105 protein-coding genes (1 of these 105 running past the window's edge) are annotated in these 115,343 nt (G+C 37.0%); 61 read left to right on the top strand and 44 right to left on the bottom strand.

The genetic code is table 11. The features are described 5' to 3' along the window. Nucleotides 1-65 precede the first annotated feature (65 nt). Nucleotides 66-866, top strand: coding sequence for a DUF4197 domain-containing protein (locus BLT30_RS06385; RefSeq protein ID WP_089872460.1), 801 nt, complete (start codon nt 66-68; stop codon nt 864-866). Between the two features lie 10 nt (nt 867-876). Next, nucleotides 877-1,401 carry a hypothetical protein gene (locus BLT30_RS06380; RefSeq protein ID WP_089872457.1) on the top strand — a complete coding sequence of 175 codons (525 nt, stop codon included), beginning with the start codon at nt 877-879 and terminating at the stop codon, nt 1,399-1,401. Nucleotides 1,402-1,416: 15 nt separating this feature from the next. Here BLT30_RS06380 and BLT30_RS06375 read toward each other — a convergent pair whose 3' ends face one another. After that, entirely contained in the window at nt 1,417-2,070 is a 654-nt protein-coding gene (locus tag BLT30_RS06375; RefSeq protein ID WP_089872455.1) for a CoA transferase subunit B, read from the bottom strand. A gap of 117 nt (nt 2,071-2,187) precedes the next feature. Here BLT30_RS06375 and BLT30_RS06370 point away from each other — a divergent pair, with 117 nt between their 5' ends. Both BLT30_RS06370 and BLT30_RS06365 read left to right on the top strand, forming a co-directional pair. Further along, nucleotides 2,188-3,975: an ABC transporter ATP-binding protein gene (locus BLT30_RS06370; RefSeq protein ID WP_089872453.1), complete on the top strand. Its 1,788-nt coding sequence runs from the start codon at nt 2,188-2,190 to the stop codon at nt 3,973-3,975. Between the two features lie 63 nt (nt 3,976-4,038). Beyond that, the gene (locus BLT30_RS06365; RefSeq protein WP_089872451.1) at nt 4,039-4,563 is read left to right on the top strand and encodes a hypothetical protein; all 525 of its coding nucleotides are present in this window, start codon (nt 4,039-4,041) and stop codon (nt 4,561-4,563) included. Between the two features lie 29 nt (nt 4,564-4,592). Here the strand turns inward: BLT30_RS06365 and BLT30_RS06360 are convergent, their stop codons facing one another. The 3 genes from BLT30_RS06360 to BLT30_RS18275 all read right to left on the bottom strand — a co-directional run bounded on the left by BLT30_RS06360 (nt 4,593) and on the right by BLT30_RS18275 (nt 6,367). After that, entirely contained in the window at nt 4,593-5,294 is a 702-nt protein-coding gene (locus tag BLT30_RS06360; protein WP_089872449.1) for a CoA transferase subunit A, read from the bottom strand. Nucleotides 5,295-5,626: 332 nt separating this feature from the next. Further along, entirely contained in the window at nt 5,627-6,022 is a 396-nt protein-coding gene (locus tag BLT30_RS06355; RefSeq protein WP_245707124.1) for a hypothetical protein, read from the bottom strand. 153 nt (nt 6,023-6,175) lie between these two features. Next, a complete protein-coding gene (locus tag BLT30_RS18275; RefSeq protein WP_089872447.1) occupies nt 6,176-6,367 on the bottom strand; it encodes a hypothetical protein in 192 nt (63 codons plus the stop codon). Nucleotides 6,368-6,484: 117 nt separating this feature from the next. Here BLT30_RS18275 and map point away from each other — a divergent pair, with 117 nt between their 5' ends. Then, nucleotides 6,485-7,249, top strand: a complete 765-nt coding sequence (map, locus tag BLT30_RS06345) for a type I methionyl aminopeptidase (RefSeq protein ID WP_089872445.1) — start codon at nt 6,485-6,487, stop codon at nt 7,247-7,249. 71 nt (nt 7,250-7,320) lie between these two features. Here the strand turns inward: map and uvrA are convergent, their stop codons facing one another. Continuing rightward, entirely contained in the window at nt 7,321-10,149 is a 2,829-nt protein-coding gene (uvrA, locus tag BLT30_RS06340; RefSeq protein WP_089872443.1) for an excinuclease ABC subunit UvrA, read from the bottom strand. Nucleotides 10,150-10,301: 152 nt separating this feature from the next. Here uvrA and BLT30_RS06335 point away from each other — a divergent pair, with 152 nt between their 5' ends. Next, entirely contained in the window at nt 10,302-11,096 is a 795-nt protein-coding gene (locus BLT30_RS06335) for a S1/P1 nuclease (RefSeq protein ID WP_089872441.1), read from the top strand. A gap of 2 nt (nt 11,097-11,098) precedes the next feature. On the opposite strand, the gene BLT30_RS06330 is transcribed toward BLT30_RS06335, so the two are convergent. The 11 genes from BLT30_RS06330 to BLT30_RS06280 form a co-directional block, all read right to left on the bottom strand. Beyond that, a complete protein-coding gene (locus BLT30_RS06330) occupies nt 11,099-11,587 on the bottom strand; it encodes a GNAT family N-acetyltransferase (RefSeq protein ID WP_089872439.1) in 489 nt (162 codons plus the stop codon). Between the two features lie 13 nt (nt 11,588-11,600). Next, nucleotides 11,601-12,524, bottom strand: a complete 924-nt coding sequence (locus BLT30_RS06325; RefSeq protein WP_089872437.1) for a UbiA family prenyltransferase — start codon at nt 12,522-12,524, stop codon at nt 11,601-11,603. Nucleotides 12,525-12,592: 68 nt separating this feature from the next. After that, nucleotides 12,593-13,519 (bottom strand): mevalonate kinase family protein, encoded by a 927-nt coding sequence (locus BLT30_RS06320; protein ID WP_089872435.1) that lies wholly within the window; start codon nt 13,517-13,519, stop codon nt 12,593-12,595. Nucleotides 13,520-13,614: 95 nt separating this feature from the next. Beyond that, nucleotides 13,615-14,427, bottom strand: coding sequence for an alpha/beta hydrolase (locus tag BLT30_RS06315; RefSeq protein WP_245707123.1), 813 nt, complete (start codon nt 14,425-14,427; stop codon nt 13,615-13,617). 8 nt (nt 14,428-14,435) lie between these two features. Beyond that, the gene (locus tag BLT30_RS06310) at nt 14,436-15,917 is read right to left on the bottom strand and encodes an MFS transporter (RefSeq protein WP_089872431.1); all 1,482 of its coding nucleotides are present in this window, start codon (nt 15,915-15,917) and stop codon (nt 14,436-14,438) included. Between the two features lie 139 nt (nt 15,918-16,056). Then, nucleotides 16,057-17,238: a thiolase family protein gene (locus BLT30_RS06305; RefSeq protein WP_089872939.1), complete on the bottom strand. Its 1,182-nt coding sequence runs from the start codon at nt 17,236-17,238 to the stop codon at nt 16,057-16,059. Between the two features lie 115 nt (nt 17,239-17,353). After that, the gene (locus BLT30_RS06300) at nt 17,354-17,776 is read right to left on the bottom strand and encodes a hypothetical protein (RefSeq protein WP_089872429.1); all 423 of its coding nucleotides are present in this window, start codon (nt 17,774-17,776) and stop codon (nt 17,354-17,356) included. A gap of 223 nt (nt 17,777-17,999) precedes the next feature. After that, on the bottom strand, nt 18,000-19,082 hold the full coding sequence (locus BLT30_RS06295; RefSeq protein ID WP_089872427.1) for a porin family protein: 1,083 nt from the start codon (nt 19,080-19,082) through the stop codon (nt 18,000-18,002). A 7-nt stretch (nt 19,083-19,089) separates the two neighbouring features. After that, entirely contained in the window at nt 19,090-19,791 is a 702-nt protein-coding gene (locus BLT30_RS06290) for a hypothetical protein (protein ID WP_089872425.1), read from the bottom strand. After that, complete coding sequence (locus BLT30_RS06285) at nt 19,772-20,329, bottom strand: RNA polymerase sigma factor (RefSeq protein WP_089872423.1); 558 nt, start codon at nt 20,327-20,329, stop codon at nt 19,772-19,774. Before BLT30_RS06285 ends, BLT30_RS06290 begins: the two co-directional genes overlap by 20 nt. A 103-nt stretch (nt 20,330-20,432) precedes the next feature. Then, entirely contained in the window at nt 20,433-21,413 is a 981-nt protein-coding gene (locus tag BLT30_RS06280; RefSeq protein WP_089872421.1) for a hypothetical protein, read from the bottom strand. Nucleotides 21,414-21,542: 129 nt separating this feature from the next. Between BLT30_RS06280 and prfB the strand changes: the two genes are divergently transcribed. Then, nucleotides 21,543-22,655: a peptide chain release factor 2 gene (prfB, locus tag BLT30_RS06275; protein WP_089872419.1), complete on the top strand. Its 1,113-nt coding sequence runs from the start codon at nt 21,543-21,545 to the stop codon at nt 22,653-22,655. A 106-nt stretch (nt 22,656-22,761) separates the two neighbouring features. On the opposite strand, the gene BLT30_RS06270 is transcribed toward prfB, so the two are convergent. Next, nucleotides 22,762-24,093 carry a dihydrolipoamide acetyltransferase family protein gene (locus BLT30_RS06270; RefSeq protein WP_089872416.1) on the bottom strand — a complete coding sequence of 444 codons (1,332 nt, stop codon included), beginning with the start codon at nt 24,091-24,093 and terminating at the stop codon, nt 22,762-22,764. A gap of 124 nt (nt 24,094-24,217) precedes the next feature. Between BLT30_RS06270 and BLT30_RS06265 the strand changes: the two genes are divergently transcribed. The 3 genes from BLT30_RS06265 (at nt 24,218) to BLT30_RS06255 (ending at nt 28,029) form a co-directional block, all read left to right on the top strand. Continuing rightward, the gene (locus BLT30_RS06265; protein WP_089872414.1) at nt 24,218-24,508 is read left to right on the top strand and encodes a putative quinol monooxygenase; all 291 of its coding nucleotides are present in this window, start codon (nt 24,218-24,220) and stop codon (nt 24,506-24,508) included. Between the two features lie 139 nt (nt 24,509-24,647). After that, nucleotides 24,648-27,236: a T9SS-dependent M36 family metallopeptidase gene (locus BLT30_RS06260; protein ID WP_089872411.1), complete on the top strand. Its 2,589-nt coding sequence runs from the start codon at nt 24,648-24,650 to the stop codon at nt 27,234-27,236. Nucleotides 27,237-27,384: 148 nt separating this feature from the next. Further along, complete coding sequence (locus BLT30_RS06255; RefSeq protein WP_089872409.1) at nt 27,385-28,029, top strand: outer membrane lipoprotein periplasmic chaperone LolA1; 645 nt, start codon at nt 27,385-27,387, stop codon at nt 28,027-28,029. A 44-nt stretch (nt 28,030-28,073) separates the two neighbouring features. Here BLT30_RS06255 and BLT30_RS06250 read toward each other — a convergent pair whose 3' ends face one another. Beyond that, nucleotides 28,074-28,778, bottom strand: a complete 705-nt coding sequence (locus BLT30_RS06250) for a DUF4294 domain-containing protein (protein WP_089872938.1) — start codon at nt 28,776-28,778, stop codon at nt 28,074-28,076. 58 nt (nt 28,779-28,836) lie between these two features. Here BLT30_RS06250 and chrP point away from each other — a divergent pair, with 58 nt between their 5' ends. From chrP to BLT30_RS06235, 3 genes are all read left to right on the top strand, one after another. After that, a complete protein-coding gene (chrP, locus tag BLT30_RS06245) occupies nt 28,837-29,913 on the top strand; it encodes a chryseobasin maturation metalloprotease ChrP (RefSeq protein ID WP_089872407.1) in 1,077 nt (358 codons plus the stop codon). A 23-nt stretch (nt 29,914-29,936) separates the two neighbouring features. Continuing rightward, complete coding sequence (gene rpe / locus BLT30_RS06240; protein ID WP_089872405.1) at nt 29,937-30,587, top strand: ribulose-phosphate 3-epimerase; 651 nt, start codon at nt 29,937-29,939, stop codon at nt 30,585-30,587. Nucleotides 30,588-30,708: 121 nt separating this feature from the next. Then, nucleotides 30,709-31,344 (top strand): class I SAM-dependent methyltransferase, encoded by a 636-nt coding sequence (locus BLT30_RS06235; protein WP_089872403.1) that lies wholly within the window; start codon nt 30,709-30,711, stop codon nt 31,342-31,344. A gap of 105 nt (nt 31,345-31,449) precedes the next feature. Here the strand turns inward: BLT30_RS06235 and BLT30_RS06230 are convergent, their stop codons facing one another. From BLT30_RS06230 to BLT30_RS06210, 5 genes are all read right to left on the bottom strand, one after another. After that, on the bottom strand, nt 31,450-31,869 hold the full coding sequence (locus BLT30_RS06230) for a nucleoside-diphosphate kinase (protein ID WP_027382598.1): 420 nt from the start codon (nt 31,867-31,869) through the stop codon (nt 31,450-31,452). 399 nt (nt 31,870-32,268) lie between these two features. After that, the gene (gene purF, locus BLT30_RS06225) at nt 32,269-33,792 is read right to left on the bottom strand and encodes an amidophosphoribosyltransferase (RefSeq protein WP_089872401.1); all 1,524 of its coding nucleotides are present in this window, start codon (nt 33,790-33,792) and stop codon (nt 32,269-32,271) included. A gap of 18 nt (nt 33,793-33,810) precedes the next feature. Further along, a complete protein-coding gene (purC, locus tag BLT30_RS06220) occupies nt 33,811-34,533 on the bottom strand; it encodes a phosphoribosylaminoimidazolesuccinocarboxamide synthase (RefSeq protein ID WP_089872399.1) in 723 nt (240 codons plus the stop codon). A 287-nt stretch (nt 34,534-34,820) separates the two neighbouring features. Beyond that, the gene (locus tag BLT30_RS06215) at nt 34,821-36,680 is read right to left on the bottom strand and encodes an endonuclease (RefSeq protein WP_089872397.1); all 1,860 of its coding nucleotides are present in this window, start codon (nt 36,678-36,680) and stop codon (nt 34,821-34,823) included. Nucleotides 36,681-36,836: 156 nt separating this feature from the next. After that, nucleotides 36,837-38,711: a DUF349 domain-containing protein gene (locus BLT30_RS06210; protein ID WP_089872395.1), complete on the bottom strand. Its 1,875-nt coding sequence runs from the start codon at nt 38,709-38,711 to the stop codon at nt 36,837-36,839. 243 nt (nt 38,712-38,954) lie between these two features. On the opposite strand from BLT30_RS06210, the gene queA reads away from it, so the two are divergent. Both queA and BLT30_RS06200 read left to right on the top strand, forming a co-directional pair. Next, nucleotides 38,955-40,004 (top strand): tRNA preQ1(34) S-adenosylmethionine ribosyltransferase-isomerase QueA, encoded by a 1,050-nt coding sequence (gene queA / locus BLT30_RS06205; protein ID WP_089872393.1) that lies wholly within the window; start codon nt 38,955-38,957, stop codon nt 40,002-40,004. Nucleotides 40,005-40,087: 83 nt separating this feature from the next. Then, nucleotides 40,088-40,948 (top strand): hypothetical protein, encoded by an 861-nt coding sequence (locus tag BLT30_RS06200; RefSeq protein WP_089872391.1) that lies wholly within the window; start codon nt 40,088-40,090, stop codon nt 40,946-40,948. Here the strand turns inward: BLT30_RS06200 and BLT30_RS06195 are convergent, their stop codons facing one another. Both BLT30_RS06195 and BLT30_RS06190 read right to left on the bottom strand, forming a co-directional pair. Beyond that, a complete protein-coding gene (locus tag BLT30_RS06195) occupies nt 40,949-41,479 on the bottom strand; it encodes a GNAT family N-acetyltransferase (protein ID WP_089872390.1) in 531 nt (176 codons plus the stop codon). A 9-nt stretch (nt 41,480-41,488) separates the two neighbouring features. Next, nucleotides 41,489-45,157 (bottom strand): metallophosphoesterase, encoded by a 3,669-nt coding sequence (locus tag BLT30_RS06190; protein ID WP_089872388.1) that lies wholly within the window; start codon nt 45,155-45,157, stop codon nt 41,489-41,491. Between the two features lie 227 nt (nt 45,158-45,384). Between BLT30_RS06190 and BLT30_RS06185 the strand changes: the two genes are divergently transcribed. Further along, on the top strand, nt 45,385-46,587 hold the full coding sequence (locus BLT30_RS06185) for a Pycsar system effector family protein (protein ID WP_089872386.1): 1,203 nt from the start codon (nt 45,385-45,387) through the stop codon (nt 46,585-46,587). Nucleotides 46,588-46,589: 2 nt separating this feature from the next. Here the strand turns inward: BLT30_RS06185 and BLT30_RS06180 are convergent, their stop codons facing one another. Together BLT30_RS06180 and BLT30_RS06175 are read right to left on the bottom strand one after the other, a co-directional pair. Then, nucleotides 46,590-47,261: a response regulator gene (locus tag BLT30_RS06180; RefSeq protein ID WP_089872384.1), complete on the bottom strand. Its 672-nt coding sequence runs from the start codon at nt 47,259-47,261 to the stop codon at nt 46,590-46,592. Nucleotides 47,262-47,266: 5 nt separating this feature from the next. After that, nucleotides 47,267-49,216, bottom strand: coding sequence for a tetratricopeptide repeat protein (locus BLT30_RS06175; RefSeq protein WP_175487134.1), 1,950 nt, complete (start codon nt 49,214-49,216; stop codon nt 47,267-47,269). Between the two features lie 191 nt (nt 49,217-49,407). Here BLT30_RS06175 and BLT30_RS06170 point away from each other — a divergent pair, with 191 nt between their 5' ends. After that, complete coding sequence (locus BLT30_RS06170) at nt 49,408-51,090, top strand: T9SS type A sorting domain-containing protein (RefSeq protein WP_089872380.1); 1,683 nt, start codon at nt 49,408-49,410, stop codon at nt 51,088-51,090. Nucleotides 51,091-51,251: 161 nt separating this feature from the next. On the opposite strand, the gene BLT30_RS06165 is transcribed toward BLT30_RS06170, so the two are convergent. Continuing rightward, the gene (locus BLT30_RS06165; RefSeq protein WP_175487133.1) at nt 51,252-53,510 is read right to left on the bottom strand and encodes a GAF domain-containing protein; all 2,259 of its coding nucleotides are present in this window, start codon (nt 53,508-53,510) and stop codon (nt 51,252-51,254) included. Between the two features lie 318 nt (nt 53,511-53,828). On the opposite strand from BLT30_RS06165, the gene rlmN reads away from it, so the two are divergent. The 9 genes from rlmN (at nt 53,829) to BLT30_RS06120 (ending at nt 61,811) form a co-directional block, all read left to right on the top strand. Beyond that, the gene (gene rlmN / locus BLT30_RS06160; protein WP_089872376.1) at nt 53,829-54,869 is read left to right on the top strand and encodes a dual-specificity RNA methyltransferase RlmN; all 1,041 of its coding nucleotides are present in this window, start codon (nt 53,829-53,831) and stop codon (nt 54,867-54,869) included. 1 nt (nt 54,870) lies between these two features. After that, the gene (locus BLT30_RS06155) at nt 54,871-55,590 is read left to right on the top strand and encodes a YoaK family protein (protein ID WP_089872374.1); all 720 of its coding nucleotides are present in this window, start codon (nt 54,871-54,873) and stop codon (nt 55,588-55,590) included. A gap of 104 nt (nt 55,591-55,694) precedes the next feature. Beyond that, nucleotides 55,695-56,207, top strand: a complete 513-nt coding sequence (locus BLT30_RS06150; protein WP_089872372.1) for a 5' nucleotidase, NT5C type — start codon at nt 55,695-55,697, stop codon at nt 56,205-56,207. Between the two features lie 9 nt (nt 56,208-56,216). Next, entirely contained in the window at nt 56,217-57,098 is an 882-nt protein-coding gene (locus BLT30_RS06145; RefSeq protein ID WP_089872370.1) for a hypothetical protein, read from the top strand. A 226-nt stretch (nt 57,099-57,324) separates the two neighbouring features. Then, a complete protein-coding gene (locus tag BLT30_RS06140; protein ID WP_089872368.1) occupies nt 57,325-58,302 on the top strand; it encodes a polyprenyl synthetase family protein in 978 nt (325 codons plus the stop codon). A 58-nt stretch (nt 58,303-58,360) separates the two neighbouring features. After that, nucleotides 58,361-59,641 carry a replication-associated recombination protein A gene (locus tag BLT30_RS06135; protein ID WP_089872367.1) on the top strand — a complete coding sequence of 427 codons (1,281 nt, stop codon included), beginning with the start codon at nt 58,361-58,363 and terminating at the stop codon, nt 59,639-59,641. A gap of 85 nt (nt 59,642-59,726) precedes the next feature. After that, nucleotides 59,727-60,407, top strand: coding sequence for a DedA family protein (locus BLT30_RS06130; protein ID WP_027382625.1), 681 nt, complete (start codon nt 59,727-59,729; stop codon nt 60,405-60,407). Nucleotides 60,408-60,486: 79 nt separating this feature from the next. Beyond that, on the top strand, nt 60,487-61,458 hold the full coding sequence (locus BLT30_RS06125) for a 2-hydroxyacid dehydrogenase (protein WP_089872364.1): 972 nt from the start codon (nt 60,487-60,489) through the stop codon (nt 61,456-61,458). A gap of 59 nt (nt 61,459-61,517) precedes the next feature. Beyond that, a complete protein-coding gene (locus BLT30_RS06120; protein ID WP_089872362.1) occupies nt 61,518-61,811 on the top strand; it encodes a hypothetical protein in 294 nt (97 codons plus the stop codon). Between the two features lie 39 nt (nt 61,812-61,850). On the opposite strand, the gene BLT30_RS06115 is transcribed toward BLT30_RS06120, so the two are convergent. Then, a complete protein-coding gene (locus BLT30_RS06115) occupies nt 61,851-62,240 on the bottom strand; it encodes an acyl-CoA thioesterase (protein ID WP_089872360.1) in 390 nt (129 codons plus the stop codon). A 269-nt stretch (nt 62,241-62,509) separates the two neighbouring features. Continuing rightward, nucleotides 62,510-64,078, bottom strand: coding sequence for an AraC family transcriptional regulator (locus BLT30_RS06110; protein ID WP_175487132.1), 1,569 nt, complete (start codon nt 64,076-64,078; stop codon nt 62,510-62,512). A 350-nt stretch (nt 64,079-64,428) separates the two neighbouring features. Between BLT30_RS06110 and BLT30_RS06105 the strand changes: the two genes are divergently transcribed. From BLT30_RS06105 to BLT30_RS06065, 11 genes are all read left to right on the top strand, one after another. Then, nucleotides 64,429-64,923: a hypothetical protein gene (locus tag BLT30_RS06105; RefSeq protein ID WP_089872355.1), complete on the top strand. Its 495-nt coding sequence runs from the start codon at nt 64,429-64,431 to the stop codon at nt 64,921-64,923. Nucleotides 64,924-65,493: 570 nt separating this feature from the next. Next, nucleotides 65,494-65,745: a hypothetical protein gene (locus tag BLT30_RS18075; protein ID WP_139166585.1), complete on the top strand. Its 252-nt coding sequence runs from the start codon at nt 65,494-65,496 to the stop codon at nt 65,743-65,745. A 286-nt stretch (nt 65,746-66,031) separates the two neighbouring features. Next, nucleotides 66,032-69,187 (top strand): beta strand repeat-containing protein, encoded by a 3,156-nt coding sequence (locus BLT30_RS06100; RefSeq protein ID WP_089872353.1) that lies wholly within the window; start codon nt 66,032-66,034, stop codon nt 69,185-69,187. 1,132 nt (nt 69,188-70,319) lie between these two features. After that, nucleotides 70,320-71,168, top strand: a complete 849-nt coding sequence (locus BLT30_RS18070) for a hypothetical protein (RefSeq protein WP_139166582.1) — start codon at nt 70,320-70,322, stop codon at nt 71,166-71,168. 157 nt (nt 71,169-71,325) lie between these two features. Then, complete coding sequence (locus BLT30_RS06090; protein ID WP_245707122.1) at nt 71,326-71,808, top strand: hypothetical protein; 483 nt, start codon at nt 71,326-71,328, stop codon at nt 71,806-71,808. Nucleotides 71,809-71,952: 144 nt separating this feature from the next. Continuing rightward, nucleotides 71,953-72,405, top strand: a complete 453-nt coding sequence (locus BLT30_RS06085; RefSeq protein ID WP_089872348.1) for a transposase — start codon at nt 71,953-71,955, stop codon at nt 72,403-72,405. Next, nucleotides 72,363-72,521 (top strand): hypothetical protein, encoded by a 159-nt coding sequence (locus tag BLT30_RS18165; RefSeq protein WP_175487131.1) that lies wholly within the window; start codon nt 72,363-72,365, stop codon nt 72,519-72,521. The genes BLT30_RS06085 and BLT30_RS18165 overlap by 43 nt, the downstream gene beginning before the upstream one ends. A gap of 95 nt (nt 72,522-72,616) precedes the next feature. Next, nucleotides 72,617-73,066 carry a hypothetical protein gene (locus BLT30_RS06080; protein WP_089872346.1) on the top strand — a complete coding sequence of 150 codons (450 nt, stop codon included), beginning with the start codon at nt 72,617-72,619 and terminating at the stop codon, nt 73,064-73,066. A gap of 27 nt (nt 73,067-73,093) precedes the next feature. Beyond that, nucleotides 73,094-73,438: a transposase gene (locus tag BLT30_RS06075; protein WP_089872344.1), complete on the top strand. Its 345-nt coding sequence runs from the start codon at nt 73,094-73,096 to the stop codon at nt 73,436-73,438. A gap of 434 nt (nt 73,439-73,872) precedes the next feature. Beyond that, nucleotides 73,873-75,858, top strand: a complete 1,986-nt coding sequence (locus BLT30_RS06070) for a urocanate hydratase (protein WP_089872342.1) — start codon at nt 73,873-73,875, stop codon at nt 75,856-75,858. 15 nt (nt 75,859-75,873) lie between these two features. After that, on the top strand, nt 75,874-76,323 hold the full coding sequence (locus BLT30_RS06065) for a hypothetical protein (RefSeq protein WP_089872341.1): 450 nt from the start codon (nt 75,874-75,876) through the stop codon (nt 76,321-76,323). A 218-nt stretch (nt 76,324-76,541) separates the two neighbouring features. On the opposite strand, the gene BLT30_RS06060 is transcribed toward BLT30_RS06065, so the two are convergent. Continuing rightward, on the bottom strand, nt 76,542-76,961 hold the full coding sequence (locus BLT30_RS06060; protein WP_089872339.1) for an endonuclease domain-containing protein: 420 nt from the start codon (nt 76,959-76,961) through the stop codon (nt 76,542-76,544). Nucleotides 76,962-77,357: 396 nt separating this feature from the next. On the opposite strand from BLT30_RS06060, the gene BLT30_RS06055 reads away from it, so the two are divergent. From BLT30_RS06055 to BLT30_RS06030, 6 genes are all read left to right on the top strand, one after another. Beyond that, on the top strand, nt 77,358-78,116 hold the full coding sequence (locus BLT30_RS06055; protein WP_089872337.1) for a Rossmann-fold NAD(P)-binding domain-containing protein: 759 nt from the start codon (nt 77,358-77,360) through the stop codon (nt 78,114-78,116). A gap of 45 nt (nt 78,117-78,161) precedes the next feature. Beyond that, on the top strand, nt 78,162-78,551 hold the full coding sequence (locus BLT30_RS06050; RefSeq protein ID WP_089872335.1) for a DoxX family protein: 390 nt from the start codon (nt 78,162-78,164) through the stop codon (nt 78,549-78,551). A gap of 185 nt (nt 78,552-78,736) precedes the next feature. Next, on the top strand, nt 78,737-80,356 hold the full coding sequence (locus BLT30_RS06045; protein WP_089872332.1) for an NADP-dependent glyceraldehyde-3-phosphate dehydrogenase: 1,620 nt from the start codon (nt 78,737-78,739) through the stop codon (nt 80,354-80,356). Nucleotides 80,357-80,528: 172 nt separating this feature from the next. Next, on the top strand, nt 80,529-81,980 hold the full coding sequence (locus BLT30_RS06040; protein ID WP_089872330.1) for an LptF/LptG family permease: 1,452 nt from the start codon (nt 80,529-80,531) through the stop codon (nt 81,978-81,980). A 212-nt stretch (nt 81,981-82,192) separates the two neighbouring features. Continuing rightward, complete coding sequence (locus BLT30_RS06035; protein WP_089872328.1) at nt 82,193-82,684, top strand: hypothetical protein; 492 nt, start codon at nt 82,193-82,195, stop codon at nt 82,682-82,684. 48 nt (nt 82,685-82,732) lie between these two features. Beyond that, a complete protein-coding gene (locus BLT30_RS06030) occupies nt 82,733-83,587 on the top strand; it encodes a YoaK family protein (protein ID WP_089872326.1) in 855 nt (284 codons plus the stop codon). Nucleotides 83,588-83,704: 117 nt separating this feature from the next. Here the strand turns inward: BLT30_RS06030 and trxB are convergent, their stop codons facing one another. Further along, a complete protein-coding gene (gene trxB / locus BLT30_RS06025; RefSeq protein ID WP_089872937.1) occupies nt 83,705-84,673 on the bottom strand; it encodes a thioredoxin-disulfide reductase in 969 nt (322 codons plus the stop codon). 258 nt (nt 84,674-84,931) lie between these two features. Continuing rightward, complete coding sequence (holA, locus tag BLT30_RS06020) at nt 84,932-85,969, bottom strand: DNA polymerase III subunit delta (protein WP_089872324.1); 1,038 nt, start codon at nt 85,967-85,969, stop codon at nt 84,932-84,934. A gap of 8 nt (nt 85,970-85,977) precedes the next feature. Between holA and BLT30_RS06015 the strand changes: the two genes are divergently transcribed. Then, a complete protein-coding gene (locus tag BLT30_RS06015) occupies nt 85,978-86,412 on the top strand; it encodes a type I restriction enzyme HsdR N-terminal domain-containing protein (RefSeq protein ID WP_089872322.1) in 435 nt (144 codons plus the stop codon). 262 nt (nt 86,413-86,674) lie between these two features. Here BLT30_RS06015 and BLT30_RS06010 read toward each other — a convergent pair whose 3' ends face one another. The 5 genes from BLT30_RS06010 to BLT30_RS05990 all read right to left on the bottom strand — a co-directional run bounded on the left by BLT30_RS06010 (nt 86,675) and on the right by BLT30_RS05990 (nt 91,690). Then, entirely contained in the window at nt 86,675-87,682 is a 1,008-nt protein-coding gene (locus BLT30_RS06010; RefSeq protein WP_089872319.1) for a VWA domain-containing protein, read from the bottom strand. A 4-nt stretch (nt 87,683-87,686) separates the two neighbouring features. Continuing rightward, the gene (locus BLT30_RS06005) at nt 87,687-88,631 is read right to left on the bottom strand and encodes a VWA domain-containing protein (RefSeq protein ID WP_245707121.1); all 945 of its coding nucleotides are present in this window, start codon (nt 88,629-88,631) and stop codon (nt 87,687-87,689) included. A 78-nt stretch (nt 88,632-88,709) separates the two neighbouring features. Continuing rightward, entirely contained in the window at nt 88,710-89,666 is a 957-nt protein-coding gene (locus BLT30_RS06000; RefSeq protein ID WP_089872315.1) for a BatD family protein, read from the bottom strand. A gap of 58 nt (nt 89,667-89,724) precedes the next feature. Next, a complete protein-coding gene (locus BLT30_RS05995; RefSeq protein WP_089872313.1) occupies nt 89,725-90,585 on the bottom strand; it encodes a DUF58 domain-containing protein in 861 nt (286 codons plus the stop codon). A gap of 100 nt (nt 90,586-90,685) precedes the next feature. Next, nucleotides 90,686-91,690, bottom strand: a complete 1,005-nt coding sequence (locus BLT30_RS05990) for an AAA family ATPase (protein WP_089872311.1) — start codon at nt 91,688-91,690, stop codon at nt 90,686-90,688. A gap of 221 nt (nt 91,691-91,911) precedes the next feature. On the opposite strand from BLT30_RS05990, the gene BLT30_RS05985 reads away from it, so the two are divergent. The 9 genes from BLT30_RS05985 (at nt 91,912) to nrdG (ending at nt 101,017) form a co-directional block, all read left to right on the top strand. After that, the gene (locus tag BLT30_RS05985; RefSeq protein WP_027382647.1) at nt 91,912-92,391 is read left to right on the top strand and encodes a DinB family protein; all 480 of its coding nucleotides are present in this window, start codon (nt 91,912-91,914) and stop codon (nt 92,389-92,391) included. A gap of 44 nt (nt 92,392-92,435) precedes the next feature. After that, the gene (locus BLT30_RS05980) at nt 92,436-92,828 is read left to right on the top strand and encodes a hypothetical protein (RefSeq protein WP_089872309.1); all 393 of its coding nucleotides are present in this window, start codon (nt 92,436-92,438) and stop codon (nt 92,826-92,828) included. 249 nt (nt 92,829-93,077) lie between these two features. Beyond that, complete coding sequence (rlmB, locus tag BLT30_RS05975) at nt 93,078-93,830, top strand: 23S rRNA (guanosine(2251)-2'-O)-methyltransferase RlmB (RefSeq protein WP_089872307.1); 753 nt, start codon at nt 93,078-93,080, stop codon at nt 93,828-93,830. A gap of 56 nt (nt 93,831-93,886) precedes the next feature. Continuing rightward, nucleotides 93,887-94,930, top strand: a complete 1,044-nt coding sequence (locus BLT30_RS05970) for a DUF6263 family protein (RefSeq protein ID WP_089872305.1) — start codon at nt 93,887-93,889, stop codon at nt 94,928-94,930. 12 nt (nt 94,931-94,942) lie between these two features. Next, nucleotides 94,943-95,170, top strand: a complete 228-nt coding sequence (locus BLT30_RS05965; protein WP_089872303.1) for a hypothetical protein — start codon at nt 94,943-94,945, stop codon at nt 95,168-95,170. A 101-nt stretch (nt 95,171-95,271) separates the two neighbouring features. Beyond that, nucleotides 95,272-97,809 (top strand): YfhO family protein, encoded by a 2,538-nt coding sequence (locus BLT30_RS05960; protein WP_089872301.1) that lies wholly within the window; start codon nt 95,272-95,274, stop codon nt 97,807-97,809. A gap of 128 nt (nt 97,810-97,937) precedes the next feature. After that, nucleotides 97,938-98,228 carry a hypothetical protein gene (locus tag BLT30_RS05955; protein ID WP_089872299.1) on the top strand — a complete coding sequence of 97 codons (291 nt, stop codon included), beginning with the start codon at nt 97,938-97,940 and terminating at the stop codon, nt 98,226-98,228. A 250-nt stretch (nt 98,229-98,478) separates the two neighbouring features. After that, entirely contained in the window at nt 98,479-100,563 is a 2,085-nt protein-coding gene (gene nrdD / locus BLT30_RS05950; RefSeq protein WP_089872297.1) for an anaerobic ribonucleoside-triphosphate reductase, read from the top strand. Then, nucleotides 100,547-101,017 carry an anaerobic ribonucleoside-triphosphate reductase activating protein gene (nrdG, locus tag BLT30_RS05945; protein ID WP_089872295.1) on the top strand — a complete coding sequence of 157 codons (471 nt, stop codon included), beginning with the start codon at nt 100,547-100,549 and terminating at the stop codon, nt 101,015-101,017. The genes nrdD and nrdG overlap by 17 nt, the downstream gene beginning before the upstream one ends. 58 nt (nt 101,018-101,075) lie before the next feature. Here nrdG and rpsO read toward each other — a convergent pair whose 3' ends face one another. From rpsO to thrA, 4 genes are all read right to left on the bottom strand, one after another. Continuing rightward, entirely contained in the window at nt 101,076-101,345 is a 270-nt protein-coding gene (rpsO, locus tag BLT30_RS05940) for a 30S ribosomal protein S15 (RefSeq protein ID WP_027382657.1), read from the bottom strand. Nucleotides 101,346-101,583: 238 nt separating this feature from the next. After that, nucleotides 101,584-102,882: a threonine synthase gene (thrC, locus tag BLT30_RS05935; RefSeq protein WP_089872293.1), complete on the bottom strand. Its 1,299-nt coding sequence runs from the start codon at nt 102,880-102,882 to the stop codon at nt 101,584-101,586. A 359-nt stretch (nt 102,883-103,241) separates the two neighbouring features. Beyond that, nucleotides 103,242-104,171, bottom strand: coding sequence for a homoserine kinase (locus BLT30_RS05930; protein ID WP_089872936.1), 930 nt, complete (start codon nt 104,169-104,171; stop codon nt 103,242-103,244). A gap of 82 nt (nt 104,172-104,253) precedes the next feature. After that, the gene (gene thrA, locus BLT30_RS05925; protein ID WP_089872291.1) at nt 104,254-106,698 is read right to left on the bottom strand and encodes a bifunctional aspartate kinase/homoserine dehydrogenase I; all 2,445 of its coding nucleotides are present in this window, start codon (nt 106,696-106,698) and stop codon (nt 104,254-104,256) included. A gap of 60 nt (nt 106,699-106,758) precedes the next feature. Between thrA and BLT30_RS18160 the strand changes: the two genes are divergently transcribed. Continuing rightward, nucleotides 106,759-106,920, top strand: coding sequence for a hypothetical protein (locus tag BLT30_RS18160; RefSeq protein ID WP_175487130.1), 162 nt, complete (start codon nt 106,759-106,761; stop codon nt 106,918-106,920). Between the two features lie 220 nt (nt 106,921-107,140). Here the strand turns inward: BLT30_RS18160 and BLT30_RS05920 are convergent, their stop codons facing one another. Both BLT30_RS05920 and BLT30_RS05915 read right to left on the bottom strand, forming a co-directional pair. Further along, nucleotides 107,141-107,950 carry a helix-turn-helix domain-containing protein gene (locus BLT30_RS05920; protein WP_089872289.1) on the bottom strand — a complete coding sequence of 270 codons (810 nt, stop codon included), beginning with the start codon at nt 107,948-107,950 and terminating at the stop codon, nt 107,141-107,143. A 26-nt stretch (nt 107,951-107,976) separates the two neighbouring features. Beyond that, nucleotides 107,977-108,966 carry an SDR family NAD(P)-dependent oxidoreductase gene (locus tag BLT30_RS05915; protein WP_089872287.1) on the bottom strand — a complete coding sequence of 330 codons (990 nt, stop codon included), beginning with the start codon at nt 108,964-108,966 and terminating at the stop codon, nt 107,977-107,979. A 312-nt stretch (nt 108,967-109,278) separates the two neighbouring features. On the opposite strand from BLT30_RS05915, the gene BLT30_RS05910 reads away from it, so the two are divergent. The 7 genes from BLT30_RS05910 to BLT30_RS05880 form a co-directional block, all read left to right on the top strand. Beyond that, nucleotides 109,279-109,620: a PadR family transcriptional regulator gene (locus tag BLT30_RS05910; RefSeq protein WP_027382663.1), complete on the top strand. Its 342-nt coding sequence runs from the start codon at nt 109,279-109,281 to the stop codon at nt 109,618-109,620. Nucleotides 109,621-109,624: 4 nt separating this feature from the next. Then, nucleotides 109,625-111,343 carry a PspC domain-containing protein gene (locus BLT30_RS05905; RefSeq protein WP_089872284.1) on the top strand — a complete coding sequence of 573 codons (1,719 nt, stop codon included), beginning with the start codon at nt 109,625-109,627 and terminating at the stop codon, nt 111,341-111,343. 92 nt (nt 111,344-111,435) lie between these two features. Continuing rightward, nucleotides 111,436-112,353 carry an alpha/beta hydrolase gene (locus tag BLT30_RS05900; RefSeq protein ID WP_089872282.1) on the top strand — a complete coding sequence of 306 codons (918 nt, stop codon included), beginning with the start codon at nt 111,436-111,438 and terminating at the stop codon, nt 112,351-112,353. Then, on the top strand, nt 112,343-113,200 hold the full coding sequence (locus tag BLT30_RS05895; protein WP_245707120.1) for a GLPGLI family protein: 858 nt from the start codon (nt 112,343-112,345) through the stop codon (nt 113,198-113,200). The genes BLT30_RS05900 and BLT30_RS05895 overlap by 11 nt, the downstream gene beginning before the upstream one ends. Nucleotides 113,201-113,445: 245 nt before the next feature. Beyond that, the gene (locus BLT30_RS05890; RefSeq protein ID WP_089872280.1) at nt 113,446-114,018 is read left to right on the top strand and encodes a 1-acyl-sn-glycerol-3-phosphate acyltransferase; all 573 of its coding nucleotides are present in this window, start codon (nt 113,446-113,448) and stop codon (nt 114,016-114,018) included. A gap of 64 nt (nt 114,019-114,082) precedes the next feature. Next, the gene (locus tag BLT30_RS05885; protein ID WP_027382667.1) at nt 114,083-114,514 is read left to right on the top strand and encodes a PaaI family thioesterase; all 432 of its coding nucleotides are present in this window, start codon (nt 114,083-114,085) and stop codon (nt 114,512-114,514) included. An 11-nt stretch (nt 114,515-114,525) separates the two neighbouring features. Continuing rightward, nucleotides 114,526-115,343, top strand: the 5' portion of a protein-coding gene (locus tag BLT30_RS05880; RefSeq protein WP_089872278.1) for a chorismate-binding protein. 160 nt of this gene lie beyond the right edge of the window; 818 of the gene's 978 nt are visible here — the first part of the coding sequence; the start codon lies at nt 114,526-114,528; its stop codon lies beyond the right edge, outside the window.

Raw genomic sequence — 115,343 nt, 5'->3', positions numbered from 1 at the left:
TTTATTTGTGAAGCTATTTAACATCATTCAGATTTAATCATCTAATTTTGTAAAAAATATATTTAATGAAAAAAAATTATTTAATTGTTGTCGGATTATTATTTTCAATTTCCACTCAAGCACAAATTTTCGATGTATTAAAATCTGTTGTTAAAGACAAAACAGGCGTTGACCTTAATCAGAACAAAACAACCAATTCAACCAATACAGGCACAACTGCAACTTCTACAACCAATTCCAACATCGATCTTGGAAGCTTAACTTCCTCTCAGATCTCATCAGGATTGAAAGAAGCTCTTAATCTCGGAGTAAAAGAGGGCGTACAAAAACTTGGAGTAAAAGATGGTTTCTTAAAAAATGAAGCTGTGAAAATCCTGATGCCTGAAAAATTGAGGAAAATTGAAACAACTCTTCGAGGTTTAGGAATGGGAAGTTTGGCTGACCAAGGTGTAAAATTACTGAACAGAGCTGCTGAAGATGCCGTAACAGAAGCTACTCCTATTTTTGCCAATGCCATTACATCCATGACAATTACGGATGCTAAAAATATTCTATTGGGAAATAACACCGCTGCAACCAATTATTTACAAACCAAGACTCAGAGTCAGCTTTTCACGGCCTTTCAGCCAAAAGTTCAGGCTTCTCTCGGTAAAGTTGGTGCTGATACGGTTTGGAAAAACATCATTTCAAAATACAATACTTTTACAGGACAGGCTGTAACCACAGATTTGAATGAATATGTAACCACGGAAACCATCAACGGTGTTTTCAAAATGGTGGCGGAAAAAGAAACGGGAATCAGAAATAATTCTGCGCTTAGGACCACTTCGCTTTTGGAGAAAGTTTTTGGAGCGGTGAAGAAGTAATTCTAATCGTATGAAAAAGTTATTTTTAGTTTTAAGTGTTTCCGCTTCAGGTCTTCTGTCATCGCAAGAACCTTATTGTTCACATTCCTTGACTTTCAGCGATGTTGCCAGTAATCGATATGAATATAAAATATTATTTATTAGTGAATTTACTTTAGAAAAAAAAGCTATAGAGCAATTAACTAAAATTTTACAGCAAAATTGGAATAAAAAAAGTGTGCAACAGTATAATTTTGCAATTACAACAATTCAAAAATCCAACAATGGAAATGAAGTTTTATTAGCAAAAAATGGAAGCATTTGCTGGCCTCACAGTGATGAGAAAATAGAATTACTAATTGCCCGGAAATCTAAAGAGAATTCTGGAATTGAAATAATGTCTTTAATTTTTCCACAGAGAGTTGGAATTACAAATATTTTCTCTCAAAACTTTAAACCCGGAAATCAAGAAACCGAGATATTTTATCAGCAAGATTTGCCCGAAAAAGATGATTGGAAATTAGAAGGTCATCATACCACTGTTTTAGTGAAATAGGTATGATATATTTTTTTAGAATTTCATCTCCGGAATCTCACCTTCAATAATCAATTCAGCTTCTGTTGCTTTCACAATATCTTCTACAGAGATTCCTGGCGCTCTTTCCAGAAGTTTGAAACCATTATCCGTAATTTCCATAACCGCTAATTCAGTGACTACTTTTTTAACACAATTTACACCTGTTAAAGGCAACGTACATTGTTTTAGAATTTTGGATTCGCCAGCTTTGTTGACATGCATCATAGCGACGATTATATTTTCAGCCGATGCCACCAAATCCATTGCGCCGCCCATTCCTTTCACCATTTTCCCCGGAATTTTCCAATTGGCAATATCGCCGTTCTCAGAAACTTCCATTGCTCCCAAAATTGTCAAATCCACTTTTTGACTTCTAATCATCCCAAAACTGAAAGCCGAGTCAAAAAAAGAACCGCCGGGAAGAATCGTTATGGTTTGCTTTCCTGCGTTGATAAGGTCTGCATCTTCTTCACCTTCGAAAGGAAAAGGCCCCATTCCCAAAACGCCGTTTTCACTCTGGAATTCCACCGAAATATCCTCTGGAACATAATTGGCAACCAAAGTCGGAATCCCAATCCCAAGGTTGACATACATCCCGTCTTTCACTTCTTTTGATATGCGTTGTGCGATTTGTTCTTTTGTCAGCATAGTAAAAACTTATACCGCAATATATCAATATTTCACGTTATAGAAAAATGCTTTTTTCGTTACAGTAAATATTAATAAAACAATCAGATTTATATCAGTAAATTTGCGATTCTAATTATGAAGACATTATTACATTACCTCAAACCACATAAATGGCTGCTTATCACATCATTGGTTTTAGCGGCTATCAATCAGGTTTTTTCTTTGTTTGCACCTGCAATTACAGGAAATATCCTGGACCAATTGGTAACACACCCCCACTTTTTCGATAAAGAAAAATCTATCCCCAGAAACCTGAATCAATTCCTTTACGGAACCGATATCTATCACGGTGCATTTTATTTTTTAGGCTTGCTGATTGGAACCGCGATGGTCAGCAGAATTGCAAAAGCGTTCCAAGATTACGCTGTGAATGTCATTACTCAAAAATTCGGAGCTAACATTTTTACTGATGGTTTACAGCATTCTATGGCATTGCCTTATCAGGAATTCGAAGACCAGAGAAGTGGCGAAACGTTGTCGATTTTGACCAAAGTAAGAGAAGATTCGGTAAAATTCATTACGAATTTCATCAATGTCTTTTTCGGAATTTTAGTGAGCATTATTTTCGTTTCAGTTTATGCGATCAGACTGCATTGGTCGATAATGCCGGTTTATATCGTCGGGATTTTTCTGATAGCATTTGTGACGAATCTTTTAAGTAAAAGAATCAAAAATATTCAGAAAACAATTGTTGTAGAAACTACAAGTTTGGCTGGAAGTACAACCGAAAGTTTAAGAAATATCGAAATTGTAAAAAGTCTAGGTTTGACCAAACAGGAAATCAAACGACTGAACAACAACACTTACAAAATTCTCGGACTGGAACTGAAGAAGGTAAAAAGTATCCGTTCATTAAGTTTTATTCAGGGAACAATGGTCAATTTTCTTCAACAATTGATTACCTTGACGCTTTTATATTTGATTTTCAAAGATGTTGTAACGCCGGGACAATATCTGTCATTGATGTTTTACGGATTCTTCATTTTCGGTCCAATGCAGGAAATCGGGAATATTATTATTTCTTACCGTGAGGCCGAAGCTTCATTAAGAAACTTCGATAATCTGATGAAAAAGCCTGTGGAAGAAAAACCACACACACCAAAACAAATCGGTTCAATCAATGAGCTGGAGTTCAAGCACGTTTCTTTCAAGCATCAGTCTGCTCAATACAAAGCTTTGAATAATATTTCCTTTGATGTTAAAAATGGAGAAACTATAGCATTTGTGGGCCCGAGTGGTTCCGGAAAAAGTACATTGGTAAAATTACTTGTTGGATTGTATCGACCTCAGGAAGGGAATATTTTCTACAATCAAATCAATGGAAAAGAATTTGACTTTGATGAATTACGAAATCAAATTGGCTTTGTGACTCAGGATACACAGCTTTTTGCAGGAACTATCAGAGAAAACCTTCTTTTCGTGAATCCAAACGCCAGCGAAGAAGACATCGAACTTGCATTGAAAAAATCCAGCACTAAAACTTTACTTGAACGCGCAGAAAAAGGAATTGAAACCGTAATCGGTGAAGGTGGATTGAAGTTAAGCGGTGGCGAGAAGCAAAGAATCGCCATTGCAAGGGCTCTACTCAGAAAACCAAACTTGTTAATTTTTGATGAAGCAACTTCTGCTTTGGACAGTATCACGGAAGAAGAAATCACATCCACCATCAAAGATATTTCTGAACAAAAAGAACAAATTACCGTTCTCATCGCCCACAGATTAAGCACTATTATGCACGCCGACAGAATTTACGTTTTGGAACGCGGACAAGTTATAGAAACCGGCTCCCACGAAAACCTGATTGCAGAAAAAGGTTTGTATTATGCAATGTGGAGACAGCAGATTGGGGAGAGGAAGGTTTAAAGTCTATCAATATTCTAATTATAAAGTATATATATTTGATATTATCCTAAATAAATTTTTAAAATGATTGAATGGAATAATTTTTTTGGCGCAATCTTGATTGATAGAGATTATGAAAATTCAAAAAAATATATAGAGGAAGAGCTTATTATGCACAATTTTTATTATTTCCATCCAGCAATATTTTCAACTGGAGTTAAAGAAATTCCTTTCTATTATGATTATATGCTATTTACATTTGGAAGAACAGCTAAATATTTCGCTTGCGACAATAGAGAGCTTAATAATTTCATTGTAGAATTTGAAGAAATTTTAAATAATTTAGACTTTCTTAATGCTCAAGTAAGAATAGATACTGATTATGCCAATTATGATTTATTTTGGGTAAATAAAAACAAATTAAATGCTACTGAAAAGACTGAAATCATTAATCAATTCGAAGAGTATAAAGTAAAATATTTTGAGAGTGAAAATTTTTATTTTGGTATAGGCGAAATTGACCTCCATACGAGTTGGGTTGAAACATATAATGAGGAAAAAATACAGGAATTTGAAAGTTGGTATCCTAATTTCAAATATCCTTTTTAAAAATCTTTACCGCTAGGTAGAATATAAAATTAGTTCTTCTTCCTCACAGTCCTCTGCTCTATCCTCTTCTCATAATTCTCTCCTTGGAAAATCCTTTGAACCATAATTCCAGGAATATGGATTTCGTTCGGGTCCAATTGTCCAGGCTCTACCAATTCTTCCACTTCTGCAATTGTAATTTTTCCTGCTCCAGCCATTGGAAAATTAAAATTCCGAGCCGAACCTTTGAAAATCAAGTTTCCTGCGTGGTCGCCTTTCCAGGCTTTTACGATTGAGAATTCGGCGTTGTAAGCGTGTTCTAAAATGTGGGGTTTTCCGTTGAAATCTTTAACTTCTTTGCCTTCCGCAACTTCGGTTCCGAATCCTGCTGGTGTATAAAATGCAGGAATCCCAGCTTGTGCTGCTCTGCATTTTTCTGCCAATGTTCCTTGTGGCGTCAATTCCACTTCCAATTCTCCGGATAACATCTGACGTTCGAATTCTGCGTTTTCTCCAACGTAGGACGAAATCATTTTCTTGATTTGCTTTTTCTGTAACAATAGTCCCAAACCGAAATCATCAACGCCGGCGTTGTTGGAAATGCAGGTCAGGTTGTTTACATTTTTCTTCACCAATTCCGAAATACAATTCTCAGGAATCCCGCAAAGGCCAAATCCGCCAAGCATTATCGTCATTCCGTTTTCTATATCTTTTACCGCTTCTTCTGCGTTTTTAACTCGTTTATCAATCATAAAATTGAGTTTTTCTTTTATTCAATTTGTTGGTTTATAAATATAGAAAAATCCCTTTATTAGACGAAAGAAAATAGAGAAAAGATGAAAGACTTTTAATTCTCAGATTTTGCAACCACAAAAGTATCAAAAGAAATAGTTCGATAACAGTATATATCATTTGATTAAAAAAAATTTCAACTCCGCTCAGCCTGACAATTTTAAAAGCCTTCGAGAATCTTATGTACTAGATTAGAATGTCACACTGAGCGGAGTCGAAGTGTTTTGAGATAAAAAAAGCCGTACACCAAAGATGTACGACTTTTTCCTAACAATTTTAAACTTTTAAGCTTTTATCGGTTATCAATTGTAACGCTAACTGGCATTACATAAGATGATGCTACCATTTTTTGGCTCAGTTTGTCCATATCTACTTTGTAAAGCAGATGTGACAAAACATTTTCGATTTCTTTGCTCACGTTTTTGCAGTCTCCGATGGCGCGAACATTGGTGATTTTCCCATCCTGAGAAAGACTGAATCTAACATTGGAATTTACAATTCCTTCCTTGTAATCCTGATTGGTAAAATCAAAATTATCCTTCAACAATTTTCTCAGTTCCCCGAAACCATCGCCGGAATTAAGGAAAACTTCCTGTATATTATTGTCTGTCGATTGAGCTTTTACTAAGTTTAGCGTTCCTAAAAATCCAAATAAAAATATTGATAACGCTAGCATTTTCTTGTTCATAATCAATTGATTTTAAGTTATTACTTATCTAATGTTACGACAAAGTTACGTAATATTTATATTTGGTTAATATTAAATTAACATTGATAGTGAAAATTTAACATTGGAAAAAGAAAAAGGATTTTGAAATTTCAAAAATCCTTAATATATGTTTTATTTGTTTTGTCCAGGAGCAAAAGGCTTGGCAGATTTGGTTCCATAGATTTTTTTGGCTTGCCCGGGTGGCATTGGTTTAGCAGCATGTCTCGGAGGTTTTGGTGGTTTTGGTGGTCTTGGCGGAGCAGCACAAGCTACAAAACTTAACGAGAAAACAATTGTTACCAAATAAATTTTAAGTGATTTCATAACTTTTTTATTGATGAATCACAAATCTGATACCAATTACAAAAATAATATCTCCTTTGTTGTCTGATAAGTTCTTAATTGATAAATTTGAATATAAATGAGATTAAATTACAAATTATGTCCATTACCAACGAGTCAGAATTAGCTGGAATGAAAAAAATAAGCGAAGCTGTTGCTTACGCTTTGAAGGAAATGAAAAACTTTGCCAAAGCTGGGATTTCCACCAAGGAACTAGATGATTTCGGTGGAAAGATCCTTGAAAATATGGGTGCGAGATCTGCTCCGTTTTTAACTTACGGATTTCCGGGTTATACTTGCATCAGTGTGAATAATGAGTTCTGTCATGGCATTCCTTCTGAGAAAACGATTCTGAAAGAAGGAGACCTTATCAATATTGATGTTTCTGCAGAACTGGATGGGTTTTGGTCAGATAATGGTGCTTCTTTTGTGATTGGAGAAGATATCAATCAACATCAAAAACTGATTGAAGCTTCCAAAGGAATCTTAAAAAAGGCAATTTCTAATATCAAAGGTGGCGTCAGGATTTCGGACATCGGACATCTGATGGAAATCGAAGCCAAGAAAAAAGGCTATAAAGTCATCAAAAACCTGACTGGTCATGGCGTTGGAAGAAGCCTGCATGAGGAACCTCACGAGATCGCGAATTATAGAGACCGTTTCAATATGCAAAGATTCAAGAAGAATTCCGTGGTTGCGATTGAGACTTTTATTTCCACGACCTCGACCATTGCTGAGACTCTTGAAGATGGCTGGACAATGGTCGGAAACAAAGGTGGTTTTATGGCGCAACACGAGCATACGATCGTTGTAACTGATGGGAAACCAATTATATTGACAGAGATGAACGAGATTTGGAATTAAACATATCAAATAAAAATTGCCACTCTTTAAGATGGCAATTTTTATTTTTAATTATAAAGGATCTGACCTGCTTACATTTCTTTTTTCAAAAACTTCGCTGTCAAACTTTTCTTAGATTTGATAATCTCCTCCGGTGTTCCTTCTGCAATGATCTGTCCGCCGTGTTTTCCGCCTTCCGGACCAACATCAATAATATGGTCTGCGAGTTTGATAACATCCATATTATGTTCGATGATGATAAAAGAATTTCCTAATTCTACCAATTGTTCGATAGCTTCCATCAGGATTTTCACATCTTCGAAATGAAGTCCCGTAGTCGGCTCATCCAGAATATAAAGTGTATTTCCGGTTTGTTTTTTGGAAAGTTCGGTCGCCAGTTTTACACGTTGTGCTTCTCCTCCACTCAAGGTCGTGGATTGCTGTCCAATTGTGATATAACCCAGACCAACATCTTTTAAAGTTTTTACTTTGTTAAAGATTTTCGGAATAGGCTGGAAAAATTCTACCGCTTCATTGATCGTCATATCCAGAACATCGGAAATCGATTTCCCTTTGTAACGGACTTCCAGAGTTTCACGGTTGAAACGTTTTCCGTGGCAGGTTTCGCAATGAACATAAACATCCGGCAGGAAATTCATTTCAATGACTTTCAAACCGCCTCCTTGACAGGTTTCGCATCTTCCGCCTTTCACATTAAAAGAAAAACGTCCGGCTTTGTAACCCCGGATTTTACTTTCCGGCAATTCAGCGAAAAGATTTCGGATATCTGTGAACATTCCCGTGTAAGTCGCAGGATTTGAGCGTGGTGTTCTACCAATTGGACTTTGGTCAACATCTACAATTTTGTCAATATTGTCGATGCCTTCGATACTTTTGTATGGTAAAGGTTCCTGGATTGCCCTGTAAAAATGGCGATTCAGAATCGGGTACAAAGTTCCGTTAATCAAAGACGATTTTCCACTTCCGGAAATCCCTGAAACAACAACTAATTTTCCAAGCGGAATTTCGAGCGTTACATTTTTAAGGTTATTTCCGGTCGCTCCTTTCAGAACAATCGATTTTCCATTTCCTTTTCTTCGTTCGGCAGGAATTTCGATTTTTCGTTTTCCGGTGATATAATCAGCTGTGATTGTATTGGCTTTGGTAATATCTTTCGGATGACCTTGCCAAAGAATTTCTCCACCGAATTTCCCGGCTTTCGGACCAATATCCAAAACGTGGTCAGCTTCCAGAATCATATCCTTGTCGTGCTCCACCACCAAAACCGAATTCCCGATATCACGAAGATGTTTCAAAGAATTAATCAATCTTTCGTTGTCTCGTTGGTGAAGACCAATAGAAGGTTCATCCAGAATATAAAGAACGTTGACCAATTGAGAACCAATTTGAGTCGCCAGACGAATCCTCTGAGATTCTCCTCCAGAAAGCGTTTTCGAACTTCTGCTCAAACTCAGATAATCCAAACCGACATCCAAAAGGAATTGTAATCTGGTTTCAATTTCTTTTAAAATCTCGTGAGCGATAATTTTATTTTTATCACTGAATTTATCCTTCACATCCGCCAACCAATCTTTGAAATCGAGCAGAGACAATCCATTAACTTCAGCAATATTTTTTCCATCGATTTTGAAACTCAGACTTTCCTGACGAAGACGCGCACCTTTACAAGTCGGGCAAACTTCTTCTGTTGTGAAATTTCGTTCCACCAAAACCGCATCGTAGTTTTCTCTTTCTTCAACAATCTCTTCGAGGATTTTTACCAAACCTTCGAAATTGATTTTGATTTTTTTGGAAATCCCGGCGTGTTTCAGTTCTTTGGTAATGTCGCTGCTGTAACCATAATAGATGTAATCCAAAGCTTCTTTTGGAATATCTTTGAATGGGGTTGTCAAACTTAGATCAAAAATTTCAAGAATTGATTTGATTTGAGACAGAATCCATTTGTTGGATTTCAGCTGTTCCAAAGGCAACAATGCACCTTGGTTGATTGACAATTTATCATTTTCGACAAAATAGTCGGTGTTCACTTTTTTGATGGTTCCAAGACCTTTGCACGTTTCGCAACTTCCTTTCGGTGAGTTAAATGAGAACGTATTCGGTTCCGGCAATGCCATCGAATCTCCCGTAGAATCATCCATCAGATTCTTACTAAAAAAATGAATCTCGTCCTGTCCCATTTCCTGAATCGCAATCAATCCTTCGCCCATATCAGAAGCAGTTTTCAGAGATTTTTGCATTCTTAGTTCAGTAGCATTTTCTCCGATAATCCAACGGTCAATCACCACTTCGATATCGTGGGTTTTATATCTATCCAGTTTCAAATCATACTCGATGTCTTGTAAAACACCATCGATTCTGGCCTGAGAATAACCTTTTTTGGAAAGATGAATGAACAATTCGTGGTAATGTCCTTTTCTGGAACGTACGACCGGCGCGAGTAAATAAACTTTTTTCCCTTTGAAATTATCTTTGATGGTTTCCAGAATCTGGTCTTCTGTGTAACTAACCAATCTTTTTCCAGAACTCATAGAATAAGCATCTGAAACTCTGGCAAACAGAAGTCTCAGAAAATCATACAACTCCGTAATCGTTCCAACAGTTGAACGTGGATTTTTGTTGGTTGTTTTCTGCTCGATGGCAATTACCGGCGATAATCCTTCGATTTTATCAACATCCGGACGTTCCAATCCGCCCAAAAACTGTCTTGCGTAAGCGGAAAACGTTTCGATGTAACGACGTTGGCCTTCGGCAAAAATCGTATCAAAAGCCAAAGAGGATTTTCCACTTCCGGAAAGTCCTGTGATAACAACCAATTCGTTCCTTGGGATTTTTACAGATATATTCTTGAGATTGTGTTCTCTAGCGCCGTAAATTTCGATAAATTCTTGATTATTCTTCATTGAAAAGTCTCATTCTGGGAAAACGCAAAAATACGGAAATTAATCGACGATTGCACTTTAGCTTAACTTAAGTTTAATAATATTTAACAATGATTTTGTGAGAATAAAACTATGGGTAAAACTATCTTTGCAACTTGAAATAAATCAAAAAAATGAAACGTATTTTATCAAGATTCACATTGGCAATTTGTATTCTATCATCACTCTACTCCTTTGCGTGGGGATTGACAGGACACAGAATTGTGGCAGAAATCGCACAACATCACTTGAGTTCCAAAGCTCAAAGAAATATCAAAAAATTGTTTGGAGAACAGAAAATGGCTTACTATGCCAACTGGCCGGATTTCATCAAGTCTGATACTACAGGCGTTTGGAAAGAAACTTCGTCTTGGCATTATGTCAACATCAATCCACAAAAGAATTTTCAGCAGTTCAAAGATTCTTTATCCGTTCAGAGATCGCCGAATCTTTACACTCAAATCAGAATTCTTTCTGACAAAATCAAAGACAAAAATGTTTCTGAAAAAGATAAAAAAGAAGCTTTGATTTTCTTGATTCACTTAGTTGGTGACCTTCATCAGCCTTTGCATGTTGGAAGAGCTGAAGATTTGGGAGGAAATAAAATCAATGTAACTTACTTTGGACAAAACACCAATTTGCATTCGCTTTGGGATTCCAAATTGGTTGATAACCAAAAATATACTTATACAGAATTTGCGAATCTTTTGGACGTAAAATCTAAAGATGAAGTGAAACAGATCCAAAACGGAACTCTAGAAGAATGGTTGTTTGACAGCCATAAAATCGCTAATTCAATTTATTATCAAACGCCAAAAGATTCCAAATTAAGTTATGATTACAATTACCGTTTTGAATCCACGCTTGAAAGACAATTGCTTTACGGTGGATTGCGATTAGCGAAAGTTTTAAATGATATTTTTGGGTAGAATCAGTCCAGTTCTTTGATCATCCAAAGATTACAGCCAGAATGTCCGGAATTTCCCAAAGCTTTTTCCAAATACTGAAATCCTTGCTTTTCATAAATGGAAACGGCTTTGCTGAATTCTGGTAAACTTTCCAAATAAACTTTTTGATAGCCTAATTCTTTTGCTTTTTCAAAACAATTTTCCATCAACAATTTTCCGATCCCTTTTCCTCTCGCTTTTTTTGTAAGGTAAAACTTCACCAATTCTGTTGTATTTTCGGGAAGATTTTCTGTTGGAAATATACCACAACAACCTAGAATTAAACCATCTTCTTCTGCAATAAACAAAGCTGATTTTTCTGCTTTGAATAACGAATACAAATCATCCGTAGTTGGGTCGGAATAGACCGTTCCGCAAGTACATTCTACTTTGAAATCGTGAAAACAACTTCTGATGATCTTTGCAAGTATTTCGTTATCTTCTAATTTATTTTTTCTAATTATTATTGACATTCAGATATTTATTTTAAATCAGCCAAGGATATTTGTGATAGATCCCATCGAAAAGCATTGCTAAAATTCCAAAGAAGATCCACAGCCTAAGAAGATTCAGAGATTTAAATTTGTCATTTTTCTGATTTCGGAAAAGCATAAAAACAGTTCCAATAATAACAATCGTTGTCGCTAAAAAATACCAGGCCATAATATTTTTGAAGCCAATCCCAATACTTAGGACCATAGAAGTCGCTAAAGTAATTATTAACAAAATTAATAAAACCGATCTCGTATTTTGAAACCCCAATCTATTAGCAATTGTATCATAACCGAACATTTTATCGGCATTTCTTGTCAATGTATCTTTTGTAATATCGATGATAAATAACATCAGGAAAAGAAAAATTGCAAGGAACAAAATCTTGAGCGAAAATGTCTGATAATAAATCAACATTCCGAAGAACGGATACAGCGTCAATGAAACAAAAGTGAAATTGTTAAGGACAATAATTTTGCTGAGTTTGTGACTGTAAAACCACATCAGAAACTGATAAATCAGAAAGAAAACGAAAACTCTGTGTGAAACAAAAATCGCTAATCCTAACGACAATGCATTGAGAACGACATAAGCTATGAGAAAGTATTTTTCTTTGAGGAAACTTTGCAATCTTGAACGAAAAGGCTGTGTCAGCTGGTCTTTTTCCTTGTCATAAAACCGATTGATGATTCCGCCTGCCAAAATGCTAAGAACGGAGCAAATGATGATACAATGAACCTTATAATCAAAGACAAAATTCCTAAAACTTTCTTCTCTATTAAACAGGAAAAATGTAGAAACGTAAAGCGCAAAAGTCAGGAGAACCGCAACAAAAAAACGAGCACCCAAAAGAAAACCCATCAACTGAGAAATACGGTAAAGGGCATTTCGGGAAGTTGGTTTTGCTTCGTCGTTCATTTTTAATTATTATAAAAAACCTTTCAAAGATAGACGATGAAAGGCTTATATTACTTTAAATATTAATTTTAAAATCTGTAAATCACTTCTTTTTGGAAGCCATCTAACATTTTCTCGGCTTTTTCATAATCTTTTGTAAAACCAAGAATATAACCTCCACCACCACTTCCGCAAAGCTTCAGATAATAAGCGTTGGAATCCAAACCTTTTTTCCAAGCATTGAAAATATTTTCCGGAATCATCGGACGGAAATGTTCGTAAGCCCAAACCGACAATTTTTTCATATTGCGGAAAAACGGATTCATATCCTTTTTCAGAAAAGCCTCGATGCAGGCATTGTTGTAACGGATAAACTCCTCTTTCAAAGTCTTACGGAAACCTTCATTTTTCAACTTTTCAAAGAAGATCTGAATCATTGGTCCGGTTTCGCCAGTTATTCCGGAATCAATCAAGAATATGGCACCTTTTCCAACTTCTTCTTTTGGAAGTGAAACTTTGCCAACATTCTCTTTGTTCTCGATAAGAATCGGAAGATTCATATAGCAAATCAAAGGGTCCATTCCAGAACTTGTTCCGTGGAAATAGCTTTCCAACTGACCGAAAACTTTCTTCAAGTCTTTCAGTTCGTCTTTAGAAATGGTTTCCGGGTCTCTTTTTGTGAAAGAATATTTTTCGAAAATCGCCGCAACCAATGCGCCAGAACTTCCAACACCATATCCTTGCGGAATATTGGAATCGAAAAACAAACCTTTTTTGATATCATTTTTGAAAGAATCTACATTCAGTTTAAAATCTGAAGGCAATTCTAACTCAGCTAAATAATTGGAATATTTTTCTAAAGATTGGTTGGATTTTTTCTCAAAATCGTTGTCCAAATCAGAAAACTTAAGCGTTCCTTTATAAAAACTATACGGCACAACCAACCCTTGCGAGTTCTCTATCATTCCGTATTCTCCGAACAAAATTATTTTTGCGTAAAATAAAGGGTTATTCATATTGCGTTTTGATATTGCAAATTTACAAAAAATAAACTATTCCATTAATATCAAATAATAAACCGAAAATTTAAATTTTCATTAATTATCCAAAATTATTCTTTGTAAGGAAATAATTTCATAAAACCTTCGTAAACACTTTTGTGCAAAATAGTCGCGTGATTATCCTCGGTCATTAGTTTATATTCTAATTTCAATTTCTTTTTTCCAGAATTTTTAAGGATTTGATATAATCCGTCCGCTTCTTTCACCATCATTTTATGTTCATTTTTTCCAACAGAAATATAAACAAATCTTTCTTCATCTTTTTGTTGAGAAATCAGTTTTGAAGCCTCATTATAAAGACTTTCGTTGTCCCACCAAAGACTTGGACTGATGATAAAATAGTGTGTGAAAAGTTCTGGTTTCTTTAATAAGATCTCAGTTGCCAAAAGTCCGCCTAGCGATTGACCAATCAAATATCTGGTGCTTTCTGTTTTATAATTTTGATTGATGAAAGGCTGTAATTCTTTTTCAACAAACTCAATAAACTTATCCGAATGCCCTGTCGTAGGATAATCTTTCTGCAAATCTTTCAAATCTGTATGGAACGTGAAATCCCTTTTTCTATCAACGTTTGCAATGCCAACAATGATGAAATCCGGCATTTTGAACTGCATATTGAAAAACTGTTGAAGTCCAACCAAATGGAGGAAATCCTCATTCATACTTCCGTCCAGAATATAAATGACAGGATAACTTTTGGTTTTGTCAAAAGTCTGTGGAAGGTAGATATTTAGTGTTCTTTTTTCATTAAGAATCTTAGAATTCAGAGTTACTTTCTCTCCGATTTTTAAATCTTCAATAACCGGATTTTGAGAACTTAAAATCGAAAATATGAATAAAAATGCGAAACTTAATACTTTCAAAACAGCAATTATTTGGTATTATTTTTCACTTTTAAAAAACGGATGAATATCAATCCCAAAGCAAAGAAAATTGTCATCGATAAAGCAGCATAGCGCATATTGTTATAATGCTCAATCAATGTTGCAAAGATGAAAGTTCCTAAAATAATTGCTAATTTCTCCAACACATCGTAAAAACTGAAATAAGTTGTATTATCCATAGAATCTGTCGGAAGCAATTTGGAATAAGTTGACCTGGACATCGCCTGTAAACCGCCCATTACCAGACCGATAACGCCAGCAATTCCATAGAATTGATATTCTACATTCGGGTTTTCTTTATTAAGATAATATGCTGCGAGACAAGCGCCAATCCACATTGCAACTGTAATACTAATGACATTTTTATTTCCGATTTTTCTTGATAACCAAGAAAAAAACAACGCACCTATAATTGCCTCGATTTGGATTAAAAGCAATGTCATTATCAGTTTGTCCTGAGCCATATTGATTTCACTCTTTCCGAATAAAGTTGCCATTAGGAAAATGGTCTGCATCCCAACACTGTAAAAGAAAAAACTGGTGAGGAAATATTTTAGATTTCTATCTCCAAAAAGATGATTTCCAACCTTGAATAATTCTTTGAAACTTTGTTTTACAATATCAATATAGAAACTGATGTTGTCTTTGAAAACCTCAATAAAACCGCCTTGTTCAGCGTGACTTTTGAAGATATTTTTATAATTAAGCAAAACCAAATCCTTTGGCAATTGTTCTTTGACCTGACCAAACTGTGGCAAATGCTTGAATGTATATTGTGAAAACCCAAACCACCAAGCGCCTGTCAACAAGAAACTTACTCTTGTATAAATCGCTGCTTGCTTAGGAGTTTCCGCACAAACCTGAATCAAAACAAGACAAATCACAACCAAAATCACAGAACCGATGTAACCATAAACATAACCTTTTGCAGAAAGTGAATCCTGCTTATCAGGCGTTGCAATATCCGGCAAAAAGGAGTTATAGAAAACCAAACTTCCCCAGAAGCCGACACTCGCTGTCACACTGAATAATAATCCCAGCCAAACACTTCCCATTCCTGTAAACATCGCCAATCCCATACAAGAAGTCGCTCCCAAATAACAGAAAAACTGAAGAAAAGATTTCTTGTTTCCAATCGTATCCGCCAATGATGACAAAATTGGAGATAACAAAACCACAATCAAAAATGAAAGTGTGAGAGAATAACCATAAACTGCATCCGGTTGGTATTCTTTTCCGAAGATTTTAATCAGATTTCTTACAGGAACTTTTATCCATTGTCCCGTTTCCTTCACGTACTCATCTTTTTCGTAAGCCGTTGTAAGAATCGAGTAATATATAGGAAAAATCGTGGAAGTAATAACGAGTGAATAAACCGAGTTTGCCCAATCATACAATGCCCAGGCGCGCATTATTTTCGGATTATTCTTGATAGAGTTTTCGGGAATTGTTTTTTCTATTTCAGACATTGGAAATAATTATTTAGACAAAAGTAAAAAAAGGAATTACAAGTTGACAAAAAAATGCGTTTGTATCAAAAATTTAATAACAAAAACCCTTTCGAGACTTTGAAATCTGAAAGGGTTTTGAAATTTATTTAATTAAATGTTATTGCAAATTTTCAATCACAATAGCCGTTGCACCGCCACCGCCGTTACAAATTGCAGCAGCGCCGAGTTTTGCATTATTCTGTTTCAGAACATTGATCAAGGTTACGATAATTCTGGAACCGGAACTTCCCAGCGGATGACCGATAGAAACTGCGCCTCCATTTACGTTTACTTTCGCAGAATCTAATCCGAGAATTTTGTTATTCGCTAAACCGACAACAGAAAACGCCTCATTAAATTCAAAGAAATCGATATCATCCTTTGTAAGCCCGGCTTTCTTGAGAGCAATAGGTAAAGCCTTTGAAGGTGAAGTTGTGAATCTTTCCGGTTCTACAGCCGCATCAGCATAAGAAATGATTTTTGCTAAAGGTTTTAATCCTAACTCCTCAACCTTTTCTTTTGACATCAGAATCAAAGCAGAAGCACCGTCATTAAGAGTCGAAGCGTTTGCAGCCGTTACCGTTCCGTTTTCTTTTTGGAAAACTGTTGGTAAAGTTGGAATTTTATCAAACTTCACAGCTTTATATTCTTCGTCTTCCGAGAAAACAATTGGGTCACCTTTTCTTTGAGGAATCGAAACTGGAACAACTTCTTCTGAGAATTTCCCGGCTTCCCAAGCCGCTGCAGACCTTTGATAAGATTGGATTGCAAAAGCATCCTGTTCTTCTCTCGTGATATTATTTTCTTTGGCACACAATTCTGCACAAACGCCCATATGAACTTTGTTGTAAACATCGGTAAGACCATCTTTCAAAAGTCCGTCCTGCATTTTGATGTCGCCCAATTTCACACCATTTCTTCCATCCAGATAATGAGGAACCATCGACATATTTTCCATTCCGCCAGCTATGATAATATCTACGTCACCAGCTTTTATCGCTTGAGTTGCCATTGTCACAGCTTTCATTCCGGAAGCACAAACTTTATTTATGGTTGTAGAAGGCGTATGATTGGACAAACCTGCACCCAAAGCCACTTGTCTCGCCGGAGCCTGACCTTCACCCGCCTGCAAAACATTTCCCATATAGATTTCCTCAACCAAAGTCGGATCCAGGTTGATTTTGTCTAAAGCTCCTTTTACCGCAGTGACGCCCAATTGTGTAGCAGGAACAGTCGAAAGACTTCCCATAAAACTCCCCATTGGTGTTCTAACTGCTGATACAATGAATACTTCTTTCATAATATTTTTAATTTTGATTGTATTGATATTTATTTTTGAACACAAAGCGCACTAAGTTTTTTTTCACTAAATGTTACAAGTTTCACAAAGGCGTTTCACTCAGAAAAGCCCACAATTATTTATTACTTTTAATAACGAAATTAGCTTTTTCTTTATTGATATTTTTTCTTGATGCGATTAAAATCAGGACTGCTCCCAGAAATTCGATAAACCATCCCCAGGATAATTTTACGATTCCGGCGAATGTGGATTGCCAGGATTTAAAAGGTAAAAAACTGAAATAATCTAAAGATTTTAACTTAATAGCAACAATTGTGAAAACAAAAAGCAATATGATTAAAAATGCCATTATTCTAACCAATTTAGTTTTGCCAATCAGCATGAAAACAAGCGTTAATAGAGAAAATCCCCAAAGTATGATAGCGAGTGTATTATCCACTTTCCAATAGTTCCAGTTTCCAACAATTGGAATATGAACCAAAGGCAGAAAACTCCCTGCTACAACCAAAAACAATCCGATTAACTGTAAATTTTTCATTCTTAAATCCTGTTTGCCAATGTAAATAAAAAATTTTGAGTTGCAAAAATGAATTAAGAAGATTTTTCAAATGTGATTTTGACCTTCAGAAGGGATATAGACTGTTGAGATTCCTTCGGTATTACAAAACAAAGGATTTTAAAACAAAAACTCACATCCCTTTCGAGATATGAGCTCTAATAAGAAAATAGTGTATAAGAATGTTCTATGAAAAATGTATAAATTAAAAATCAATATTGGCAATCTCGATTCCGATTTGGATTCCGTTTTTGTTTGGTAAAATGGTTTTGTCATTGAAAATTGGTGTGAAATCTTTCTTGATGAACAAAGTAACGCCACCATAACCCAGACTGAATTTCCCTCCGAATAAGAAAGCATTCACGCCGTCATCTAAAGTGTAATCGTACTTTTTGAAGTTGTCATTTTCATTATAATATTTCACTTTTACAATACTTCTCGTGTTGACTCCTGCATAAGCCCCTACTCCAATTTTCCACATTTTTTTCCTTACATCCAGATATTGTTTGCCGTCATATTCTGTATATTTTGGATTCAGATAAAGTTGAAATTCAATTGGCAAAGTCAAATAGACATTTCTCAATTTTGAACGTTTCAATCTGCCTTCTTCAAAATTTTCAAGGAACAATTGCGAATTTTCCTGAACAAAAACCTGCGGACGCTTCGGCATATAAGTGTCGGTTCTGTAAGCCAAACCGTACCTCAAAACCCACGGACTTTTGAAACTTCCTAATTGTTTATCTTTTCTAAACTGAACTTCAATGCTGTGCGAGTTTCCGATTCTCATTTCGGAATCATTTTCAAAAGGATTTAAACTGCCTTTGTCTTTGGTCAAATTTGCGAAAGCATAACCAACACTTAAAGAACTTGAATTAATATATTCTTTCGGTGATTTATCATTTTTTTTGATATTGATTGACAATCCGGAAGTTCCAAAAACCATAACACTTTTATTTTTCAAAGTGTCTGATTTTGAATTGTAAACTGAATTTGTAACTGCTGTTTTCGTAATATTTTCCAATTGTTCGCGCTCGTTTTCAATTTTATCATTGATGAGCGTTTCGTATTTTTTGGAAACTGCTTCTTTCTGAGAAATCTGCTCTGATTTTGTGATTTTTCCGGAAGAGAAAGCTTCATCGATTTTGTCAGTTTCGGCTTTCATATTCGCTTTCTCTGTCGATACGATGGAATTGACTTTCTCGGTGTAAGATTTCATCTGATTATCGAGCGTAGTTTGGGCTGTAGCAAGGCTTGAAAGCATTGCCAAAAGTAAAATTTCGAACTTCATAGTCTAATTATTTAGTAGTTATAGAATCTTTGTCGTAAAGGGTAATCCCGAAGAGTTTGATGCGTTTTGGATTAGGAAAATCCGAGTCATTTTTTGGTTTCAAAGTATTGATTCCCATCGCCGATTTTGGCGTTTCGGATTTCGCTTTGTCAATTTCCACTCCGAAAAGTAAGTCCGATGAAGACACATATTTTACTCTAGGTTTTTGTATTTCGTTTTGAGCTAGTTTTTCTTCAGGTTGTGGAGTGATTTGTGGCTCTTCTTTTTTTATAATGTTTTCTTTTTCAAGAATTAGATTATTCGTTTGATTTTCTTTTTTAATTGATTCAGTCCTTCCGAATGGAGTCGAAGAATTTTCTAAATTTTCAACCACTAATCTTTGATTATCAGTTTCTGAATTATTTTTTGTTGGAACTAATTTCTCAACTTCATTATTTTCAGATTGCTTAATTGTTGTCGGAACTGTATTTTGATTGTTGGTATGATTTGCAAATTCCAGATTTTCATTAATATTAGATTTATTATTAATCATCAGAAAACTTCCGACTAAGCCAAACACTAACAAAATCACAGCTACATATCGTAACCAAATCATTTTGGGTTTTTGTCCTTTCGCAGGAGTCTGGTCGAGTTTTTCTTCCAATCTGTCCCAAAGACCGTCGGAAACTTTCATTTCCTTTTGTTCGTATTTAGATTTCAGATTCTGCATTTTGTTTGATATTTTGTTGATTAAAATAATCTGTAAGCCATTTTTTCGCTTTGCTTAGCTGACTTTTGCTGGTTCCTTCCGTGATGTTCAGGATTTCCGCAATCTCCTGATGTTTCTTTTCTTCAAAAACAGTGAGGTTAAAAACCAGTTTGTAACCAATCGGCATCTCTTTGAAAATCACTTCCAAATCGATGTCCTGATAAATCTCATCAACATCTTCCGTCTGTTCTGCAATCGCATCTGTAAATTCAGTTTCCGCATACAGAATATGTTTGTTTTTTCTAATGAAACTAATGGCGTCATTCACTACAATTTTTCTCAGCCAGAAAGGAAATGATTCATAATTCTTACAATCTTCAATTTTCATAAACGCTTTATAAAAAGCATTCATCAAAACATCTTCTGCATCATCCCGATTATTGATGTAAGAATTGGCAACCGACAACATTTTTCCTGAAAACATCTCGAACAAACTCTTCTGAGCCAGTCGGTCATTTTTCTTTGCTTTGGAAAAGATATGTTGTAAATCTCGTTTCATTTTCTCTTTCTGACTATAAGACGGCAAACTGTTGAAATGGTTGCCTGATTTTTTTAAATTAATCCAACAAAATATATAACTAATTGAAAATCAACAATAAAATTTAATTAATTTTTATTTTATCAATAGAAAGTTTCGAAATCATGAGACAACTCAGGAAAATAGGAATATATAATCTTATCTCATACAAAGCTCCTGTATAAAAACACATAATAATGTACGGTAGCGAAAAAAGGTGAAAAATCAATATATTCCTGGTTGTCTGCCTATTATTGGACACCAACAAACTAAATACAAAAAATACTATCCAAAATAAAATCCCAAATAAACTTCTTGTTTGCGTGACATTTCCAACAAAAAAATTTTCATTTCTAATCTCAAAACTATCAACAGCTAATCTTACCCCAATATAGGTCGCCAAAAAACCAATTACTAAATATACCATTGGCAACCAACTTTTTTTATTTAAACCATATTTATTATATAAAAAAACCGCTGCAAAAGATAATGACAAGGCAGAAGATTCTCTGTTAAGCGTAGAAATCATTAAAATAGAAATCAAAACAAGAAGCAGGATCAATCTTTTATTTTTCAGATATTTCAAAAATATTAAGGCAAAAACAAACAAAAAGAAATAACTGCTACAGTCATAAGGAACCAACACAAACTGAGAAAGTCCGATGGACAATGTAGAAAGTGTAATGACAAATATTTTCTCTGATTGGTTTGCAACGAAATATTTGGTTTCAGTTATCAGTAATAGAACGATATTCGCTGATATCAAAAAAAATGTATTGAGAAATGCGTAAGCGAAAAACATATTTGGCTGCGCATTTTTATCCCAAAAATCCATTTTAAGCCTAATCCTAAATGGAAGACTTTCCAGAAAATTATAAATATAAATTAAAAGAGAAGTACTTAGCCAACGGTACTGATAAACACCACTTTCGTACTGTTCTTTGAAAGAATCTATATTAAGCAAAGGTGCTGAATAAACACTTCCAAAAGCAAAATAAATAAAGATATTGACCACAATTGCAAACAATGTTACAAATATGATTTTAAAGAATAGATTCACTTTCATAGGTTCGATAGTTTTTCAAATAGGTCGTAAATATCGTGAATTTTGAAATTCTATAAATTCTTGTATAACATAAAAGCAGACAAATCAGTATAAAAACCGTAAATTTGCTATCCGAAAATCAATACAAACGTGGTAAACACAGACCAAATAAAAGATATCCAATCCAGAATAGAAGACCTGCACAAGTTTCTCCAGATCGAAAAGAAAAAAATCGAGATTTCCAACGACGACGAGAAAACCGCAGCTCCGGAATTTTGGGAAAAGCCAAAAGAAGCCGAAGTTTTCCTGAAACAACTCCGTTCCAAGAAAAAATGGGTGGAAAGCTATGAAGAAATCAAGACGCAATTCGAAGATATACAAGTTCTTTTGGAATTTGCAAGAGAAGACTCCGAATCTGAAAAAGAATTGGACGAAGCTTTCCCTCAATTAGTCGAAAAAGTAGAAAATCTGGAATTCAAAAATATGCTTTCCAACGAAGGCGATGAGTTGTCAGCAGTACTTCAAATCACAGCCGGAGCAGGTGGAACGGAATCTTGCGACTGGGCAAGTATGCTGATGCGGATGTACACAATGTGGGCGGACAAGCAAGGTTACAAACTCCGTGAACTTAATTTTCAGGAGGGCGATGTTGCCGGAATCAAGACCGTGACCTTGGAAATTGAAGGAGAGTTTGCTTTCGGATATTTGAAAGGCGAAAATGGCGTTCACAGATTGGTGAGGATTTCGCCGTTTGATAGCAATGCGAAACGTCATACGAGTTTCGTTTCCGTTTATGTTTATCCTTTGGTGGATGATACAATTGAAATTAATATAAACCCAGCCGACATCAGTTTCGAAACAATGAGAAGTTCCGGTGCTGGTGGACAAAACGTAAATAAGGTTGAAACCGCGGTTCGTCTTCGTCACGCACCAACAGGAATTATCATTGAAAACTCAGAATCGCGTTCTCAGCTTCAAAATAAGGAAAAGGCTATGCAACTCCTGAAATCCCGACTTTACGAAATGGAACTGGAAGAACGCCTGAAAGCCAGAAACGAAATCGAAGCCGGAAAAATGAAGATCGAATGGGGTTCTCAAATCCGAAATTATGTAATGCATCCTTACAAACTGGTAAAAGATGTCCGCTCGGGACACGAAACGTCTGATGTGGATGGCGTAATGAATGGTAATCTGACACCTTTCCTGAAAGCTTATCTGATGAATGAAGGGCAAGCTGGAAGTGGGGAGATGGATGAGTTGTAGAAAAATATCTTTCTCACAGACTCAGCAATCTTGCCGATTTTTTGACAGATTTATTAGCAATAAATTTAGTAATAAAAAAGCCTCAGAAAATTCTGAGGCTTTGATTTTATATTTCGGTGTTGAGATCCCAATTTTCCAAATAGTCGTTGACGTGTTTCAGGAACATTCCGCCTAAACTGCCATCCACTACTCTATGGTCATAAGAATGCGACATAAACATCTTTTGACGAATGGCAATCACATCTCCAAACTCAGTTTCGATAACCGCAGGTTTCTTCACAATAGCTCCAACAGCTAAAATCGCAACCTGAGGTTGTGGAATAATAGGTGTTCCCATCAGGTTTCCAAAAGTTCCAACGTTGGAAATGGTATAAGTTGCACCTTGTGTATCTGCTGGCATTAGCTTTTTATTTCGTGCTCTGTAAGCTAAATCGTTGATTGCTTTTGCCAAGCCTGACAAACTTAATTGGTCTGCATTTTTGATTACAGGAACAATTAGGTTTCCGTCTGGAAGAGCTGTCGCCATTCCGATATTAATGTTCTTTTTCTTAATGATCTTATCACCATCCACAGAAACGTTGATCATCGGAAAATCCTGGATGGCTTTCACAACCGCCCGGATGAAAATCGGCATAAAGGTTAGTTTTTCGCCTTCTCTTTTCTGGTAAGAATTTTTGTTATTATTTCTCCAAGTTACAACATTAGTGACATCAGTCTCTATAAACGAAGTTACGTGCGGCGAAGTATGCTTACTATTAACCATCGCATCTGCAATGATCTTGCGGACACGATCCATCTGGATGATCTCGTCACCATCATTTACAATGATTGGCTGGGCAGGAGCTGGTTGAAGTTTAACTTCAGAAACTTGTTGGGCAACTGATTGTTGGGCAGGAGCAGACTGAATCACGCCTCTATTTTTCACAAATCCCAGAATGTCTTCTTTTGTAATTCTACCTTCCAGCCCGCTTCCTTTTATTGATTTCAATTCTGTCTCAGAGATATTTTCTTGCTGAACAATTGATTTTACCAAAGGCGAAAGATATAGATCTGAACTCTGATTACTGAATGAGTTATCAGAATGATTAGACAAAGGCTGTTCCAGAGTTTTTACAACTTCCGGCTCTGGCTGGACGATTTGATCTTTTACTTCTTCGTAAGATCTTGGTTCAGGCGTTTCAGAATTTGAAGAACCACCTTCTGTTTCCAAAATCGCAATGGCTTCACCTATTTTAGCAACTTCATCTTTCTGTTTAAGGATTTTGACAATTTTTCCCGAAACTGGTGTCGGAACATCAGAATCTACCTTATCTGTTGCAATTTCTACAATAGAATCATCTTCTTTTATAACATCGCCTTCATTAAACAACCAAGTGATAATTGTTGCTTCCATAACTCCTTCGCCCATACTCGGGAGCAATAGTTTATATTCTGCCATTTTTTGGTTTTTTGAATTTTCCCAAAAGTACACTTTTTTTTATTAAATATATAATTCTGATATTTAAAATTGATAAGGCATATTTTTTTATAAATTTGATAATCAAAATTTTTAGAATTATACAATGAACATCTACCTAAGTGCAATCATCCATATCAAAGAAAACTCAATAATGGATGCTATTGAATTATTAAAAAAACTAGTCATAGAAACTCGCAAGGAAAAAGGCTGTATACAGTACGACCTCTTCGAGGATAACAGAAATAAAGGTGTATTCTTCATCCATGAAAACTGGGAAACCAGTGAAGATCTCCACAACCATCAAGTTTCAGACCATATAATGAAGTTCCGTGAGAATATTACATCACTATTGGAAAACCCAAATATTGTTTACGTTGGGAACAAGCTTTTTTAAATTTAAAATAACTAATATTTAAGTTAAATTTTTATCAATAACGCAATAAATGTAAATTTAATTGTATTTATTACATAAAAAAAGATTTTTTTCAATATTTTTGCTAATCTCAATTTTAAATCTAATTATAAATTTTAATATGAAAATAAATCAACTCACTAAATGTGCCGGCATAGGCGTTTTCTTTTTATTCGCAAATGTGAATGCACAATCCAGCAAACAACTGATCAGTAACTTCATTAGAGAAGATGTCAGTTTCCGTAATGCTGTGACACCAGAGTTCAAAATTCTAAATGAGGATAATTCTGCCAGTTTAAGATCCAACATTGTAAATGTTCAGCAATATCATGGAAATACGCCTATTTATCAATCTTTGGCAAAAGCAGTAATAAAAGATAATAAAGTTATTTCTTTCAATAACAATTTTCAAAAAGCGAATCTTACCGTTGTTGCTGACAAGATAGATAAGTCAGAAGCTCTTTCTACTGCACTTAGAGCTTTGGACATCAAAGAAGGAAATTTTGAGCTTGTAGATGAATCAAAGGGTGAAATGGTCAATTTGGCTGATGATAAAGTGGCAAGTATCCGTTTCTTTTTTACTAAGAATAACAGTTTAATTCCAGCTCAGTTATTTTTTATCAACAATACAAAAGAGAACAAGCATTTTTCTGTTCTGGTAAGCTTGGTAAATGGAGAAATTCTTGAGAAAAACAACATGGTTATCGAATGTAATTTCGGTGATGCAGACCGTTTTAGTGAATCAGAGGATAATTCTTCTCATTTGCTGAGCCATTTAAACAACAATCTCAATTCAAAACCAAACCACTCCAAGGCAGTAACCGATGCCAGCTATAATGTATTTGCTTTTCCTGTAGAAGCTCCTACTTTCGGATCCAGATCTATTGTAACAAATCCTTGGGACCCAACTGCATCACCTGAAGGCTGGCATTCTAATGTAACTTTAAATTATACCAACACTTATGGTAATAATGTTTTAGCTTATGTTGATAATAGTGGAACTAATACAGCAGGATTTTCTCCTACAAGTACTACAACAGGAAGCCTTACCTTCGATTTTCCTTTTGCAGAATCCCCTACATTAAGTCAATATGAAAACAGAGCCTCAACTGTAACCAATCTTTTCTATGCAAATAACATGGTTCATGATATCATGTATAAATTTGGATTTACAGAAGCTACAAGAAACTTCCAATCTAACAATTTTGGCAAAGGAGGTGCTGGAAATGATGCTGTGAGAGCAGAAGCACTTGATGGAAGTGGTTATAACAATGCTAACTTTGCTTCTGGTTATGAAATATTGAATAGTAACGGATCCTACAGTACCCAAGCCCCAAGAATGCAAATGTATCTATGGAACTATTACGTTCCATTAAAACAAAGATTATTCTATACAGACCCTGTACTCGCAACCAGACCAGCTGTCAATACAGGTTCCGCCAACTTTGGAAGACAACTGATGGAAACCGGGATCACAGCAGATGTTGTAATACCTTCTGTAGCAACAGGGTGTACAGCTCTTACCGCAGGCAGCCTTACCGGTAAAATAGCCATGGTAAACACTACCAGCTGTGGCTATAATGTGAAAGCAAAGACTGTCCAAGATGCCGGAGCCATCGGAATGATCGTCCATAGAACGGCTTCTAATACGGTTACAGATATTAACGTTGCAAACGTTACAAATGTATCTATCCCTTCTATCATGATTCCTAAAGATGAAGGTGATTTTATAACCTCAGAACTTAATGCCGGCAGAACAGTGAATGTTAATTTAAAAGACTTAGCTGTCGGTTATAAAAACTCTAGTTTTGACAACGGAGTGATCATACACGAATATGGACATGGAATTTCCAACAGATTAACAGCACAAGGATATAGCTGTTTAACAAACTTGGAACAAATGGGAGAAGGATGGTCAGATTTCTTCGCCTTAATGTTGACCAATACTCCTAATTATACTCCTACTACCGGAAGAGGAATTGCTACATATTCTGCCAATAGCGCTCCTACTGCTTTGGGAATCAGAAGTTACCGATACACTACCGACATGAATGCCAATCCATTCACTTATGCCTATACAAATAGTACAGGTGGACAACCGCATGCAGTAGGACAGATCTGGGCAACTATACTTTGGGACCTTCATTGGAAAATGGCTGAAAAATATGGGTACAATTATGATGTAACTGCAGATCCTAATTCTGGAAGCGCAAGAACGTTACAACTTGTAATGGATGGGTTGAAACTACAACCTTGTAATCCTGACTTTGTTTCTGGAAGAAATGCAATTCTTCAAGCAGCCGATTTAGCTGGTGGCGCAGATACCTGCCTTATATGGGAAGTATTCGCAAGAAGGGGCTTAGGTGTTAATGCATCCGCAGGAACTGCTACAAGTATTACCGACCAAGTGGAAAACTTTGCTGTCCCTGGCAACTGCATACTTGCTACGGAGGATATAGCAAAAAATAAAAGTTTCGGAATCTATCCTAATCCTTCAAAAGGAGAATTCTTTATCAAAGCAGCTCCAACAGTTGGGAACGAGACAATCAAAGTTGAAATTCTTGATATGAACGGAAAACTGGTAAAATCTCTTGAAAGAAAGAAAAACAGCTCTGATTCCATCTCCACAAAAGGACTTATCAAAGGTACCTATCTTGTAGTGATAACAGAGAACGGAAAATCTAACGCAGAGAAACTTATTGTAGAATAATTCGAAGATATATTTCTAAACAAAAAAACCTTTTCAGACAAAAGCTGAAAAGGTTTTTTTATGATTTCCCTTAACAAAATTTATCATTTGAAAAGTTTGGTATCAATATTGAAAACTTAACTTTGTATCAATAAATCTTAAATAATAAATGAAAAACAATATTGTAAGATCTTTTTCAATCATTACATTTTTAGGTATCAATCTAATGGCTTCCGGTCAAACAATCGATAATAGGTCTAAGACTATTTTAGATGACATAACCAAAAGCTACAAGAGCAAAAAAAATTCTTACTTCAAATTTTCATATTCGACGGGGAATTCTAAAACAAGTCAAAATCAGACGGGTATTTTTTATTCTGACAATACAAGGTATAAGTTGAAAATAATGGGAACTGAACAGATATTCGACGGAAACAAACTTTACAATATCAATGATGACGACAAAGAAGTTACCATTTCAAAAGCTAATGATGATCAAGTTCATTTTTCTCCATTAAGTTATTTGGACTCCTATAAGAAAGAATATAACGTAAGTTATTCCGGTAAAAAAACAATTAGTGGCATCCCTGTGGACATTGTCAAAATGACCCCGGTAAAAGCTAACGGATTGAAAAGTGTGACCTTATATATCAATTCTCCTCAGAAAAAACTGATCAAGCTTGAACAGCTTTCTACGAATGATGAAATTGCAACCATAACAATAAGCAATTACAAAGAAAATCAAACACTATCTCCTTCATTATTTAGTTTCGACAAAAATAAATACCAAAATTACCTGATAACAGAGTTATAAATATATTTATTCAATAAAAAAAGCATTACAGAAGTAATGCTTTTTTATTTTTTCATTTTATATTCACTTGCACCGGGATATGGCTGAAGGTAACCTAAATTCCAATTGGACTGTAGCAAAGATTCTATAAAAAGATCATCTCTATATTTATGAGGGTCATAAGGTGTTTTCAAACTCACATCAGCAATATTTCCTTTTACATTCCACCAAAAAGCACTCCAGCCGCCTCTCAATTCCTTGATGATCTCATAAACTGTTTTTCCTGTTGCACGGTTCATCAATTTAGCAAAAACCTGACCTTCAGAAGTTGTCAACCCTCTCAACTGTTTCTCATAACTTGCCGCCAATTCGGCTTGTCTTTTTTTCATGTACCGACTTCTGTCAGAACCTTTCAAATTAGCACTTTCTTTCTGAATATCGCGATATTGTTCCAAAGCATCTAGAAATAAAGGATAAACACGATTCAGTTTTTTATTAAGGAAAAAATAGAAATTTCTATCCAATTGATTATTGAAGTGTGGGTTCGCCCTCAACGTCAACTCATCCATTACAATCACCTGTTCTCCATTTATCTTATAGATTTTAGCTTTTTGAGCCTCATCATAATAATATTCATTTCCATATTCATCTTTTTTCAATTTGCTTTTTGGAATATCGTCAAACGATTTGATCTTCAAAGTATCTTGTTGTGAAAAACAAAATACGCCAACAAACATAAAAAGAATTGGAATCAATTTATCAAAATTCATTACTTTTACCTTCATAAAAATTAACAAATCTTAACAACAAAAATCATTCCCTTTACATATGAAATTCGAAAAGAAATCAATTAAATTCTTAGAAGAATACTTAAATACTGCTTCACCAACAGGTTACGAACACAAAGGACAAAAAATATGGATGGATTACATCGAACCTTTTGTTGATAAAATCGAAGTTGATAATTATGGTACCGCTTACGGAATTATCAATCCAAAAGCCGATTTCAAAGTTGTAATAGAAGCCCATGCGGACGAGATCAGCTGGTACGTGAATTACATTACGGATGATGGACTGATCTATGTTATCAGAAACGGCGGTTCCGACCAGACCATTGCACCATCCAAAGTAGTAAACATTCATGGAGAAAAAGGCATTGTAAAAGGAGTTTTCGGGTGGCCTGCAATTCATACAAGAAGTGCCAATCAAAATGAGCCAACACCAAAAATCGAAAACATTTTTATAGATTGTGGTGCAACTTCCAAAAAAGAAGTGGAAGAATTGGGAGTTTTTGTAGGATGCATGATCACATATCCAGATGAATTTTTTGAACTGAATGACAGATATTTCGTTTGCCGTGCATTAGACAACAGAATTGGAGGATTTATGATCGCTGAAGTTGCAAGGCTTCTAAAAGAAAATAAAAAGAAACTACCTTTTGGATTATATATCACCAACTCTGTCCAGGAAGAAGTAGGACTTTATGGAGCAGATATGATCGCTGACACCATCAAACCGAACATTGCCATTGTGACAGACGTGACACACGACACGACAACACCAATGATTGAAAAGAAAAAAGAAGGTGACCAAAAATGTGGTGACGGGCCTGTCGTTTTCTTCGCTCCCAGCGTACACCATACCATCAGAGAATTAATCATTGATACAGCCAAGGAAAAAGAGATCCCATTCCAAAGAGCCGCTGCAAGCAGAGCAACAGGAACAGATACAGACGCTTTTGCACACTCCAACGGTGGTGTTCCAAGCGCACTGATCTCTTTACCTCTGCGATATATGCACACAACGGTGGAGATGGTTTCAAAAGAAGATGTTTGGAATGTTATCAAATTAATATATGAAAGTCTTCTAAAAATAGAACCAACAATGAAGCTGAAATATCATTAATAAAGTAAAAAGTAATTATAAAAATGAAAAATAAACTTATAGCACCTTCCCTTCTTTCTGCGGATTTTGGAAACCTACGGAGAGATATCGAGATGCTAAACAATTCTCAGGCAGACTGGTTTCACGTAGATGTGATGGACGGACGTTTTGTCCCGAATATTTCGTTCGGATTCCCTGTGATGAAAACCGTTCAGCAACACGCCAAAAAATTCGTGGATGTACATCTTATGATTGTTGAACCGGAAAAATATGTGGAAGAATTCATAGAACATGGCGCAGATCTGGTCTCTGTTCATTTCGAAGCTTGCACGCATCTTCACAGAACCATTCATCAGATACAAGACAAAGGTGCAAAAGCTGGTGTTGTTCTCAATCCAGCAACTCCTGTTTTGATGTTGGAAGACATTATTGCAGATGTGGACCTGGTTCTATTGATGAGTGTTAATCCGGGCTTTGGTGGGCAAAAATTTATTCAGAATACTTATAAAAAAATAAGTGAGACAAAAGATCTGATCCTAAGCAACAATTCAACAGCGTTAATACAGATCGATGGTGGTGTGAATCTGGATAATGCTTCCAAACTTTTCGAAGCTGGCGCAGATGTTTTAGTTGCAGGAAATGCGGTTTTCTCTTCTCAAGACCCGGAAAGAACTATTGAGTTACTGAAATTTTAGGAGCTTGATCCCGCTATCCGCTATATCTTTTTTTGCCATGGCTTTCCCTTAGCAAAAAAGGATGCCGCTACTATCGGGGCTATTGACGGTTTAGAAAATAATTGATACAGAAAATAACCCAATGGAAAATTACAACAAAACGATACAAACCTACAATGAAGTGGCCCTGAACTACGAGAACAAGTTTATGGAAATGGATTTGTATAATGATACGTACGATTTTTTCTGCTCATTATTAAACGCAAATAGCGAAGTTTTAGATATTGGTTGCGGACCAGGAAATATAACCAAATATTTTTTAAAGGTCAGAAAGGATTTAAAAATAACAGGAATTGACTTAGCTCCCAATATGATAGAAAGAGCGAAGCTCAATGTTCCAAACGCAAACTTTATCGTCAAAGATGCACTGAAAATCGATGAACTTACACATACATTCGACGGCGTAGTCATTGGCTTTTGTATGCCTTATTTAAACAGAGAGGACAGCTCGAAATTAATCAGATTATCAAGCCAAAAACTGAATCTCAACGGAATCATTTATATCAGTACAATGGAGGATGATTATGGTAAGTCAGGCTATGAAACAACAAGTTTCAGCGATGGAAGGGAAGTTTATGTGTATTACCACCAAGAAGACCATATAAAAACTGAATTAATAAATAACGGATTTGAAATATTAAAAATCGAAAGAAAAGACTATCCAGAACCTGACGGAACGTTTTTGACTGATATGATTTTTATTGCGAGAAAAAAATGAACAGCTCACAATCCTGTTTGCGGAATATGAAATCTACCAGTTATACAAATAAAAATAGGCTGTCACTTTTGATAGCCTATTTTTTTATTTAATTTTCAGAATAAATTAGAAGATCTCCCTTCCAGAAAAATGGAATTGTGCTTCGATCAAAGCATTCTCGTCAGAATCAGAACCGTGAACTGCATTTTCTCCAATGCTTCTTGCAAATAGCTTTCTGATAGTTCCTTCTGCCGCTTCAGCAGGATTTGTAGAGCCGATCACAGTTCTGAAATCTTCAACTGCATTATCTTTTTCAAGAACCGCTGCCACGATTGGTCCAGAAGACATAAAGTCAACCAACTCTCCGTAGAAAGGTCTTTCCGAATGTACTTCGTAGAATTTTTTAGCATCAGCTACAGTTAACTGAGTCAATTTCAAAGCTTTGATTTTAAAACCAGCCTCGCTGATCTTTCCAAGAATCGCTCCAATGTGTCCATCCGCTACTGCATCTGGCTTAATCATGGTAAAAGTGATTTTTCCTGACATTTTTTATTTATTTTTTTTTAAGAGTTGCAAATTTACAATATTTTTTACTTATGTTTGCAAACGGAAATTCTTTTTCAAAGAGTCGTTTTTTCTGGCACAGTATTTGTTACTTTAATTTCGATTCTCATGTTTAATTTGAGTTTTCATGGTTATTAGTTTTTACCCCAACTTCGGTTGGGGTTTTTTATTTTTAAGAATTATGTGAAGTAAAAAAAACCGCCAAACAAATAATTTGTTTGGCGGTTTTTTTTGTAATTGATTTAAATCAATTTGATATTTATCACGCTCTTTAACCAGCGAATCGCAGCAGCCCGGCCTGAGTGGAGCTCATCCGCCAGAGGCGGATAGCGGGAACGGAGGACGGATCAAGCTGCCCAAATGGTTCGATGTAGTCAAATTCTAGTCACCTTGATCTACAAATGCTAATTCATCTGGGTTTTTTACTGGATATTTTTCTGTAAAACATCCGAAACAATGATTTGGTGAGCCTAAAATATCAACCAAATTGTCAACGCTCAAAAATTCCAAACTGTCAACATCCAGATATTTTCTTAATTCTTCCTTATTCATATTGGCAGAAATCAGGTCATCTTTTGTAGGCGTATCAATTCCCAAAAAGCAAGGTGCAATAATCGGTGGAGAAACACTTCTGAAATGAATTTCCTTAACGCCCGCATTTTTCAAGATCTTGACAAGACGTTTAGACGTCGTTCCCCTTACAATTGAATCATCAATAATCACGACTCTTTTATCCTTCATCTCGGAAATGATCGGATTGAGTTTTAGATTAACAAAATGCTCTCTCATCTCCTGAGATGGAATGATAAACGAACGTCCAATATATCGGTTCTTGATCAAAACCGGTCTAAAAGGAATACCGGAAGCTTTGGAAAATCCAATCGCAGCAGGAACTCCGGAATCCGGGACTCCAATTACAATATCCGCCTCAACAGGTGCTTGTTCCCATATCTTCATCCCGGATTTCTCTCTCACTTCATGAACATTGATGCCTTCCAAAGTAGAATCTGGTCTTGCAAAATAGATATATTCAAACGCGCAGATCTTGTTAACGCAATCGTCTTTTACAAGATAAGATTGTAAACCATCTTCATTATCACTCGTATAAACAATCTCGCCAGGAAGAATATCGCGTACATATTGTGCTCCTACTCCATCCAAAGCACACGTCTCGGAAGCTACAACGAATGTATTTTCATCAATTGCTCCTAAAACCAAAGGTCTGATCCCATTAAAATCACGGAAAGCAAAAAATTTGTTCCTTGTAATCCCAACAACAGAATAAGCACCTTCGATTTTTTCCATCGTTGCTTTGATCGCACCTCTAAGTCCTAAATCCAAATTTTTCTGGATCAGTCTCAGAATAACTTCGGTATCAGAAGTCGCACGAAAAACAACCCCCTCATCTTCTAGTTCTTTTCTAAGTTGTTTTGCGTTGGTAAGATTCCCGTTATGGGCTATGGAAAGTATGATCTGGTCGTATTCATTCTTCGCAAAAAACGGCTGAAAATTATACTTCTTTTTGTCTCCTGCAGTTGTATATCTTGTGTGCCCGATAACGGTACTTCCCATATATTGCTGAGGTTCTTCAATCGTCTTGAAAACATCCAGGACCAAACCCTCATCTTTTACAGAAAGGATTTTCCCATTGTTACCAACTGCTATTCCACAAGCTTCCTGTCCCCGGTGCTGCAAAGCGAACAGCCCGAACTGAGACAAAGAAAATGTATCCAAATTCTCTGTAGAATGCAATCCGAAAATCCCGCATTCCTCTTCCATTTTATCAAAAGGATAATAAGCTTCCTTTTCTTCTTTGGAAAGATGTTTGGTCTCTTCGAATTCCTGATAGCGGTTTTGGAAAGCATATTTTGGTAATGTGCTATATTTTTGAAATTCTAAATCCATTTTAATTTTTCTCGGATTTTACTTTTCTAGAGCAGTTTGTAATCTGTCAAAAATCTCAACATAAGCTTCCGTGATCTCGCCCAAATCTCTTCGGAATCTGTCTTTGTCAAGCTTTTTCATTGTATCCTTGTCCCAAAGTCTGCAAGTGTCCGGGGAAATCTCGTCTGCTAAAACAATTTTACCATCAGAGGTTTTCCCTAACTCGATTTTGAAATCAACCAGGATAACATTCATCTTATCAAACAAAGCAATCAAAAGGTCGTTGATCTTGCCTGTCAAAGTGTACATCTCCTTCAATTCTTCGAAAGTTGCTGCTCCTAAAAACACAGCGTGATAATCGTTGATCAACGGATCACCTAATTCGTCTTTTTTGTAGCAGATATCGAAAATCGTAACTGGAGATTTGGTTCCCTCTTCTACGCCCAATCTCTGAGCCATACTTCCCGCAGCATAATTACGAACAACCATTTCTAATGGAATGATATCCACTTTTTTAACTAATTGTTCCCTGTCATCCAATTTCTCAATGAAGTGTGTCGGGATTCCGTTTTCGATAAGATATCCGAAAATAAGTGTAGAAATCGCATTGTTCAATTCGCCTTTTCTATCGAATTGGCCACGCTTCTGTGCATTGAAAGCTGTAGCATCGTCTTTATAACGAACAACGACCTCATCAGGGTTTTCGGTAGCGAAAACCTGTTTAGCTTTACCTTCGTAAAGCATTTCTTTTTTTTGACTCATAATGTTTCATTTTTTTAAAAGGAACTCGCGAATCACTTCGATTTCCAATTAAACTTTTTACTGTTAGATTTATGCACAAATTTACGAAATTTTTACATTAAATTCGGTTTTGTAAATATTGAGTTCATAACGCATTATTGAAACGGAGAATCTTAGCAGCCCGACTTGAACGGAGCTCTTTTTCTTTTTTTGTAAAAAAAGAAAAAAGCGGGAGTGGAAGGCGGATCAAGCTGCCCAAATTATAAAACAAAAAAGTCTCTTATGAAAAGAGACTCTTGAAATAAATTTTATTTTTTGATAAACTTGATTGATTTACCGTCAATATTCAGAATGTAGGTATTTGGAAGTAATGAGTGGACATCAATTGATTTTTCGCCAATAAACGGATTGTGGATATTTTTTATCAATTTTCCAGAAAGATCATAGATCTGTGCAGATTTCGCTTTTCCAACATCACCCGTAATATTGATTCTATCAACAACTGGATTTGGATAAATATTGAAATACGGGTTACAGTTCACGATATCATTAACCGCCAAAATGCCCAGACCTTGACAATAATCCGAGGCATAAGTTGTCCATTCGCTAATATCAAAAGTAGCTGTAGGATTGATAGTATTCGAGTTTCTGTAAAGTGACTTGTTGGCATTCGCATTATCCTGACCTTTGATACCAATCGCATCTACCGTTCCGGATTTGTAAGAGAGGTCAACATAATTGCTTCCTGAAAAAGTAAGAGATGGCGCTGCTGTTACGAATTTTGCATTGGAAACATTGAAACAACTGAAATTAGCATTCGGATTAATAACCACGAAGCTTTGATCATTTTCTATCTCGCCTTCCAATTCAAATGGTTCTCCAAAATAATAAGCAGTTCCTTTGTATTGGATGTATAATTTGTAACCATTCAGGTTGACCTTATGCCCTGTCCGATTAGCTATTTCGAAAGCTTTATTATTCCCGGTTCCTTCAAGGTATTTGACTATCTGCAGGTCTTTTGCAAAACCGTCTGTAGATAAAGTTGTAATATTCAAAGTATTACTTTGAGGACTTTCCAGATATGCATTGTCATAAGCTTTCACTGTAAAATTGTAAGTTGCATCCGGAACCAGATGGTCCGCAGAGAAAGAATTGGTTTTTGAAGTCCCTATCAAAACACCATCCTGATAAATTTTATATCCTAAAACATCAGGTTCCGTATTCGCTTGCCAAGCCAAGTTTACAAAATATGCGGAATTTCTTTCCAACATAAGAGAAGATGGAGCTGCTGGCGCAATATTATCCGGAGTTTGATTCCAGATCAAATTAGCCCATTCCGGATGGTCGATGAACGGATTCCTATTTTTCTGAATATTAAAAACCGAGTTATTCCTGTCAATCTCTCTTTGCGAAACAGGATCCAGCTGATGCCAATTGAGAAGCATCGCGATGTACCAATTCTCATAAGATTTTTCTTCCGTCCCATCCAAAGGGTTTTGGTCTTTTGTAGGATCCGCAGCGTTTGTCGTATAATTGAAACTTCCTAATTTACCTTCATACCTTACAGCAAAATATAATAATGACCTTGCAATGTCACCTTTGAACTCATCAATTGGCTCAAAGACCCTTCCTGTATAAGTTGCATTCGGTGTTCCGTTAGCGGCTTGTTTTGACCCATTGGTAAAATTATAATAAACCGTAGAACCTGCTTTTCCGTAAGGATAATTACTTCTCAACTGATTGATCCTTGCATCTGTAGGAATTACAAAAAATAGGTCCGAATACATGGGATAAGCACTATTAAAAGAACTTTGAGGCATCATATGTTCACGATTCCAACCCAAGCCTTCCGCATTGGCGCTCCCGATGATATTATTTAATGTATAATGATAAGCTGTAGTTCCTGTTGGGTTATTAGAATAAATATCCAGCAAATAGGTTGTATTACTGGCATCGTAATCATAATACTTATCAATGTCCGTCTGTCCATACAACGTTTTCAGATCTTCATAATTCCAATTGTATGTTTTTGTCGAAATAATATCATGTAGCTTGGTCTTCAGCATATAACCTGTCAAATTCTCTGTTCCGGAATAATATCCTTCCGGAGCTTGAGCAGATATGAAAGCAGGGAAAACAGCAAACGCAAATAAGTATTTTTTCAGCATATCGATATTTTTAAATATGGGTCATAAAAATATCATTTTTTTACAAGACTCTCTTTATTTTTTTGAATTTGAATATTAATAATTATTTACAAATTGTTTCAAAATAAAAAAATCCCCATTTAAATGGGGATTTTTTTATTTATTTAATATTTAAAATTATTCTCCGGCTATAATGTTATGAAGAGTGACCTTCAAACTTTCAAGTTGCTCTTTTTTACCGTCCAATTTATCATAAGTATCTTTCAAAAGAGGATTTTCTCGACTTGGGGAATTGAAGAACGCCAAATTATTTTCCAATTGAACAACTTCTGCTTCCAAGTCGGCAATTTGATTTTTTATTTTTCTTGCTTTATCTGTTAATTGGCTCTCGGAAAGATTTTCCTCTTTCAAATCAAACTCATTGATCTTATTGAGTTTCAATTTCTCTCTAAGCGTTTTGTTGAATTCTGTATTGATCGACAATTTATCTTTCGGAACCTTCCCGATTGCATTCCATGCATTTTTGATGTTTTCTATCTTTTCAACAGAACCCTCTTCGTCCGTTAAAGCTTTTAACTCATCAAGAAGCGCTTTTTTGTTCTTATAATTCTCCTTCCAGTTATCACCTACAGCATTATTCTTTTCTCTATAATTTTTAAAGAAGGTATTACAAGCATCACGGAAATCATCCCAAACTTTATTAGCCTGGCTTCTAGGTACATGTCCAATTTTCTTCCAATCTTCCTGTAATTTTTTGAAAAGCGGAACAACAATATCCCAATCCTCAGAATTCATATTATCCTGAGCCGTTCTTATAAGAGCTAGTTTCTCTTCCAAATTATGAACCTGAGAACCCTTTAAATTTTTATAAAAATCATTTTTTGCCGTATTGAAATCCCTTAAGGCCTGTTTGAAATCTGTCCAGTTCTGATTGGACAATTTTTTGGGAACAGGTCCTAATTTCAAGAATTCTGTACGCAGGTCCTCTACTCTCTTTATAGCTTGCTGCCAAAAGGAATGATTGATATTTTGTGGCGCCGACAAGGTTTTCAGTTCCTCGACAATTTTATTTTTCTTATCCAGATTATCTTGTTGCTCAGTTTCCAGAACCGCTATCAATTCAGACTTTCTCTCATGGATCTTATTGGAAATTTCTTTAAATTCTTCCCAAGTTTTTTCGCGGAATTCTTCTGCTACGGGCTCTGCTTCTTCTTTCCAAAGCTTGTGCAGATATTGCAATTCATTCAATGCTTTTTGAACCACTTTTTCGTCCAACAATTCTTTTGCTCTTTGAATGATATGCTGTCTTTTTTCAAGATTATGGGCAAATTCCTGTTCAAGATATTCCTTGTTAAGGTCCAACATTTCATTGAACATTTTCAAATGGTGGAAATAGTTGTTATTCAGATTTTTGAATTCAGATTTTGCAACTTGACCAGCATTTCCCCAAGCCTCCTTCACTTCTCTTATCGATTTAAAAAGATTGACGCCTGGCTCAGAACTGGTATAAAGATTTTTAAGCCTTTCAATAATTGATAATCTTTCTTCCAGATTTTTCTGATGGTCAGCTTCCTGGGCCTTATGGAATTTATCAAGTTTTTCCTTGTAAATATTGACCAATGCTGACAGCTTGGATGCTTGCGGATGATGGAATTCGAAGTGTTCTTCCGGATTACCCTGTTCAAGATATTCGTGCTTTTTGTCCTCAACTTCGTCCGCCAATTTATGATTAGCATGGTCTCTGAGCGCATTGAATTTTTTCGAAAAAGAAGATGCATCGTCTTTGTTCACGATAGTCTCCATTTCATTCAAAGTTTCTTTCAAAGAAAGGTCAGAATAGTTTTCTTCAGCAAGTTCGATTTCCTGATGTTCAGTTTCTGTTTCCGATTTTTTTTCTGAAGTCACTTCTTCTTCAGAAAGACTTACTTCAGAATTTGGAGTTTCAGTTTCCGAAACTTCTCCTACAGTCACTTCCTCTACTGATTGATTTTCAGAAGGATTGACTTCAGAATTAAGTTTTTCGTTTTCAGGATTTTCGTTTTCAATACTCATAACAAGGCAAATTAATTGACAAAAACAACTTTTAAATGCACTAAATTAACTGTTTTTTACAGAAAACACCAAATATAAACACTAATTTTCCAAAAAAAACATTAAATATCTACCGAGATTCCTAGATAACATTTAAAAATCAATAATTACTTGACAAAGGCCTTCTGATATCGTATCTTTGCACCTCTTAAAATTAACCTAACGGGCATTGCCCGTTCAAAACAAATAAAATCCGTAAATTTTATGAAAACATCTGATTTTAATTTCGATCTTCCAGCAGAATTATTAGCCGAACATCCGTCGGAAAACCGTGATGAGGCAAGATTGATGGTCCTTAACAGAAAAACTGAGACCATCGAACACCGTCTTTTCAAAGATGTCATTGATTATTTTGATGAGAAAGACCTTTTTATTTTCAATAATACCAAAGTTTTCCCTGCAAGATTATTTGGCAACAAAGAAAAAACGGGCGCCAAGATCGAGGTTTTCTTATTAAGAGAACTTGATGCTGAAACCCGTGTTTGGGACGTTCTTGTAGATCCTGCGAGAAAAATAAGGATCGGTAACAAACTATTCTTCACAGAAGATGAATCCTTGGTTGCGGAAGTTATCGACAACACAACATCCAGAGGAAGAACGCTTAGATTCTTATTCGATGGTTCTTATGAAGAGTTTCGTGCAAAATTGACAGAACTTGGAGAAACCCCACTTCCAAAATACATCAAAAGAGATGTTGAACCGGAAGATGCAGAGAGATACCAAACGATCTATGCAAAAGTAGAGGGTGCTGTTGCTGCCCCAACTGCAGGTCTTCACTTCTCAAAACATTTGATGAAGAGATTGGAGATCAAAGGAATCGATTTTGCAGAGATCACGCTTCACGTTGGTTTGGGAACTTTCAATCCGATCGAAGTTGAAGATCTTTCCAAACACAAAATGGAATCTGAAGAAGCCATCATCGATGAAAAAAATGCTGAGATCATCAATAAAGCTGTTGAAGAAGGACGCAGAGTTTGTGCCGTTGGAACAACCACAATGAGAGCCCTTGAAACATCCGTTTCTTCTAACAAAAAGATCTCGGCTTACAGAGGTTGGACAAACAAATTCATCTATCCACCTCACGAATTTGGTGTTGCCAATGCAATGATCACCAACTTCCATACGCCTAAATCTACTCTAATTATGATGATCGCTGCTTTTGCCAACAAAGATTTCATCATGAGAGCATACGAGGAGGCAATCAAAGAAAAATATAAATTCTATTCTTACGGAGACGCAATGCTGATCCTTTAAGAAATTAAGATCTTAAAAATAGAATGCTCAACTTTAACAGTTGAGCATTTTTTTATGTCTTGTATTTTAATTAATTTCATCAGATGAAAATACTTCAGCTTTTAGCATTATTATCGATTGGACTTTCCTGTTCACAAACTCAGGAGAATTTTTCCACGATCACTTCTTTACCGAAAAAAATAAAAGAGGCTTCGGCTTGTGAAATCTCGAAAGTTTCCCCTTTGATATGGACAATTGAGGACAATCACAATCATAATATTCTTTTCGGTTTTAATGAGAAAGGAGAATTGATCAAAAAAATAACCATTTCTAATGTTGAGAATAATGACTGGGAGGATTTGACCTCTGATGACAAAGGCAATATCTACATTGGCGATTTTGGCAACAATGATAATGACCGACAGAATTTGGCCATCTATAAGATCAACGCTTCGGATTTGAATAAAGACGAAGCCAAAGCAGAATCGATTGTCCAGTTTTATTATCCTGAACAAACCGAATTTCCGCCAAAGAAAAAAGACCGGATCTTTGATGTGGAATCATTCTTTATCCATAACAACAAGTTCTATCTTTTCACAAAAAACAGAAGTTCAAAATTTGATGGAACAACAGTTCTTTATGAAGTTGATAATAATTCTGCTCAAAAATTACCTGCGAAGAAAATTGGGAGTTTTGTGACTTGTGACCAGTTCAATCATTGTGCTGTGACAAGCGCAGACATCAGCCCAAATAAAGATAAAGTTGCAATTTTAAGTTCCGACAAAGTCTGGATATTTACCAATTGGAAAGGCAATAATTTCTTCTCAGGAAACGTCGAAAAAATTGAACTGAACCATCACACTCAGAAAGAAGGATTATGCTTCAAAGATGAAAACACGATCATGATGACGGATGAAGGTGATAAAAAAATTACAGGAAATCTTTATCAATTGAAGTTGAAATAATTATCTAGTAAACGCATACAGCAACATATCCGTAAGGACTTCCTGTCGTTTTCTGTAATCATTCTTCAGCAAACCTTCAAACTCGAAATTGCAGAATTCCGCAACTTTTTTGCTGGCGATATTGTCTGGTGCAATTTTCATAAAGATTCGAACAAATTCTTTTTCATTCATACAGAAATCACGAAATGCTTGCAAAGCCTCGTAAGAATATTTGTTGCCTGAAAAATCATTGAAAATAAAATAAGCCAACTCACCTTTCGGAACCGTCCAATCGATTTCCCGAATAGAAATATGTCCAATCAATTTATCTGATCCTCTGAGGAAAATCCCGAAGTAAAAACCTTCATTATTTCGACAACTTTCAATTTTCTTTTGGAAATATAATTTTGCTTCTTCTAAAGTTTTGGTAACACTCAAAGTTCTTGAAAAATAATCTTCAAAATAAGTCTTATTACTTTGAAATTTAATATAGAATTCTTCTACAAAATCCAACGAATAGGGTTTCAAAATAAGACGTTCAGTTTCTATCATTACATCATTTTAAAAAGTTCCACCAATTCCAATAACTAATCTTCCACCATCAGAAGAATTGAAATAAGAAGCATTCAAAGAAATCGCGTCAACTGCATTCAACCAAAATCCTCCACCATAAGAATTGTGCCATTTGTTGGAACTTTCATTCGGATTCCAAACTCTTCCTAAATCAAATCCACCGAAAAATCCATAACTTAAAGGTAAGATCGAGTTCTTTATTTTCCCGACTTCATATTTCAAATCCGTGGTCTGAAAGAAAGAATTCTTCCCGTAAAAACGATTGAATCTGAAACCTCTCAAATCATTATTTCCACCCAAAGTTGACATTTGATAAAACTCGTAACCGTTTCCGAAGAGCCATTTTGCTTTCGCATAAGAAGACCAGACCAATCTTTTATTTGTCGTTAAATAATGTAAAAACCCAAGTCCGGTTTCGAACGAAGTATATTGTTTGTCCGTATTTTCAAGATTCATATTGTAAACTGCCTTGATATCGAATTTCATTCCCAGTTTCGGATTGGCTTTGTTATCATAATTTTCATAATTAAAGGATACATCCGCTCCTCCAAATTGTTTTGATTGGAAAACATCATCGTTTACAACATTTGGCAAAGAAATATAACGGTCTGCTGTTTTATCGATCTTCAGCACTTCATATTTCAGTTTTGCAGAGAAAGTTGATGCATTTTTGTTCCAATTAATAGACGGAGAAAATGCGAATTCTTTCGCTCTCACATTCGTAAATCGGTTTCCAAATTCTTCATTCAAATTAACCGTTTCGTTCCCAATTCCGTAGAAATTTCGGATATAATGTGAACTCGTAACTCTAGCATCAAAACCATAAAACCAACCACCAGTCAACTGTGGAAAAATCCCTTGGTAAGCCAATTCATAACCTTTGGTCCCTGTAAAATAATTGGCCTTTATCTGATGTTTTTGGGAAAAAGGATTTTGCACAAAATTATTCACAATATAAGTTCCGACAACACCAAAAGAAAGCGCATCATCCGGATTAAAACCAAGATTTGGCATTACAAGAGTGCTGTTATATTTCGGTTTTTTGTAATTATATTGATTGACGTCATAATCGTCAGTTAAAGTCACGCTTGCATTTCCTTTGTTTTCAAAGTTATTTTTCTTGCTCTTATAGTCGTAGATCTTCAAGTTCTTAGCATTGGAAACTATGTATTTATCTTCGTCCAAACCACCTAATAATCTGACTTTGATACTCGATTTTGATTGTCCTTCCACAACAAATTCGTCATCATCCGAAAGAGCATAAATCCAAATTTCTTTGGTTTCTTTTCCGGAATAAATCTTGGAAGATTCCAGCTCTTCACTTGATTTTTTCAATCGATAGATTTTGACTTCGGTTTCGTTGTTTGGCAATCTTGTGACAACAATTTTATCTTTTTTGTCCGTTCCTGTCAGCATCACTTTTCTTTCTAAGAATTTAACATATTCCGAAGCATACTTTTTCAAATCGTCTTTACGAATCAATAATTTCTGAATCAAATCTTCGGAAACTTTATCCTGAGTTTCTTTCGGCAGATTTTCAAATGCTTTTCTGATATCATTTTCAGTTAAGTTGCTTTGAATAAAATCTGCAACATCAAGCCAATCTTTTTCACCAGAATTCTTTGTGAAAGCCAAATCCAAAGGATAAGGTTCACGATTGAACCACTTCACATCTCTGATTTTTTCATCAAATCCCTGCATATGCCGCAGGTCCGGAATTTTCATTACTAAGGACAAAATCAGTCCGTCATATTTTGAAAATGCCTGATCTCTATCTTTCGGAATCGGGCTGTAAATCACGTTTCCGTTTTCTTTTTTCTCTTCGAATTTCCATTGGTCGTGATGTCTGTCCCAATCGCCAATCAGCATATCGAACAAGCGTGCTTTTATCCAGGATTTTTCATCCATTTTATACTTTTCATCTTTGGCAAGATTCATGATGACTTCGTCTGTTCCGATAACTTTGTTTGGGTTTTCCTCGGTTTCCATTGGTCGGTCTTCGAGATAATATAATTCATCACCAAAATTGTCATTGAAGTTTTTCAAAGTCTTCTGTTTCGGAATATAAAAAAGTTCCGGTGTCGTATGACGAATTCCCAATTTATCTGACATTTCACCAATTGCCAAAGGCGTGTAAGGATGAGAAGTCGTGTAAAAATCCAGTAAAAATTTGTCTGCATAACTTCCGTCAAAATCATCTACAACATATTGATTTTTGAACGCAACAGCCTGCAGAAATCTCACTCCACTTTTTTTGAGCGCTCTGATGACATATTCGTTCCCGGCTTTGGTTTCCAGACGAAGCGACTTGGTTTGATGTCCACCTCCTGCCCTATCGGTTTTTACACCTCCGAAAAGCGTATCCAAAGCCAGATTTTTCACACCGATTTTTTTAGAATAATAATCTCTGTAATGTTTTCCCCAAAGAAATTCGTAGAGCTTACTTTTCTTGGTCATCGATGAGTCGTAAATCGAAGCTTTCGTATATTCTGAGAAATTTTTCGGATAATCTTTAGAAGCTTTTTCTTCGTTCCCAAGAACTGTTTTCCTGAACAATAATTCCGATTTGTCCGGATCAAGGTTATAAAAACTAACTTCAGCATTTCCTGATTTTGAAATTTTCAGTTCAGCATAACCATTTTTCCCAAATGAAAAATCATTTTCTTTAACCGCTTTTGCAGATTCGGTTTTGGAGCCTGCTCCGCTGATGATCTGTCTGATGTCGCCTTGCTCGATGTATTGCAGATTGTGGTCGTGACCGGAAACTACGACCACATTCTTCCGTCCGCCAATCAAAGTTTTAAGCCTATCGGACAAATTTTTATAATTCTGATTGCTGATATCCTGATGTGTGATTCCGCCAGTTGCTCTTGTCAAATTGATGATTGAACCTAAAACAGGCAATGGAAATTTATTCTCAAAAGGGAAAATCTGCTTTTCCCAAGAATAATATCCACCGTGAGAACCTTGTGTAATCAAAGGATGATGCGTTGCAACAACGATTGTTTTGTTCTGATTTTTATTCAATTGGTCTTCGAACTCTGTGTAAAAATCTTCGCGGGTTTTGATGTCGCACTTTTCATTGATATTCGGATTCTTGTTCCAGTCCGCCAAAACCCATTCTGTATCAACTAAAATCAATGTTAGTTTTTTGTTGATTTTTCTGGTTTCAATTGGACAACCGTTTCTAGGTGCAAATGTATTTTTGTCTCCAAATTTTTCTGTCACATAATCTTCTTCACGTTTCAGACCTTTGATTCCGTTGTTATACCAATCATGATTGCCCGGAATGAAAATCGTCTTTCCTTTGAATTGGTTGGACAATGAGATCTGGTTATCCATTTTTTTCTCAGCCAAACCTCTTTCTTTATCTTCTTTTTTTGGCATTCCGTCCGGATAGATATTATCGCCAAGGAAAATAATCGTGCTATTTTCAGAAGCTTTGGACAATGAATCTTTTAGAATATTCATATTGTGAAAAGCGTTGTCCTGGTCAAGATTTCCGGCATCGCCAACCAAATAAAATGTGTGAATAATACTGTCTTTTATGGTTGAATTCTTTTCAAAATTTTTGACGTTCTTTCCGTAATCCGCTTTTTGAACTGCGCAGGAAACGGCAGTCAATGAAATTAAAAAGAAATAATAGATGTTCTTCATTTTTTATATGTCGGTGCTTCGCACCTTTATTAGATTCTTTTATGGATTTTCTACCAATATTTCGGTGCTTCGCACCTTGATTATCAGCCAAGACAATAAAACTAAACAAAGTGAGTTTAATATCTTTAAATAAATATTGATAAAATTACTGAAACTCTAACAATATTTAACAAAATTAAAAATTTAAAAGCCATTATACTTTCTTAAATTTGTTGTAAATTGACTTTATGGATATTTTGAAGATCTCGGAAGATTATGCGAAAAATTTGCTCAAAGACAAATTATCTTCTGTCTATACTTATCATAATCTTGACCACACGATCCAAGTTGTGGATAAAATAAAAATCCTTGCAAAGGAAGAAAACATCAATCCGGAAGACACAGAAAATCTGCTTTTGGCAGGCTGGTTTCACGATTTGGGCTATGTAGATGACGCTGAGAACCATGAGGAAGAAAGCCGAAAAATAGCTTCTGATTTTTTAAGACAACATCAGTTTTCCGAAGAGAGGATCGCGAAAATCGGAGAATTGATTTTGGCAACAGACAAGTTCTACAAACCAAAAAATCATCTGGAAGAAGTGATAAAAGATGCGGATCTCTATCACTTGGCTTCGGATGATTATTTCAGGATCTGTGAGAATCTGAGACAAGAGATCAAAGAGGTCCATCATCAGAAATTCAGTAAACAACAATGGTCTGAACTTAATATTGTTTTCTTCTCGAAACATCAGTTTTATACCAAATATGCCAAAGAAAACTGGCAACCGATAAAGGAGAAAAATGTGGATAGGATCCTTTCCAGTATTAAAGATCTGAAAGAAGAGAAAAAGAAAAAAGCTTCTGAGGATAATGACAAAGCACTTCTGAATAAAAAGAAACTGGAAAAACTGGAATCGCCGGAACGTGGTATCGAAACAATGTTCCGTGTGACTTTGAACAATCATACAAAACTCAGCCAAATCGCCGACAGCAAAGCGAATATTTTACTTTCTGTAAATGCTATTATCATTTCAGTAGCACTTTCCACGCTCATTCCTAAACTGGATGCGCCGAGTAATTCGCATTTGATCGTTCCGACTTTCATCATGATAATGTCTAGCGTTGCCTGTATTATTTTGGCCATAATGTCCACAAGACCAAAAGTTTCCAGCGGAACGTTTACGAGGAAGGAAATTGAAGAGAAAAAAGTGAACCTACTCTTCTTTGGAAATTTCTACAAAATGCCAATGGAAGAATATCTCTGGGCAATGAAGGAAATGATGGCAGACCGACAATATCTCTACGATACAATGATAAAAGACCTCTATTATCTTGGAATTGTTCTGAACAGAAAATACAAATTACTGCGATTGACCTACACGGTTTTCACCATCGGAATTATCGCTTCCGTAATTGCTTTTGTGATTGCTTTCAGAAGTGTGACAATATAGGGTCAATCAGAACCAAAAGACACAAGCCCCTCATTTATAGCATATTTTATAAGCCCCACGATCGATTTCGTTTTGGTTTTGATGAAGATATTTCTTCGATGGGCTTCGACAGTTCGTTCGCTAATGAATAGCTTTTCCCCGATCTGCTCATTACTATATTCCTTTGCAATGAGTTTCAGAACCTCAAGTTCTCTTGCGGAAAGAAGAGGTTTCGTTTCTTCTTTGTGATCCATAAATTCATCTGGGCTCATGAGATTATCCATAATGATATTTTGCGCACTCGGGCTGAGGTACCTTCCGTCTTTATAAACAATTTTCAGTGCATCGACAACTTCGTGCATATTTGTTCTTTTCATAACATAACCAGATGCTCCAGCCTTTATCATTTTGGAAATAATAGAGATATCATCGTGCATCGTAAGCGCAACAACCTTTATCTGAGGAAAAAGCGCCTTCACTTTTTTTGTAATTTCTATTCCCGAAGAATCCGGCATATTGACATCCATCAAGATGACATCAATTTTATTATTTTCCAGGAAAGTCATCGCTTCCTGCATCGAAGTAGCACCAGCTACAAAGGAAATACTGTCCTCATCTTCAAGAAGGGACCTAAGACCTTCTATCATAAGCTGATGGTCATCCACAATTAAAACCCTTATTTTTTCGCTCAACATATTTTTTATTCGATTGGGATTAGAATACTTATGATTGTCCCTCTATTTAATTTAGAATCAATATGAATCGTCCCATTCAGATTTTCTATCCAAGATCTGATATGCGACAATCCAAAGCTGGATTTATCTTTTAATGATTCTATATCAAAGCCTTTTCCGTTATCTTCTGCCATCAATGTAATCTGATTATTGTCCTTCGCGATCTGGATGAAGAGTTCAGAAGCTTCAGCATGTTTTATCGTATTATTCACAATTTCCTGCAATGTGCGGTAAAGTACATTTTCCATCAGGTCATCTAATTTATGATTAAGTCCGAAAGTATCAAAACTCATTTTCAGTTTATTACTTTGATTGACTCTGTCCGAGATGTTTTTCAAAGCACCTTTCAGTCCCTGTTCTGAGAGAAGTGATGGTGCGAGATTGTGGGAAATACTGCGGACTTCATCAAAAGCATCATTGATGCTTTCCATCAAAGAGTTCAGAAGTTCATTCTTTTTTTCATCGGAAATATCTTTTCGTTTTTGAAGAACACTGGCATTGAGCCCTGCAAGAGAAAGCAAATAGCCCAAACTATCGTGCAATTCCCTTCCAATCCTTTTTCTTTCCTGAATCTCCGCTTCCAATGCAGCATTGGATTTTTTCTTCGTCAATTCGATAATTGTTTTCTGAAGTTTGACTTCTTGTTTATTTTGATGATTTCTATACAAAAGATATAAACCACCGAAAATCATCAAAAACATTATAGACAAAAAGAACAACCAAATATTTTTGTTACTGATCGCCAATTCTTTTTTTTCCAGTTCCAATTGCTGCATTTTGTTGAGCTGATTGAGATAATCCACTTCTACATCGTAAATTTGGTTGACGACGGTATTATTATTAAGCTCTTCTTTGGCCGTCACATAGTTTTGATATTCTTTCAAGCTGCCTTGGAAATCTCCTTTCTTCTCATAGATGCTGGAAAGAAGTTGATACGCATCGGTTTTTAGTGACTGGCTTTTTTTATCAATGGAAACACGCATCACATCATTAGCATAACGTAAAGCTTCTTCTACTCTATTCTGTCCCAACAGAACTCTGGAAATACCAATCTCAGAAACTGCGAGCAAATGTATCAGGTTGGCTTTTTTGGCAATATTGATACTTTTGGAATAGGTCTCATATGCTTCGTCCAGTTTATTTTCCGTAAGAAACATATTTCCAAGAATCTGGTAAGACACACAAGTTCCATAAATATTTTTTGTCTTTTCTGAAAGATAAATGGAACGATTCAGGTTTTCCAGTCCCAGTTTCATCTGTTTTTTTGAGAAATTGCAGATGGCGATATTGTTAAGAATGGTTGACGCCAGAATGGTATCTTTATTAGAGTTGCTGGAGTGGAGCGCCTTATGGAAATAGCCGAGTGCTTTTTCCTGATTATTCAGGTTGAGATAAGTAAGCCCAATATTATTGAGTGTTCCTGTTTTTTTCTGCTGATTGCCTGCCAGATCGTAGTTTTCCAAAGCTTTTATAAAATAGATATAGGCAGAACGGTAATTACCAAGTTCATTATAAATAGTTCCCAGGTTGTTGTTCAGGTTGGCAATCTCGTAGTAAAAGTTGATCTTATCTGCCAAATCCAGCGATTGTTTATAATATTTTATCGCTTCGGAATAATTGGTTTCAAAAGCATATGAAGAACCAATATACTTCAGGCAAATAATTTTTGATTTTTCATCTTGGAGAGAAATCGATTGTAATATCTTATTTGATTTTTGGCGGGCCAGCGAAGGATCCTCATAAACCAATTTATGGATTTCTTCAAATTGATCTTTAAACGATCCTGACAGATCCTGCTCATCTTTATCTGAAGAATGACATGACACTACAAAGATGACCAGTAAAAAAGTAATGATTTGAAAAAAAATAAAACATCTTTTATTCTTCTGTTTTCTATATGTTCTGATTCGATTCATTTTGTGCCAATTCCAAAAAGCCATACAAATATGAGGTTTAATCCTTAAATTAATTTCATTTTCCATTAATTGGTATATAAAATAAGTGGTAACACCTATTTTATTATCAAAAAATTAGCACAAACCCCGAATTGTTTTAGAAAAATTTATGATTTTAATTTGTAAAACATTAATCATAAAAAATTGTAATTATGAAGAAAATCTTTACTTTGTTATCAGCTTCACCATTGTTTTTGTTATTCAGCGGAAATGTCCATGGTCAGCAAACGATTTATTCCGAAAATTTCAGCTATGCGCCGGGTGGTATTCCAGCAGGTTGGGTAATAGATGCCGAACAGCCACCAGGATGGTCTATCAATAATTCTCAGATCTCCGGTGGGACAGCTCCCGAACTTTATATGACATACGGAATGCAGGTTGGGCTTAGCCGTTTGATCTCACCTAAAATTGATATTACAGGGCATAAGCAGCTTGCTTTATCTTATGATCAGTATCTTATCAACTTTGCAGGTGATGCCGGTGAAACAGTTGGTGCGGATGTGACTTTTGACGGTGGGCAAACATGGCAACCACTTTGGGAAAAGCCCCTGGGCGTGCTTAATATTCCTCAGGATAGATTTACATATTTTGTTACGGCACCGGAAGGAGCAACTGAGATGCAATACGCCTTCCGTTATGATGGCAATAATTTCTTCATAAATGGCTGGGCAGTGGATGATGTAAAGATTGAAGATGTTGCCAACAAAGACCTTCTCGTAACCAATATAACCGGAAATACCACTATAAATGCAGGAAAACCTGCCATGTTTGTGGTAGAAGTTACCAATGGAGGTAAGGAGATACAGGGTAATTACACCGTCAAACTTAAATCTAATGATGGAACAGTGCTGGCAAGCACATCCGGAGAGCCAGTTAATTTTGGGGAGAAATCTCAGATATTTCTAAATTGGACACCACAAAACAGCGATATTTCCCAAAAATCAATTTATGCCGTTGTAGAAAGTTCAGACGATGTGAATCCAAACAATGATCAGTCGAGAACTCTATCCGTGAACATCCTGAAAGATGATATTAAAAATGTTCAGATCGGTAACGGTTCATTTGCTTTGCAACATTCCATCCCGTTCAATTTTTTCACACATTACAGTCTGGGACAGACCATGTACACATCGCAACAAATAAATAACAGCAATTCAAAGATCACAGGTATCCAATACACTTGCCAGTTTGATGAAGATAACAGTGATATTCCCATCCAGGTTTATCTTGCTGAGACCGACCAAGAGGATCTTTCTTCCGACTGGCTTGATCCAGCATCCTTTACACTTGTTTATAATGGAAAAATGAATTTCAAAAAAGGATTCAACAATCTTTATATCCCGTTAGAGACAGAATTCAATTACACTGGAAAAAATTTGGTGGTCTATACTAACAAGAGTCACCCGCAAATGGTACTTTGGTCAACTTTTATAAGTACATTCTCAGAATCGCCAATCTACTCCAGATATAGCGATCGGGATGATGAACCTTATGATGCAATGAATCCCCCACAAGGCTATCCTGTGCTTTACACACCAAACATAACACTTTTCTATGCTGATGGAACTATGTCCGTAATCGATGACAGTTCAAGATCTGCATCTGTACAAGTCTATCCGAACCCGGTGAAAGACATTTTGAACATTAGAACTGAGCAGAATGAAAAAGTTCAGGAAATCCGAATAATAAATGCAGCCGGACAGCTTGTATCCCATAAAATCTTTGGCAACGAGAAACCAGAAGTGAATGTAAAAGAACTCCAAGCCGGATTCTATCTGATCCAGATCATTACTTCTAAAGGAATAACTGCTAAAAAGATCCTTGTCGAAAAATAAAAATTGATTTTTGCAATTATAAAAAAAACAGATTGTTAGTGCAATCTGTTTTTTTTATAATTTATCCTTATATTATTCTAATAATTAAGCAGTACTACTGATCAATCGCAGAAATAAAATTATTACAGGGTTTTCAAATACAAAATGGATAATGAAATTCGCTAGACCTCTTCAATAAAATCATAATCCACATTCTTCGTATCATAATTCACAGCAACACGCAAAGCCCGTAAACCATTGATTCCTTGCAAATCTTCAACTTCCAATTCTTCGATTGATGAAAGTAAATTCTGGTTCTGAAGGATTTTTATCAATTTCAGATATTCTTCACGTTCCTTTTCCTGAGAATAGATAATACTGATCTTCCCGGGTTGAGTGATGCGTTCGTCAGAATTTTTAATCAAGGATTTATCGATCCGTTTTTTGATCATTTCGTAACGTGCATTGTAGCTTCCGTCCACATCAAAACGTTTTTCATCCATTCTGAAACGGATGCTAATTGGCGTACTGTACACCAAGATCAGAGACGCAACATCCAGCGGATAAGCCAATCTGTCTTTGTGTTTTGCATATTCGATCTCTGTCTCACAAAGCACTCGCAATTGCCACAGACGAAGGTTTTTCAGGAAAATCGGATCGTAGGTCAGATCCGGCTCAATAGAAGAACCGATGTACATATTATGCTCCACACCGTCGGTTTTGAAACGCTCGTAATAAAACGGAAATCTATGCTGTTGCTCTTCCTGTCTTTTGTCCAGAATATCAGCAAGGTTTTTGTTGATTGAAGACAGACTCTCATCAAACTTCTTACGGAAATTGTAAACCATTTCGGTTTTAGAATCCAGTTGTTTGTGATAATCTGTAATGATTTGGTTATAATTCGTATTCTGAAGTTTTATCGACTCCAGCAAAGGATGAACCTCAAACAAAATGAAATTCTGAACCTGACTTTCTGTATCAGCGCGCAAATCTTTGCTCAAAAGCTTTTGAAATCTGATTAATTTTTCATTGACCTCAGTCAAATCATTATCAGAGATCAGATTTTTGAAAACATCAGAAATCAGCATCAAATTGATTTCCAGATCTTTTTTGATCGCCAGATTTCTGGAAACCGAAGAATTTCTAATATCAGTCTGTCCAAAAAGTGGTGTCAGATTTTCAAAAGTGATCTTTCTGTAAGGCAAATCAAATTCTTCTCTGTAAAACCCGATGTGGCGTTCCGCTTCCTGCCGGAATTTCCAATAAACACTTGGATGTATCGATGTGTATTCTCTTTGAATAATTGCTTGTACCCTTGTTTCGATACCGTCGTACAATCTGTCCATCGTATCTTCCAGATATGGCATCACGATTTCCATTTTTTGAGCATTGATGCTGTTCAGCATTTTTTTCCTTGAGATCAATTCAATGATCCCGAGAATTTTTTTGTTCTTGATGATCGGCGCAAAAATCGCACTTTTGATTCCGGCTTCGTAAAAATGTTTTGCCATCTGGCTATCCGGAAATTCTTTGTAAGTCCGCTCTATATCAGAAATACTGAAGAATTTTTTGGATTCTACCAGTGTGTTAAAATTCTTCTCGCAAAGCAATTCGTTCTTGCAATCCTGCGAGTTTCCCAACAGAATAAAACTGTCGATCACGCCATTGATCGGACTTCTAACAAATTTGTTTTCATCGTGATTAATAGATGTAAAGCCAACCTCCAGATCAGAAACCTGAAAAATCGAACGGAAAACTTTGTTGAGTTCCGGCTTGAGATTTTTATCGTCCTCAAGATTTATTAATTTACTTTTAAGATTTGAAATCGCAATTTCAGTCGTTGCATCGAAGAAATTAACGACCGCAAACCCTTTCAGTTCCCAGCTTTCTGGTGGAAACTTTTCTTTCCACAATTCATAATCTTCGAAGTTATCGAGCAATTCTGAAATTTCTTCCGCCGTCAATCTTTTGAAGTTTTCCAATGGATTGACATCCATAAAATCAGCGTTCGTCAAAAATCTGTAATGCTTGATGACGCCATCTTCATTGGGAATATCGAAAATAAAAGGCATCGAAACATTCAGCGGAACATCATAAAAATCATTCAGGATAATGCAACAACTCATCACATAAAAGCGATGCGGGTCCATATCCTTGATGATCATATCAAAATTGTCACCTGCTTTTTTGATTATGGTCTCAAATCTTTTTGTGGGATTGAAAAAGAAATTGTAAAAAGGAAAACTGACAGCTTTGATCTCATTTTCCGTCAACATTGGAGGGAAAAGGTCACGGAGAAGCTCCTTCATCAAGATCTCATTTTTTTCGAAAAAATCAAGATTCGTGATGCCGTGTAAAAGCTCGGGGAATTCTTTGGTCTTATCCAATATCCTCTGATGAGAAAGCGCATATTCTGGATTATCGGAAGCTTCTGCTTCCATTTTCTGGATGAGTTTTTCAAAAGAAAAATTCAATATAAATGGGCTGTCGTAAAAGGCTTGGAACTTCATCGGGTAAAAATCAATGCAAATGTAAGAATTAAGAATATATTAATAAAGTCGATTTAAAATTCATAATACTTTAATTCTATTTGATATAATTAAAATCAAATCTGTAACAATTTATCAATGTAAAAGTTAGAATTAAAATCTTTATTTCAAATTTACAAATTTTAAGATTATTAGATATATCTATCGTTTCATTAGCCGATTTCAAAATTGTTACAATAACCGTATCTTTGCAAAAAATTTCAGAAAACATTGAAAGATATCCGCACCTTTTCCCTTGATCAGTTAAAAGACCATTTCAGCACAATTGGTGAAAAACCTTTTCGTGCAAAACAGGTTTATGATTGGCTTTGGAGCAAGAATCTGCATTCGTTTGATGAGATGACGAATCTTTCCAAAAGTCTGAGAGATAATCTTTCGCGTGTTTTTTTTATCAACCCGATCGCTGTCGATCTATTACAAAAATCGACGGACGGAACGATAAAAAACGGCGTAAAACTTCACGACGGATTAATGGTAGAATCTGTTTTGATTCCTACCGAAACCAGAAGTACAGCCTGCGTTTCCTCTCAGGTCGGATGTTCCTTGAATTGTGAATTCTGTGCAACAGCCAAACTCAAAAGAATGCGAAATCTGGAGGTCGCAGAAATAGTGGACCAAGTCGCGCTGATCGACCGCCAAAGTAGAGAATATTTTGACAGACCGCTCACAAACATCGTTTTTATGGGAATGGGCGAACCGATGATGAATTATAAAAACGTTGTAGAAGCGATCCATAAAATCACAAAACCGGACGGTTTGGGAATGTCGCCAAGAAGAATCACCGTTTCAACATCCGGAATTCCGAAGATGATAAAAATGCTGGCCGATGAAGAACTGAAAGTGAAATTAGCGCTTTCCCTCCACTCCGCAATTGAGCATAAACGAAACGAAATAATGCCTTTTTCTGAGAAGTTTCCTCTGACCGATATTATGGATTCTCTGCAATATTGGTATCAGAAAACTGGTTCTCCAGTTACTTTTGAATACTGTGTCTGGAAAGGAATCAACGACGGAGACGAAGATATCAAAGCATTGATCAAATATTGCCGACAAGTTCCAAGCAAAGTGAATCTCATCCAATACAATCCAATTGGCGAAGGAAAATTTGACCATAGAAGTATTGAAGCTGAGCAAAAATACGTGCGAGAATTGGAAAAAGCAGGCATCACAATCGTTGTAAGAAAAAGCCGGGGCGGAGATATTGATGCGGCATGTGGACAATTGGCAAATAAATCAACCGAGATCATTTGAGATGTTTAGTCATAAGGGAAAAACAAGAACCGACAAACATAATTTGGGACTTGCATCCCTCTTGTCATTTGTTGCCGGCTTGGTAAATGTTGTTGGATTTATGGCTGTCAGTAAGCTGACAACCAACATCACAGGACATTTTGCCTACTTTATAGATGAAGCTTTTACACTCAGATTTACCCAGGCATTTCATACGGCATTGTATATTTTTTTCTTCTTTTTTGGAGCATTCTTTTCCAATTTTATGGTCGAGATCTATTCCAGGATCAGGGAAAACCTTGTATATATCATTCCAACCTTTACAGAAGCTGTTATACTTTTATCAATTGGTATTTTTGGAAATTTTCTGATAAAATACTCTCCTGACATTATTGCGTTATGTCTTCTTTTTGCAATGGGGATGCAAAACTCCCTGGTAACAAGCATTTCTCATTCTGTTGTAAGAACAACCCATCTCACGGGACTTTTCACCGACATGGGAATTGAATTTTCCCAACTTTTCTTCTACAAGGACAAAGAGCATAAAACCAAGTTGGTCAAATCCATCAAACTGCGTCTCACCATTATCTGGATGTTTTTTTTGGGTGGGATCATTGGTGGTATTCTATACAAATATTTTGGGATTCGGACCTTGTTTTTGGGGAGTTCAATACTTTTGGTAGGGCTTATCTATGATTTTGTAAAGATCAGGATACTTCTTATCAAAAGAAAACATCTTTAAAGAATTATTCTCAAATCTAATTCCCCAGAATTGGCAATAATTCCTTAACGATCTTTTAATCCATTAAATTTCCTTCTCAGGAGATCAATTCCTATTTTTACAATATGAAGACGATTTTAGTAGATATGGACGGCGTTCTTGCCAATACCAACCAACATTTTATCGATTACGAATACAAAAGAAACAGCAACCAGATTCTTTGGGACAACATTAGCGGACTTCCGGAAGCAGAAGCTTTTCCGAATTTTTTGGAAGATGTTAATTCCAAAGGATTTTTCAGGACAGTTCCAGTTGTAGAAAAAGCAGTTGAAGTTTTAAAATATCTCAACGAAAAATATAACGTTCTAATTGTTTCTTCAGCAACCGAATTCCCGAATAGTCTTACAGAAAAAGCAGAATGGCTAATAGAGCACTTCCCCTTTATCAGCTGGAAACAGATGATTTTCTGCGGACGAAAAGATTTTATCATCGGTGATATCATGATTGATGATCATCCAAAAAACCTGGATCTTTTCCCAGGGCAAAGAATATTATTTTCACAGCCACATAATACTAATTCTATTGTTGAGAATTCGATAAGAGTTTCTGGATGGGATGATGTTATGAATATTCTGTAAGTTCGTGCTATGAAAAAACAGATTTTCTATTTATTAATTTTTCTATTTGGTCTTCAGGTTTCTGCACAAAAAGTTGAATCCCTGAATCTCAAAAAATACAAGATCGCTGTTTTGAGTGACTCTTTGCGAGAATCTTCTGGTTTGACGAATATTAGCGAAAGATTATTTTCTTTTAACGACAGCGGAAACACCAGCGAAATCTTTGAAATAAAAGCAGGAAGCTCCCACATAGCAAAGACTTTTCAAACTGGTCTGAAAAATATCGATTGGGAGGCAATTACCAATGACGGGGGAAATTTTTACGTTGGAGAATTCGGGAATAATCTGGGAACGAGAAAAGATCTGAAAGTTTATCAAATCCCTTTTAGAAATGATTCTCTGATTGTTGATTCGATTAAGACCATCTCGTTTTTTTATCCCGAGCAGACCGATTTCACTCCGAAAAATACCAATAATAATTTTGATGCAGAGGCGATGATCTTCCTCGATGGGAATATTCATCTTTTTACCAAAGAATGGATCACGAACACTGTTTCGCATTATGTAATCGATAAAAACCTGACAGAAAACCAGCCTGCCCAAAAACTGGAAAGCTTTAACACAGGCTTTGTTGTAACGGATGCTTCTATTTTTGAAAACAAGTTATACGTTGTTGGTTACACCAAAAATGCGTCGGTTTATCTGATGACCTTTGAAAAAGATGAAACCGGAAATCTTTTCTTTAACAAGCCATTAAAAAAGTATTCTCTTGGAAGAGCCTATAATGTCGGGCAGATAGAAGGAATTACGGCTGGTGAAAAAGGAATCTATATTTCCGGAGAGCGATTCAGCATCAAAATCAAAAAAGTGCCTCAAAGTCTCTATTTTATTCCATTTAAAGATTTAGAATAATTATATTTGTAGAATAATAAAAAGATATAGAAGTGAGATATTAGATATTAGATTAATATTTCTGCTAATTTTTTTATTTTTTTGGTCAATCGATAGACTTCTCCTCAACATAGCCCTGATTGACTCCCATTCATATTGTTTTTGGAGTCGTTGAAAAAATCGGGTTGGAAAAGTGAATAGAAGTTGTATCGTATTGCTCCGAAAATATAATTTTTAAAAGTGAACAGTGGCAAATACAGTAGAACTAATCAAAGCTCCGATCTCTGACGAAATGAAACTTTTTGAACAGAAGTTTTATGAATCGATGAAAAGTAATGTTGCTCTGCTGGATAAGGTCACACGTTTTATTGTGACGACCAAAGGAAAACAGATGCGCCCGATGTTCGTTTTCCTCTGTGCAAAATTGGTCGGAAATGTGAACGAAAAAACGTTCCGTGGCGCAAGTATGATAGAGCTGATCCATACGGCAACCCTGGTCCACGATGATGTCGTGGATGAGAGTTTCAAACGCAGAAACTTCTTTTCTATCAATGCGCTCTGGAAGAACAAAATTGCAGTTTTGGTAGGCGATTATCTGCTCTCGAAATCGGTTTTGCTTTCCACGGACAACAAAGATTTTGACTTGTTGGCGGTGATTTCCAGAACCATCAGAGAAATGTCTGAAGGCGAATTACTTCAATTGGAGAAAGCGCGAAAACTGGATATTACAGAAGATGTTTATTACGAGATCATCCGTCAGAAAACAGCGACTTTGATCGCAGCGTGTTGTGAAGTTGGCGTTCTGTCCAATGGCGTGGATGAGACAACCGCAAAAAAAATGCAGGAATTCGGGACTTATACGGGTATGGCTTTCCAGATCAAAGATGACCTTTTTGATTATCAGACGAGTAATATCATCGGAAAACCTGTCGGAATCGACATCAAAGAACAGAAGATGACTTTGCCATTGATTTATACATTGAAAAGTGCAAGTCCTGAGAATTACAAAAAATACTTCGCAACTATAAAACGTTACAACAACGACAGCAAAAAAGTACGTGAGTTAGTAGAATTTGTAAAATCTTCCGGCGGAATGGATTACGCAATCCAGACGATGAAAGATTACCAGCAAAAAGCGCTCAACATCCTTGCTGAATTTCCTGATAACGAAGCTAAAGAATCTTTGAAACTGATGTTGGATTATGTCATCAGCAGAAAACTATAAGCATTCATAAAATTTCATTTTTATTTTTTCAAGAATTTTTATTCCGTAATTTTGGGATATGAACAATCAACCCCTTGCCGAAATTCTGCGTCCAAAAACTTTGGATGATGTTCTGGGTCAGGAGCATCTTACAGGAAAAAATGGGACCATCAAAAGAATGATGGATAATGACACGCTCAATTCTCTTATTTTCTGGGGACCTCCGGGAACTGGGAAAACAACATTAGCTGAGATCATTTCTGAAAAATCGGGGAGAAAGTTTTATAAATTATCAGCCGTTTCCGCTGGCGTAAAAGATGTGAGGGATGTAATTGATGAAGCTAAAAAACAGAATCTATTTTCAGGAAAAAGTCCGATCCTGTTTATTGATGAGATTCACAGATTTAATAAATCCCAACAGGATTCTTTGCTCCACGCTGTTGAAAAGGGCTGGATCATACTGATTGGCGCAACTACGGAAAATCCAAGTTTTGAGATTGTTTCCGCTTTGTTATCGCGTTCGCAGGTTTATATTCTGAAAGCTTTGACTTTTGAAAAACTGGAAGGATTGGCTGACATCAGTGTTTCAAAATATAACGAGATCAACAATACCAGATTCTACCTCGAAGAGAAAGAAGCCTTCATCCAATATTCCGGCGGTGATGCGAGAAAACTCATCAATTCAATAGAATTGGTTCTGAATCAATTCAAATCTGCTAAGAAAAACAAGATTTCCAACAAAGATGTTTTATCTGTTCTCCAAGAAAATATGGCTTTGTATGACAAAAATGGAGAGCAGCATTACGATATCATTTCAGCTTTCATCAAATCGATGCGCGGCTCCGACCCAAATGGTGCAGTCTATTGGTTGGCGAGAATGTTGGTCGGTGGAGAGGACATCAAATTCATAGCAAGAAGAATGATGATTTTAGCAGCAGAAGATATTGGGCTTGCCAATCCAAATGCACTTGTAATGGCAAACAATTGTTTCCAGGCCATCAACGTCATCGGAAATCCGGAAGCCAGGATCATCCTAAGTGAGACCGCCGTTTATCTTGCTGTTTCTCCAAAAAGTAATTCAACATATAATGCGATCAATGAAGCGATGGCATTTGTAAAAAAAACCGGAAATCTCCCTGTTCCACTTCATCTTAGAAATGCGCCAACCAAACTGATGAAAGATCTGGACTATGGTAAAGATTATCAATATGCCCATTCTTATGAAGGTAATTTTGTCGACCTGGAATTTTTACCGGATGAGATCAAGGGCACTCGATTTTATACTCCTGCAAACAATTCCACTGAGAAAAAAATCAGGGAACAACTAAAAGAAAAATGGGGAAGCAAATACGACCAATAAAGCTTTTCGTTAAATAATCCTTAAAAAGAAAATTGACCCGAGTATTTCAATTTGCTTTTAATATATTTGCGCAAGAGAGATAACTATGGAACACTTTGAAAGTTGGAAAGACTTGCTGAACCCCGAATTTTACATCAAACTAGGTGGTTTTTGGCTGATTTTATTTATTATTTTTGCAGAGACAGGATTATTTGTTGGTTTCTTTTTACCAGGCGACAGTTTACTTTTCATTTCCGGGATCTATGCCGTCAAGATCATAGATACCACTTTTGGTTCTACAGGTTCAGACTTCTTGGACACAACCATTCTTGCAACTGCAGTTTCTATTGCGGCGATCATCGGAAACGAGATCGGATATTGGTTCGGATACAAAAGCGGACCATTGTTGTATGAGAGAAAAGACACATTCCTGTTCAAGAAAAAATACCTTTTCAAAGCACACGATTTCTTCGAAGAACACGGAACTGTAGCCGTGATCTTGGCAAGGTTCCTTCCTATTGTAAGAACATTTGCGCCAATTGTTGCCGGGATTGTAAAAATGGATAAGAAGAAATTTTTCTTTTATAACATCATAGGAGCCATTTCCTGGTCATTCTCGATGATTTTTGCAGGTCATTATCTGGACAAATTATTCATGGACCAATTCGGGATCGACCTCAAAACAAAGCTTGAATTAATTGTCCTCGTAATCGTTTTGGTAACCACACTTCCGATCATCATCAAGTTTTTCTTTACCAAAGACAAAGAAAGACCGACAGAGGAATAATTTTTGATAATAAAAATTGAAACAAGATATAAAAACCGGAGCTAGTTTCCGGTTTTTGCATTTAAATCTGAGTATCAAAATGAAAGTATTCATCAACAAAAGAATTCCACAAATTGGAATTGACCTGCTCAAAGAAAACAATCTCCAGATCATCGATCTGGAAAATGATGATCCATCACATGAAGAGTGGCTGGAAAACTGTAAAAAAGCAGACATCATCCTGAATGTTGGCAAAAACAAATATGACAAAGATTTTTTTGAAAATTGCCCGAATGTAAAAGCCATTTCATTGTTCTCGGTAGGATTTGACCAGGTTGACATTGCCGAAGCCACAAAACGAAAGATCCCGGTTGGCAATACGCCCGATGTATTGAGCAAAGCCACTTCTGATGTTGCTTTTCTCCTGATGCAGATGGTTTCCAGAAAAGCCAATTACAACATCGATAAAGTAAAATCAGGAAGCTGGAAAGATTTTGATGCTTTAGAACAATTGGGACAAGAATTATACGGAAAAACGTTAGGGATCCTTGGCTTGGGAAGAATCGGTTTTGAAATGGCTGAAAAATGTAAGGCCGCTTTTGGAATGGATATCATTTATCACAACAGAAGTCATAATGAACAGGCAGAAAATGAATTGGATGCAAAATATGTTTCGTTTGAAGAATTAGTTCAAAGTTCAGATGTGATCAGTATCCACGCCAATTACACAACCGAACAAGCTGATATGTTCAACAGATCGGTTTTTGATAAAATGAAATCTAATTTGATTTTCATCAATACCGCAAGAGGCGGTTTCCATAACGAAAAAGACCTGTATGAAGCTTTGAGATCAGGGAAGATCTGGGGCGCAGGTTTGGATGTTACCAATCCCGAACCTATGAATCATGAAAATCCCCTACTCCAGCTTCCCAATATCTGTATCTTACCCCACATCGGCTCTGCAACAATAGAAGCCCGGAACGGAATGTCAAAAATTGCAGCAGAAAACATCATCGCATTCTCACAAAATCAGCCGATGCCTCATTGTGTGAATCCTGAAATTTATCAATGATCAAAGTTACAGCTTGGAATCATATTTGTTTATGATCTATCAACACTAAACAAAATATTATGATAACAGAAGACAATATCAACGAACAGGACAGAAATCTGGAAGACCTCGATTACCCAAGATCAGAAGATATTTTCATCAGAGAAAAACATATACCTTTAGATGGCGATGGGAATCCAATTTTTAATGAGGCAATAGATAACGACAAACCCGACAAAGGATTAGACATCCCTGGAATCGAGGATGATGACGAGATGGAAGAAATCGGTTCTGAGGATGAGGAAAACAATTATTGGAGCACCAGCGATAATGATGATGACCATGAAGAACAAAACGATGATGTCCTTGGATAAAAATTAAAAGCTTACTGAATCGGTAAGCTTTTTTTATTTCTAGTTTTCGAAAATCCTGGATGGTTTTTTATTCTCATCAATAGCAACAAGGGTAAAGTCACCTGAAACCGCCTTTTCTCTGGTATCGGCATACATCTCTTCTATGAATATTTCTATATTGACCTTCACGCTGGTGTTTCCTACGTATTTCACCTTCCCGATCAATTCCACCAAAGTATCCGCAGGAATTGGTTTCTTGAAATCGATCCTGTCGCAGCTTACCGTTACAAAGGATTTTCTGGCGAAACGAGTGGCGGTCATAAAAGCCACTTCATCCATCATTTCCATTACTTTTCCTCCGAACATGGTATTATGGTGATTGGTCGTATTCGGAAAAACCACTTTAAAAACCCGTGTTTCAGAGCTTTTAATTTTATCCTCGTAATTCATTTATTTTTTTACAGATTGAAAATTAAACATTTGAAATGAATAGAAATTCAGGAGGATCCCATTCACTTTTTCGTTGTGCAAAGATAATCTATATATTGGAAATACCTTCTCAGAAAAGAGCTGTTTTATTTAAGTCTCTTTTTTTACCATCATATTTGCATCAGAGATCACTACATATCTTTTGGCATCAATATGACCTGCAGATCTGGCAAATTGAAAGATGAGATCAAAAACACAAGGCGTAAGATCAATAATAATGATGTTGCCAACTAGTCCTGACCCGACCTCAGTTTATTGATAAAATAAGAAGGTGTGAAACCTGTCTCCTTTTTAAAGGTCACCGCAAAGACCTCTCTGGAAGCAAAGCCGGAGACCTCGGCAAGATAACTGATCTTGTACTCTCTGTACTGGGGAACATTGTAGAGCATTTCTACGATATACTGGATCCTGAGCCCGTTTATATAATTGCTGAAGTTTTTACCCTTATCCTGTTTGATGATCTCGGAGAGATATCTGGTATTGGTGTTCAGGGAGTTGGCAAGATAGGTAAGGTTCATATCCTTGCGCAGGAATTTTTGGGAGCTTTCAAACTTCCGAAGCTTTAGCAATATGGTATTGACTGTATCATCTGTAATACCCAGGGGCTTATCAATAGGAGCTTCTATAGGCTCGTCTTTTTCCTTTTGCTCTTTCAGCGTATGAATGATAGCCTCATATTTTTCCCGCGATCTTCTTTTGTTTCTTTTCATGTACAATAGACCGGATATCAAAAACAAGATCACAAATGCCGTACTTATCAGAAGAATGGTCTGGACATTGGACCTGTAGGTCTTCTCTTGTTTTTCCGCTATATATTTTACAGGGATATTGATCGTTTTCTTTTCTGCATTCACCAGGCTGTCATTCAGCTTGGTGTAAAGGTCCATATATTTTTTGGAGGCCTCTTTGTTCCCCTGCTCCACATAGGACTTGAAAAATACTTCATAGATGTCCCTGCGGATGTACGGGGTGCTGGATCCTTTTTCCAGTTCCTCTGCCTGTCTGGCATACAGGATAGCCTTATCATACTTTTTCTGATCATGGTATAGCCATGCGAACTCATTCAGTACAGTGATTTCCAATCCCTTTTTTATTTGATAATTTTTGTTCCGACAGATCTCCAATGCTTTTGAGAAATAGGACTCTGCATCTTTAAAACGCGCTGTCACATTGCTGCTTTTTCCCAGATTGATGTAAGCCAAAGCTAAAGTGTGATATTTTTTACGGATATATTCCTTGTTATCATCCATTTGGCTTGCCATTTCCAGACTTTTTCTCTGGTAATAGATCACAGAGTCCACTGGTGCATTGATATGGGCATAATATCTTGCGAGTCCGTTATATACTAGTGCTTTCTGGTAATTCCTGGGATTCCCTGTAGTTATCTTTTCTGCGATGTTAAGCGATTTTTTAAACTCTTTCAGACTCTCATCATTGAAACCCAGTTCTGTATACGACAGCCCCCTGAGCATGTATGTATGTGACAATGTCTCATTATCTTTCATAGTTATAGCCAGTTCCTCTTCTTCCTTGCTGAGGTCTATGACCTTTTTGAAATTTCCGCCGTCATAATATTGGGTCATCAGGATTGTAGTACTTTCCAATATTCCGGCTCCGTAGTTGATGCCTTTAGACAGGCGGTATATATTTTCAGAAAGTTCTATGGACCTTTTCGGATCATTAATAGATAGAGCTCTCGCCTCCTCCAATTGCTTATCGATATCCTGTCTTGTAACAAACCGCTCATTGGTCTGCGCGAGAGAATATCCGAATATCATGTACAGTGATATTAGCATCATCTTTTTCATCTGCGTGTGTTTTTAGAAAGGCGCAAAGTAAATGTTAATTTATCGGACATGACAAAATCTTTTGTTAGCTATTCAGAAATATTAACAAATTTAGCACTATTTATTATACTGATAAACAATATTTTACACATCATTTATCATCATTTCAATATTTCTGATGAGAGGATTTCCGTAAGAAGAGATCAACATTGAGATGATATCAGAAATCATCTCACCTATTCCTTTCTACGCAGGCATGATACCTATATTATTGCAAAAAATTTAATAGGACTTCCCCCATCAGGGAAAGCACAGATACACCAATAAATATTATAAATATTAACCTTTAAAAACACAATGGTATGCCTTTTTTAAATTTTGAAAGCCGACATTTTTCCGAAGCGGAGATAGCGGCAGTTAACGATGCCCTACAAAACCTTCACACCGCCCTGGCAGGAAAACTTGCCAGCCTTACACCGGAAGAACGCCAGCAATACGGCAGCATCAACGAGCAGAACAAGCTACTGGTAAACAAGGTCAATGATTACAAGAACAACGCCCCACAGCTTTCGAGCCCAGATGTGGATTGGGAAGAATTCGGTAAAGACCATAACAGCCGCAGCTTTCTGGAATCGGTCATCAATAGCCTTATGGAACTTAGCAGAGGATTGGAAAACGCAAAGGTCCTCCACGATTGGGACAATTACCAGGCCTCTCTTATAGATTACCAATACTCTGTATATCGTAATGATTCCGGGAGCACGGGGTTCCACACCAAGGTAGAGGAGATCAAACAATTTTTCAGCAGGACCGGTGGCAGCAAAACTTCCGGAGATCCTACGCCACCTACAGAATAAACCTCATTTCAGGTTCCGAACTCCAAAAATGTGGTCACCTGACCCAAAATTTGACGTTCTGAACCTCAAAATTACGGTCCGGAACCTAAAAGATCGGGTTCTGAACGTCAAATTTGAGGTTGTACAACCCCAATTTTCTGGTCCCGGACCGGAAAATTGAGGTCCCGGACCACAAAAATGGACTTCAGGACCTAAAAATCAATCATAGATCAAAAAAAACACAAAAACACAACAGATGAGCTAAACTACGCAGGCATGCTTATGTAAGTAAAATAAAATAGTGATTTGTATCATTTCTAGTCGAAAAATCCCCAATTCTTCAGAACACTTGAGAAATATACAGAGATCACACCGGATGGTGTGGACTTTTGTATATCAAAGTGTTCGGGTATGGGGATACCTTTCGACTTGATAAGACAAAAAGGTCCGCACTTTTTATTTGCCTTCCCCACAACAAAGGACACAAGACAAAAAATACCCGGGACGTCCTGCTCAGAACGAACTGAAGATGAAACAAACCATCCGGGACCCCTTCTAAGAACACAAATTAAATACTAAAAATTCACTAAGATGAAAAAAGCACTTTTCGCAGGTCTATTACTTGCAACAATGGGAACAGCAACAATGAAAGCTAACACGGTATCCAGCGCACAGCCAGAATCCACACAGACCTGTGTGGTGACCACCTATGTTACAGAAAACGTATGCGGATGTACTGTTACCTACAAAGTAACTACATACTATTTCCTATGCATCCCTCTTTGCTCAACAAAATGTGAGGTGAAGAGAGAATGTGGAGGTGGAACCGGAGAGACCAGATAATCATTTGCTTTGATCACCATGCTGCAAAACTGCTGTATGGTGATCTGTTTTTCGGGCGATAGACCCCAATGATCATTTACAGAAGATATCATGACACGGTTCGTCCACAACTGTAGTACATCTGGAAAATATTGATGCCACTTCCTATGACCTGTCTTTGATAGAATAATTTATAAGGTCATTTCCAACCCTGATCAGAATATCCTGAATGTGCTGTAAGACCTGTAAAGCTGTATCTATAAATGGTATTGCAGAGCCCTTAACAATTAATTTCTAAAATACTAAAATGAAAAAAATATTATTACTGTTCTTTGCGGTACCCCTGTTCCTTTCGGGGAATCTGTCTGCACAGAATATAACACTTCTGGGAAGCACATCCGCTTCTGCAATAGGCAGCGGAACCGGTGGAAAGCCCACACTTAGCTGGAACATCCCCGCGGGGCAGAACCGTGTGATGATCGTCCACTTCTGGTTCGAGAGAGACCATAGACCTACGGTGGCAAGCAACTATCCATCCGGAACCTTGGGCGTCGATTATTTTCCCTTTACAGTAGCGGGCAAAAGCTTAACAGGAAGGTCCGTACTGCGAACATTTCACAATCAATCTGCGACAGGCATCCAAACCAATGCCCAGCTTACTTCCTCTTTTTACAGATATACCCTGTCGGATGCCGACGGATTGCCAACAGGCCTTTCCACATTTGATTTTTCAGGGATCCTGACCCCTGCCAATATAGCAGATGAGGTAGCTGTTTCCATAGAGGTCTATGGCAACGTAAGCCCTTCTACGGCATATACCGCCACCGGGTCTTTCGCATGGCTGGAAGCAACAACCGCAGCCACTACTTTTTCGGGTACGCCCACAGCAGCTACTACCCCGGTGGGAAGAGCTGCTGCAGATGTAACTTATGTAGGCTTCGGAGCTACCACAAAAGATGAGAACCTTTCTCTGAGTGCGGGCTGGACCAATATCAACAAGATGCAGGTCACCAACGCCGCAGGAACTGCTTTTACCAACTCACCCAACGAACCGGACGGAATAAGCCTGTTAACAGCCTATCGCAGTGGAACTGCTGCCACCACGCTTACAAAATCCTCCACACAGAGAATTGCTGCGGTACGTCTGAATGTTGTACCGCTTCTACCCCTTGCCAAGCCAACCATAGCCGGAAATGTATATCTGGATACTGACGGCCCTGCAAATATTGGTGGAACTGCTACCAACGGGGGTGGACTGTATATTAATCTGGTAGATGCCAGCAACCTCGTGGTCTATTCTATGGCGGTTTCTGCCGGAGGTGCATTCACCATACCAACAGGTTATGCGACCGAGGGCAATACTTATACGCTTCAACTAAGTAAGAATCAGGGAACCATTGGACAGAACGCTCCACTAAAGGAACTTAACAACCTTTGGGTGACCGTTGGAGAAGCAATCGCTGCTACAGGGAACGATGGCTCTGCGGACGGTACAATATCTGTAACCGCAGGTACCAGTAATATCTCAGGACTGAGATTTGGGATCTACCAGCTGGCAAGGCCATCGCTCGTAGGAAGTGTCTATCTGGACACGGACGGCCCTGCCAATATTGGAGGCACGGGTACCAATGGTGGCGGTCTATATGTGAACCTCGTAGGAGCTGACAATCTGGTAGTTTATGCTGCCACAGTTGCTGCAGGAGGTGCATACACCATCCCGACAAACTATACGATAGAAGGCAATACCTATACATTGCAGCTGAGCAAGAACCAGGGGACCATAGGGCAGCCTGCCCCGGTGAAGGAACTTAATAACCTGTGGGTGACTGTTGGAGAAGCCACTGCAACTACAGGGAACGACGGTTCCGCGGACGGGACATTATCCATAACGGCAGGCAACGCCAATGTTACAGGGCTTAGATTTGGGATCTACCAGCTCGCAAGACCATCTCTCACAGGAACCATATATCAGGATACAGACGGCCCAACCAATATAAACGGTACTGTTACCAATGGCGGCGGACTTTACGTTAACCTTGTAGATTCCGGTAATGTACTGCTCTATTCTGCCACCGTGAATGCTTCTGGTGTGTTCACCATACCAACGGGCTATACGATAGAAGGTAACAGCTATACATTACAGCTGAGCAAGAATACAGGGATGCTGGGTGCTGCCGCTCCGGTAAAAGAGCTCAACACAGGATGGGCGACCGTAGGGGAAGCCACCGCTGCTACAGGGAACGATGGTGCTGCGAATGGCACATTATCCATAACGGCAGGCAACATCAATGTTACGGGACTCAGATACGGAATCGCTGCAGACCTTCCTTTTGGTTGCGACTCTACATTGTATCTTTCACAGAATTCTCCAACCCAATTATTCAGGATAAACAGGGCAACAAATCCATTTACCTATACAGCTGTAGGGGCTGCAACACCAATCACATATAATGCGACGGCCATCAATTCGGTAGATGGACGTATGTACGCGATCACAGGTTCTACAGGCAATACCCTGATCAGAATCAATAATGATGGTACCTATGTCGTACTTGGCACAATATCGGGGCTCAGCAGCGCAGGTAGCTATAATGGCGGTGTCATAGATACCATGGGCAACTATTATGTAAAGGACAATGGCGTGGACAATGTGATCTACAAGATCAATATTGCGACCCTTACAGCCACTACGATCAATCTTTCGCAGAATATACATCCTTCTGATTTTGCCTTTAATACAGTGAACGGGCTTTTATACGGTGTGGATCTGAGAGGTGCTCCTACCGCAAGCCAATTGTTTTCCCTGGATCCTGCTACAGGTATGGTCAACATGTTCGGGCAGATCTATGGTACGGCAGATAACTTTGGCGCCATGTTCAGTACCAATTCGGGGGAACTGTACGCTTCCAATAATGCAGGAGGGTTCTACCAGTTCAATGTAACTACCGGGGCACGTGTCCTTTTATCCTCTGCACCAAGCAGCAGTACCAATGATGGGGCTAATTGTATATTGGGCGACACCAACTACAATGCAGACCCTTATATTACCAAGACAGCATCGGCAGCATCGGTTGCTGCAGGTGGTGCCGTTACCTTTACGGTGACGGCAGGTAACAACGGACCTTTTGGAGTACTGAATGCCCATGTGACAGATGCTGTTCCTGCGGGGATCCCTGCGGCCAATGTATCCTATACCGTTGTAGTTTCTGCAGGAAGCAGCACACAGGTAACAGGTACAAGAACAGGCGCTATCAACGATTATGTATCTCTGCCTGTTGGCGGCACGGTTACCTACACCGTTACGGTCACGATACCTGCAAACTTTACAGGAAACTTTACCAATACCGCTGTTATTGCATCACCGTCCAACACCACAGATGTCAATACAGAAAACAATCAGGCGTCAGTATCTGTAGCCGGTCCCGGATGTCCGGCTGGTAATACAGCTCCGGTAATCAATTAATAAACATTAAGAAATGAAAAAAGTAAATAAATATAATTTTCTTACAGAGAAGCGCCGATTCCTTTTTATGCTGATTTTTTCGCTCATAGCATTTCACAGTGAGGTACAGGCACAGGGTGTGGATGCTATTTTCCTATTGGACAATAGCAGCTCTATAGGCAATATTGACAGTAGCCCTCTGCAGCCCCTAGAATATCCTAATATGAAAAAATCAACCCAAGACCTTATTGATAAGATATTGGCTTGTAATCCTTATAATAGAGTGGCGGTTACACAATATGGAGCTAATGGTCTCGATGCTGTTGATTCTTGGCTGTACATTGAATCTGATTTTACTAATAATGCTACTGCTGCAAAAAATTTCGATAGAAGACTTTCAGGTGGTACTGTAACTTGGGGAGCTGCAAGGTTAATTGACAACGCATTATGTGCATCATGTACTCCTCCCACAGATATTTTTGATGAGCAAATGATTTTAAGCAGTGTTAAAAAATTAACTAGAAAATCCACTAATAATCTGGTAATATTTCTTTTTACCGATGGCAGGCCTCAGGATGCTGCTCCTATTACTCCTGAGGGTGATGCTTATGACTTTTCGGAGTATAATAATTTAAAAACGAATCGTAAAGCAACATTTGTAGTTTTGCAAGCTCCATCTGAAACTAACAGTATTGCATCTAATATGGCAGCTGCCATCGCATCTGTCGGAGGAAGCTACACCGGTTGGATAGAAGCCAATGTGGGAGATCCACAAGGAAGTGGTGTGTTGCCAAGAAAAACGGTAATGAGCTCAACCTTTGATGTTTCATCTATAGACATTAATACCCTGGCGGATAATATTTGTATATCCTGCACTCCTATTGTAGCCATTAATACGGTCACGCCTACCACCCAAGCGATATGTTTCAACGGTAAAGCACAACCTTTGATTGCAGATGCCACAGGAGCAGGAACGCTCAGCTACCAATGGTACAGTAATACCACCAGCAGCACTACCGGGGGAACGCTGATACCTGGAGCAACTTCGGCAACTTTCAACCCGCCAACATCGGTAGCAGCCACCACCTATTATTATGTGATGGTATCCGATACCAGCTGTGAAGGAAAGGCTACTTCTCCTATAGTAAGCGTAATGGTGTCCAGTACCCCTTGCCCATGTTCCGCTGGTACAGTTACTCCCGTATTAACCAATTCAACGGCAACATCCCAAGCCGTAGACCTTGCAGGAATGGTAACAGGTACAGCACCTGCAGGCAGCGTACTGCAATGGCATAACTCAGCAACACCATCAGATGCTACATTGCTGTCAAGTACAACGGTATCAGCAACATCTACACCGACCAACTATTGGGCATTTTATTATGACAGCACCAACAAATGTTACAGTCCGGGAGCTAAGGTGACCGTGGTAAGCAATAATTGTACAACCAACACCACTACAGTGGATCTTACTGCTTTGCCTCACTCTACAGTGCCTGCCAATACTCAGCTGTTGTGGTACACCACAGCTGCCCATGATACGGGAACAGAGGTGACCAATCCTACTGCCGTGGGCAACGGGACTTATTGGCCAGTGTTCTACAGCACAGCCAGTAACTGTTTCTCTCCTGTTGGTAATCCTGTTGTAGTAGGCATCGCAACTTGTAACGCAGCATGCTACAAATCTGGCGCTACGACAGGCGGGGCAACGCTGGATGGCAAAGTAGGGATCAGTGCCCTTAGCAGAGCCGGAGCCGACAACCCAGACCAGTGGCCTATGCTAAGAAAAGGTGCATGGCTGGTACTGGAGGCCAAGACCAAGGGCTTTGTGCCGAACAGAACGGCATTTGATGCATCAAATAACCCTGTGGGGATAGCGCCTGCCAATTTTGTAGAAGGCATGATGGTATATGATACCACCAACAAGTGCCTGAAGATATACACCAACAATGGCACTGCCTGGGGATGGTATTGTATGACGACACAAGCCTGCCCGGACTAGACCTACCCTATTATAGAAAATTGGAAGTTGAGGAATACTCTGAAAGTTGAGGAACGACAGTACCAATATGCTTCCAATTTTCTTTTTTATCGATAAGTGAACCAAATAAACAATACAAATGAAAAATACAATAACAGCAGTAGTGCTCCTGATGGGAATGACCTCCATAAGGTCTCAGGTGGCAATAGGAAAACAGGATGTTTCCAATACCTCCGTATCCCTGGAATTTGCAGAGACCGAGAACAGAGGGCTTGTACTACCCTATATAGAAAACAAGAGCGGTATCACAGAAGACGGCACCGTGATCTACGATACGACCGACAGCAAGGTGAAATATCTGAAAAACGGCAGCTGGTTCGACCTCAGCGTGGATACCACGGGCAAGGCGGACCTTACGATCCAGGGTTCTGACAAGATAGAACAAGCCTCTGCCAAAACAGCCATCGGCGTGAATGGTGCCACAGACACTACACCAGGCATCCTGGTATTGACCGATGCGGACAAGGCCATGATACTCCCAAAAGTGGCAAGCCCACATCTGAACATCATCAAACCAAGTGCGGGAATGATGGTGTACGATACGACAAAAAAGCAATTGGCAGTCTATAACGGAACAGTATGGAGCTTTTGGAAGCCATGAGGCTTATTATTGACCTTAATTAATCATATCTCCAATAAGGTATGATCGTATTTTTACGACATACCTTGCTGGAGATCTTTTTAAAGATCTCTTCTTGCTCCAACACAATGAAAAAAGATAGTCAGAAGAATAATCGAAACGTATATGAGAGATCATTTTAAAAATATACACATAGGTACTTTGATCAAACTGAGGGTCGCAGAACTTGAAATAGACCAACAGCGCATCTCCAATTTTTTCAAATGCAGCAATGACGAAATACAACAGATGTTCCTGCAGAAGGAATTGACCACCGGTACTTTGTTAAAATGGAGCAAATTACTAGGTTACGACTTTTTCAGGGTCTATTCCCAGCATCTGATCCTGTATGCCCCGCCTGCGAATACCAATTACAATGATACATCTAAACAAAAAAGGTCCAAGTTGCCACAGTTCAGGAAAAATGTATATACCAGGGAAGTGATAGACTTTATCCTGGAAATGATAGAGAGTGGCGAGAAGACCAGGCATCAGGTAATAGAAGAATATAAAATACCCAAAACAACATTATACAAATGGATCAGCAAATACAACTCCCGGAAAGCCCCTCCACAATAGCTGACCTGATCCCCGCATTGGAAAACGAATTATTGGCAATATCGATCCCGGCGGAAAAAGCAACAGAGATCAGAAAGTACCTCAAGAGTGGAAATATGGACATCCATACCGTGTAGTGTAGTCCATAATGGATATCCTGGGTTCTATCCCGGACACAAAAGACAACAAAAATATAATAAGGCTACGCGATAAGTTTAACTTTTAATTGCAAATGGTAAAGAAAAAGACATACAACGGAATCCTGCCAGGTTTGAGCAAGAAAGAAGTGATGGAAAAATGGGGAGAGAAACTTAACCCCTACTCCGATGATATCTGGCACTATGAACTAAGCAGGACATGGTGGGGAGCCAGGACCATCCTCTTTCTGGAATTTGAAAACAATATGGTAAGCATTCTATGGATTCAGAAAGATAGCGCCGTAAACGATCACAGAAAAATACACAGACCAATGCTATTGGATGAATTACTGGCAGACGAGCACATCCTGATCGGAAGATCGGGAAAAGAAATACAAGAACTGTTTGGAAGAGTGCCCGACCAAATGAATGAGGAAGAGGACATCTATATCCTGAAAAGATATTTCTTCGGTCTTTTCCAGCAGAGACTGCACCTGTTCTATTCCAAAGGGATTGTAAGGGATTACTATATCGGGATATTGTAAAGAAAAAAATCAAGATCAGAAAATACAATGGAAAGATCAAACCCGGACTACCATCGCATCTATAGCGATATCATCAATAAAAAGCACCCCGAAAAAAAAGAGGAATGCAAAGCTTTGCTGAGCAAAAAAGAACTATCCGTACTAGATATCATCGAGCTTAACACCAAGATATTTGGTCTCCCTGACCGGTCAACGGAAACTTTCAATCAAAAGCACCGCTCATATGACACGTCAGCGATCCTAAAAATACTGGCCCATCAAAAAACTAACAAACTGAACAATACCGAGCTTGCACAACATTTTAAGTTGAGCAGGAACACGGTAACCAAATGGAAAAAGCTTTTCCCGGAAAAAAGCAGACAGCAGAAATAAGACTCCGGATATTGCATTGCAGAACCTCCCATTATTGAGAGGTTCTTTTATTTTAAAGAATACAAAAAGAAGTCAGTCTATAATGGGACAGGGCAAAATTATCTGGAATCATTAGGATTGAAAGTAATTTAGAATCACCGATTTTTATCTGCAGCATAATTTGTCTTTAGTAATGAAAGATCTGGAATTATTCATCATTGAAAATTACGGATTGTAAATTCCCCTCCTATGGAGGGGTGGCTTCGAATGAAATGAGAAGACGGGGTGGTTAAACATATTACTGACCACCCCGTCAAAAATTCTCACGAATTTTCGCCGCCCCTCCAGAGGAAGGGAATTTTATCATATTTCTTATCAAATATTTTTCCAATTTTGAATATCTTTAAAACCACAAAACAAACTTTAAACATTGAACCTTAAACCATAAAATTTCAATGACTTTCCAGGAACAGATACAACAGGGAATTCCAAGAGAATTACCTCAGCCAAAACCATACGAACAAAACATCAATCACGCTCCAAAACGTAAAGAAATCCTTTCAGACGAAGAGAAAAAACTCGCTCTGAAAAACGCTTTACGTTATTTCGAACCAAAATTTCACGCAGAATTATTGCCGGAATTTAAGGAAGAATTAGAGAAATACGGAAGAATCTATATGTATCGTTTTCGTCCGGATTATGAGATGAAAGCAAGAAACATTGCAGAATATCCCGGAAGATCCGAGCAGGCAAAAGCCATTATGCTGATGATCCAGAATAATCTTGATTATGCCGTAGCGCAACATCCGCATGAGTTGATCACTTACGGTGGAAACGGTGCCGTTTTCTCCAATTGGGCGCAGTATCTTCTGACGATGAAATATCTATCGGAAATGACGGACGAACAGACATTAACAATGTACTCCGGTCATCCGATGGGATTATTCCCTTCTCACAAAGATGCACCGAGAGTGGTGGTGACGAACGGAATGATGATTCCAAACTATTCCAAACCTGATGATTGGGAAAAATTCAATGCGTTGGGCGTAACACAGTACGGACAAATGACTGCGGGAAGCTATATGTACATCGGTCCGCAGGGAATCGTGCACGGAACAACGATTACCGTTTTGAATGCTTTCAGAAAAATCAATAAAGAACCAAAAGGCGGATTATTTGTAACCTCGGGTCTAGGCGGAATGTCCGGTGCTCAACCTAAAGCGGGAAACATCGCAGGCTGCGTTACAGTAATTGCAGAAGTGAATCCGAAAATTACAAAAATCCGTCACGACCAGAAATGGGTCAATGAAATCCATGAAAATCTGGATGAATTGGTGGCGAGAGTGAAAAAAGCGCAGGAAAATCAGGAAACGGTTTCTTTGGCCTACCTCGGAAATATTGTTGAGGTCTGGGAGAAATTTGATGACGAAAATTTAAGAATCGATATCGGCTCAGACCAGACTTCGCTTCATAATCCTTGGGCAGGCGGTTATTATCCGGTTGGGCAAACCTTTGAGGAATCCAACACGATGATGGCAGAAAACCCTGAATTATTCAAAGAAAAAGTTCAGGAAACCTTGAGAAGACACGCAGCGGCAATCAACAAACATACCGCAAAAGGAACCTATTTCTTCGATTACGGAAACGCCTTTTTACTCGAAGCTTCAAGAGCCGGAGCCGATGTAATGGCAGAAAATCCAACTTTGGGAAGAGAGTTCAAATACCCTTCTTATGTTCAGGATATTATGGGACCGATGTGTTTTGATTATGGTTTCGGACCGTTCCGTTGGGTTTGTACCAGTGGAAAACCGGAAGATCTGCAGAAAACAGATGAGATCGCCTGCAACGTTTTAGAGGAAATGATCAAGAATTCTCCCGAAGAAATCCAACAGCAGATGAAAGATAACATCCAGTGGATCAAAGGTGCTCAGGAAAACAATCTGGTCGTGGGTTCACAGGCGAGAATTTTATACGCCGATGCAGAAGGCAGAATGAAGATTGCTGAAGCCTTCAACAAAGCCATTGCCAACGGAGAAATCGGAGCGGTGGTTTTGGGAAGAGACCATCACGATGTTTCGGGGACGGATTCGCCGTACAGAGAGACTTCCAATATTTATGACGGCTCGAGATTTACGGCAGATATGGCGATTCATAATGTGATTGGCGACAGTTTCCGTGGGGCGACGTGGGTTTCTATTCACAATGGTGGTGGCGTTGGCTGGGGCGAAGTGATCAACGGTGGTTTCGGGATGTTACTCGATGGAAGCGACGATGCCGACAGAAGATTAAAATCAATGCTTTTCTGGGATGTGAACAACGGAATTTCCAGACGGAGCTGGGCAAGAAATGAAGGGGCTGTTTTCGCCATCAAAAGAGCAATGGAAGCTGAACCGAATTTGAAAGTGACGTTGCCGAATTTCGTTGATGAGAGTTTGTTTTAGGCTTATTAAATTTTAATGAAAGAATTCACTATAATTTATCCTATATTTTCTCCACTTCAATTATTAGATGAGAATGGAAGATTGGTAGGAGAAATTTTTTCAAATGCAATTGCTGGTGTTAATGAAAAAATAAAAATAGGTGATGAAATTTTCAAGATAAATCGTACTGGTTTTTTATGGCAAGATTTCAAAATATTTGACAGAAATAAGAAATTAATTTTAAAATCGGATGTTTCAAAAAACAGATTAATATATTTTGGAAATGACATCGAGATCTTTACATATAAAAGTAAAGGATGGTTCAGTAGCAAATTAAACTTGTATAAAACCAGTAATCTTCTTGTATCAATATGGACAAAAGGATTTTTGAAACATCAATACAAAATGGAAATCGAAAATGAGTTCAAGAATTATTTGATAATACTGGCATTTTTGAATGAATATATTAATAGCCAAAGTTCATAATCCAAACGAAGCGCGGCAAGAAATGAAGGTGTTGTCTTCGCCATCAAAGGAGCAATGGAAGCGGAATCTAATTTGAAAGTGACGTTGCCGAATTTCGTAGACGAAAATCTCTTTGACTAAAAATTCCCCTCCTCTGGAGGGGTGGCGATTCGCCAAAGGCGAATTGACGGGGTGGTTATGCTGAATGAATCAAGCCACCCTATTAGCTGAGAGAAATTTTAACTATAATTCTCAACAATAAAATTCTCGAGATCCTTCATTGCTACGGAGAGATTTTGCTTTACATCCCAATCGGAAATTTTAAAAATTTTCAAGCCCAGGCTTTCCAGAAACTTTGCCCTTTCCAGATCATATTCCTGTTTAAAGTCGTGACTTGTTCCATCAATCTCAACCACAAGTCCCAACGTTTTTACATAAAAATCAACAATATAGTTACCAATGATCCTTTGTCTGTCAAAATCAATGTTATGGAATGTTCTGTTTCGAACCTGTTTCCAGAATAACACTTCTGACAGAATTCCTAATTTTCTTTTTTCTTTGGTCAAAGTTTTTAAGAGAGGATTGTAAGGCAGGTTTTCCACAAAATTGCGGTAGATTATAATGCCTTCTATTTGGGTTAGCATTTCGTTTTTGGGCATTTGTGTTTATGTTTTGGGCCAATTTAAGTTTTTTCTTTCAGGTGAAGAAATTAAGAACCACCCCGTCAGAAATTCTGAGAATTTCTGCCACCCCTCCAAAGGAGGGGAATTTTCGTCTTGACTGTAGTTAGAACACGACGAAACTGGGCAAGAAATGAGGTGCTGTTTTCGCAATTAAAAGAGCAATGAAAGCTGAACCGAATTTGAAGGTGACGCTGCCTAATTTTGTTGATGAGAGTTTGTTTTAAATCTTTTTAAATAGTGTTGATTTGTAATCTGTGCTTTATTTGCTTTATTTATGTGTGTACTCACGGATTGCAAATCCGCGAGATCGGGTACACGTCGGTTGCCCAAAACAAAAGGAAATTATACTTTTGAAATTACAAATAACTACTAATGAAAAAACTAGGGATCATAGGTTGTGGTTGGTTGGGGACACACATTGGAGAAAGATTGTCGGACAGGTATGAGATCTTCGCTACCACCACTACAGAATCAAAAATAGAAGACCTCAACGCTAAAGGCTTTCACACGACTCTGGCAAATTTCCCGGACAAATTGGACCGTGAAATGAAAGAATGGAATGTGGCGTCAAAGCTAGATGCCATCATTATCAACGTTCCGTTTTCCGGACTCCGTGGTGAACAGATCCCGATGAATGACAAACGCCAGAACCTCCTCAATTTCCTTGGTGATTACAAAGGTCAGCTCTTCCTCATTAGTTCAACCGGCGTTTATCCCGAGATCGACAAAGATCTTGTTGAGGAAAATAAGTCTCCTAATGAAGTGGAAAGTGAGAATTTTATTTTAGAAAGATTCCCTCAAACTAATATTTTGAGATTAGCCGGATTGATGGGTGGACAAAGGTTGCTGAAGAATTACAACATCTCCAATCTCGACCAGTTGGTGAATCACATCCACTATGCAGATATCTGTTCGGTTTTTGAGAAGATGCTGGAGAATAATTCGCAATCCAAAGTTTATAATGTGGTCGCACCGATACATCCTAATAAAGAAGAGGTGATTAATGCTCAGAAAGGACTTCCCTACTCAGGCGAACGAACAAAGAAGGGCAGAACAATTTCTGCAGAGAAATTGATCAAAGAACTGGATTTCGAATTTCTGTATCCTGATCCAAGGTATTTTCATCTTTAGGCTCTTTTGGAATCATTATTGAAACTGCTTTATAAAAATCTTATTATGGAAGCAAGTACAATCAAAACTATTGCAAAATACGGATTGGGTGCCATGCTCATCTCAGCAGGAATAGGACATCTCACATTTGCAAGAAAGGAATTTCAGGCACAGGTGCCGGAATGGGTTCCGTTGGAGAAGGAAGATACGGTCGTCTATTCCGGGATTGTAGAAATTGCAATGGGAGCAGCCATCATCGCAGCACCTAAGAAATACGAATCACTAATGGGAAAAATAGCAGCAGGATTATTCACTGCGGTTTTCCCTGGAAATTACACGCAGTACAAAGAAAGAAGAAATGCCTTCGGACTGAATACCGATAACAAGAGATTTGCAAGACTATTCATGCAGCCGTTGTTATTACTCTGGGCAATAAAATCTACTGACAATAAATAATATCAGGTATAAAATAAAAAGTCTTCGACTCCGCTCAGACTGACAACGAGCGGAGTCAAAGCATCCTCAACATACCGAATATCAAATCTACATCGAACCGGATAGAATAAATCTATGTTAACAGCTTTTCTGATTCAATTTTAAACTCTAACTTTATGTTACAAAATTTTATTAAATAAAAAACTATGAGTTCAGCACAGCAAGCATTTGATGACATATTCAAAAAAGAAATCCCTGAAGAATATCAGGTTCCAGTGATCCATCAGAGAGAATACCTTCTCAATGGAGAATTGGTACAATGGGACGGCGATGTTACCGAGATCTATTCACCAGTCTGCATCCCGACAGAAAACGGGTTGGAAAGAAAACTCCTGGGAAGCATCCCGAATATCGGGCCAAAAGAAGCGCTCGATGTTTTGGATGCCTGTGTAAAAGCTTACGATAACGGACTCGGTGAATGGCCAACGATGTCTGTGGAGGGCAGGATCAAATGCATGCAGAAGTTTGTTTACCTGATGATCCAGCAGCGAGATCTGATCATCAAATTACTAATGTGGGAAATTGGTAAAACCCTACCCGATTCTACCAAAGAATTTGACAGGACAGTCGATTACATCAACCAAACGATTGACGCACTAAAAGACCTGGACAGAGAATCTTCCCGTTTTCAACAGGCAGAAGGAACCATTGCCCAGATCAGAAGAGCGCCGCTTGGTGTAGTTCTAAGTATGGGGCCTTTCAATTATCCTTTGAACGAGATCTTCACAACATTGATCCCGGCACTGATCATGGGAAATACAATTCTCTTCAAATTACCAAAACACGGTGTTCTTGCACATTATCCTTTACTGAATGCCTTCAAAGAGGCCTTCCCTAAAGGAACGGTGAACACATTGTATGGAAAGGGTTCGGAAATTATCACACCGATCATGGAAAGTGGAAAAGTGAATGTTCTGGCTTTCATCGGATCAAGCAAAGTAGCAAACGGTCTTAAAAAACTCCATCCAAAAGTAAACAGATTAAGAGCAATTCTTAGCCTTGATGCCAAAAATGCAGCAATCGTTACCAAAAATGCAAACCTGGATGTCGCAGTCAGTGAATGTATTTTGGGATCATTGTCTTTTAATGGACAACGTTGCACTGCTCTTAAATTAATATTCGTTCAGAAAGATGTTGCGGAAGAATTCACTAAAAAATTATCCGAAGCTGTTTCTGCCATGAAAGGTGGATTGCCATGGGAAAAAGATGTGAAGATCACACCACTCCCGGAAGTCAATAAACCATCTTATCTAAAAGATTGTCTTGATGATGCTTTATCAAAAGGCGCAAAAGTTTTGAATGAAAACGGTGGCTACAACGAAGCTTCTTTCTTCTTTCCAGCTGTGGTCTATCCTGTAAATAGCGATATGAAATTGTATCACGAAGAGCAGTTCGGACCAGTGATTCCAGTTGTTCCGTTTGAAAGTCTTGATGAGCCGATTGATTACCAAGTGAATGCTGATCACGGAATGCAGGTGAGTATCTTCAGTGAGGATGCTTTGGAAGTTTCAAAACTGATTGACCCATTCGTGAATCTTGTAAGCCGTGTGAACATCAATTGTCAGGCTCAGAGAGGTCCTGATGTTTTCCCATTCACAGGAAGAAAAGACAGTGCGGAAGGGACGCTTTCCGTTTTTGATGCGCTTCGCTCATTCTCCATCCGTTCACTGGTAGCAGCAAAAGTGACCGATTCCAACAAAGAACTTCTTAATACAATTGTGAGAGACCACGATTCTAATTTCCTGAGCACTGATTATATTTTTTAAGAAGACCAGAAGATCATAGATAAAAGACAAGAGACTTTTATTTCAAAAATTAAATCCGTAACTAATAATTGCGGATTTTTTCTTTCTATCTAACACAAAAAAAATGCTAAAATTTTGGAATCGATTTCAGTATTGTTTTTTTTACAGTATTTTTGAAGTCTAAATTTCTGAATTGAAAAAATTAGACAAGTATATCATCAAAACCTTTTTTGGTCCATTTCTATTTATTTTCAGCGTACTGTTCTTCATTTTCATTGTGAACATTATCTGGACTCAAATGTCTCAACTGACAGGAAAAGGTCTTACATATTGGGAAATATCCAAATTTCTTTTCTACCTGGGAATCAATGTTGTAAGTATGGTTCTACCGCTTACGATCTTGCTTTCCTCGATTATGACCTTTGGAGATTTTGGAGAAAGGTATGAGCTTGCTGCCATGAAGGCGGCCGGAATTTCCCTAGTTCGGGTAATGATGCCATTATTTTTGACTGTTTCCATACTTTCAGGAATCCTGTTTCTGTTTTCTAATAATGTGATTCCTGATTTTCAGCGAAAAGCAAAGAATATGATGTACAATATCATTTCTTCCAAACCGGCGATCAACTTTACCCCAGGAGTTTTCATTGATCAGATCACTGGATTTTCTGTCAAATTCGATAAAATCTCAGGTGAAAAATCAGAGAAGCTGGAAGGTGTTTTTCTTCATAAAAATGCAAGTCCCTATGATGACCAGCAGACCATCATTGCTAAGACAGGAAAATTTGCGCCTGCAGCAGATAGAAATTATTTGAAACTGATCCTTTACAATGGTTTTGTCTTCACAGATAACATCACAAACAAACCTTATGAAGAAAGGAAAAAACAACCAAATCAGTCTATAAAGTTTGATACACTCGTCTATCATTTTGATATCAGTGAACTTATCAATAATGCGATCGAAAAGGAGAAGATCACAGACGATTACCGTTTCCAAACGTATAGTGAAGTGAATGAAACCCTTGTTAAAAATAGAAAAGGAAACATTGTAACCCTTAACTCTATTGCTTCTCCCGTCATTTCACAGACCAACAATTATGTAGAATATATAGATAGATCCAAATCTAAAGACAAAATAAAAGAACCTTATAAAATAGACACCTTAAAATCACCAAAAAAACTGGAGGTTCTTTATGCAGCCTATAACAAGATAGAGTCTCTGAAAACAAGCATAGATTCCAATCAAAATGCAATCAATGATACCATAAAAACACATAACAAGATCGTGATGTACCAACAGAGAATAATCTCCTATTCTTTTACCTGTATCATTTTCTTCATGATCGGGGCGAGTCTGGGCTCCATCATCAGAAAAGGAGGAATGGGATTACCTGTTGTCATATCGATCATTATTTTCATTATATTTTATGTTTTGAATTTATCTGTAGAAAATCTCTCATGGAAAGGTTCCTTGAATCCTTATCTTGCAGCATGGATCCCGAATATTGTGTTATTCCCGTTCAGTATATGGCTGACTTACAAGGCACTGACAGATTCTCAGTTATTCGATATAGAAAAATACAAAGCACTTTTCAAACCATTGATAGAGCGATTCTCAAAACCAAAAGAACATGAGCGCTATCAATAATAATTGAAAAAGCTAACATAAATAAAGATCTTATCAGGATTATTTTCCTTAACACAAGGAATTAATTTTGATAAGATCTTTTGGCTTATCAAAAATTCTAATCTCATTTTAATTTCTTTAATTACATTTTAATTCTATTCCAAAGGCTTTCTAATTTGGTGAGTATAGTTTTGTATTATCAAAAAAATAACAACTCACAAAATTAAAAAGTTATGACAAAGACCATTTTAATAGCAACAGATTTCTCACTGGAATCTTTGGACATACTTAAAAAAGTTTTAAAAAATAAAACTGATAAGAATGACGAAAACCAATATAACATTCTTTTGGTTTCCGGGTATGACATGGGTGACTCTATCAGAGACTTGCTATTTACAACCAAGAGTTCTGTTTTCGGAAAGATCAGACCACAGGAGTTTTGTGATGCCTACAGCATTATCAATAACAAATATCCGAGCCTGATCAACAAGATAACTTGCGACATCTTCACAGGAAGTTTCCAAAGAACATTCAACAGTTTTATAGAGGCCGCAAACGTAGATGAAGCCTATTATTCAACTTCGAAGAGTAGGCATCTAAGCAAAAATCAGTTCGATATCACTTCTTATCTTAAAAAATGTAAACATGTCGATGCTGTGGAAATAACAACAGAAACAACGGAACTCGTTCCTGAAAAAGGAAGATTGGCCGAAGTTTTCTTGTAGAAAACAATTAAGAAAAGTCTGAATTTAATTATTAAAAAATAAAGTAAAATGTTAAGAAATTATAGTAACAGCAGAACGTTGGGAGACAACATCAGACTGGGGACGCTGACTGCTTTCACAGCAGGGACTATAAATATAGCATCTCTATTGATATTTCTCTCTTTTACATCCAACGTAACAGGACATTATGCGATATTCGCAGCAGAGATCAGCCAGGGAAACTGGACTCAGGTCGCAGTCGTAGCTTCGTGGATCTTCTTATTCTTTTTCGGAGGTTTTGTGGCCAATCTAAGTGTCATCAATTTCAATAAGAAAAGTAAATATTTTGCACACGCATTCCCGATCATACTGGAAATACTTTGTCTTTTAGCAGTAGGAATCTATGGGCAGTTTTATTATCAAAAAACTTTAGGGGAAACCGAGACCTTGGTAGCGCTGATGTTGTTCGCAACAGGCTTGCAAAACGGATTGACAGCAAGTATCTCGAACTTCTCCGTAAAAACGACCCACCTTACGGGAACAACAACAGATCTGGGAATCCTGTTCTCTATGTTTACCCAGAAAAAATTCAGGAAAAACCCAGAATTGATTGCCAGAGCAAAACTATTGATGAGTATTATGTTTGCTTATGTTCTAGGTGCTGTATTTTCTGGATTAACCTATTACAATCTGGAGTTCCGGGTGTTCTATGTGATCAGCGTCTGTCTTCTAGTTGTGATCGGTTATGATTTTTACAAGATAAATATCAGACATTTCCAAACGGAATACCGATATTACAAGATCTATCACAAGCCAACTTTTATTGCGTTCTTATATTACAAGATCCATAACAAGGACGAAAAAAGGACCACAAGTCATTCCAATCCTAGAACCAATACAAAATTAGCATTCAATGAGGATTAGAAGATTAAATGATCAATAGAAACACTTCATATATATTAGTTTTTTGTAATAGTTCTTAAAAAAATACACCGGGAAAAAGTCTCGGTGTATTTTGATTTTATTATATAGAATTGGTCTTTACTGCTCCACCCAGGTGTGGTTTTCTCCGGCCAGTTCGCCAAGATATTTTTCCGCATCCATTGCTGCCATACAACCGCTTCCGGCAGCCGTAATCGCTTGTCTGTAATGGTGGTCCTGAACATCTCCCGCTGCGAAAACACCTGGAAGATTGGTTCTTGCCGATTTTCCTTCTGTGATGATGTATTCGTTTTCATCAAGGTCGATCTGTCCTTTGAAAAGACCAGTATTTGGTTTGTGACCGATGGCGATGAAAATCCCGTGAACATCTATTGTAGAAATCTCATCTGTCAGATTATTGACAACCTTAGCTCTTTCAACCAAAGAGTTTTCACCTTCTATTCCGATTAGTTCGTGATTGTACTTCACTTCGATGTTGGAAGTACTCAGAACTCTGTCAACCATTACTTTTGAAGCACGGAAATGGTCTTTTCTTACCAACAAGGTCACTTTATTACAAATCTTAGAAAGATAAGTGGCTTCTTCGGCAGCCGTATCTCCTGCTCCCACAACAATGACGTCCTTTCCTCTGTAGAAAAATCCATCACATGTCGCACAAGCCGAAACGCCTCCGCCTGCATATTTTTTCTCATCCGGTAATCCCAAATATTTTGCTGCAGCACCAGTAGAAATGATCACACTTTTAGCAAGGATCTCACGAGAACCTGTGCTCAATTTGTGAATTCCGCCTCTTACTTTGGAAAACTCAACTTTGGAGATCATTTCATAATGAACTTTTGTCTCGAAACGTTCCGCCTGTTTTTGTAAATGAAGCATCATTTCCGGTCCCGTGATTCCGTCCGGATAACCCGGGAAATTTTCTACTTCCGTAGTTGTTGTTAATTGTCCACCTGGTTCCAATCCTGTGAAAAGTTCCGGCTTCAGGCTTGCTCTTGCTGCGTAAATTGCGGCTGTAAAACCAGCTGGTCCAGAACCTATAATGACACAATCTAAGATATTGTTTTCCATTTTTATTATTAAATTATTTATTTTTAAGGAATAAGTTATCTGTCTTTCCAATTTAAAATTGGAATTTTCAAATATAATCCTTTGTGTGAAAAAGCGAAAGCAAATTTCGGGAATTAATTATTCAAAACCTATCTAAAACATCAATGTAAAATATATGAATGATGAATGATTGTAAAAAGTCATTAGTCTCTTTAACGATAAACCACCCCGGCAAAAATTTCTTTAAAATTTTTGCCACCCCTCCACTGAGGGGAATTTTTAAACCGAAACTTTCAGTTCGTCGATTTTTATGATTTTGTAAACCAGTTCTTTGTAGATTTCCTCGTCTTCCATTTGTCTTACGCCAAGACCTTTCGATTTCAAATCCATTTCGCGAAGAACAGAAATAACCCTGGTCGCATGTTTCAAAGGATAAAATCTTGCTGCTTCCGAATAATCCTTGATGGCGTAAGGATTAACACCCATTGTTGAAGCGATGGTTTGCGGAGATCGTCCACTCAAAGTATGGTAAATAATGATGTTGGAAAAGAAATTATACAAAGCGCCAAAAGCCATCTGAACAGGATTGGATTTTTTATTCTTTCCCATATAATAAGCAATACTGAAGGCTTTTGCCTGGTCTTTCGTCGCCAAAGCTTTCTGAAGTTCGAAAATGTTGAAATCCTTACTGATCCCGATGTGTTCCTCAATGATTTTTCCGTCCAGGACAGCACCGTCTTTGAGAACGATTTTAAGCTTGTTCAGTTCATTGGCAATTCTGGAAAGGTCGTTTCCGAGATATTCCGCCAAAAGATGACTGATGTTCGGCGCAGATTTGATCCCCATTACAGACATTTCCCCTTGGATCCAGGTCGGAAGCTGATAATCTTTCATCTTCTCACTCGTGAAAAGCATTCCGGATTTGGCTAAAGTTTTTGCTACTTTTTTTCTGGCATCCAGCTTTTTATGTTTGTGGGCAATGACTAAAATGGTTGAAGGAACAGGATTTTCCAAATAAGCTTCCAAAGCTTTGGACTCTTCATCATTCAGTTTCATATCCTGGGCTTCTTTTACAATGATGAGCTGTTTGTCACCCATCATCGGATATTGTCTTGCCAGAGAAAGGATCTCAAGATAACCGGTATCGCGACCGTAAGCAATGGTTTGGTTGAAAGCTTTCTCGTCCTCCTCCAAAACATCCTGTTCAAAATGCTTGACAGCCAAATCAATATAAAAAGCCTCATCGCCTTGAAAAAAATAAACCGGTAATAGTTCTTTATTTTTAATATTTTTGAGGATAATATCTATTTCTTTCATCTTAAAGTATGCAGGTTCCGAAGCTAAATTTTGAAAATGAGTTCGATTTCCAAATCAAACAAGACAAAGATACATTTTTTATCTATGATTTGGTAAGGAAAAGCTGGCTTGTACTGACTCCGGAAGAGTGGGTAAGACAGCATTGGCTTCATTATTATCGGTTTGTGAAAAAGAAAAATCTGTCTTCTTTAATCCTTGAAAAAAAACTGGAACTGAATGGAACTACAAAAAGAATCGACCTTCTCATCACCGAAAAAACAAAACCGAAAATATTACTAGAACTCAAAGCTCCGAATATTGTTTTGAAAGAAATCCACTTTGAGCAAATTGCACGTTACAACAGCTTAATTGGTGCGGAACAAATCATCATCAGTAATGGTTTGCATCATATTTTCGCCGATTACAAAGACGGAAAATATCTGTTTTTAAATTCTAAGGTGTGAGGATCTCTCGTTGATTTTGGAAATTTTGCAGATTTGATACTTCGACTTCGCTTAGTTTGAAATTATGAACAAAGGTGCTAAGTTGGCAATCAAAGGTCTAAAGTAGATCATCAAAGATATTAAGTAACAAATCAAAGGAACAAAGTAGATTATCAAAGGTCTTTAGTAAACAATCAAAGATGTTGGGTAGACAATCAAAGGTGTTAAGTAAACAGTCAAAAGAACATAGTAAGCTGTCAAAAGAAATTCACTAAAAATATTTCTACAAATTAAAATCCTTCTTCGGATTGAAAAGGTAGATCAAAAAGAAAAACAGAACTGAAACCGCCAAAAAGTATTGGTAATAATGAACCGCTGATTGGGAGCTTATCGTAGTCTTGGTGGAACTTGAGGATTTGTGAAGTTCACTGATGAGATTATTAATGGCGTTATCCAAATTATTTCCGTCCAGATAATTGCCTCCAGTTGAATTAGCAATATTTTTAAGTGCTTTGGTCTGCAATTTAGAAACAACTGTTTCGCCATACATATCGGATTTGTAGCCCATCAATTGTCCAAAATAATATTCTGGAATTGGAGCTCCTTCTTCTGTTCCCACACCAATTGTTGTCACCCTGATCCCTTCTTTTTTCGCCAGATCAATTGCTTCGTCCTCGTGACCTTCGTTATCCTCTCCGTCACTTATTAATACAATATTTCGGGAACCTTTTGTAATATTTTTAAATTTCTGAACAGCGATTTGAATCGGTTTCAGAAAATCGGTTCCCTGGTTTTGAATAACGCTTGTTTCGATTCCGGAAAGATAAGTTTCAGCGGCAGAATAATCGCTCGATAAAGGCATCACAGAATAAGCATCTCCGGCAAAAACGATGATCCCTACTCTATCGTTGGTCAGTTTTTGTAAAGAATTAACGATAATATTCTTAGCTTCTTCCAATCGGCTTGGCTGGATATCCTGTGCATTCATCGAGTTGGAGACGTCCAGAACGAAAATCGTACTGCTCACATTTTGTTGTACACTGATCTCTTCTTTTCCTCCCAAAAGGTCTATAATCGAAAATATCAAGAATAAAAATCCAAGTAAGTATAAAATTGGAAACAATTTGGCAAACCAAGATGTTTTCTCAAACAACACTTCCTGAAATCTGCCTTCTGCAAAAAGGTCTCTTTTTCGGTTTTTCCAACGGACATAATGGATAATGAAGTAACCAATGGCAGGTAACAAAAGAAGTAAAAAAAGATACCAGTAATTTCCTAAATACCAATTCATCAGTTTAATTCAAAATTTTAAAAATTACCCATCTCAACAATGCATCCAGCAATAAAAATCCTAAGGCAACCCAAAGAAAAATCCTGAAATACTCTTCATAATTATACAGTTTTGAAGTTTTCACTTCAGATTTTTCCAATTGATTAATCTCATCGTAAACATTCTGAAGGCTGCTGTTGGAAGTTGCCCGGAAATATTTTCCGCCGGTCAATTGAGCAATATCCATCAATGTATTTTCATCGATTTCGGTTTTCTGTTCTGTGAAAACAATGTCTCCAAAGATATTAGTTCCTGTCGGGAAAGCGGCAAAACCATTGCTTCCAATCCCAACTGTATAAACTTTGATACTATTATTTTTTGCTAATTCTGCAGCGATCTGTGGAGGCATTGCATTCAGAACTGTGTTCACGCCATCGGTCATCAGAATGATAATTTTACTTTTGGCTTTACTTTTTTTCAAGTGGTTGACAGCAACAGAAAGACCTTCGCCAATTGCGGTCCCAGGTTGTAATTCTAATGGATTTAATTGATTTAATTCATCAATAACAACTTGATGGTCGGTTGTCAAAGGAACTTTGGTATAAGCTTCTCCCGAATATGCAACCAATCCAATTCTGTCATTTTCTCTTTTGTTGACGAAATCAATCGCGATCTTTTTCAACGCTTCCAATCTGTCCGGATCAAGGTCTTTTGCCATCATACTCAAGGAAACGTCCACGGAAAGCATGATATCAATTCCTTTGGATTCGTCTCTGTCTTGAGAAATTGTATAAGTTCTAGGTCTTGCCAAAGCAATGATCAAAGCCGAAAGAATAAAATATTTCGAAATCTTTAGAAAAATCATTACCAGCGAAATGTTTCCGCTCGGTTGCATGTTCTTCACCGAAGGTACAGCAATTCCCCTACTCTTTTTCTTGCCCGAATCCAATATCAATAATGGAACGAACAAAATAAAAAGCAGTAAAAACCACGGACTATAAAACTCGAAATTCACGGATTAATTATAAATGATGATTGATAAATGATTTTATTTAAGTTTTCTAATTTTAGATTTGTCAGCCTCTGAGAGTTCTGCAACAGAAACATTCCGAAGATTCTCAGCTTCTACATCTTTCGTAGAACGTTTTACAAAATCTCTGATCTCTGTAAAATCTTTAGCCATTAGTTCTTTTGTAGGAATCGTTTTTGCAAATTTCACAAGGTCACCACGCAGGAATATATCTTCCACAACCTTTTCATTCTCCTGGGAAATGGCGTTCGTATTTTTCATATGATCAATCAAATCATCCGTCAGCAAAACATCTGCCGGAATCTGATATTGTTTTGTGATAAAAGTCCTTGTAATATCGATCAATTCAATATAGAAAGCACGGAAATTCTCATTCTCGATATAATTTTTCTTTCTTAATTTTTCTAAGTCTTTTAAAGTCTGATTGGTCGTAACGATCGGACTGGATTTGCGTTTTTTTCCATATTTTATAATTCCGATTATTAGAACAACAATTGCAATGATCATCAATGCGACCAGAACGTAAAACTTATACAAATCCCAATAATCCTGGACATTCAGTTCCACTTCTTTGTTCTTCATAATGTCATTGATCTGGTCACCCTTTTTGGCTGTGTTAATGACTTCTACCTCGTATGGAATGGTTTTTAGGATCTCATCACCGACTTTAATTTCGATTTCAGGAATTGTAAATTTACCTTCCTGGAAAACTGCAAACTTCACCGAACGCAAATAGATATCTTTCTGAACCGCAATACTGTCATTGACCATTTCGAAGTGAAAGGGCAACAATTCATTTCTTGGTGCAATCTGAACATCTTTGCCAGCCAAATCCAAAATCTGAATTTTAAAAACCGCCACTTCGCCCAAAGCCAAAGTCGTTTTATCAAGACTTGATGTCAAGGTCTGACCAAATCCAAAAGTCGAAATGATAATGAAAAATGAAAGGAATATTTTGAATAATCTGTAAGGCATTGATTTAATTGTCAGTTGAAAGTCTTGACTCTTTTTTCTTTGTTCTTGTCTCTTTTATTTATTTCCTGAAATATTGATACAAAAATTTGCTGTAATCATCAGAAGTTTTGATATCTAAAAAATGGGCAGAAGAATTCTCAAACTCTTCCTTGGTGTGTCTCATTTTCTGCTTTTGCTGTTCAGCAAATTCATAACGCCATCTTGCGCTGGAAGTATTGGCCCAGACTTGTTTTCCGGTTTCCGCATCACGAAAGAGTGCGTACCCGATATCAGGAATTTCCATATCCTTTTCATCAAAAACACGAAGTCCCAAAACCTGATGCTTTCTTGCCGTTACATTCAGTATTTTCTGGTCAAATTCGTCTTCGAAATCAGAAAAAACAAAAACCAGGGATTTTCTTTTGAAAACACTCATCATATAATTAAAAGCCGTATCAATATTAGATTTTGCCGGAACATAATCCGCAGTCAGGATATTACTGATGATCGACAAAACGTGCTTTCTTCCTTTTTGTGGCGGAACGACTTTCAGAACTTTGTCTGCATAAAGAATCAATCCGACTTTATCATTATTTCCGGCAGCAGAAAATCCAAGAGAAGCGCAAATTTCTGCAACGTATTCTCTTTTTAATTGGGTTTTGGTACCGTAATCCATAGATGCAGAAACATCTACAACCAGCATCATCGTCAGCTCCCGCTCCTCTTCCATTACTTTTACGAATGGTTCACGGAAGCGTGCTGTTTTGTTCCAGTCGATTCGTCTGGTATCGTCTCCAAATTGGTATTGCCGCACTTCCGAAAATGTCATTCCCTGACCTTTGAAAGCACTGTGATATTGTCCCATAAGCGATGCTTCCGTTTTCTTTCGAGTACGGATCTCTATCTGCTTTACTTTTTTGACGATATCTTTTATCTGCATAATCTTTTGACGGTTATCGGTTGATAGTTTTCAAATCATCTCTTTTCCTAATATATAACAATTCGACAACTGACCACTATCAACTGATAAACCTATTTGTTTAAGGCGCTTGGACCTTACTAAGAATTCTATTTACGATTTCGTCCTGAGTCACTTCCTCAGCTTCCGCTTCGAAACTTAATCCGATCCTGTGTCTCAAAACATCTTTTGCAATCTCCTTCACGTCTTCCGGAATTACGAAAGCCCTTCCTTTGATGAATGCATAAGCTCTGGAGGCAATCGCTAGATTGATACTTGCTCTTGGCGATGCTCCGAAACTGATATAATTTTTAAGGTCAGATAATCCATATTTTTCAGGATAACGCGTTGCGAAAACCATATCCAGAATATATTTTTCGATTTTCTCGTCCAGATAGATCTGATTGATGAGTCTTTTTGCCTCAACAATTTGTTCAAGATTCACAACCTGTCTGATCTGTGGAATATCTTGCGTAGAAACCATTCTCATTACCTTTCTTTCATCCTCAAAATCAGGATAATCGATTTTACATTTCAGCATAAAACGGTCAGTCTGTGCTTCAGGTAAAAGGTAAGTTCCTTCCTGGTCGATCGGGTTTTGGGTTGCCAACACAAGGAAAGGTTTTGGCAAAGGCATTGTTTCGTCACCAATGGTCACTTGTTTTTCCTGCATTACTTCAAGCAAAGCAGACTGAACTTTCGCAGGTGCTCTATTGATCTCATCTGCCAAAACGAAGTTCGCAAATACAGGACCTTTTTTTATAGAGAAATCATTGTCTTTTACATTATAGATCATTGTTCCCACAACATCTGCAGGCAACAGATCCGGTGTAAACTGGATTCTTGAAAACTGTCCGTGAACAGCTTCTGCCAAAGTTTTGATCGCTAAAGTCTTTGCTAAACCCGGAACACCTTCCAAAAGGACGTGACCATTTCCCAGAAGTCCTATCAAAAGGCGGTCAATCATATATTCCTGACCGATAATAGCGCGGTTGATTTCTTGTTTTAATATGGAAAAAAAGTAATTCTGTTCTTTTACTTTCTCTGTAAGTTGTCTGATATCTTCTGCTTGATTCAATTCTGACATAGTAAATATTAAAAATAATTGGTAAATTTCATATAAAAACCCGCAACAGCAAACACAATAATTGCTAATCTTGCGTTAAATATTTGTTAAAGTAGTTTTTGGTTGATAGTCGATGGTTGTCAGGCTGAGGCTCTCGAAGCCTTTTCAATAATCTCTCCAACGATTATTCTTTTATTTTGGCTCTTTTTCTTACATTTATAAATTCAAATTCAAATTTTAAAATGAATTATCATTTTGCCAATCACAGACAGGTCAGAAAAAACCTGCTGAATATTTTACAAAATACATCCGAAAAGGACTTGCTTACAATTCCTGACGGATTCAATAATAATATCTACTGGAATATCGCGCATTGTATTGCTCAGCAACAATTGCTTTGCTATTATCTAAGCGGAAACCAGTTCAGGATCGATAAATATTGGGTGGAAACTTACAAGAAGGGAACTTTTGCCAATGTGGATGTGAAGCAATCTGAAATGGAGGATCTAGCTTATCTTCTGATTGAAACTTCAAAGATTCTGATGAAAGATTTTGACAATGACTTTTTCCCGGATTACACGCCTTATTCCACAAGTTTTGGAATCGATTTGAAGAATATCCAAGATGCTATTATTTTCAACAATATGCACGAGAGTATCCATTACGGTTATATCCTTGCTCAGAAGAGAGCTTTGATTGGAGAAGGATTGAGCAGTTTATAAATGATAAAATGAATTTTCGATTTATTTTTCCGATTTTAATTTTAATGATCTTATCATTTTCGAAGTCTGAGAATGAAAGGTTCAAATATTATCAGCCAATCAGTAAAACTCAGGAAATCGAGGTTTTTTATCTGACCTGGTCAGATACCAACTTACCAAATTTCATAAAGACATCAGATTACAAAAAGTACGTCGATAAAACGGAATTGATCGATCATTGTTTCTATGTCGATTCCAAAGACCCGGAAAAAAGAAAATTCAAAATTCCGGTTACGACAGATAAATTGATCAAGAAAATCCCATTAACACTAAAAGGAAAACTCTATAAAACGAAACAGTTTGACGAGACTTTCCCTACTCCATTATTCGAAGATCTAAGAAAAACCGGTGATTTGAAATTTAAAACTGATGAGTTTCTGGTTTTTGTATTGGATTAAAATGAAATTATTTTTTAACACTTAAGCCACTTTAAAGTTAAGTTATAAATCAATAAAATAAGTTCAATTTAGAAAAATGAAAATCTTTGACTTTCTAAGCTTAATTGTTCTAATGTGAACTATTTCAAAAATTCTTTCTGCCAACTTAAGTGTTTACATTTTTCTTCTATTTTGTTTAAAAAACTTTACAATTTCCTTAAGATAAAACTAATCTCAAAAACCTTACTTTTGCAAAACAAATTTTTATAAATGAACGAACAGAAAAAAGACGATTTCATCTTCGGACTTAGACCAGTATTAGAAGCCTTAGAAGCTGGAAAAACTATTGACAAAATTTTTGTTCAAAATGCTTTGCAGGGCGAAATCTATATCGAACTGAAACAACTTCTTGCAAAACATAATCTGCGTCCAAACTACGTTCCCGTAGAAAAACTCAATCGTTTTACGAGAAAAAACCACCAAGGTGTGGTTGCCTTTATTTCTGATGTTCCATTTTATAAAATAGAAGATGTTTTGCCCCAACTTTTCGAGGAAGGAAAAACGCCTTTCATCCTGATTCTTGACAGATTGACCGATGTCAGAAACTTCGGAGCGATTTGTAGAACTGCAGAATGTGTGGGAATCGATGCAATCCTGATTCCGGAAAAAGGTGGCGCACCAATCAACTCGGATGCGATTAAAACTTCGGCTGGCGCCATTTATAACATCAAGATCTGTAAAGAAAAAAACCTTGCCCATTCCGTTGATTTTCTTCAGCAAAGTGGGATAAAAGTTTTCTCGGCGACAGAAAAGGCGCAGAAATTGATATACGATGCAGACTTCACAGAACCGTGCGCTATTGTGATGGGAAATGAGGAAACGGGAATTTCCAAAGAAGTGCTTCATCATTCAGATGAAAAAATAAAACTTCCGATTGAAGGTAAAACTCAATCCCTTAACGTCTCTGTAGCGTGTGGCGCAATTCTTTATGAGGCCGTGAGACAGAAGATAATTAATAATTAAAAATGAATAATTAGAGATCAATCAATTTAGCTTTATTCATTTATCAAATATCATTTATGAAAAAAATAACAGCGCTTACGCTAATCGCAATAACTTTAGTAGCTTGTAAAAAGGAAACCAAAACTATTACAAGAGTTGACCCGAAAACAGGGAAAACGGAAACAGTAACCGTAGAAGTTTCTCCGGAAGAAGCCGCAAAACCAAAAGCTATTGCTGACAGCAGTGGAATTTATAAGCAGAAATTCATTCTGGAAAAAGGGACAACTTATCCTTTGGTCTCTTATCAGAGAGAAATCCAGCAACTGACCTCACCAGACGGGAAAACAGTGTCCGGAACCAGCGAAACAACAGATGAAATGACCGTAACCGTTAACGATTTCAAAGATAACATCTACGATTTGACGTTAAATATGGTTGGAAAAAGAATGTCAACAACAGCTAACGGAAAAACGGTTTCCATCGACACTAAAAAAGCCGCTCCGAAAGAAGAAAACCTGAAAATGGATTACATCGTGAGCAAAGGCTTAGCCGGCAACAAGCTGAATGTAAAAATGGACGTTTACGGAAATATCAGATCCATTACAGGCTTTGAAGCGGTTCAGAACAATTTAAGAAAATCGATTGCCGGAACTGTAAAAGACACCAAACAACAGGATGCTTTTGTAGAAAGCTTTAAAGCTGGCTTCAATGAGGAAATGATGAAGGAACAATTAAGTAAAAATCTTAAGTTAATTCCGACAAAGGGTGCTAAAATAGGAGAAAAATGGACCACATCTGAGGATATAGACCCAAGCGGAAAACTTAAGCAGACTTTGACATTCACTTTGGTAAAAGTTGAAGATGGCAAAGCGGAGATCAGTGTAACCGGCGTGATCCCTTCCAAATCTGACAAACAAAGCCAAAACGGAATGACACACAGCATGACAATGGGCGGTTCTGAAAGCGGAAAAATCATCATCGATGAAAATACGGGATGGTTGCTTAATCAAAACCTTTCTGTAAAAACAAACCAGAAGGAAACTTTGTCAGACGGGAAACAGACGCAAAGTATGACCAAAAACTCCACAACATCTATTATTATTAATCCTTCTTATAAATAAAAAAATTAGGAAATGAAGTACATTTTCGAATTCATATTAGCAACCATCATCATATTCTTTGTTTGGAATATTTTGAAACGATTGTTTTTCAATGCGTTTTATAAAAACTTCCCAGCTCTTAATCCTAAGAACCAACAACAGAGCGAGCAGACAAATTCTAAAAAGATGCCTAACCAAAAGGTAAAATGGGATGCAGAAACGGTGGATTATGAGGAAGTAAAGGAAGAGAAAAAACATTAGTTTAGATTTTAATTAAAATAAATACAAAACCTTTCAGATTATGAAGTCTGAAAGGTTTTTTAATATTAAATTTGGAATTTAAAATTAAAAAGACATTTTATATGTTCAAAAACAAGAAAAATATCCTATTCGTAATCGCCAGTCTGGTGATTTTCGTTTTGCTGGCGGTTTTATATGCAAATCCGGTAATCTCCGGAAAACGTTTGATGCAACACGATATCGTTTTCTACAAGGGCGGAGCAGAAGAACTTTTGCAATATCGTGCAAATAACGAGAATGAGACATATTGGAGTGACGCAATGTTTGGCGGAATGCCGACTTACCAAACCGGAGCCCAGTTCCGTGGCGATGTCATCAAAAAAATAGATGATTTGTTTTTGTTCCTTCCAAAACCTGCGAATTATTTATTCTTATTGTTTGCCGGGTTTTTCTTTTTGGGAATGGTTGCGGTTCGTAACTGGAAATACGCATTGTTAGGCGCAACATTCTTCGGATTATCAACTTATTTCTACATCATTATTGCCGCTGGGCATAACGGAAAAGTTCATACGATTGCTTATTTCGCACCACTTGTAGCAGGAATTATACTCGTTTATTTTAGAAAAAAATATATTCTCGGGTTTATCACCACTGCCCTTTTTGCAGGTTTGCAGATTTGTGCGAACCATCCACAAATGACTTATTATCTGTTTCTTGGCTTAGGATTTTTATTTTTATCTGAACTAATAAGAGCCATCAAAGGAAAAATCGAATGGAAACATTTCCTAATTTCCTCCGGAATTGTGGGATTAGCAGTAATCATTGGTGTTGGAATGAATTCTCAAAGAATTATGGCTAATGCCGAATATGTGAAAGAAACCGTACGTGGAAAACAAATCCTGAACACCAGTTCTCATACTGCAGGAAAATCAGGAATGGACAAAGAAAGCATCACAATGTGGAGCTACGGAAAACTGGAAACCCTTAACTTATTCATTCCGAGATTAATGGGAGGTGGAAGTCAGGAACCAGGTTCAGATAAAATGATGGAACACGTGCAAGAATTGGCTCAGGAAAACATCAAATCTCAACAGGAATATGAAATGATGATGAAAGGTTTTGGAAGTCTAACCTATTGGGGCGACCAACCGAGCACATCTGGACCAGCTTATCAAGGCGCAGTCGTTTGTTTCTTGGCAGTTTTAGGATTTTTCTTTGCCGGAAAAAGATACAGATATTGGATTTTAGGCGCTTCGATTTTGACCATCTTTTTAGCTTGGGGAAGCAATTTCGCTGTTCTTACAGATTTCTTTATCGATTATGTTCCGATGTATAATAAATTCCGTGCACCGTCTTCTATTTTGGTGGTTGTCGAGTTTTTATTTCCTCTTATCGCGATTCTTGGATTATATAAATTCTTTACCGATGAAAATCTGACCGAAGAATATAAAAAGAAAATTTTGTTTTATGTTTCAGGAACGGTTTTAGGAATCACATTGATCCTGACGCTTTTTGGAAAAGGAATTTTGGGTTTCTATACAGCCAATGAGAAAACTTATCTTCCTCCATTTTTATTGGATTATTTGGTGGATGAAAGAGCTTCGATGTTTCAAACTGACGCACTCAAAGCGATTATCTATGTTTTTATTACAGCTGTCGTTTTATTTTTAGGATTGAAGAAAAAACTGAATATTAATATTGTTTTACTGATTATCGGTGTTGTAAGTTTATTTGACCTTTGGACGGTTAACAGACGTTATCTGAATGATGATAATTTCGTTGATAAAACTTTTGCCGATTATCCTTTTCAGACCGAAAATTCGGAATATCTGATGAGCAAAGCCGGAAACGATTCTTTTGTTCAAAGCCTTCTTCAACAGACCGAAGTTAATAAAGCGCTTCAAACGATTGTTGAAAAAGACAAAGACCATTACAGGATCTTTAATAATATCCTATCGACTTTCAGCGAGACAAATACATCTTATTTCAAATCATCAATCGGTGGTTATCACGCTGTGAAATTGAGACGTTATGATGATTTAATCAACAAATATTTTTCAACAACCGATCAGGTAAAAACGGTTAGGATCCTGAATATGCTGAACACCAAATATTTCTTAGTTGGCGACCAGCAAAAACCGGAAATCACGCCCAATCCTGAAGCTAATGGAAATGCATGGTTTGTTTCTGATATAAAATTTGTAAATAATCCAAATGAGGAACTGAATGAAACAGGGAATGTTGACACAAAGAAAATTGCCGTAATTTCTAAAGATGACAAAACTTATTTCAATGGGAAAAATCTGGTAAAAGATTCAACAGCTTATTTGGCATTGAAAACTTATCAACCTAACGAATTATCATTTGATTCATCTTCCAAAACGCCTCAATTGGCTGTATTTTCAGAAATCTATTACCCTCATGGTTGGAATGTTTATTTAGATGGTTCAAAAGTAGATTATATCAAAGCAGATTATCTTTTGAGAGCGCTTTATGTTCCAGCAGGAAAGCATAAAATTGAAATGAAATTTGAACCCGCTGTTATCGAAAAAGGAAAATTATTCTCTTTGATAAGTTTTGGATTGTTCGTTTTGTTGAGTTTGGTTGGCGGTTATTTTCTTTTTAGGAATTCTAGGAAATCTAAAGTTGCAAAAGCATAAATACTAATTTATAAATTTAAACAACTGATTATAAGTATTTTAAAATTTAAAAACCTTCTCAAATAAGCAAAAATTTTAAATCTTGGTTCGTAAATATCTTTGTGTTTATTAATCTAAATTTTATTTTTATGAACAACGAATTAACAAAATTAGAATTCAATGCTTATCAACTTATAAAAAAATTTGCCAGTGAAAGAAATGGATTTTTTGAATTAACTCAAATTGAAAATGGTTATGATTTAAAAAACCAATGTCATCATTTTAAAATAATCAAAAAAAATCAAACTTGGTATTTGGTAGTGTTGGATGATGAGAAAGAATATTTTTTTGATGGTACAAATGAAAACACTCCTTTTAGATATCAAAGAACTTATATTGGAGATTGGGATATTCATTTCAAAGACATATTAGGAAAATAATTAGTTAACAAAGCAACTCAAAAACCGAGTTGCTTTTTTATTTGAAACATCTCAAAGAATCCCATCACAAAAAACATTCAATTTACACAAAAATAAAAGACCACTTAACTGAATAATCTCATATAAAATTCGGTTCCGAAAAGGGCAAATTAATCCATTAATGTCTCTAAATTTGATGCACAGCTTTTTTTAAATGTTCATCAAACCATCTGTAAACCCATCATTTACGGACAGCTAAAACTATATATTTATGGAAACGATTATTATCAAAAGAGACGGAAAAAAGGAAGTTTTCTCCATCAAAAAAATCAAAAATGCCATTTCAAAAGCTTTTCTCTCTGTTGGCAGTTTTGCAACACAGGAAGCTTTGGGAAACATCCTTAGCAGGATCAGTATCAGGAATCAGATCTCTGTGGAAGAGATTCAGAATCAAGTGGAAATTGCCTTGATGAAAGAGCAATATTATCACGTTGCCAAGTCTTATATGCTGTATCGCCAAAAGCACACAGAAGACCGGGAAGTAAAAGACAAACTGGAGTTTTTGATAGATTATTGTGATGCTTCCAATGCCGCGACAGGAAGCCGATATGACGCCAATGCCAACGTTGACAACAAGAATCTGGCAACATTGATCGGAGAATTGCCCAAATCCAACTTCATCCGTCTCAACAGAAAGTTGCTGACCGACAGATTAAAAGATATGTATGGAAAAGAAGTCTCGGATAAATATATAAAGCTGCTCAACAATCATTTCATTTATAAGAATGATGAAACCAGCCTTGCCAATTACTGTGCAAGTATCACAATGTATCCCTGGCTGATCGACGGAACAAAATCGATTGGAGGCAATTCCAAAGCGCCAACCAATCTCAAATCCTTTTGCGGCGGTTTTATCAATCTGGTTTTTATGGTTTCCAGTATGTTGAGCGGTGCTTGTGCAACGCCGGAATTCCTGATGTATATGAACCATTTCATACAGAAAGAATATGGTGATGATTATTATTTGAACACTGACAAGATCGTTGATCTTTCCTTAAAGCAAAGAACTCTGGACAAAGTGATCACGGATTGTTTTGAGCAGATCGTCTATTCTATCAATCAGCCGACTGGTGCAAGAAACTTCCAAGCGGTGTTTTGGAATATCTCCTACTATGATCAATATTATTTTGAAAGCCTTTTCGAGGATTTTGTTTTCCCTGATGGAAGAAGACCGGATTGGAAATCCTTGAGCTGGCTTCAAAAACGATTTATGAATTGGTTCAATGAAGAAAGAATCAAAGCTGTTTTGACTTTTCCGGTAGAAACAATGGCTTTGTTAACAGAAAATGGTGATGCAAAAGATAAAGATTATGGCAATTTTACGGCGGAGATGTACTCCAAAGGACATTCGTTTTTCACTTACATTAGTGACAATGCCGATTCTTTGAGCAGCTGCTGCAGATTGAGAAATGAGATCACAGACAATACTTTCAGCTATACTTTAGGCGCTGGCGGAATCTCGACAGGATCCAAAAGCGTACTTACAATTAATCTAAATCGATGTGTTCAAAATGCAGTGAATAAAGGGCTTCCTCATCTTGAATTTTTGGAACAGGTAGTGGATCTGGTTCATAAGGTGCAACTGGCTTACAACGAAAATCTCAAATACCTGGAAAGTAAAAGAATGTTACCTCTCTTCGATTCCGGTTATATCAATATGAAACGTCAATATCTGACAATTGGTGTGAACGGGCTTGTGGAAGCTGCAGAATTCTTAGGCATCCAAATCAATGATAATCATGAATATGAAACATTCGTCCAGGAAATATTAGGAATGATAGAACATTACAATAAAAAATACAAATCTGCTGAAGTTATGTTCAATTGCGAGATGATTCCGGCCGAAAATGTGGGTGTCAAATTTTCAAAATGGGATAAACAAGACGGCTATCAAGTCCCCAGAAATTGCTACAATAGCTACTTCTACATTGTTGAAGATGAATCCACAAATATTCTAGACAAATTCAAATTACACGGCAAAAAGTATATCGAACATTTGACTGGAGGTTCCGCTCTGCATCTTAATCTGGAAGAGCATCTTTCCAAAGAGCAATACCATCAACTTCTGAGAGTGGCGATCTTGGAGGGTTGTAATTATTTCACATTCAATGTTCCGAATACGATCTGTAATGATTGCGGACATATCAGTAAGCAAAATCTGAAAAAATGTACAACTTGCGAAAGTGAAAACCTGGACCATATCACAAGGGTCATTGGTTATCTGAAAAGAATCAGCAATTTTTCTGCTCCCCGACAAGAAGAAGCATCTGTAAGGCATTATGCTAAAGTTCATTGATCATAACATTGTTTTCCAAGAAGTGCCGAATGAAATATCATTGGCCATCAATATTTCTAATTGCCCTTTGCGTTGCAAAAGCTGTCATAGTCCACAATTACAGGAAGATATCGGAATTTTTCTAACAGAAGATATTATTCTGAATATCATCGAAAAATATGACAAAGCTATTACTTGTATTTGTTTTATGGGTGGAGATTCTGAGCCATCAGAAATAGAAAATTTGGCAGTGTTTGTCAAATCGATTGATCCAAATTTGAAAATTGCTTGGTACTCCGGGAAACAGAAATTGCCTAAAGCTTTTCAGCTTAAATATTTTAATTTCATAAAACTTGGACCTTATAAAGAAAAATATGGTGGACTGGGTTCGCCTGATACCAATCAAAGCTTTTATAAAATTATTGATGATGAACTTATTGATATGACTTTTTTATTTCGAAAAGAAAGGATTTAATTAATAAAAAAAAAAGCAACCCAAATGAGTTGCTTTAATTTTTTGCGTGAACCTGGAATTACTTTCTGATTCCTAATTCAGCGATAATTGCTCTATATCTGTTGATATCTTTTTTCTTCAAATAATCTAAAAGAGCTTTTCTTTTACCTACTAACTTCACAAGAGATCTTTCTGTGTTGAAGTCTTTGTGGTTAGCTTTCAAATGCTGAGTAAGGTGGTTGATCCTAAAAGTGAATAGAGCAACTTGTCCTTCAGCAGTTCCTGTGTCTTGTGCAGATTTTCCGTGTTTTGCGAAGATCTCTGCTTTCTTTTCTGATGTTAAATACATTCCAATATTATTTAATGATTATTATGTAAATTCGGATGCAAAGATATGATTTATTTCCGGATTAGGAACTGTAAATCAAAACTATTTTTATTGCAATAGTTTTAAACCACAAAAGAAAGTTAATCAAAATTAATATTTAGCTTGTCATTCCATAGGAATCTCGACAGCTTTGTTTAGACTCCTACGGAATGGCAAAATTCTGCTTATGATTGCAAAAAACCTTTGTGCCTTTTGCGTTTTATTGCTTCTCCTCCATCAAAAATTGTTTCACCTGTTGAAAATCAACAGAAAATTCCACAGATCGCTTTTCTTTTTTATTGAATGCCTCTAATTTCTCTGGAATGGTAACTTCCTCCTTCAGAACATCTTCCACCACTTCTACAAACTTTGCAGGATGGGCTGTTTCTAATAAAACACCTACAAAATCTTCATTCGATTTCTTAGAATATTTTTCTAAACCAAGATAAGCAACTGCGCCGTGCGGGTCCAAAGTATAGCCAAAATCGTTCTTAACTTTAATCATCGTATCTTTTGTTTCTTCATCTGAAAAAGAATAAGACTCGATCTCTTTTTTAAATTCTGAAACATCATTATTGAACAAGCTTTTCATCCTTTCAAAATTGCTTGGATTGCCAACGTCCATTGCATTACTGATGGTTTGTTTGGAAAGTTTCGATTCATAATTTCCTGTTTCTAAAAACTTTGGAACGACATCATTTGAATTGGTTGAAGCGATGAATTGGTGAATTGGCAATCCCATTTTCTTGGCAAAAAGTCCAGCTGTCAAGTTTCCAAAATTTCCACTTGGAACTGAGAAAACAATCGGCCTTCCTAGCTTTTGAAGTTGTGCAAAAGCCCAGAAATAATAAAAAGATTGAGGAATTAATCTTGCGATATTAATACTGTTCGCCGATGTTAAAGTAAATTTCTCATTCAATTCTTCGTCGGACAGAATTTGTTTTGCCAGAGCCTGACAATCATCAAAAGTTCCATCGATTTCTAAAGCTTTGATATTCCCACCCCAAGTTGTAAGCTGTTTTTCTTGTAACGGACTTACTTTTCCTTTCGGATAAAGAATATAAACCTCGATTCCCTGCACTCCGAAAAATCCAGACGCAACTGCACTTCCCGTATCTCCAGAAGTTGCTGCAATCACTTTCATTGGTTTCCCTCCAGAGAAGTAAGACATCATTCTTGCCATAAATCTTGCCCCAACATCTTTGAAAGCCATTGTTGGTCCGTGAAATAACTCTAGTGAATAAATATCCTCTGAAATTTTCACTGCAGGAATTTCAAAGTTTAAAACTTCATCGATGATCTCTTTCAAATTATCATCGGAAATGGATTCACCGAGAAATTCTTTTGCAACCCGAAATCCAATTTCCTGCAAACTAAGGTTGGATAAATCTTCAAAGAATTCAGAATCCAATTGCGGAATATATTCCGGCATAAAAAGTCCGCCGTCATCAGCTAAACCTTTCAGTATTGCTGTTTTTATATCAGTTTCTTGTTGTTGTCTTGTTGATATGTATTTCATTTTGGTTGGTAATTGTTGTTTGATAAGTTCAAAATTTTAACGCAAAGTCCGCAAAGTTTTTTTTACTCTGAAAATATTTTTAAGATTCGCAAAGACGTAAAACTCAGCAAAGACTAAAAATTTTAAAGCTCTTTTGTCATTCCGTAGGAATCTCAACAGTTTAGATTCCTCTGGAATGACAATATTGGGTTTTAGGACAAATCTAGATTTAACGACGAAGCCGCAGCCCGACTTGAGCGGAAATCCTTTTTTGCTTTTACTTAATTTCTATTGATTGTAGATCGTCTGCAAAAAAGATTGACTACGTCGAACCACTTCGTTAGGTTTGGGAGCGGAAGGCGGATTAAGCTGCCCAAATTTCAATAAATGACTCTTGCACCCTCATCGTTTATTTTGGTTACAAATGCTTCACTTTCTATATTTTTTTGATTGAGTAATTCTTTAATTTTAAATGAAATCTCTTCCGCAATTTCCTTTTTTTCACACAACGCAAAAACCGACGGACCGGAACCGGAAATCCCAAAACCAATCGCACTGTTGTCCAAAGCCAACTGTTTCATCTCATAAAAATACGGGATCAGCATCGCACGAACCGGTTCTATAATGACGTCTTCCATACTTCGGCTGACCAGACCCAAATCGTTGTTGCAAAATCCGGCAACCAAACCGGCAACATTTCCCCACTGCTGAACAGCAGATTTGAGACTGATTCTTTCCTTGATAATTTTCCTTGCTTCACCTGTCGGAACATCCACGTGCGGATGAACGGAAACCACCGACAAATCTTTTGGATAAGGCAGTTTAAGAGCGTCCAAAGGTTCGTAGCTCCTGACCAAAACCAAGCCGCCCAAAAGTGCGGGTGCAACATTGTCTGCGTGCGCATTTCCGCAGGCAATTCGTTCGCCTTCCATTGCGAGAGGCAACAATTCTTGTTTGGAAAATGGTTTTCCCATCAATTCATTTATCGCTACCAGAGCTGCAACACTGCTTGCCGCACTGGAACCCATTCCGCTGTTGAGTGGCATTTTTTTATATAGTTCAATATCAATTCCCTGATTGGAATTTATTTTTTCAAGAAACAATCTGATAACGTGGGAAACGACATTCTTCTTTGGGTCTTTTGGTAGTTTTCCGTTATCGCCTTCGATCTTTGTGATGATGATTTGGTTGGAATCGTTTTTTCTTAAGATAATTTCGTCGCCCGGTTCTTCTATCGCAAAACCGAGAATATCATAACCGCAAACGACATTGGCGACTGTAGCGGGAGCGAAAACTTTTATAGAATCCATTTTTATAATTGATAAATGATGATTGATGAATGACATTAAATAAAACGATGAATTGCAATCAATTATCGTTTATCTTCTATGATTATTGCGCTGTAACTCTTACCAAATCTGCAAAAACACCAGCTGCTGTAACTTCCGCACCCGCACCAGGACCTTTCACAACCAAAGGTGTATTTTTATATCTGGAAGTTGTGAACGAAATGATATTATCGCTTCCAGACAGTCCGAAAAATGGATGATCAGCATCTACAATCTGAACTTCGATGTTGATTTTTCCGTCTTCCAGAACGCCGATTAATCTCAGTTTTCTTCCAGAATTCTCTGCTTCGTTTTTGAAAGATGAAAAATAAGGTTCGTGTTTTTCTAGTTCTTCATAAAATGCAGGAATTGAATTTGCCTTGAGACAATCTTCCGGAAGGAAATCTTTGATATTGACATCCGACATTTCCAAAGGCAATCCAATTTCTCTTCCCAGAATCAACATCTTCCGGGAGAAATCCATTCCGTTCAAATCGTCTCTCGGATCAGGTTCTGTATAACCTAATTCCTGTGCTGTTCTTACAACTTCCGCAAAAGTTTTATCGCCAACATAATTATTAAAAATGTAAGAAATTGTTCCGGACAGAATCGCTTCTATTTTCAGAATTTCATCACCGGAAATCCAAAGGTCATTCAGCGTTTTGATGATTGGAAGTCCAGCTCCAACGTTGGTCTCATATAAGAAATTCACATTGTTCTTTTTTGCCAGCCTTTTGAATTTGCTGTATTGCTCATAAGACGAAGAATTCCCTTTTTTGTTGCAAGTTACAATGGAGATATTATTATTAAATAACAACGGATATTCTTTGACGACATCTTCGCTAGAAGTGTTGTCCACAAAAACCAAATTAGGTAAATTTTTACTTGAAATAGAATTTATAAATTGTTTTAAATCTGATTTTTGCAAATTATTATTAAAGTTATTATTTAAATCAAAATCGGATTCAGGATTATCGAAAATTTTCATTTCCCGGCTGTTTGTAATTCCTACAACATTGATTTTAATCTGATGGTTTTCTTCCAGGTTTTGTTGTTCTCTTTCCAATTGCCGAAACAATTCTTTCCCGATATTTCCTGTTCCAGCAAACATCACATTGAAAGTTTTTACAGGAGAAAGCAACAGCGAATCGTGAACGACATTAAGTGCTTTTGACAATTCGTTTCTCTCAATTACGGCAGAAATATTAAGCTCAGATGAACCTTGTGCAATGGCAATAATATTGATTCCATTCTTGCCCAAAGCACTGAAAAACTTCCCGCTGATTCCCCTTGTTTTTTTCATATTCTCACCAACGACAGAAATAATACTAAGCTCATTATCGAATTGCGGTTCATCAATTTTGTTTGAACTAATTTCAAAATCAAATTCTTCATAGATTGCTGTTTTCGCTTTTTTCTCATCGTCAAAAGCAACCACAAACGAAATACTATGTTCCGAACTCGCCTGCGTGATTAGAATAACATTAACTTCATATCTGGCCAAAGCATTGAACAATCTTCCGCTGAAACCTTTCATCCCGATCATCCCGTTTCCGGTAATATTGATCAGGCAGGTTTTCTCGATGGAAACAATTCCTTTGATAAGACCTTTGGAAACTTCAGATCTTTGATGGATCAAAGTTCCCGGATTTTCCGGTTTGAAAGTATTTTTGATATAGATCGGGATTTGACTTTCGATAGCAGGAATCATTGTTGGTGGATAAATCACTTTTGCACCGAAGTACGACATTTCCATCGCTTCCTGATAACTGAGTTCCGATTGTGAAAACGCATTTTTCACCAACCTCGGATCAGCAGTCAAAAAGCCATCAACATCTGTCCAGATCTGGATCTCGTCAGCTTGCAAGCCAGAACCGAGAATGGCCGCGGTGTAATCTGAACCGCCTCGACCCAAAGTTGTTGTATCATCATTTTTATCTTTGGCGATAAAACCTGTTACTACATAAATTTGATTTTCTAATTTCCAGTTTTTTAGGGTTTCATTCGTTTTTTTAGAATCGACATTGGCATTTCCGAAATGAGAATCCGTTGAAATCAACTCTCTTGAATCTTGAAAAACCGTTGGAAAACCTTCAGATTGCAGAAAAACCGAAACAATTTTGCTCGACATCTGTTCTCCGTAAGAAAGAAGTCTATCTTTGATCCTGTCTGATAATTCGCCTAGATTTTTGACACTGAACAAAATATCCTCAATCTCGTTGAAACCTACTTTCACCATCATCAATAATGGATTCTGAGCCGTTCTTGGCAATAATTCCGAGATAATCTGATAATGCTTTTCTTCTGCAGATTTCAGGATTTCTGAGAAATCGTTTTGTTTCAAAGCTTCTTCTGATGCCGATAAAAGCACATTCGTAATTCCTGACAAAGCGGAACAGACAACGATTAGAGATTTGTCTTTATTAAATTCTTTTTCAATGATTGATTTTACATTTCGCAATGCTTCTACACTTCCAACCGAAGTTCCCCCAAATTTTAAAATTTTCATTATTTGATTTCTTATTTTTTAACACTTCGACTCCGCTCAGTGTGACAATTCTAATACTAAATGTTAATTGATCTATTCAAAACAAAAAGCCTTTCTGAAATCAGAAAGGCTTTTGTTAATTATCTATTTTCACAATATCACAAACACACCTTTCTGCAGCTACTAATTGTAGTTGTTGTAGAAATCGTTGTTGTGGTTGTAAAATTCATCATCGTTTTGTAAATCTCTTACGAAAATATGAAAACATTTCTCATCTGCAAATTTTTATTCAAAAATTTTTGAATTTCTTTATAAAATTCACATACTATTAAAAACAGCGAATCTAACGCAGCCCGACTTGAGCGGAAATCCTTTTAACGCAACGTAGTGGAGTGAAAAGATTGACTTCGTCGAACCACTTCGTTAGGTTTGGGAGCGGAAGGCGGATCAAGCTGCCCAAATTCTAATTATGACCAAAAAGTTTTGTCGGCGCATATCCAAACTGTTTCTTAAATGCAAAAGAAAAATGCGACAAGTTCTCGAAACCTATTTCATAATAGACATCTGCAGGTTTTTTATTTTTCTCGGTAAGTTCGTAGTGTGCTAATTCCAGACGTTTTTTGGTGAGCCATCTTTGTGGTGTAGAATTGAATGCTTTGTAAAAATCCCTTTTGAAAGTCGTTAAACTACGGCCAGTCAAATAGCCGAATTTCTCCAATGGCATATTGAACATAAAGTTCTTTTCCATAAAACTTACCAAATCAATCTTTCCCGGTTCCTCAAAATTATTGAGCACAGAATCTATATTTTCATCAATCGTTGTGAGAATATTGATCGCTTCATTGATTTTCAATATGGCAATATTTTCGGGAAAGTTGTTCTGCATTTCGAAATATGGAATCAACGAAGCCAAACAGCTTTCCAATAAAGGATGTTTCTCGAAACTGATGATTTTTTCTGTTGTGATTTTTGATTTTATATGATCATCATTATAAAACTCTCTGAGTCTTTTTGCAGATAAATGCATTGCAACTGCTTTGTGAGGCAATCCATCTTTCGGATAATTGATGATAGTCGCCAATTGATTTCTGGGAATCAGAAAAGTACTTCCTGCGCCAAACACAAAGCTCTCGTCTGCCTGGATGATCTTTGTCTCACCAGAAATCAGCCAAACCAGTAAATGGTCGTTAAATGCTGCTTCGGTCTTGAACAACTTGCCCTCATAACAGGAAAGTTTGATTTCCGGGTTGATATAATTGACCTGATAATCCATATTATTCTTACACAAATGTACAAATATCAATTGAGCTCAAATGTTATTCCTGTCATTTCTTCACTCAAACTCCATAATCTTTTTGCATTGGTTTCATCCAAAGAATATGCTTTGATACCACCGATAATTGACACGTCAGAACTCAAAAGTGCGACATCTACATTTTCACAATAAACGCCACCTAAATCATTTAATAAAGGACTTGTTGCACACCAGACCGTGGTTGCCGCACCTTGAGGAATGGTCTTTAGAGAAGCCTTAACTTCCGGTAATAAATTCCCTTCCGAATCAACATAACCGAGTTTCTGAAACAAATCCAATGGCGCTTCTCTCCCTAATTCTGTTTCGCCAACAGCACCAGGACATAAAGCATAACTTCTTACATTAAATTCTTTTGCCCGATTATCCAATTCCATTGAGAAAAGATTGACTGCTGTTTTTGATTGTCCATACCCGAGTAAAGTTTCATATTCTCGATTGAGAAAGTTCGGGTCTTCAAAATTAAAATCTGAAAATTGATGTCCGCCGGAAGATACATTCACTACTCTTGCGCCGTTTGCTTTTTTCAATGCAGACCATAATTTAGCTGTTAATTGAAAATGTGCCAGGTAATTAATAGCAAGTTGAGATTCGAAACCCCGATTGTCTCTACGAAGTGGAACCCACATAATTCCTGCATTATTGATCAATAAATGAAGCGGTCTTGCTGATTCCAGGAATTTTTCAGCAAATGCATTGATGGAATCAGGATTAGCTAGATCTAATTCTTCCAATTCTACATTAGGAATTCCAACGAGATTTCTTTTCGCTTTTTCGATGTCTCTTGCAGGAACTATTACGGTTGCTCCGGCTTTTGATAAGGTTTTTACTGTTTCCAATCCTATTCCGGAATTTCCTCCGGTCACGATTGCTATTTTTCCTTCGAGATCAATTCCTTTGATCACTTCTTCTGTTGTTGATTTTGCATTGAAACCAGAATTAATAGGCTTTTGTAATGCTCCTTGATAATTGTTCATTGTTTAAATATTTTATTAAAGCAAAATTAGGTAGCAAAACATTAATTAACTTTGTTTAAACGTCCGAATACACTTTGTTCAAAAGTCCTTTCTAAAATTAATTTCTAAATTTCTAAAATTCATTAATTTCCATTATAAAATTTTAATATTGAAAATCAGCTAGTTAGATATTAATCTATAAAATATTTACTACTTTGTATTGCATAATACCATTTCATTTATATATCTTTGCAATGTAAAGTTGAAGTAGTAGTTGGATGTTGGACGCAAATCCAAAGGACTTTAAGCTTTTAAACATTAAATCAAATTAATATGAATACCGAGAACACAAAGGCGCAAATGCGTAAAGGAATTCTGGAATTCTGTATTTTGAGTCTAATTCAACAACGCGAAATGTATGTTTCCGACCTGATAGAATCTCTCAAAAAAGGAAAACTGGATGTAGTGGAAGGAACTCTTTATCCTCTCCTTACTAGATTGAAAAACGGCGAGTTCCTCGCTTACAGATGGGAAGAATCTACAAGCGGGCCGCCAAGAAAGTATTATCAGATCACTGAAAAAGGAAGTCTCTTCCTTGCAGAATTACAAACCACTTGGCAGGAACTGACAGATTCTGTAAACCAAATCACATCAAACTCTCACTCTCAAAACTAATATTATGAACAAGACATTATCTATAGCACTCGCAGGGTTCTCTTTTATGATAGACGAACACGCTTATATCAAGCTTAGCGATTATCTGAATGCCTTGAGAAATTCTCTAGACGCTTCAGAAGCAGACGAAGTAATGCACGACATTGAAATCCGAATGGTCGAGATTTTCAAAGAAACTCTTGCCAAAAGAGAAGTTATAAACGATTCTGATGTAGAAAAAGTAATTGCTCAAATTGGAACACCTGAACAAATCGATGAGCAGGAAGAAGCTTATTTCTCTGAAGGAAAACAAAACAAATCAAAATCCTCCACAGGCTATAGCTATAGCAGCAACTCACAGAAACAGATGTTCCGTGACCCGGAAAGACAGAAAATCGCCGGAGTTTGTGCAGGTCTGGCAGCTTATTTCGGAATGGATATCACTTGGATGAGATTGATATGGGTTGGCGCATTTCTGTTCCTTTGGGTAGCTCCAGGTTCATCATTCTTAGTAGTCATTTTGTATTTCATTCTTTGGGCAGTTTTACCAAAAGCAGAATCAGCTTCCGACTTTTTGAAGATGAAAGGAAAGCCTTTAAACTTCGACAACCTAAAGGAAGAATCCAGCAAAATAGTACAGTTTGCCAATGAGACAACTACAAGAGCAGGAGAGATCTATAACGAGAATCGTCCAAAAGTTGGTTCTGCTGGAGATTCTTTTCTGAAAGTTCTGAAATATTGTCTAGCTGTTTTGCTTTCGTTGATGGCAGCAGGTTGTTTCATCGGATTGTTTGCAATGATGTTTGCTTACGGTTCAGACAAATTTGGAATGGATAATAATCTTGGATTTTATCTGGAAGAAAATAATCTTGGTTATCTGTTGCTTGCAATTGCAGCTCTACCAACCATTATTTTCGGTGTAGCATTCTTATTATTAGCAATCAAGCTATTCTCTCCAAAGACGAAATTCAACTATGTTGGGCCAGTTCTTGGAACATTGGGGATCATCTGGATCATCTTGATCGGTGTATTGGCCGCGAGCGCTTCTAAATTCAACTTTAGATATAGCGGACAAAATGAGGATTATGAAAATATCTCAATCTCTGCTCCAAACGACACTATCTATATTGACAGCAAGAAAGTGGCAATCCCTGAGAATTTCAAAACTTACTTTAATAATATCTATTCTGATAAGGCTACTATCTATAAAAGAGATTATCCAAGTGTGGAGATCACAAGAAGAGACGACATCAAAACGCCTTACATCATCATCAAAAAAGAAGCGGAAGGTTACAACCAACCTCTTAAGATGAAAGTTCCTGTGGAAATCAGAGGTAACAGGGTTCTTCTTCCAAACTACTTCGAGTATCCTTATGAATACAGATTCAGAGATTACAGATTGGATTACGAGTTGGTAGTACCTTCAAGAATGAAAATCATCAACGAAAAAGAATACGAAGTTAGCACTCGTGGGGATGACGACGACGATGATAACGATGCTGGAAACCAAAACAATCACGGGATCACAGTTGAGAAAAACAAGATCAATATCAACGGAACGACTATCGAGTACAACTCAGAAGAAAGCGACAGTGTGAAGATCAATGGAAAAAATTATTCTAAAGATTCCGCGGATGTTGTTCTGGAAAGGATGAAATTGGATGAGCAGGTTAAGAAAAGTATCGAAGACCTAAACATCAATATCAAAGACGGAAAGAAAGAAATTTCTATCAAAACTAAATAAATTGAGAGTGGATTAGTTGAAAAGCGGATCAAAGATCTTCGGATCTCCGCTTTTCTCCTAGTTCTTTAAAACCATCGAATCACAAAATTTATATGAAACTCTTTACTTTTTTACTTTTGATAATTGGTTATTTACCAACTTCTGCTCAACATAGCGATAGTAAACTCGTATCTGTTGAAGGCAAAAAAATGTCCTACAAAACTTTCAATCTTGAAAACAGAAAAGATGGAGAACCTATTTTGGTGTTCGAAGCTGGATTAGGAGGTGGTACCTTCGACCCTATCCTCCGGTATCTGCCGGCTAACATTGGAGGAATAGAATATGAAAGAACTGGTGTTGGAAATTCTGATGCTGACCCAAAGGTTCTCTCAGATTCCCAACTTGTAGAAAGACTGCATAGTATGTTGCAAACACTCAACATAAAACCTCCATATCTACTTGTTGGACATTCTATTGGGGGACCTTACATCAGGCTATTTGCAGCAAAGTTTCCACATGAGGTCTCCGGACTGGTTTTATCAGACCCGACAGATTTTATGTTAACAAAAGAGGAAGATGAAAGGGCAAGGATAAAATCTGAAAGCAAAACCGGATATCGGGAAATTTCTACCATCATAATAAAATCGCTGTCACAGAATAAAAATGTCAGCCAGGGAACCAGAAATGATGCTATAAGAGCATTAAACTCAAATTCCAAAGGTTTTTTTATCGAATATACAGATCTGCCAGCGCTGAACAAAGACATTGCCACAACAGTTATCATTTCGTACAACAAATATATTGAAACTCCGGATGAAGAGTTGAACAAAAATCTAAATCTGGGAATCAATTTTAAAGCTTGGTGGAAAGAATATGATAATCTCAGAATACAGCATTTTTCTGACCTGATCAAAGACAATGACAACAGCAAGATCATTCTGTTACCAAAATATTCCCATGGCATACATTATCAAAATCCAGAATTAGTAGCAAAACTTATCGTGGATAATTATAAAAGTTATGTTAAATAAAATCTCTATCAATATGAAACTCTATACTTTTTTACTTTTGATATTCCTCACCAATCTATCAAAAGCGCAAACGCATCGTTTTATTTACGAGTACAAATTCAAGCCGGATTCTTCTTCTACTAATTATAGAAATGTGAATATGGCTCTTGATATCAATCCGAAAGATGTAAAATTCTATAACTATGAAAACATCATCAATGATTCTCTGAACAAAAAAGGAGGCAACAATCATAGCGCATCTCCAGACATCCCAACCTTAAGAAGACTTAAAAATTCCTACCAGAATACCAATTACGAGATGATGATGGATTATTTTTCTTACAACACCGAAGACAAAATGGATTGGAAACTGGAGAAAGAAACCAAAACTTCCGGACAATACACACTTCAAAAAGCGACAACAGATTTTGGAGGAAGACATTGGACGGCTTGGTTTTGCAAAGACATCAACATTTCCGAAGGTCCTTACAAATTCCGAGGATTACCTGGTTTGATATTCGAATTGAATGATAGTAAAGAAAACTTTTTCTTCAAATTGGCAAAAAGCCAAAAACTGGAGAAAACGTATGACACATCAGACTTTCTTGAAAGCTTTGCAGGAAAAAAACCAGTTTCGGTGTCCATTGCCAATATGCACAAAATGATGCTTCAGTTCTACAATGACCCAACAAAAGAGATGAGACAAAAATTTGATGATGTGCCTCCTGGAACTTTCCAAGTCGGAGGAACGAAAATTACAAGCAAAGAACAGTTCAAAGATGCCGCGAAAGTTATACAGAATTTCATTGCCAAGAATAACAATCCTATGGATTTGAAAAATGCTGTGGTATATCCTGTAATAAATTGATAATTTAATAAAATTTTAACGCTTTGATTATTTAAGAAGCAAAATTATTATTAAATTTGTTTGAGAAATAAACTTCTAACTATAAAAAATTAAAAAATGATTCAATTAGTACTAGAAATCGCAATCAAAATCGTAGATTTCATCAGCAACCTGTTTTGAGACATAAAGAATACTTAGATATTTCTTAAGAATAAACATATTTTGTAAATTTGTAAAGTATGACCGTTATGGTTATACTTTTTTTTATGAAAAAAATATTAGCTAAAATCATTCTTAAAATCATCGGATGGAAAGTTGTTCTTCAGGGCGATGTCAACAATCTGGACAGATGTATTCTTGTTGTTGCTCCACACACAGACAACAGCGAATATATCCTAGGTAACCTTGCGTATTGGACATTAGGAAAAAAACTTAAAGTCATTATCAAAGATGCTCATACAAAAGCTTGGTATGGTGCAATTGTAAAAGGGATTGGCGGAATTGGAATAGACCGCTCCCAAAAAAATGACCTTGTTAATTTTGTAGCTAACGAATTCAAGAAGGATGATTTCAGCTTGGTAATAACACCAGAAGGAACAAGGAGCTGGGTTCCGAAATGGAGAAAAGGTTTTTATAATATGGCTCTGGCCGCAAAAGTCCCTATCGTTTTAGCAGGAGGAGATTACAAAAGGAAGACCATCAATCTTGGTTATAAAATTCCTTATGAAAAATTGGAGACCCATACTTTTGAGGAGATCATGGAAGAGATCCAGAACTTTTATATCGAACATGATATTACTCCAAAACATCCTGAAAACTGGAATCCTCAGATTTATTAATTCAAGATTCGAAATCCTGAGTTCTAACATTAGGAACAGTAAACTTTAACCCCAAAACCAAGAAATGGACGAAGCAAAAAAAATAGAAATACTTGACCGTCTAAACAAAGCCAGCAAGAACACTTTGGGTGAAACTCTGGAAATCGTTTATACTGATGTTTCCGATGACCATCTTACAGCTACAATGCCAGTTAATTCCAGAGTTCATCAACCTTATGGTATTCTGCACGGCGGCGCAAGCTGTGTTTTGGCAGAGACATTGGGTTCTTGTCTTTCTCTCATTAATCTGGACACTTCAAAATCTGTTCCGGTCGGGACGAATATCAACAGTAATCACCTGAGGGCAAAACGAGATGGTATCGTTACCGGAACTGCAACCTTTATCAGAAAAGGCAATACAATGCACGTGTCTCAAATCGAGATCCGTGATGAGAAAGGTCATCTTATCAATCACACAACTATGACGAATAACATTGTTCCTGTCGGGAAAGTTTAATATTTTTGTTAATGCTCATTTTCAAATTACCCGATAACGATAAATTTTTCTCTGTTGATAATACTTCGGACGTCAACGTTTCTTTTGTAAGTTTTGATACAAAGACAATTCTGGATTTTAAAGGAAACATCAAGGAAATCTCTAGAAATGATATTGAAGATCTGAATGTTTCCCCAAAAAGTAAAAGTTCTTTCATAGAGATCGCAAAAGAAACACTTGAATCCTATGCTTTGAAAATCTCACAGGCCAAGGACTTCATTGAGAAAAATGAGCTTAAAAAATTGGTACTCTCCAGACGAAAACTTCTGATGTACCTTGACATCGACGCTCAGAAAAAGTTATCGATGACAAAGAGTTTTCTGAAATTTTGTGAAAGTTATCCTTCCGCATTTTGCTATTTATTTGAAAAAAATGGAGAAATCTGGATGGGAGGTTTTTCGGAAGTATTGGGAAAATTCAATAAAAGAAATAATTCCTTCGAAACCATGAGTGTTGCAGGAACTGTTCCTGTAGAAGAAAACTGGACTGATAAAGAAATTGAGGAACAGAAAACAGTCACAGATTATATACAGTCTATTCTGAAAAAATTCTCATCTGATCTGAAAGTGTCATCTACAAAAGATATGATATCCGGAAATATCAAGCATCTTAAAACAGATTTTTCTGCAGAGATAAGTCCGGAAAGTCTGGATAAGATCATTTCTGAATTACATCCAACTCCAGCTGTTTGTGGGTTTCCAAAAGAACTCTGCGCACAAGGGATAAAAAGCATCGAACACTTTAACCGCGAATTTTATGCTGGATATATCAAAGTAGAAACCGAGGATTT

The organism is Epilithonimonas hungarica, assembly GCF_900102265.1.
Classification (GTDB): Bacteria; Bacteroidota; Bacteroidia; order Flavobacteriales; family Weeksellaceae; genus Epilithonimonas; species Epilithonimonas hungarica.
Note: the sequence above shows the minus strand (reverse complement) of the source record. Positions and strands in the feature narration are given on the sequence as shown.

What these genes read in the sequence shown, in the direction of transcription:
- BLT30_RS06195 (WP_089872390.1), bottom strand. Translation starts at nt 41,479, where the DNA reads ATGATAGAAACTGAACGTCTTATTTTGAAACCCTATTCGTTGGATTTT.
- BLT30_RS05915 (WP_089872287.1), bottom strand. Translation starts at nt 108,966, where the DNA reads ATGAACAATTATCAAGGAGCATTACAAAAGCCTATTAATTCTGGTTTC.
- rpsO (WP_027382657.1), bottom strand. Translation starts at nt 101,345, where the DNA reads ATGTATTTAACATCAGAAAAGAAAGCAGAGATCTTCGCAAAACACGGA.
- rlmB (WP_089872307.1), top strand. Translation starts at nt 93,078, where the DNA reads ATGAACGAACAGAAAAAAGACGATTTCATCTTCGGACTTAGACCAGTA.
- BLT30_RS06380 (WP_089872457.1), top strand. Translation starts at nt 877, where the DNA reads ATGAAAAAGTTATTTTTAGTTTTAAGTGTTTCCGCTTCAGGTCTTCTG.
- BLT30_RS06310 (WP_089872431.1), bottom strand. Translation starts at nt 15,917, where the DNA reads ATGTCTGAAATAGAAAAAACAATTCCCGAAAACTCTATCAAGAATAAT.
- BLT30_RS06170 (WP_089872380.1), top strand. Translation starts at nt 49,408, where the DNA reads ATGAAGAAAATCTTTACTTTGTTATCAGCTTCACCATTGTTTTTGTTA.
- BLT30_RS06215 (WP_089872397.1), bottom strand. Translation starts at nt 36,680, where the DNA reads ATGCTGAAAAAATACTTATTTGCGTTTGCTGTTTTCCCTGCTTTCATA.
- BLT30_RS06270 (WP_089872416.1), bottom strand. Translation starts at nt 24,093, where the DNA reads ATGGCAGAATATAAACTATTGCTCCCGAGTATGGGCGAAGGAGTTATG.
- BLT30_RS05930 (WP_089872936.1), bottom strand. Translation starts at nt 104,171, where the DNA reads ATGGATTCTATAAAAGTTTTCGCTCCCGCTACAGTCGCCAATGTCGTT.
- BLT30_RS06290 (WP_089872425.1), bottom strand. Translation starts at nt 19,791, where the DNA reads ATGCAGAATCTGAAATCTAAATACGAACAAAAGGAAATGAAAGTTTCC.
- BLT30_RS05970 (WP_089872305.1), top strand. Translation starts at nt 93,887, where the DNA reads ATGAAAAAAATAACAGCGCTTACGCTAATCGCAATAACTTTAGTAGCT.
- BLT30_RS05955 (WP_089872299.1), top strand. Translation starts at nt 97,938, where the DNA reads ATGAACAACGAATTAACAAAATTAGAATTCAATGCTTATCAACTTATA.
- BLT30_RS06110 (WP_175487132.1), bottom strand. Translation starts at nt 64,078, where the DNA reads ATGATGCTAATATCACTGTACATGATATTCGGATATTCTCTCGCGCAG.
- BLT30_RS06200 (WP_089872391.1), top strand. Translation starts at nt 40,088, where the DNA reads ATGAAAATACTTCAGCTTTTAGCATTATTATCGATTGGACTTTCCTGT.
- BLT30_RS05960 (WP_089872301.1), top strand. Translation starts at nt 95,272, where the DNA reads ATGTTCAAAAACAAGAAAAATATCCTATTCGTAATCGCCAGTCTGGTG.
- BLT30_RS06190 (WP_089872388.1), bottom strand. Translation starts at nt 45,157, where the DNA reads ATGAAGAACATCTATTATTTCTTTTTAATTTCATTGACTGCCGTTTCC.
- BLT30_RS06360 (WP_089872449.1), bottom strand. Translation starts at nt 5,294, where the DNA reads ATGATTGATAAACGAGTTAAAAACGCAGAAGAAGCGGTAAAAGATATA.
- BLT30_RS18070 (WP_139166582.1), top strand. Translation starts at nt 70,320, where the DNA reads ATGGTGTCCAGTACCCCTTGCCCATGTTCCGCTGGTACAGTTACTCCC.
- BLT30_RS06060 (WP_089872339.1), bottom strand. Translation starts at nt 76,961, where the DNA reads ATGCCCAAAAACGAAATGCTAACCCAAATAGAAGGCATTATAATCTAC.
- BLT30_RS06235 (WP_089872403.1), top strand. Translation starts at nt 30,709, where the DNA reads ATGGAAAATTACAACAAAACGATACAAACCTACAATGAAGTGGCCCTG.
- BLT30_RS06165 (WP_175487133.1), bottom strand. Translation starts at nt 53,510, where the DNA reads ATGGAAGCAGAAGCTTCCGATAATCCAGAATATGCGCTTTCTCATCAG.
- BLT30_RS06330 (WP_089872439.1), bottom strand. Translation starts at nt 11,587, where the DNA reads ATGTCAATAATAATTAGAAAAAATAAATTAGAAGATAACGAAATACTT.
- BLT30_RS05910 (WP_027382663.1), top strand. Translation starts at nt 109,279, where the DNA reads ATGAATACCGAGAACACAAAGGCGCAAATGCGTAAAGGAATTCTGGAA.
- BLT30_RS18160 (WP_175487130.1), top strand. Translation starts at nt 106,759, where the DNA reads ATGTTAATTGATCTATTCAAAACAAAAAGCCTTTCTGAAATCAGAAAG.
- BLT30_RS05920 (WP_089872289.1), bottom strand. Translation starts at nt 107,950, where the DNA reads ATGGATTATCAGGTCAATTATATCAACCCGGAAATCAAACTTTCCTGT.
- BLT30_RS06010 (WP_089872319.1), bottom strand. Translation starts at nt 87,682, where the DNA reads ATGAATTGGTATTTAGGAAATTACTGGTATCTTTTTTTACTTCTTTTG.
- BLT30_RS06255 (WP_089872409.1), top strand. Translation starts at nt 27,385, where the DNA reads ATGAAAAACAATATTGTAAGATCTTTTTCAATCATTACATTTTTAGGT.
- thrC (WP_089872293.1), bottom strand. Translation starts at nt 102,882, where the DNA reads ATGAAATACATATCAACAAGACAACAACAAGAAACTGATATAAAAACA.
- rpe (WP_089872405.1), top strand. Translation starts at nt 29,937, where the DNA reads ATGAAAAATAAACTTATAGCACCTTCCCTTCTTTCTGCGGATTTTGGA.
- purF (WP_089872401.1), bottom strand. Translation starts at nt 33,792, where the DNA reads ATGGATTTAGAATTTCAAAAATATAGCACATTACCAAAATATGCTTTC.
- BLT30_RS06055 (WP_089872337.1), top strand. Translation starts at nt 77,358, where the DNA reads ATGAAAAAACTAGGGATCATAGGTTGTGGTTGGTTGGGGACACACATT.
- BLT30_RS06125 (WP_089872364.1), top strand. Translation starts at nt 60,487, where the DNA reads ATGAAAGTATTCATCAACAAAAGAATTCCACAAATTGGAATTGACCTG.
- queA (WP_089872393.1), top strand. Translation starts at nt 38,955, where the DNA reads ATGAAAACATCTGATTTTAATTTCGATCTTCCAGCAGAATTATTAGCC.
- nrdD (WP_089872297.1), top strand. Translation starts at nt 98,479, where the DNA reads ATGGAAACGATTATTATCAAAAGAGACGGAAAAAAGGAAGTTTTCTCC.
- BLT30_RS06000 (WP_089872315.1), bottom strand. Translation starts at nt 89,666, where the DNA reads ATGCCTTACAGATTATTCAAAATATTCCTTTCATTTTTCATTATCATT.
- BLT30_RS06105 (WP_089872355.1), top strand. Translation starts at nt 64,429, where the DNA reads ATGCCTTTTTTAAATTTTGAAAGCCGACATTTTTCCGAAGCGGAGATA.
- BLT30_RS06155 (WP_089872374.1), top strand. Translation starts at nt 54,871, where the DNA reads ATGTTTAGTCATAAGGGAAAAACAAGAACCGACAAACATAATTTGGGA.
- BLT30_RS06300 (WP_089872429.1), bottom strand. Translation starts at nt 17,776, where the DNA reads ATGAAAAATTTACAGTTAATCGGATTGTTTTTGGTTGTAGCAGGGAGT.
- BLT30_RS06320 (WP_089872435.1), bottom strand. Translation starts at nt 13,519, where the DNA reads ATGAATAACCCTTTATTTTACGCAAAAATAATTTTGTTCGGAGAATAC.
- BLT30_RS06325 (WP_089872437.1), bottom strand. Translation starts at nt 12,524, where the DNA reads ATGAACGACGAAGCAAAACCAACTTCCCGAAATGCCCTTTACCGTATT.
- BLT30_RS06250 (WP_089872938.1), bottom strand. Translation starts at nt 28,778, where the DNA reads ATGAATTTTGATAAATTGATTCCAATTCTTTTTATGTTTGTTGGCGTA.
- BLT30_RS18165 (WP_175487131.1), top strand. Translation starts at nt 72,363, where the DNA reads ATGGATCAGCAAATACAACTCCCGGAAAGCCCCTCCACAATAGCTGAC.
- BLT30_RS06130 (WP_027382625.1), top strand. Translation starts at nt 59,727, where the DNA reads ATGGAACACTTTGAAAGTTGGAAAGACTTGCTGAACCCCGAATTTTAC.
- BLT30_RS18275 (WP_089872447.1), bottom strand. Translation starts at nt 6,367, where the DNA reads ATGAAATCACTTAAAATTTATTTGGTAACAATTGTTTTCTCGTTAAGT.
- purC (WP_089872399.1), bottom strand. Translation starts at nt 34,533, where the DNA reads ATGAGTCAAAAAAAAGAAATGCTTTACGAAGGTAAAGCTAAACAGGTT.
- BLT30_RS05985 (WP_027382647.1), top strand. Translation starts at nt 91,912, where the DNA reads ATGAATTATCATTTTGCCAATCACAGACAGGTCAGAAAAAACCTGCTG.
- BLT30_RS06295 (WP_089872427.1), bottom strand. Translation starts at nt 19,082, where the DNA reads ATGAAGTTCGAAATTTTACTTTTGGCAATGCTTTCAAGCCTTGCTACA.
- BLT30_RS05905 (WP_089872284.1), top strand. Translation starts at nt 109,625, where the DNA reads ATGAACAAGACATTATCTATAGCACTCGCAGGGTTCTCTTTTATGATA.
- BLT30_RS06355 (WP_245707124.1), bottom strand. Translation starts at nt 6,022, where the DNA reads ATGAACAAGAAAATGCTAGCGTTATCAATATTTTTATTTGGATTTTTA.
- BLT30_RS06045 (WP_089872332.1), top strand. Translation starts at nt 78,737, where the DNA reads ATGAGTTCAGCACAGCAAGCATTTGATGACATATTCAAAAAAGAAATC.
- chrP (WP_089872407.1), top strand. Translation starts at nt 28,837, where the DNA reads ATGAAATTCGAAAAGAAATCAATTAAATTCTTAGAAGAATACTTAAAT.
- BLT30_RS06180 (WP_089872384.1), bottom strand. Translation starts at nt 47,261, where the DNA reads ATGTTGAGCGAAAAAATAAGGGTTTTAATTGTGGATGACCATCAGCTT.
- BLT30_RS06365 (WP_089872451.1), top strand. Translation starts at nt 4,039, where the DNA reads ATGATTGAATGGAATAATTTTTTTGGCGCAATCTTGATTGATAGAGAT.
- holA (WP_089872324.1), bottom strand. Translation starts at nt 85,969, where the DNA reads ATGAAAGAAATAGATATTATCCTCAAAAATATTAAAAATAAAGAACTA.
- BLT30_RS06185 (WP_089872386.1), top strand. Translation starts at nt 45,385, where the DNA reads ATGGATATTTTGAAGATCTCGGAAGATTATGCGAAAAATTTGCTCAAA.
- BLT30_RS05885 (WP_027382667.1), top strand. Translation starts at nt 114,083, where the DNA reads ATGGACGAAGCAAAAAAAATAGAAATACTTGACCGTCTAAACAAAGCC.
- BLT30_RS06035 (WP_089872328.1), top strand. Translation starts at nt 82,193, where the DNA reads ATGACAAAGACCATTTTAATAGCAACAGATTTCTCACTGGAATCTTTG.
- BLT30_RS06135 (WP_089872367.1), top strand. Translation starts at nt 58,361, where the DNA reads ATGAACAATCAACCCCTTGCCGAAATTCTGCGTCCAAAAACTTTGGAT.
- BLT30_RS06120 (WP_089872362.1), top strand. Translation starts at nt 61,518, where the DNA reads ATGATAACAGAAGACAATATCAACGAACAGGACAGAAATCTGGAAGAC.
- BLT30_RS06050 (WP_089872335.1), top strand. Translation starts at nt 78,162, where the DNA reads ATGGAAGCAAGTACAATCAAAACTATTGCAAAATACGGATTGGGTGCC.
- BLT30_RS05895 (WP_245707120.1), top strand. Translation starts at nt 112,343, where the DNA reads ATGTTAAATAAAATCTCTATCAATATGAAACTCTATACTTTTTTACTT.
- BLT30_RS06375 (WP_089872455.1), bottom strand. Translation starts at nt 2,070, where the DNA reads ATGCTGACAAAAGAACAAATCGCACAACGCATATCAAAAGAAGTGAAA.
- map (WP_089872445.1), top strand. Translation starts at nt 6,485, where the DNA reads ATGTCCATTACCAACGAGTCAGAATTAGCTGGAATGAAAAAAATAAGC.
- uvrA (WP_089872443.1), bottom strand. Translation starts at nt 10,149, where the DNA reads ATGAAGAATAATCAAGAATTTATCGAAATTTACGGCGCTAGAGAACAC.
- BLT30_RS06175 (WP_175487134.1), bottom strand. Translation starts at nt 49,216, where the DNA reads ATGAATCGAATCAGAACATATAGAAAACAGAAGAATAAAAGATGTTTT.
- BLT30_RS06210 (WP_089872395.1), bottom strand. Translation starts at nt 38,711, where the DNA reads ATGAGTATTGAAAACGAAAATCCTGAAAACGAAAAACTTAATTCTGAA.
- BLT30_RS06335 (WP_089872441.1), top strand. Translation starts at nt 10,302, where the DNA reads ATGAAACGTATTTTATCAAGATTCACATTGGCAATTTGTATTCTATCA.
- BLT30_RS06285 (WP_089872423.1), bottom strand. Translation starts at nt 20,329, where the DNA reads ATGAAACGAGATTTACAACATATCTTTTCCAAAGCAAAGAAAAATGAC.
- BLT30_RS06015 (WP_089872322.1), top strand. Translation starts at nt 85,978, where the DNA reads ATGCAGGTTCCGAAGCTAAATTTTGAAAATGAGTTCGATTTCCAAATC.
- BLT30_RS06080 (WP_089872346.1), top strand. Translation starts at nt 72,617, where the DNA reads ATGGTAAAGAAAAAGACATACAACGGAATCCTGCCAGGTTTGAGCAAG.
- BLT30_RS06075 (WP_089872344.1), top strand. Translation starts at nt 73,094, where the DNA reads ATGGAAAGATCAAACCCGGACTACCATCGCATCTATAGCGATATCATC.
- BLT30_RS06265 (WP_089872414.1), top strand. Translation starts at nt 24,218, where the DNA reads ATGAACATCTACCTAAGTGCAATCATCCATATCAAAGAAAACTCAATA.
- BLT30_RS05980 (WP_089872309.1), top strand. Translation starts at nt 92,436, where the DNA reads ATGATCTTATCATTTTCGAAGTCTGAGAATGAAAGGTTCAAATATTAT.
- BLT30_RS06385 (WP_089872460.1), top strand. Translation starts at nt 66, where the DNA reads ATGAAAAAAAATTATTTAATTGTTGTCGGATTATTATTTTCAATTTCC.
- BLT30_RS06150 (WP_089872372.1), top strand. Translation starts at nt 55,695, where the DNA reads ATGAAGACGATTTTAGTAGATATGGACGGCGTTCTTGCCAATACCAAC.
- BLT30_RS06230 (WP_027382598.1), bottom strand. Translation starts at nt 31,869, where the DNA reads ATGTCAGGAAAAATCACTTTTACCATGATTAAGCCAGATGCAGTAGCG.
- BLT30_RS06370 (WP_089872453.1), top strand. Translation starts at nt 2,188, where the DNA reads ATGAAGACATTATTACATTACCTCAAACCACATAAATGGCTGCTTATC.
- BLT30_RS06115 (WP_089872360.1), bottom strand. Translation starts at nt 62,240, where the DNA reads ATGAATTACGAGGATAAAATTAAAAGCTCTGAAACACGGGTTTTTAAA.
- BLT30_RS06065 (WP_089872341.1), top strand. Translation starts at nt 75,874, where the DNA reads ATGAAAGAATTCACTATAATTTATCCTATATTTTCTCCACTTCAATTA.
- BLT30_RS06145 (WP_089872370.1), top strand. Translation starts at nt 56,217, where the DNA reads ATGAAAAAACAGATTTTCTATTTATTAATTTTTCTATTTGGTCTTCAG.
- BLT30_RS06260 (WP_089872411.1), top strand. Translation starts at nt 24,648, where the DNA reads ATGAAAATAAATCAACTCACTAAATGTGCCGGCATAGGCGTTTTCTTT.
- trxB (WP_089872937.1), bottom strand. Translation starts at nt 84,673, where the DNA reads ATGGAAAACAATATCTTAGATTGTGTCATTATAGGTTCTGGACCAGCT.
- BLT30_RS05900 (WP_089872282.1), top strand. Translation starts at nt 111,436, where the DNA reads ATGAAACTCTTTACTTTTTTACTTTTGATAATTGGTTATTTACCAACT.
- BLT30_RS06100 (WP_089872353.1), top strand. Translation starts at nt 66,032, where the DNA reads ATGAAAAAAATATTATTACTGTTCTTTGCGGTACCCCTGTTCCTTTCG.
- BLT30_RS05890 (WP_089872280.1), top strand. Translation starts at nt 113,446, where the DNA reads ATGAAAAAAATATTAGCTAAAATCATTCTTAAAATCATCGGATGGAAA.
- BLT30_RS05965 (WP_089872303.1), top strand. Translation starts at nt 94,943, where the DNA reads ATGAAGTACATTTTCGAATTCATATTAGCAACCATCATCATATTCTTT.
- BLT30_RS06070 (WP_089872342.1), top strand. Translation starts at nt 73,873, where the DNA reads ATGACTTTCCAGGAACAGATACAACAGGGAATTCCAAGAGAATTACCT.
- thrA (WP_089872291.1), bottom strand. Translation starts at nt 106,698, where the DNA reads ATGAAAATTTTAAAATTTGGGGGAACTTCGGTTGGAAGTGTAGAAGCA.
- BLT30_RS06085 (WP_089872348.1), top strand. Translation starts at nt 71,953, where the DNA reads ATGAGAGATCATTTTAAAAATATACACATAGGTACTTTGATCAAACTG.
- nrdG (WP_089872295.1), top strand. Translation starts at nt 100,547, where the DNA reads ATGCTAAAGTTCATTGATCATAACATTGTTTTCCAAGAAGTGCCGAAT.
- BLT30_RS05995 (WP_089872313.1), bottom strand. Translation starts at nt 90,585, where the DNA reads ATGCAGATAAAAGATATCGTCAAAAAAGTAAAGCAGATAGAGATCCGT.
- BLT30_RS06090 (WP_245707122.1), top strand. Translation starts at nt 71,326, where the DNA reads ATGACCTCCATAAGGTCTCAGGTGGCAATAGGAAAACAGGATGTTTCC.
- BLT30_RS06030 (WP_089872326.1), top strand. Translation starts at nt 82,733, where the DNA reads ATGTTAAGAAATTATAGTAACAGCAGAACGTTGGGAGACAACATCAGA.
- BLT30_RS06305 (WP_089872939.1), bottom strand. Translation starts at nt 17,238, where the DNA reads ATGAAAGAAGTATTCATTGTATCAGCAGTTAGAACACCAATGGGGAGT.
- BLT30_RS06280 (WP_089872421.1), bottom strand. Translation starts at nt 21,413, where the DNA reads ATGAAAGTGAATCTATTCTTTAAAATCATATTTGTAACATTGTTTGCA.
- BLT30_RS05990 (WP_089872311.1), bottom strand. Translation starts at nt 91,690, where the DNA reads ATGTCAGAATTGAATCAAGCAGAAGATATCAGACAACTTACAGAGAAA.
- BLT30_RS18075 (WP_139166585.1), top strand. Translation starts at nt 65,494, where the DNA reads ATGAAAAAAGCACTTTTCGCAGGTCTATTACTTGCAACAATGGGAACA.